This window comes from Achromobacter sp. ACRQX, assembly GCF_022346505.1.
In the GTDB taxonomy this organism is placed as follows: Bacteria; Pseudomonadota; Gammaproteobacteria; order Burkholderiales; family Burkholderiaceae_B; genus Achromobacter; species Achromobacter animicus.
The window spans coordinates 57,350-167,984 of the sequence record NZ_JAKRML010000010.1 but is presented as its reverse complement, the minus strand read 5'-3'; the positions used below and the strand labels follow the sequence as shown (position 1 = coordinate 167,984).

Sequence of the window (110,635 nt, the reverse complement as noted above, 5' to 3'; positions counted from 1 at the left end):
GACTTCGAACCCGCAGCCAAAGCGCTTCTGCCCGCACCCATCTACGCTTATGTGTCGGGCGCTGTCGAAGACGGCCAATCGGAACGCGCCAATCGCGACGCGTTTGCGGAATTTGCTTTCCGGCCGAAGGTGCTGGTGGACGTGTCCGCGCGCAGCACGCGGTGCACGGTGCTCGGCCGCGACTATGCGGCGCCCGTGGGCGTTGCCCCGATGGGCATCTCCGCGATCTCCAGCTATCGCGGCGATGTTGTCCTGGCGCGCGCGGCAGCCGAGGCCGGCGTGCCCTGCATCATGAGCGGCTCGTCGCTCATCCGCCTGGAGACCGTGATGGAAGCGGCGCCGGACACCTGGTTTCAGGCATACCTTCCCGGCGACGAAGCGCAGATCGCCGCGCTGATCGACCGCGTGGCTGCCGCCGGCGTCAACACGCTGGTGCTGACGGTAGACACGCCCGTCGCCGCCAACCGCGAGAACAATGTGCGGGCCGGCTTCTCCACGCCGCTACGGCCCAGTCTTGGCCTCGCCTGGCAGGGCGTGACGCATCCGCGATGGCTGTTCGGCACGTTCCTGCGAACGCTTGCGCGCCACGGCATGCCGCACTTCGAGAACAACTACGCCACACGCGGCGCGCCCATCATGTCGTCCAGCGTCCTGCGGGACTTCTCCGACCGAGGCCACCTGAACTGGCAGCATGTATCGGCCATCCGCCGTCGCTGGAAAGGGCACATGGTGCTGAAGGGAATTCTTCATCCGGACGACGCGCGCGCCGCCCGCGCGATGGGCATGGACGCGATCATCGTCTCCAACCACGGCGGGCGCCAACTGGACGGTAGTGTGTCGCCCCTGCACGCCTTGCCCGCCATCCTGGATGCCGCAGGTCCCATGGAAGTGATGCTGGACAGCGGCGTGCGTCGAGGCACGGACGTGTTGAAGGCGATGGCCCTGGGCGCGCGCTGCGTGTTCGTCGGCCGTCCGTTCAACTATGCCGCGACGGTGGCTGGCCAACGCGGCGTGGCGCACGCGATAGCACTTATCACCGAAGAAGTGCGGCGCAATATGGGGCTGTTGGGGGTGGTTGATTTGAAGGAGTTGGGCGTGGAGTTTCTGCAGCGCGCGGGGGATGGTGTGTCGCGCGGGCGCTGATATGTTGCGCGGGTGCTGATGTGTTGCGCGGGCGATGATGTGTCGCGTGGGCGCTGATATGTCCACAGGCGTTGATATGTGCGCGAGATCGCCAACAGGTAAATCGCTTGGCGTTGCCTGTTCCGAAATGGGTTTGGCGTACCGCAGCGCGTCCAGCCGATTCGGACACTTGGTCATATAGGATCGGGTGGAAGGTGACGCGGGGGGCATTGGGCGGCGATCCTGCTGCGGATAGTGCATTTGACCTAGAATGCCCGCATCACTCTCATGTGCGGCGCCGCCGCCGATGCCGTTTTGCTGCCTCCTACGAAAACAGTTCCACCGGATCCTCGCCTTGCGAGGATATGCACGACCGTCGCGCTAGGGCTATCGCTATTCATGACGCTGCCGATAGTGGCCTACGCGCAGGCAAGGCCAGCAACGGTCACTGATTCCTCCCCGAACAGCTTGGCGCCGCTAGGCGGCGACTTTGAATTGGTAGGCGAGCCGGCTTCGACCCTCCACCAGCTCACATTCCGCGGCAAGCCATACCGGCCTCTGAACGCGTACAAGTTCGCGCACGTCGGGGCGCTGGGTCCAACCCAAGGCGGCCAGCCGATCCTCCTGGCGGTCTCGAACGATTTCATGGGCGTGGGCACCATCCTGATCGCGGTGCAGAACGACACGCCGCTCGCGCGAGTGCTGAGTCCCTCCGTCGATGTGCGCGACCCGGACATGGGTCTGGCGCAGCCCGGTCGTCAGGACCTGTTGCTGTTCACCGCCGGTTCGCGGGCGCTCGTGACGTCGACGGGAAAGGTGCTGTGGTTTGAACATCTGCAACCCAAGGAGCGCCTGCAGTCGACCCCGCTACTGGTGTCGGTGTCGCCAGACAATCGCCACGGCGCCGTGCTGCTCGACAACGAGATCCGCCTGAGCGTCGCGGACGAAGGTCCGTACGCCAGCGTCCCATTCACCAAGGCAATGCAGCGCGATGCTTTCAAAACGGCGTGGGACCAAAGCGCCGCACGTGCGCGCAGGGCGCTCGACGAAGGTAAGCATATCGACCAGCGGCGGCTCTACGACAACCTGAAGGCGGAATGGATCAACCGGAATTTTCGATGGCAAGAAGGGAAGGGCGGCTGGCAATTTGTTGGGCAGGGGTTGCATCCCGTCGCGCTGCCCGTTCAACCGCGCAAGGACCAATGAGATGACGCCGATTTCCGCGGTAAGTGGGTTGCGGTGGCTGGTGCTCGTGTGCACGGCGGCACTTGCCGGCTGCGCAAGCAACGCCGACGTGTATGAAAAACATGTCCGCACCGAAGACGCCAATCCGGCGGAGGTCGTGATGACGCTGGACGTGGCGTTCGCACGGGCGCCGGACTACGAGCCTCGTACGCTGGAGTACGGGTCGACGGTAAAGCGAGTGGAATATTCAGGCTATCCCAGTATCGAGGTTCCGTTCTATCAGAAGGGCGTGGGTTTCGACCTGGGCGTGGTAGGGGATCCGCGGACGTTGCTGGCCTTGCCGTATCCATCGCCTACGACGCGGACCACGTCCGCGCAATTGAAGATTTTTGGTGAGCGCCTGGATGCTGCGCATTACCGGTTCGTGGTTTTGCCTAGGGCAGGGTGGAGCAGTATGAACAGCTTCCAGGTGTCGTTCGCGGTCAACGGGCGGCGCGAGGGGATGACGTTTTCTTATAGCGCGAAGAAGGTTTGCGAGAGCCGGTTTGATGTGACTACGCCGACTTATGGGTTTGGTATGTCGGTTGCGGCTACGTTTCCAGGGGGAAAGGCGGGATGCTTGAAGGCATGTGACGCACGACCTGGGTTTCCGGGGCAGTGCGCCTTTTTTTCCGGTATTGAGTAAGGCTTGAACAGGCAGACTAGCCTGTTCGCTTTCCATACACCCGTCGTCTAAAACGGGCCGTGCTTGCCGCAAGCTTATTACTCACCTGACTTGCACGTCGCTCGCGATTCTCTTGGCCGTCAGGATCACGGTCAAGAACTCCCCACGCTTATCGGCCGGAACGCGGTCCATTTTGTCACGCCCAAAGTCGGTGTGTTTCCCCTGCTCGAAACGGGGGTAATACCCCTTCCAAAAATAGCGTGCCTGTGTTCCGCCGGCGAACACCTTTTGAGCCGGCAATCCTGCCACGAAGCGCGTGTCAGCAGCATCCTGCCGCGCGCGCAATGCGACACGTGCTTCGGCCAATTTCCAATGACATACCCCCCTTCCGTAATAGTCTTCGTCAAGCAGCATGTCGGCATACACGATGCCCACGTATTCGGTAGGCGATATGCGGACCATGCGGAATGGTTCGTGGCTGGATATCGTCGGCACGTGACCAGATACGGCGTCCGATGCAGCGCAGCGGGGCGCGTTGCTGGCGTCGAACTGTGCGGTACCTTCTACCACGCTAAATGCCGATTTGCCGTCGGCTGCACTCGCGAGGTCCGATGCATTGTCAAGGATCAGTCGGACTTCATAAGCGTCGGCTGGAGCGGGGTTCAGCTTGCGCAGCGCTGGCTTGGGCGCCGTTGAGTTGGCGCCGACCTCGGCCTGAGTATCGGCGTAGCTCGTCTCGCAATGCGCAGCCGCAAGCAGCGTCAAGGCGGGTAATGCGAGGAGCAAGGCCGGCGCCGAGAGAATTCGAAAAGCGTGCGGCAAGGCGACGTTTCCTTTCTAGTTATCGATATTGAAGGCCTATTCAACGACGAGTGAACGAATCATCCGCGATCGCTGCGCCGAAGGCGGGATTATCGCATCGCTGATATGAAGGCGTAGCTGTCTTTAGCTCGTACGGCAATCCTCCTTGCCGAAGTCTGGCGCTCTTGGGGATATTGATGCGTGAATGAGCCTGCAGGGCTGCCAATCGCCCACTCGAAATCGGGTACGCTCCGATGCTGGAAAATTCGGGACAACACGATATGTGGCGCAAGTTAGGCAAGATGTCTCTGCTGGTGGGTTGGGCGCTTTGGTTGGCTGCCATGGCGTGGTTCGCGGTGGGCATGCTGCGGTATGTACCATCCGCGGATGCGACGCTGACGCCGATCACCCTTACGCCAGGGCAAACGGCGCACGCCGAGGTATACCGCATTCGCGAGGCGCCATTATGGATGGAGGCGCGTTTCGGCGGACCGATGGGCAGACAGCGGCCCGAATTGGGAGAATCTAAGACGCGTGTGGGCGCGCCTGATGCGGCGCCGGGCTTCGCAGACCCTGGAGAGCCGGTGCGGATTCGTGTACGAGATGGTAGGGGACTAGACGTAGTAATGGTCGCGGCTGCGCGCAGCAGCGCCAGCTCGACGCATTTCTATCGCAAGCTGTGGCCTGAAAGTCATATAGATGGTGTGCTGCCCGAGACCGTGCCGTCCTTTCCAAAGCTGGCGAAGGGGACTTCGTCGCTTACCTTCACGGTGGAAGAAATCGGGCCGACGCTTTCTGGCGAGCAGATCGAACTGGAAGTCAGCACCCCCATCGGCCTCAAGCGTACCGCGCCCGGCTGGGACGACGTCTCCACCTTCATTTTTTGGCCCTTCATCGCCGCGATCCTGGGCGTTTGGGCACTAGTGTGGGCAGGGCTAACCTGGTGGTATCGTCGCCGGCTCCGCCGGTAGCGCATTGTGCATTGGACCCATAGGTCCTCCATATCGACCGCCGTTGAAGTCCAATCATCCCACGGTACAACTGGTGCGTCTTGGATGCGGCGGCAGTCATTCCCGTAACGTCGTGGGCTGTGACAGCGCGGAGTTGATTTGCAGCCTCGGGCGGATGGGGGTCGCAGCCTACTCTGTAAGCCTCCGATGCGTTAATAATGTGCCTCACTCCATGCTGCAGTTTCCGCAGTGTTGGTACTTGTGCTTGGTATATGAATGACCGCTCCCGGCTCGTTGCAGACCTTGTTGGCCGTCCGCTTTCGACCCATTGCAGCCCTGCAATCCGCGTAAGCCTGAGCCTACAGCGTGGTGAAATCGGTCATTCTTAGTCAGCTGCTTCTGACACGCTCCCGAAATGGGCTAGCGCCAAATAAAAAGGCAATCAGTCGGCACGCGGGTCTGCCCCAGTACACTACCTGTCAATTAACTCCAACTTCGCCGCGCGGTATTGGTCATTCCACCAACGCACTAGTTCAATATGCTGCGGGTGAGAAAGCCAGGTCACATTGTCGTCGGCTTGCGGATCTCCCCCGAAAACTAGCGGCTTTATGAACCACCGTACCTTCCCGCCAAGGCCGGGGTCCGACTCAAGTTCCTGAATGGCAGGCGGTTCGAATCGGGAGAGATACTCGGCATCAAGCGGGACAGTAGGAATCGTAAATGTGGTCCCCGACAAGTCTCTGACAATGAAATCCTGCCATCCGCGCAACCCTACAAGCGAAAAGCCGGGCAAAGTCGAATCAAGCTCGCAAGTTTTTGCGAAAGCCTGCGCTTGGTCGAGGGAAAAAAAGACTAGGTAGTCGTCGCCGTACCAACCCTCCTGCATGCATTTCCTCACATCTAAACTAAGTACACCCGGCTACACCCGGGCTTTTCCCGCAATAGTCTGGGGTGCTGCTGCGGCGGCGGAGTTGTCGCGGCGCCGGCTCTATTAAAATTTTGTACTAGCCCATCCGCCAAATAGGCGAGGTAATCGTCGACGCTAAAGGCTTTTCCATGGTTCGATTAACTAGCCGCTGATGGGGATCTTCGTTTCGGGCACTTGGCCGCTGACCATACCGTGTGCCGCATGGCACCCATAGAGGTCACTCAAGAAGCTGCCCATTAATTAATCTTGTATGCAATCGGAAGTGGCTAATTGTCGACGATCTGGATGGCTATGTCGAACGGCTGAAACTGGCCGGACAGCGACCATCCAGCTAGATGCGCCGTCCGATTGTAAGCAAACCTCACGTTTCTGCCTGCTCTGCCATTTCCAGCGCATCGTCGACTTCGATGCCAAGGTATCGCACCGTGCTTTCCAACTTGATATGTCCGAGAAGGAGTTGAACTGCCCGAAGGTTCTTCGTACGCCGGTAGATCAGCGTCGCCTTGGTTCGGCGCATGGTGTGCGTGCCATACGTCGCAGGGTCTAAACCGATCGACACGATCCAACCCGCGACGATGCGTGCGTACTGCCGCGTAGAAAGGTGCGGCGACTTTGTCACCCTGCTTGGGAACAGGTAGGCGTCTGAAGCGAGACGCGCCAGATCGATCCAAGCAGCCACCGACTGCCGCGTCAGTTCAGTAATCTCGAATTGCACGGGTCGATGCGTCTTGCGCTGCATGACGATAGCGCGTGGGTAGATGCTCCTCCCTTGTTAAATGTCGCAAACGCGCAAGCTGACTAAATCGCAGCCACGTAGTTTGCTGTCGATGGCTAGGTTGAAAAGCGCCAGATCCCGCACTTTTTCAGCTAGCTGTAGCCGTATGCGGATCGCCCAGATTTCTTTCAGCTTCAACGGAGCCTTTTGGCCAACAAGCTTCCCCTTGTTCCAAGGAAAGAACGGTTTTGCTTCATTGATATCCGGTTTCATGGGGTTCTCCTTCAATGAATGGAATCCCATTTTCACTGACAAAAAGAATGCTTACGACCCTAAGCGGTCCTTTTACTTAATATTGACTTAGTCGTCCCGGTCTACCAAACCAAACTCGAATGTGCCAGGCACTTGCCGAACGCGTCGGACTTGTACATGCGCGTAGTCTGGATGACGCAAGATGTTGGTTAGCGTTTCACGGTCTGATTCACGTGTCCTAGTACCTAATACCACTTCACGTAAAGCTCTCGGAGAGAACGCATGGTGACCGGGCAGCGAAGTGATCATTCGGTACTCTTCCTCGTACTTCCATTTCTCCGACTTTACCAACAAGTTTGCTCGCATAAGGCGGGACAACTGGGATGTGTAGAACTGATCACCCTGCTCATCAGGGTACTTGTGCTGCTCCCATGGGCGGACGAACGCACCAATCTCTTCCGTCATCTTCAAAAAAAGGTCTACGTAAGGAGGCCTGGCAGCGTATTCAACGTCGCCTTTGATGAAAACATCTAATTCAAGAAGCTCTGGATCGAATCCCAGGCACAGGCCACAATGCCCTTCAGCGTAGTGCGACCACAGAAGCGCGTCAGTTGGGGTTCGTGAAAGAGACAGGATGCCCAGCGATTGAATGAAATGCTGGAGTGCCTTGCTTAAGCCTATCTGCTCACCCGATGCGGGATCCTTGAAGCGGTGGCCCTGATCCAACAAGAAGATTAAGAAAGATTTACGACGGTCAGGGTGATCGTCTGATTCGTGCACCAGTTCTTTTGCCCGCTCGTACTCCGCATGAATGTCTATGGACGAATCTAAAGGATCGTTTAGCTGCGCCGGGGTTGCAAAGAAAAGCTTTCGATTGAGTAGAAGTTCCCATGTACGTTGCGCACAGCTTCGGTATTTGTAGACGAGCATGTTTGTCGGGATGCTGCTAATTTAAGGTAACTGATGGTCGAGTATTTAATCATCACACCAAATGTCTGCTTCTGGCCGTTGGCGGTCATTGCTAATACCGCGCCTGAGTTCCATCATGATGTAGCCGGGGGCATTCGGGACGCCTGCAAGTCGCGGAACGTCATGAGACGCAGAGTCATACGCCGCTGGTCGTGCCACCTCTAACTAAGGCCAATCCGTCGCCATTTAGACGGTCCAAGGCCAGCGATACGGTCCGGCCGTCCTCGAGGCTCGCCACCGCCATTCCTGCCCCCGCCAGCAAATCCCCCCAACAACGCTAAAATACCGCCTCGCGGCATACCGCCCGCTTTCCCGGCTTTCTTCAATCCTGCGCTTCGCGCCCTCACAACGATGAAAAAACTGACTGCTGTACTTCTTGTGTCCGCCACCGCTCTGCTCACGGCCTGCGGTCCCAGCGACAACGCGCCCGCCGCTGGCGCCCAAGCGCCGGCGACGCCCAAGAAGGTCGTCGTTGGCCTGGACGACAACTTCCCGCCCATGGGATTCCGCGACGCCAGCAACCAGATCGTCGGTTTTGACATCGACATGGCCAAGGAAGCCAGCAAGCGTCTGGGCATTGAAGTGGAATTCAAGCCGATCGACTGGAGCGCCAAGGAAGCCGAGCTGAATGGCAAGCGCGTCGACGTGCTGTGGAACGGTCTGACCATTACCGAAGAGCGCAAGAAGAACATCAGCTTCACCGCGCCGTACATGGCCAACCACCAGATCATCATCGTGGGCAACACGTCGCCGGTGAAGGTCAAGAATGATCTGGCTGGCAAGGTCATCGGCGCGCAGGACGGCAGCAGTGCCACCGACGCCATCGCCAAGGACCCGGTTGCCGCGCAGATCAAGGAAGTGAAGAAGTTCGGCGACAACGTGACCGCGTTGATGGACCTGGCTGCTGGCCGCCTGGACGCCATCGTGGTGGACGAAGTGGTTGGCCGTTACCTGATCAGCAAGCGTGCGGGCGAGTACCGTGTGCTTGAAGAGAACTTCGGTACGGAAGATTACGGCGTTGGCGTGCGTAAGGACGACACCGAGTTGCTGGCCAAGCTGGACAAGACGCTGGATTCGATGAAGCAGGACGGCACCGCCGGCCGCATCGCCACCCAGTGGTTCGGCGCCAACATCATCAAGTAAGCGCTAGGGCGCCCGCGGCCTAACCGGCCGGGGCGTCTTTGACGTTGCAGTTCGCAGCCCGCCGCAGCGCCGCAAGGCCAGGCGGGCTTGCCCATGATTCTCTCTTGCCCTCGCGGCGCGAACCCACTGCATGGACTACGTACTCTCCCTTCTGGGGCCCTTGGCGGAAGGCGCGAAAGTGACCTTGACGCTGTTTTTCATCACGCTGGCGCTGGCCGTGCCGCTGGGGCTGGTGCTGGCCCTGGCGCGTATCTCGAAGTGGCCGCTGCTGAGCCGCGCGGTCAATGGCTATATCTGGCTGATGCGCGGCACGCCGTTGATGCTCCAGATGCTGTTCATCTACTTCGCGCTGCCGTTCGTGCCGGTGATCGGCATCCGGCTGCCGGATTTTCCGGCGGCGGTGGTGGCGTTTGCGCTGAACTACGCGGCATATTTTGCCGAGATCTTCCGCGCTGGTATCCAGTCGGTGGATCGGGGGCAGTACGAGGGCAGCAAGGTGCTGGGCATGACGTACCTGCAGACCCTGCGCCGCATCGTGCTGCCGCAGATGGTGCAGCGCGTGCTGCCGCCCATGAGCAACGAGACCATTACGCTGGTCAAGGACACTTCGCTGATTTACGTGCTGGCGCTGAACGACATTCTGCGCACCGCGCGGGGCATAGTGCAGCGCGATTTCACGACCACGCCGTTCCTCGTCGCCGCTGCCTTCTATCTGTTGATGACGCTGCTCCTGACGTGGTTCTTCCAGCACATGGAAAAGCGCTATGCAAAATATGACCAATAATTCCCCGGCCGGGCTTAGCCAGCGTCCGGTCATGATCGAAGCCCGCAATATCGTCAAATCGTTCGGTTCCAATCGCGTACTCGACAACGTGTCGCTGAACCTGGAGCAGGGCGAGGTCGTGGCGGTGATCGGCCCGTCGGGGTCGGGTAAGAGCACGTTTTTGCGCTGCTTGAATCATCTTGAGACCATCGACGAAGGCAGCATCCAGATCGAAGGCGAGACAATGGCTGCCTCCGTACCGGGCGGCCGCAGCCAGTACGCCAGCGACGGCGACGTGCGCCGCATCTGCCGCAAGATGGGCATGGTGTTTCAGTCGTTCAATCTGTTCCCGCACATGACGGTGCTGCAGAACATCATCGAAGCGCCCATTACCGTGAAGGGTATGTCGCGCGCGGAGATCGTGCCGAAGGCCGAAGAGCTGCTCCGCAAGGTGGGTCTGTCGAACAAGCGCGACAACTATCCGACGCGCCTGTCCGGCGGTCAGAAGCAGCGCGTGGCGATTGCGCGGGCGCTGGCGATGGAGCCGGACATCATGTTGTTCGACGAGCCGACGTCGGCGCTGGACCCGGAGCTGACCGGCGAAGTGCTGCGCACCATGAAGCAGCTGGCTGACGAGCGCATGACGATGCTGGTCGTGACGCATGAAATGGGGTTTGCCCGTGAAGTGGCGCACCGGGTCATTTTCATGGACGACGGCCGCATCGTCGAGGAAGCGCCGTCCGCCGAGTTCTTTGCCGCGCCTCAGCATGCGCGCAGCCGTGAGTTCCTGGCGCATATGCTCTGATCCGAGCCGCCGCCGCATACCGTGAAGCCCGCCTTGCCGCGGGCTTTTCTATATGATGCCTACCCATGCAATCCGCGCCGATTCCCTCGCAAGTTGTTTCTGACGCGCCGCCGTTGCTCACGCTTCGAGGCCTGTACAGCGAGCGCCTGGCGCCAGTTAGCCTGGATCTGGCGGCGGGCGAGTGCGCGGCTGTGGTCGGCGCGTCGGGATCGGGCAAGTCGCTGCTGTTGCGGCAGATTGCGGATCTGGACCCCGGGCATGGTGAAGCGGAACTGGACGGGCGTCGCCGGTCGGCCATGCGGGGTTTCGAGTGGCGGCGTCTGGTGGTTTATTGCCAGGCCGAGGCCGGATGGTGGGATGACCATGTGTCCGCGCACTACGCTGACCGCGCTGGTGCTATCGCCATCATGGGGCGTCTGGGCTTGGCTGAGACCAAGTTGGACGCGTTGGTCCATGAGCTGTCCACGGGCGAGCGCCAGCGGATGGGCTTGGTGCGCGCGCTGATGCAGAGTCCACGCGTGCTGCTGCTGGATGAGCCGACCGCCGCGCTGGATCAGGAGGCGACAGCGTTAGTCGAGGCGGAACTGTCACGCGTCCTGGCTGCCGGCGCTGCCATTCTGCTGGTGACGCATAGCCCGGAACAGGCGGAGCGCCTGGCGCGCCGGCGTTGGCGGATGACGCAAGGCCACATGGAGCCGCTATGGACGTGATCAAGCTGCAGGCGCTGGATCTGGTGATCGCGTCGCTGCTGGCGCTGCTGAGCGCTGGTATTTCCTTCGCACTGCGGTTGAACCTGCAACGGCAGGTGCTCTGGGCGGCGGTGCGCACGGTAGTGCAATTGCTGTTGGTGGGTCAGATCCTGCGCATTGTGTTCGCCCATGCCGCGCCGTGGCTAACGGCGCTGGTGGTGGCGGTGATGATGGCGCTGGCCGCGCGCGAGGTCGCGGCCCGACCCAAGGCGCGTTTGACCGGGCATGGCAATGGTTGGGCCGGGACGTTGGCGGTGGTCAGCACCACGCTGGTAACTGCGTTGTTCATTCTGAACACGGCCCTGCGCCCGGACCCTTGGTTTGATCCGCGGTACACGATTGCACTGGTTGGCATCGTGCTGGGCAGCGTCTTGAATGCGGCCAGTCTGGCATTGGACGGAATGCTGTCGGGCGTGCGCCGCGAAAGGCTGGGCATCGAAGCGCGCCTGGCGCTGGGCGCGACCGTGCATCAGGCGTTTTCGGCCTTGCTGCGCGAATCGGTTCGGCGTGGCATCGTGCCCAGCATCAACCAGATGTCGGCGGCCGGGATCATCACCTTGCCGGGCATCATGACCGGGCAGATCATTGCGGGCATGGATCCGGTGGACGCAGCCAAGTATCAGATCTTGTTGATGTTTCTGCTGTGCGGCGCGAGCGGCATGGCGGCGATGGGAGCGGCTTATGGTGCGATGCGCCGATTGACGGATGAGCGGGGGAGATTGCGGTTGGACAGGCTGATGCCGGGAGTTGCTGCGAAGCGATAGCAGGGCGTCAGAGAATGGCTTGCAGGCCTTTGTCCGCCAGGATGTTCAGCAGTTTAAGGGCCGGCCCTGTCGGGCGGGTGTCGCCTTGCTCCCACTTTCGGACGGTCGAAGCGCTGGTATGCAGATGCAGGGCGAATACGGGCTGGCTGAACCGTAAATCTTCGCGAAGCCGCTTGATGTCGCCAGGACTAAAACTTCGGACAGGTGCGGGGCAGATGGCGTCAAAGTCTCGCATTGTGACTTTGTCTATCGACCCGGCCCGGTAAAGCGCGGCGAGATCGTCGCGCAAAGATTCAATGAGTTTGGTCACAGTTCACCTCAAGTAACACGCCTGCCTGTAGTGCGCTCAAAAGGGCGGATTCCGTCAAGCCAAGAAAGACCTTGCCGGCGAATTGCAGGGCCTTGTACCCGTAACGGGCATGTTTATGCCGTGTATTTTTTACGCGGGCATTCGCTAAAACATACGTTTGGAAGAGGCGAAAGAGGCTGTCCAGTGGGCCGTAAGTCAGTCGGATTTTGGATAACGGCAGAATGGTGGTGCTAGGTGTCAGACACCCATCCGAGGACGCAGGCATCCAGAGAGCGCCCCATAAAAAAACCGGCAGCCCCAACGGGACTGCCGGTTTTTCACATGCCCGCCAGCCAGCAAACACTGGCCAGCAAGGGCAGGGGGCTTAGCCGATCGAGGCCAGCACCTTGTTCAGCGTGGCGCTCGGGCGCATGGCCTGGCTGGCCTTGGCTTCGTTCGGCTGGTAGTAGCCGCCGATGTCCACGGGCTTGCCTTGGGCTGCCTTGAGTTCGTCCAGGATCTTATTCTCGCCTTCGGAGAACGCAATCGCGGCGGGGGCGAACTGGGCGGCCAGGGCGCGGTCTTCGGTCTGGGCGGCCAGGGCTTGGGCCCAGTACATCGCCAGGTAGAAGTGGCTGCCGCGGTTGTCCAGGCCGCCGACCTTGCGCTCTGGCGACTTGTTTTCGTCCAGGAACTTGGCCGTGGCCTGATCCAGCGTCTTGGCCAGGATCTGGGCGGTCGGGTTCTTGTACGTACGGCCCAGGTGGTCGAGGGACTCGGCCAGCGCCATGAATTCGCCCAGCGAATCCCAGCGCAGGAAGCCTTCTTCCAGGAACTGTTGCACGTGCTTGGGGGCCGAACCGCCCGCGCCCGTTTCAAACAGGCCGCCGCCGGCGACCAGCGGCACGATCGACAGCATCTTGGCGCTGGTGCCCAGTTCCATGATGGGGAACAGGTCGGTCAGGTAGTCGCGCAGCACGTTGCCGGTGACCGAGATGGTGTCCAGGCCTTCGCGGATGCGCTTGACCGAGAACTTGGTCGCTTCGACGGGGTCGAGGATGCGCAGGTCCAGGCCGCTGGTGTCGTGGTCCTTGAGGTACTGCTTGACCTTGGCGATGACCTGGGCGTCGTGGGCGCGCTTTTCGTCCAGCCAGAAGACGGCGGGCGTCTTGGTGGCGCGGGCGCGGGTGACGGCCAGCTTGACCCAGTCCTGGATCGCGGCGTCCTTGGTCTGGCACATGCGCCAGAGGTCGCCGGCTTCGACGGCCTGTTCCAGCAGCACGGCGCCAGCGGCGTCGGTGACACGCACGGTGCCGGCAGCCGGGATGACGAAGGTCTTGTTGTGCGAACCGTATTCTTCAGCAGCCTGGGCCATCAGGCCGACGTTGGGCACGCTGCCCATCGTGACCGGATTGAAGGCGCCGTTGCGCTTGCAGTCGTCGATGACGGCCTGGTAGACGCCGGCGTAGCTGCGGTCGGGGATGACGGCCTTGGTGTCCTGCAGCTTGCCTTCGGCGTTCCACATCTTGCCGGAGTCGCGGATCATGGCGGGCATGGATGCGTCGACGATGACGTCGCTGGGCACGTGCAGGTTGGTGATGCCCTTGTCGGAATTCACCATGGCCAGTTGCGGCAGCGTCTTGTAGGCGGCGTCGATGTCGGCGGTGATCGCGGCCTGCTGGTCAGCGGGCAGCGACTGGATCTTGGCGTACAGGTCGCCAATGCCGTTGTTGGGGTCGAAACCGGCCTGCTTGAGGGCATCGGCGTGCTTGGCCAGGACGTCCTTGTAGAACACGGAGACCACGTGGCCGAAGATGACGGGGTCGGAGACCTTCATCATGGTGGCCTTCAGGTGGACCGAGAACAGCACGCCGTTGGCGCGCGCGTCGTCGATCTGGGCCTGCAGGAAGGACTTGAGCTTGGCGGTCGACAGCACGGCGGCGTCGATGATCTCGCCGGCCTTGACCGGGGTCTTTTCCTTCAGGACGGTCTTGGTGCCGTCAGCGGCGGTCAGTTCGATCTTGACGTCGCCGGCATCGGCGATGAGAGCCGACTTTTCGGTGCCGTAGAAGTCGCCTTCGCTCATGTGGGCGACGTGCGACTTGGAGTCGGACGTCCAGGCGCCCATCTTGTGCGGGTGCTTGCGGGCGTAGTTCTTGACCGACAGCGGGGCGCGGCGGTCGGAGTTGCCTTCGCGCAGGACCGGGTTGACGGCGCTGCCCTTGACCTTGTCGTAGCGGGCCTTGACGTCGCGCTCGGTGTCGTTGGCGGGGGCGTCCGGGTAGTCCGGCAGCTTGTAGCCCTGGTCTTGCAGTTCCTTGATGGCCGCCTTCAGTTGGGGCATCGAGGCGCTGATGTTGGGCAGCTTGATGATGTTGGCTTCGGGCTTGACCGCGAGGGCGCCCAGCTCAGCCAGGGCGTCGGACAGCTTCTGGCTGTCGTCGAGGTAATCCGGGAACAGGGCGATGATGCGGCCTGCCAGCGAAATGTCGCGGGTCTCGACCGTGATGCCTGCGGGTTTGGCGAATGCCTGGACGATGGGCAGCAGCGAACGGGTTGCCAGTGCCGGAGCTTCGTCGGTGAGGGTATAGATAATCTTCGGAGTAAGAGACATGATCCTTGAATCTGTTCGGCTCAGGCGATTAACGCGCAAACCCGAACATGCTATGCGGCGTACGCCGGTAGATGTTGTCGAGAGTGGGTTCGTATGGCGGGACGCGCAGGCAAGCCGTCCCACCAACATGACTGCCGCCCGTCCTATTGTTTGGCTGGACCGGCCGGCCGATAAATGGGCCGTATCCGGGTCCGCCTTGGAAGGTGCGACCGCCACGAACCTTCCATTGTAATACCGTGCTACGCATTGCGCCGGGAAATGGTTCTGTTTCTTGATGGCGACGCAATATGCTTATGACAGTTTTTGGGGGACGCATCGGGCGGGGCGGACGGAGTTTGGCATCAAAGCGTCTGCAATCGCCGTTTGACAAAGGCGGGCGATAGGAGGAAAGTACGCCCCATGAATTTCCGCGCCGTCCGCATTTCGCTGATTATTACCATCATTCCTGGAATGGTGGGTTAGCGCGCGACCGCAACAGTCACAAGCCACCCGCCCCACGAGGCGGGTTTTTTGTGGCCGCCTCTGCCGGGCAAGCAACCCAAAGCAGAGAAACCATGTCCGATTCATCCTCCCACGCACCCTCGGCATTCCAGGCTGGCTCCGCCACGCCGATGGAGTACCTGCGGCAGATCCTGACCGCCCGGGTATACGACATTGCCCGTGAAACCGAGCTGGATCTGGCGCGTGGGCTGTCCGCCCGGCTGGGCAACACCGTTCATTTCAAGCGCGAAGACAACCAGCCGGTGTTCTCGTTCAAGGTGCGCGGCGCCTATAACAAGATGCGCAGCACGCCGCGCGCCGCGCTGGAGCGCGGGGTCATCACGGCGTCGGCAGGCAACCATGCGCAGGGCGTTGCGATTTCGGCGGCCAAGCTGGGCGTGCGGGCCATCATCGTCGTGCCGCAGACGGCGCCGCAGGTGAAAGTGGACGCGGTGCGCGCCCACGGCGGACCGACCGTGACGGTGGTGCAGGCCGGCGATTCGTACAACGACGCTTATGCGCATGCGCAGACGCTGGCGCAGGAGCAGGGCCTGACGTTCGTGCCCGCGTTCGACGATCCCTATGTCATCGCGGGGCAGGGCACGGTGGGCATGGAGATCCTGCGCCAGCATCCCGAGCCGCTGCACGCGATTTTCGTGCCGATCGGCGGCGGCAGTCTGGCGGCGGGCGTGTCGACCTATGTGAAGGCGGTGCATCCCGGCGTGAAGGTCATCGGTGTGCAGACCGAGGATTCCTGCGCGATGGCGCAATCGCTGCGCGTGGGCGAGCGGGTCATCCTGGCCGATGTCGGCCTGTTTTCGGACGGGACGGCCGTCAAGCTGGTGGGCGAGGAAACCTTCCGTCTGTGCCGCGAATATTTGGACGAAGTGATCCTGGTGGACACGGATGCGGTCTGCGCGGCGATCAAGGATGTGTTTCTGGATACGCGCAGCGTGCTGGAACCCGCGGGTGCGTTGGCGGTGGCGGGGTTGAAGAAGTACGTGGAGCGCGAAGGCGCGCGCGGGCAGTCGCTGGTGGCGATCACGTCGGGCGCGAACATGAATTTTGACCGCATGCGCTTTGTGGCGGACCGCGCCGAAGTGGGCGAGGCGCGCGAGGCGGTGTTCGCGGTCACCATCCCCGAAGAGCGCGGCAGCTTCCGCCGGTTCTGCCGGGTGATCGGGCAGCGCAGCGTGACGGAGTTCAATTACCGGATCGCGGACGCGCGTACCGCCCGCATCTTTGTCAGCGTGCAGATCGCGCGCCGCGGTGAGTCCGCGGAAATCCTGGCCGCGCTGCAGGCAGAAGGATTCTCGGCCTCCGACCTGACGAACAATGAAGTCTCGAAGCAGCACATCCGCTACATGGTGGGAGGACGTTCGCCGCTGGCTGGTGGCGAGCGCCTTTTCCGCTTTGAGTTTCCGGAGCGGCCGGGCGCGCTGATGAAGTTCCTGTCGGCGATGGCGCCCAACTGGAACATCAGCCTGTTCCATTACCGCAATCAAGGCACTGACTTCAGTTCGGCGCTGGTGGGCATTCAGGCGCCGGTGGCCGATGATGCGGCGCTGGATGGGTTCTTGCGGCAGCTCGGTTATGCGCACGCCGAGGAAACGGATAACGAGGCGTATCGCCAGTTCCTGATTTGAATGTTCGGCTGGGCGTGCTGCCGGATGATCAACCGGTCTTCCAAGCGGGCGTCCAACCTGCTGTGTAGTCGGGCGCTACTTTGGCGTTATCTGGGCGTTAACTGGATGTCCCGCCACCTTTGCAGCCCGGCTTGCGCGGCAATTCCACACCCGGCTTCAAGCGCAGCGTCGCGCGGCCCTGCGTTTGGGTCAGTTCCAGTGCGCTTGCGCGCCACGCCGGCACGTCGTCGAACGCGACGGCCGGCGACGCGCTGGAAGCGGTCTTTGCGTCGGACCGTTCGAATTGCAGGGCCGGCAGGCCCACGCACGTGTCGTCGAAATCCAGCCGCGCCAGCTCGCGCCCATCGCTCAGGCGCACGGCCCGAAACGCCAGCGGCGTGTCCACGAACTTGGTGACTTCGGGCACGTATTGCAGGTCGCCGTGCGCGTCTTTTACGCGGGCGGCCGGCTGCAGCACGACGACCTTTCTGCCCGGCGGGATAACCAGATAGGCCACGTCGCCGGCGATATCCAGCAGTTTTCCTGGGCCAAGGTTTTGCGCCTTCAGCGGCGCATGGCGGATCACCACGGTTTCGTTCCAGGCCGAGTCCACGCGCGTCCAGCCGGGCAGGCGGGCGTCCTCGAACCGCGTGCCGTGGATGCTGTCGCGGTCCGGCTTGTCGGAAAGCGGCAGGCGCTGCACACGTAGGGAGCCGTTGACGACCTGCAGATGCGCGAGCACGGTGCTGGCGCTGGAACTGGTAAAGAACGCCAGCACCGCATCGGTTTCCAGCATAGCGACCGGACCGGGGCAGAAGAACGCGCGAGCCTGCCGCGCATTGCTGCCAGGATAGAGCAGCGCGCCGACGTCGGTGCCGCACAAGGGCTTGCCTTGGAAGGTGATGGTGGTGGCGCGCGTGGTCTGGCGCTGACCGGTGTTCCAGTCGCTGCGGCTGCCGGTTTTCACGTCGACGACCAGGCCGTGATTGTCGTAGACGATGGCGGCGCCGGAGGGCGCGGCAAACAGGCTGAGCAGAAATGCAAAGGCGCGGCGGCTCCTCACGGCGAACTCCCTGAATGGCACAAGGGATGACTATATACCGGTGCGCCTGCGCTGGGTGTCTGGCACCGATGATGAAGGCAGACGCGCGTTCGCCCGGTGTCTGGACACCCGTGTGAGAGGGTCTTCACCCTGCAGAGCTAAGGCAAAGGTGTCAGACACCTACGATGCGGATACAGCTGTCATAAACCTACGCTGATGGGCGATCAGCCAGCCCATCCACGTGGATCTGCGCCTGGCCCTGCGGGCAATGCTCGACGCGCGCCCGCACGCGGTATACGCGGCGCAGCGTATCGGGCGTCACCACATCGCCCGGCAGCCCCTCGGCTTCGATCGCGCCAGCGTGCAGCAGCAGCGCGTGGTCAGCGTGACGCAGCGCGATGTTCAAGTCGTGCAGCACCACCAACGTGATCAGGCAATGCTGTCGCGTCTGGCGGCGCAGCACGTCCATGACGTGGAATTGATAGTTCAGATCCAACGCCGACAAGGGCTCATCAAGCAGCAGCAGGCGCGGACGCCGCACCAGCGCCTGCGCCAGCGACGCCAGCTGCTTCTGTCCGCCGGACAGTTCGTCCAGATGGCGGCTGGCCAGCGGCGCGATGCCCAGTTCGGTGATGACCGCCATGGCGTCTTCCATCAGCGCATGGCCAGGCTGTCCGTGACGGCCGGATCGCGCCGCCACGAGCACGGATTCGAAGACGGTCATGTGCACGCCCTTCGGCAGGGCCTGTGGCATGTACATCGCGCATTCGGCGCGGCGGGACGGGGTGGCGTTGGCGAGGTCCTCGCCGTCCAGCCAGATCGCGCCTTGCATTACCGGGTGCAAACCGGCCAGCGTCTTGAGCAGCGTCGATTTCCCGCTGCCGTTCGGCCCCAGCAGCGCGGTGACGGCGCCTTCGGCCATGGGACCGGCACTGGCGTTGCGCAGCACCGGCCGCCCGCCATAGCCGGCGGACAGGGCCTGGATGCGTAGCTGCGTCATCGTCAGGGTTGCAGCACCAGCGTGCCGCGCATGTGCTGCGCGTGCGCGGGGAACGAGCAGTAGTAGGTGTACGACTGGCCCGCGCGCAGGCGGCTGACGGGGAAGGTGACGGTGGCCGTTTCGCCGCCGCCCAGCATGGGCGTCTTGGCAAGGATGCGGGCGTCGCCCGGCGCCAGGAAGTCGCTGCTGGCGCCGGCCTTGATGCCGTCGACCATCACCGCATCGATGTCTTCCGTCTTGGTCAGCACCCAGTTGTGGCCCGCCTTTTCCTTGCTGTTCTTGCCCGTGTGGATCAGGCGCACGGTGAAGTCCTGGCAGGTCGCGGGCACGACGATGTGGTCGGGGCCGAATTGCTTGCCGGGACGGCCTTCGACGTCGATGGAGCAAGCGGGCGCGGCATGGGCGGTGCCGGCGATCGTCAGGGCCGCGAGCGTCAGCGTCAGGCGGAATTTCATCGGGGTGTCTCCTTGTTGCGGTTGATGCCGTCAGGCGCGCTTGAGGGCGCGCACGACGATGGTGAGAAAGAAGGGAATGCCGACCAGAGAGGTCACGATGCCGACCGGGATGAGCGCGCCGGGCAGCACGGTCTTGGACGCCACGGACGCCAGCGACAGGATCAGCGCGCCGGCCAGCGCGCTGCCCGGCAGGTAGTAGCGGTGGTCTTCGCCCAAGAGCAGCCGGGCGATGTGCGGCGCGACCAGGCCGACGAAGCCGATCGTGCCGACGAACGACACGGCAAGCGCGGCCAGCGCGCTCACGCGCAGCAGGCTGACAAGCCGCAGCCGCTTGACGTCAATGCCGAAGCTGGCCGCGCGTTCCTCGCCCAGCCGCACGGCGGTGAGCTTCCACGCGTCGCGCATCGAAAACGGAATGGCCAGGACCAGCGCCGCGGCCATGACGCCGACGGTGGTCCAGTTGGCGCGCGCCAGACTGCCCATCGTCCAGAAGACGATGCCTTGCAGGGCTTCCTCACTGGCGACGAATTGCAGCAGCATCACCAGCGCCTGGAACGAATACACCAGCGCGATGCCAAAGAGCACCACGCCCAGCGTCGAGCCGCCACGCCAGCGCGCCACGCGTTCCAGCACCAGCACGGACAGCAGGGTGCAGGCGAAGGCCGATACGGAAACCGTCATGCCGGCCGGCAGCGCGGGCAGATGCCAGTCCAGCGTAATGGCAAGCGACGCGCCGAACGCCGCGGCGGCCGAGACGCCCAGGGTGTAGGGGCTGGCGAGCGGGTTGTCCAGCATGGTCTGCATCTCGGCGCCGCCCAGACCCAGCGCCACGCCGACCAGCAACGCCATCAGCGCATAGGGCAAGCGGAACTGCCAGACGATGACGCGCGTACCGGTGTCTGACACCTCGGGGTGCAGCAGCGTGTGCAGCAGGTCGGGCAGGGACAGCGAAGCCGGTCCGCTGGCGATGTCGGCCAGCAGGCTGGCCACGATGGCCAGCACCAGTACAACGGTCAGCAGCAGGCGCTTGCGCACCGCGCGCCGGTACGCGGCGATGGGATCGTCAGGCACTGACGCCGCGGGCGATGCGGCGGCGGGGGCGAATCCGGTCATGGCGGACTACTTTGCAGGTGCGGCCGGAGACGTCCAGAAGGCGCCCGCGTTGTCCAGATCCAGGAACTGGCCGTACAGCGCGTCCAGCGTGCCTTGCGGATCCAGCGCGGCGGCGCGTTCGGGATACAGCCATTTCGCCATCGCCTCGATGGCGGCAACGTTATAGGGCGAGTTGTAGAAAGCGTGCCAGATGCCGTAGGCGCGATGCTGCTTGACGGCGTCCAGATCGTGGATGCCGTCGCGGCCCAGCAGCGTGGTCAGGCTGTCGGCGGATACCTTCGGATCGGCGCCGGGACCGGCTAAGAGGCCTGGACGGCCGGGTTCGGAACGGCTGCCGGTGGCGATGTAGACATCCGGCTTGGCGTCAATGACGAACTCCAGGCTCACGTCGCCGATCGCGCCGGGCAGCACGGGCGCCGCGACGTTCACGCCGCCCGCGGCTTCCAGCAGGTCTCCGAAGCTGCCGTTGCCCGTGGTATGGCAGCAGGCCGGCCACACGCCCGCCAGCATCTCAACGAAGACGCGCGGCCGCTGCGCGGGTGGCACCGGTTCCACGACCTTGCGCACGCGGGCCAGGTGGTCTTCATAGAAGGCGATGTAGCTTTCCGCCTCGGCTTCGCGATCGAGGGCCTGGCCCAGGATGCGCATGCTGGGCACCGTGTTGCGCACGGGGTGCTGGCGGAAGTCGATGAAGACGATCGGGATGCCGGCTTCCTGCAAAGCCGGGATCATCGGATTGTTGCGCCCCGGGCCGTGGCCGCTGACGCTGAAAATCGCCACGTCGGGCCGCAGCGAGACGATCTTTTCGGGGCTGACGCTGGCTTCCGACGTCTTGCCGATTAGGGGTACGTCGGCCGCCTTGGGGAAGCGTTTGACGAGCTGGTTCCAGGAGTAGGGATCCTGTTGCTTCAGCTCTCCCTGCCAGCCGACTACACGCGCCACGGGATCGTGCCGGTCCAGCAGCGCCATCGCAAAGGCGAAGCGGCCTTCGCCCAGCAGAATGCGTTTCGGGTGGTCGGGCACCGTCACGACGCGGCCAGCCAGGTCGGTGACCTCGCGGGCATGGGCGGCGGGCAGGGCGCAGAACAGGGCGGCGGCGGTCACGGCCGCACGGAAAAGGGCAATCGAACGCATGGCGAATCCTTCAGGGGCGTCAGCCGCGGGGTGCAGGTAACGCGAACCATTCTTATCGCCGGGCAGTGTCCGCCAACCCTCCTCAAGAATTCGTTAAGACGCGCAGCGGCTGTGGCAATGGCGCCGCAACGCCGCCGCGCTCTTGCCCGCGCCCCTACAATGTGAGATTGATTGTTATTCGCCGAGCGGTCCCGCCATGCGCGTTCTCGTCATCGAAGACGACCCCGACATTCTTGCCAACATCACCCATCACCTGACGCGACGCGGTTACATCGTCGATTGCGCCGAAGACGGCCAGCGCGGCTATGCGATGGCGGCGTCCGGCGAGTTCGACCTGATCGTGCTGGACCTGATGCTGCCGCGGCTGGACGGCTACGAGTTGTGCCGTCGGCTGCGCACCGAGGCCGCGTGCAACACCCCCGTCATCATGGTCACGGCCCGCGATACGCTGGACAACCGGCTGACCGGCTTTGACGCGGGCGCTGACGATTACCTGGTCAAGCCCTTTGCGTTGGCCGAGCTGGCCGCGCGGGTCAAGGCGCTGCTGCATCGCGCCAGCGGGGCGGGCGCGGCCCGCGTGCTGCGCGTGGGCGACCTGACGCTGGACACCGGCACCTTGGCGCTGGCGCGCGCGGGCCAGCCGCTGCGCCTGCCGCCGTCTCCGCTGCAACTGCTGACCCTGCTGATGCGCGCCAGTCCGTCGGTGGTGCATCGCGCCCGGCTGGAAGAGGCGTTGTGGCGCGACTCGCCGCCTGACAGCGATAGCCTGCGCACCCACATCCACCAGATCCGCCACGTGGTCGACAAGCCCTACGACACGCCGCTGCTGCACACGGTGCATGGCATCGGCTACCAGCTGCGGGCCGCGAACGATGGTTAACCGGGGCCAACGCGCGGCGCGGCGCGGGCTGGCGCGCCATCTTGTGTTGACCTATGTCGCGCTGGCGCTGCTGGTGGCGGGCCTGCTGACCTGGTTGTCGGTGTGGAGCGTCGGCAAGCTGGAGGCGCATCTTCAGCGCATCGACATGGGCATGGCGGTGGAGCGGGTGCGGGGCGATTTCCTGGCGGGCATCGACCCCGGGCGGCCCAACCGCTTCTTTCATGGCGATCCGGGAAGCAGGGCGTTTCCCGATTGGCTGCGGCCGCTGAAACCGGGCTTTCACAAGATCGAGCGCAACGATCGTGTGTGGCATGTGATGGTCGACGACTTCGAGGGCCAGCGCTACATGCTGCTGCGCGACTACACCGAGTACGAGCAGAACCAGTCGGCGTCGCACTGGACCGCAGTGACGGGACTGGCGGCCAGCCTGGCGCTGGCGTTCGTCCTGGGCATCCTGGCCACGCGGCGTCTGCTGCGTCCGCTTGCGCGGCTGGCTGCCCAGGTCAATACGCGCGGCGCGCAGCCGCCGCAGACCCGGCTGGCCGAAGACTATCCGCCGGACGAGATCGGCCAGCTTGCGGCGGCCTTCGACTCGACCTACAACCAGCTCGAACAGGCGCTCAGGCGCGAGCAGCTCTTCACGGCCGACGTGGGGCACGAGTTGCGTACGCCGCTGATGGTGATCTCCAGTTCCTGCGAACTTCTGCGCGAGGAGCAGACGCTGGACGAGGCGGGACAGGCGCGCCTTGTCCGCATCGAGGCGGCGGCGGCCGACATGGGCGAGCGGCTGGACACCTACCTGATGCTGGCGCGCGGCGGCGACGCGGCCGGCCTGTTTCCGCGCGAAAGCGCCGCGGACATCGCGCGCGGTCAGTTGGCCGCCTGGTCGCCGGTGGCGCAGCGGCGCGGCATGCAGTTGACGCTGAACGCATCGGGTGCGCCGGAAGCGGCCTTGCTGTTTCCCGCGCCGCTGCTGCGCGCGGTGCTGTCCAACCTGATTCGCAATTCGCTTCAGTACGCTGGCCCGCAGGCCAACATCGTCGTCACGGCAGGGCCCGATTACGTTCAGGTGAACGACAACGGTCCCGGCATTCCGGTGGAACGGCAGGCTTCCATCTTCAACCCCTTCGTACGTGGCGATCAGCCGGACGACGGCAATCTGGGGCTGGGCTTGTCGTTGGTGCAGCGCATCTGCGAGCACCAGGGCTGGCGCGTGTCGCTTCAGTCGCGCCCCGGGCAGGGGAGCCAGTTCCGGGTGGACCTGGCCGGCCCCGCGCCGGCCCCTGCGGGTTAGAACGCGACGTCGGCCGTGAACAATGCCGTGCGTCCCGCGCCCGGCACCCCGTACAGCTGGAAGCCATCCAGCGAGGCCCCGATGCGGCTGTAATAGAACTTGTTGAACAGGTTGTCCACGTTCACCCCCAGCGTCACGTTCTTGTTCAGCCGGTAGCGCGCCGCCACAGAATGCAGCCAATAAGAGGGCGCCTTCTCGTTGTCGCGGACCCAGACCGGATGCGTGCCGTACGGACCGGATACGGTGGAACTGTTGTTGTTCTTGCCGCCGACGTACTTGTTGTCCGTGTAGCGCCGCTTGCCCACGTACTGCGCACCATAGCTCAGCGACAGGTCTTCCGTGGCCGCGTAGGTGGCCCACAGGTTGAACGTCAGGTCCGGCACGTTCTTGGCTTCTTCGCCCTGGTTCGCGCCCTTGGTGATGCGGCTCTTCATGGCGCTGACGCCGGCAAAGGCGGACCAGCGCGGCGTGATGTTGCCCGACAGGCCCAGCTCGATCCCGTCCACGCGCTTGGCGGGCAGGGCGCGCACGACGTCCGTGGCGTCGTCGCCGTATTCCCATGAGTCCGTCAGTTCTGTGCGGAAGATGGCGCCCGTCAACGACAGGTCACCGCCCGCCACGTCCCACTTCGTGCCCAGTTCCCACGTGCGGGCGACGGCCGGCTTGTAGGTGTCGGAACCGGTGGCGCCGTAGATGTTGTTGTTGGTGGATGCGCCCATCGCCGACGGTTGCGCGGCCTGGCTGTATGACACGTAGACGCTGCCGTTCTCCACGGGCTTGTACGTCAGGCCGACGCGGCCGCTGAAGGCGCCGTCGGTGACACGTTGCGTGGCGGCGCCCGCCGTTTGCGTGACGCGGTAGCGGTCGTAACGCAAGGCGCCTTGCAGCATCCATTGCGGGTTGAAGGTCACGGTGTCCGCGGCGTACAGGCCGGCATTGAAGACTTCGGCCTTGTTTCCCGAATCGCCCTTCAGCGTATCCACGCCGCCCATGTCCACGCCGCCGGTGTTGCGCAGGTCGAGCACGGGATTCACGGACGGGGCGCGGATCGTACGCGCATGGTCGCCGTAGGTTTCCTTGTAGAACTCCACGCCCGTCACCACGGCATGCTTGATGCCGCCGGTATGGAAGTCGAGGTTCAGGTTGGTCTGGTTGGCCAGGATGGTGTAGCGCTTGGACGTGCCGAAGTCGTTGCCGCGCAATTGGGCATAGGGCGAGGGATCGCGCAGCGGCGTGAAACCGCTGTACGAGGCAATGCCGTCTGCGCTCTGCACCAACGGGCCGGCGCCCACATAGCCGTATGAAGTGCGCGACGTGGAATTGAAGCGCGCGGGGGCCAGCACGCCGATGCGGTCGGTCTGCTGCCAGCGGCTGATGTTGGTCACGCGCGCCGCACGGGTGAAGTCATGCTCGACCTTCATCGTTGCCTGATCGGTGCGCGTCTGCTCCGTGTACAGGCCGGGGTCGCCGTACCAGGCATTGCGCGCTACGTTGGGCATCCGCTTGCCGCCCGTGCCGCGCTGGATCGGCACGCCGCCGTCGGGAATGTTGTCGTCTTCCTGATGCAGGTAGTTCACGGTGACACGGGTGGGCGAACCCAGGCCCATTGCCAGCGAGGCCGCGACGCCAGATCGGTCAAACTCCGTCACGTCGCGCTCGGCCACGCCGTTGTGATGGCGCATGAGGTTGACGCGCAGGGCGGCGCTGTCGGACAGCTCCTGGTTCAGGTCCGCGGTGATGCGCCGGTAATGATCCGTGCCCAGTCCGCCGGACAGCTTGTAGAACGAGCCCAGTCGCGCTTCCTTGCTGGCCAGGTTGACGCTCCCGCCGACGGCCGAGATGCCGGATTCGATGGAGCCCGTGCCCTTGAAGACCTCGGCCTGTTCGAGGTTGAAGATGTCAGTGCGGCTGGACAGGCCCGCGTCGCGGATGCCGTCCACGGTAATGCTTTGCTCCGCGGAAAACCCGCGGATCGTGAACATGTCGCCCCAGCCGAGATTGCCTTCGCCCGAACTGAACGTGATGCCCGGCACGTTGCGCAGCACGTCCTGCAGGCTCTTGGCCTGCTGCTCTTCGAGCACCGCGCGCGGCACGACGGTGATGCTTTGCGGGGTGTCGAGCAGCGGCTCGGTGAACTTGCCGGACTGCACGCGATCCGCCTTGAAGGGCGGGGCATCGGCCTGCACGGTGACTGGCGCCAGCAGTACGGCGTTGTCCGCCGGGGGCGTCTGGCCGTGGACCTGCGTGGAGGCGGCGGCGCCCAGCGCCATGCCCAAGGTTTTCAGGGCGAACGCGCCCTGGGTGTGTGTTTTTTGTTGTTGCGCCATGGCGATCTTGAGTGCCTCAATGAGAATCGTTCCGGATTCTAGGGAGGCGTGTCTCAAGATCCTGTTAAGACGGCGCTGATAAGACGATCCTGCAATTGCAATCGTGGCAAGCGGCGGCGAAGAGGCGCAAGCGTGAAGGGCGGCGGCGCGCTGCGCCAACCGCACGGAATATGCGCGTCGCTCACATGCGCGATGTATCGAAGGCGAGCAGATTGCGTTTGACGATGCCCAGCATGTCGGCAAGCTGGTGACGCTGTTCGGCATTGAGCCCCTGCAGGATCGCTTCGCTCATGACGTCGCTCTTGACCCGCATGCGCTCGATCATGGCGCGGCCTTCGGGCGTCAGCAGCACGAGCTTCGTGCGGCGGTCCTGATCGTCGGCGCCACGCCGCACGAAACCAAGCGCCTCAAGCCGGTCGACCAGCCCGCCCAACGCCGCGCGTCCTAAATCCAGCACGTCGGCCAGATCGCTTTGGGACATGCCGTCATGGCGCGACAGGTGCGCCATGACCCACCACTGCGACCGCGTGATGCCCTCGGGCTTCATGACCTCGTCGAATACCTTGCGGCGCAGCCGCGAGACGTCGTGCATCAGAAAACCCAGGCGCTGGTCCCAGTTTTCCGCGTGTGTTGCAACCTTCTTGGCCATTCAGGCATCCTCCAGCCGGATCAGGCGTTTACCCATGTTCTTGCCCTGGTACAGATCGGCGATCGATCCCGGCGCGGCTTCAATGCCGTCCAGGATCTCCTCGCGATACCGCAGCTTGCCCTCGCGCACCATCGGGGCGAGCGCGGCGATGGCTTCCTCGTAGCGGTGCTCATAGTCCCACACCAGGAAGCCCTGCATGCGCGCGGCCTTGTTGAGCAGGTGCCGTTCGATGCGCGGGCCTTGGGGCCAGGGGTCCCAACTGCTGACGGACGCCGTGCCGCAGATCACGATGCGCGCGTGCCGGTTGATCAGCGGATGGACCGCGTCGCTGATGCGCCCGGCCGTGTTGTCGAAGTACACGTCGACGCCGCCGGGGCAGGCGTCGGACAACGCTTGTTCAAGGCCGGGCGCATGATAATCCAGCGCGGCGTCGTACCCGAAGGCCTCCACGCACAGGCGCACCTTGTCTTCGCCGCCGGCGATGCCCACGGCGCGGCACCCCTGATGTCGCGCCAGTTGGCCGACGACAGAACCCACGGCACCCGCTGCGGTGGACACGACGACGGTCTCGCCGGCCTTGGGTTCACCGCAGGCATTCAGCGCGAAATAGGCGGTGATGCCATTCAGGCCCAGCACGCCCAGCGACAGCGAAAGCGGCAGGTCGGTTTCCCGGACCTGGCGGCGAATCGCCTTGCCGTCCGTGACGGCGTAGTCCTGCCAGCCGAGCAGGCCCATGACCAGGCTGCCTTCCGGATAGCGCGGATTGCGCGAGGCCACGACCCGGCCCGCGGAAAACGCGCGCATGACTTCGCCGATGCCGACCGGCTCCGAGTAATTGGCCACGGCGTTCACCCACCCGCGCATCGCGGGGTCCACCGACAGGAACTGATTGCGCACCAGCACTTCGCCGTCCTTGAGTTCGGGCAGGGGCGCGCTGCGGATCTCGAAATGTTCGGCCTGAGGAATGCCCAGCGGGCGGGCTTTCAGGACGACTTGGCGGTTGATGGCGGGGCTGGCGGGCATGGGATGTCTCCTCGGGTTGTTCCCAATATTGTATGCACACATACAGTATGTTAGCGTTCAGTTTAGCGTAACCGGCATGGTCCCCATGCCAAGACGGGACAGTATCCCGCGAGCGCGCAAGGAGACAACGATGGCCGGGTTGTATTTCGAGCAATTCCACGTCGGACAGCACTTCACGCACGATGTGCGGCGCACGGTCACCGAGACCGACAACGTGCTGTTCACCACCATGACCTTGAACCCCGCAGCAATCCACCTGGATGCGGAGTACGCGAAGTCCACTGAGTTTGGCCGGCCGCTGGTCAACAGCGCCTTCACGCTGGGGTTGATGGTCGGGATCTCGGTTGGCGACACCACGCTGGGCACGACGGTCGGGAACCTGGGTTGGGATGAGGTGCGCTTTCCGTCGCCGGTATTTGCCGGCGACACCTTGCGCGTGGAATCCGAGGTGCTGGAGCTGCGCGAGAGCCGGTCACGGCCGGAGAACGGCATCGTCGTCTTCGGTCATCGCGCCTTCAATCAGCGCAACGAACTGGTGGCGACCTGCCGGCGCGTGGCCCTGATGCTGCGCCAGCCGGCCGCGCGCGCCGCTTGACCCTTCCATTTTTCCGAGAGTTAGCCCATGGACTTTTCGCTGACTGACGATCAGGCGGCCATCCGCCATGCGGTGCAGGACCTGTGCGCCGGGTTTGACGACGATTACTGGACCCGCAAGGACAAGGAGGGCGGCTTTCCCGAGGATTTCTATGCCGCCATGGCGGGCGCCGGCTGGCTGGGCGTGGCGATGCCTACCGAATACGGTGGCGCGGGCCTGGGCATCCTGGAAGCGGCGCTGATGATGGAGACGGTGGCGGCGTCCGGCGCGGGCATGTCCGGCGCGTCGGCCATCCACATGAACGTGTTCGGCCTGCACCCGGTGGTGGTGCATGGCAGCGACGCGCAGCGCGCTCGCTGGTTGCCCCCCATCATCAGCGGCGAGCAGAAGGCCTGCTTTGGCGTCACCGAGCCCAATACGGGACTGAACACGCTCAAGCTGCGCACGCTGGCCGTGCGCCAGGGCGACCGTTACGTCGTCAACGGCCAGAAGATCTGGATTTCCACGGCGCAGGTGGCCAGCAAGATCCTGCTGCTGGCGCGCACCACGCCGCTGGATCAGGTCAAGGAGCCGACGCAGGGCCTGAGCCTCTTCTATACCGATCTGGACCGCACCCGCATCAGCGTGCGCGAGATCGAAAAGCTGGGGCGCAAGGCCGTGGATTCCAACGAGCTCTTCATCGATGGGCTGGAAGTGCCGGTCGAAGACCGCATCGGCGAGGAGGGCAAGGGGTTCTCGTACATCCTGCATGGCCTGAATCCTGAGCGGGTGCTGCTGGCGGCCGAGGCCACCGGTCTGGGCCGTGCGGGCTTGAGGCGGGCCGCGGCCTATGCGGGCGAGCGCGTCGTGTTCGACCGGCCCATCGGCCAGAACCAGGGCGTGCAGCATCCGCTGGCCGAGCGCTGGGTGGAGCTGGAAGCGGCCGAGCTGCTGTTCCGCCGCGCCGCGTGGATGTATGACCAGGGCCTGCCGTGCGGCGCCGAGGCCAACGCGGCAAAGTTCTTCTGCGCCGAGGCGGGCTTCCGGGCGTGCGAGACCGCGGTGCTGACGCACGGCGGCATGGGCTACGCGAAGGAATACCACGTGGAACGGTACTTCCGCGAAGCCATGCTGCCGCGCATCGCACCCGTGTCGCCGCAGCTGATTCTTTGCTACATCGCCGAGAAGGTGCTGGGATTGCCGAAGTCGTACTGAACGTCGTACAGCGCGCGGGCAGGACCCCGTCCGAGGTCCGCGCCAGTGCCGCGCACCAAGGCGCGGCAAACACATACACACGGGAGACGGACGCGATGGATGCGTTGAAAGGTTTACGGGTGGTGGACTTTTCCAAGGTGCTGGCCGGGCCGTTGTGCACGCAGTACCTGGGCGACATGGGCGCCGAGGTCATCAAGGTCGAGCCGCTCAAGGGCGACGACACGCGGCGCTGGCCGCCGTTCCGGCAGGCTGACGGCACCGTGTTCCTGAGCGTGAATCGCAACAAACGCAGCATCGCGCTGGACCTGAAGTCGCCGGAAGGACGCGAGGCCGCGCAAAGACTGATCGCCACCGCCGACATCGTGGTCGAGAGTTTCGGGCCGGGCGTCGCCGGCCGCCTGGGCATCGACTACGCCAGCGCGGCGGCGCTGCGGCCCGACGTGGTCTATTGCAGCATCTCGGGCTTTGGCGGCAAGGGGCCGCTGCGCCGCGGCAAGGGCTACGACGTCATCCTGCAGGCGTTCTGCGGCATGATGTCGATCACCGGCGAGGAGGACGGACCCGCCATCCGCAGCCCCATCTCGCCCATCGACCAGGCCACGGGCATGCACGCCGCCACCGGCATTCTGGCCGCTGTGGTGCGGCGGCTGCGCACAGGCAAGGGCTGCCAGGTCGAGGCGTCGCTGTTCGACACGTCCGTGGGCTTCATGGGCTACGTCATGCAGAGCTACTGGGAGCGCGGCACTGAACCCCGTCGTTGGGGCTCCGCGCACGAATCGCTGTGTCCGTATCAGGTCTTCGACGCCAGCGACCGTCCCTTGCTGCTGGGCGTGGCGAACGATTCCCTGTGGCGCACCTTCTGCGACGAGGTCGGCAAGCCTGAGCTGGCGACGGACCCGCGATACGCCACGAACGCGGATCGTGTGCGCAACCGGCCCGAGGTGCTGGCACTGGTGGCGCAGATAATGCGCGAGGACACGCGGGACGGATGGATCGAGCGGCTGGCGCAGGCCGGCATTCCCTGCGCGCCCATCCAGGCGGTGGGCGAAGTGTTGGCGCACGAACACATGGCCGCCAGCGAAATGATCTACCGCTTTGCGGATTCGGCGCACGGCGAACTGAACGTGGTGTCGCAGCCGCTGCGGTTTGACGGCGAACGGCCCAAGCCCACATCGCCGCCGCCTAAGGTCGGCCAGCACACGCGGCAGGTCCTGACGGAACTCGGCTATGACGAGGCGGCGATACAGCGCCATCTGGACGCGGTGGCGCCCACGGCTGGGGAGGCGGCCTGACATGTCGATCGACTTTCATGTGGAAGACGGCATTGCGCTGATCACCATCAACCGGCCCGAGAAAAGCAATGCGCTCGACCATGCGCACTACGAAGCGCTGTCGCAGGCCTGGCAGCGGGTACGTGACGAGGACGCGATCCGCGTGGCGGTGATCACCGGCGCGGGCGAGAAATCCTTCTGCGCGGGGGCGGATCTGAAGTCCTTTGTCGGCGCGCCGCCCAGCCTGGGGGCGCTGATGAACACGCAACAAGGCCAACTGCTCAATCGCGGGCTGGAAGTCTGGAAGCCCGTGGTGGCCGCCGTCAACGGCTACTGCCTGGGCGGGGGTATGACGCTGCTGCTGGCCACCGACCTGCGCGTGTGCGTGCCGACGGCGACGTTCGGCTTGACGGAAGTGCAGCGCGGCGTGTTTCCGGCCAACGGCGGCACACAGCGCGTGGCGCAGCAGCTTCCGCACGCCATCGCCATGGAAATGCTGCTGCTGGGCGACGCGTTCGACGCCGATGCCGCGAACCGGTGGGGGCTGGTGAACCGGGTGGTGCCGCGCGATGAACTGATGCCGGCAGCCATGTCCTATGCGCGCCGTCTGGCCGCCAATGCGCCGTTGGCTGTGCAGGCCGCCAAGGAACTGGCGTTGCGCAGCCGGGACGCGGACCTGGCCACCGGCCTGCGGATGGAGCAGCTGTTTTTGCGCCTGCTGCAGGACTCGGAAGATGTCACGGAAGGCAGGCAGGCGTTCGCCGAACGGCGCGCGCCCCGATTTCAAGGACGGTGAGGAGCAAGGATATGGCGTTGAGATCGTTGTTGTTCGTTCCCGGGGACAGCGAGCGCAAGCTCGCCAAAGCCCCAGCCAGCGGCGCGGACGCGCTGATCCTGGATCTGGAGGACGCGGTGGACGCGGCGCGGCTGCCGGTCGCGCGCGGCATGGTGCGCGAGTACCTGGCGGCGCGTCCGGCGTCGGGGCCCACATCCGGTCCCGAGCTTTGGGTGCGCATCAATCCGCTGGATTCGGGATTGGCGCTGGATGATCTGGCGGAAGTAATCCGGGGCCGCCCGGACGCAATCCTGCTGCCCAAAGGGCAGGGGGCGCCGGACATCGTTGTGCTGGACCACTATCTGTCGGCGCTGGAAGTGCGCGAGGGCCTGCCGCCCGGCGGCATCGGCATCATGCCCGTCGCCACCGAGACGGCCGGCGCGATGTTCAACCTGGGCGGCTATGCCGGATGCAGCCCGCGGCTGCGCGGCCTGACGTGGGGCGCGGAGGATCTGGCCGCCGTTCTGGGCGCGGCCAGCAACCGGCGCGAGGATGGCGAATACGACCTGACCTATGAACTGGCGCGCTCGTTGTGCCTGCTCGGCGCGACGGCGGCCGGCGTGCCCGCCATTGACACGATCTGGGGCAACTTCCGCGACGCGGAAGGGCTGCAACGGGATGCGGCGCGGGCGCGGCGCGCGGGCTTCACGGGCAAGATCGCCATTCACCCCGATCAGGTGGCGCCCATCAACCAGGCGTTCACGCCCGACCCGGCGGACGTGGCGCGGGCGCGGCGCATCGTGCAGGCCTTCGAGGATGCGCCGGGGGTGGGCACCTTGCAGCTCGATGGCGAAATGCTGGATCGCCCGCATCTCAAGCAGGCCCTTCGCATCCTGGCCAGCGCGCCGGCAGGCGGCTGACAAGCGCAAAAAACCGCAGGATCCGCGGCGGTTCCGCCGCAGCCACTTATCGCGACCGCCCGGCACAGGCGCGGCGCGCCACCAAGGAGACTGACATGTTGCGTGATGTGTTCAAGCCGCTGTGCGCGGCGGCGTTGCTTGCGTGCGGCCTGACGGGGCCTGCCGCGCAGGCGGCGGATTATCCGAATCAACCGGTGAAGCTGGTCACGGCATTCGGGGCGGGCAGCGCCAGCGACATCGTCGCGCGGCTGATCGCCGAGCGGTTGCAGGCCGCGCTGGGACAGCCCGTGATCGTCGAGAACCGGCCCGGCGCTTCGGGCCAGGTGGCCACGGATCTGGTCGCGCGCGCCCAGCCGGACGGCTACACGATCATGCTGGCCACCAACACCACGCATTCCTCCAATCCGCATCTATACAAGAGCCTGCGCTACAACCCCGTCAAGGACTTCACGCCGCTGGTGCAGGTGTGCAATTTTCCGTTCGTGCTGGCCGTCAGCGCCAAGCTGCCGGTCAGCAGCGTCGACGACCTGCTGCGCTACGGCAAGGCCAATCCGGGCAGCCTGAATTACGCCTATGGCAACAGCACCGGCCAGATCTCGGCTGCGTCGTTCGACAAGCTGACCGGCCTGGGGGCGACGGCCGTGCCCTACAAGAGCACGCCGCAGGCAATGACGGACATCATCGGCGGGCGCGCCACGTTCATGTTCGTGGATCTGGCGTCGGCGGCCGCGCACATCCAGGCCGGCACGCTCAAGGCCCTGGCGGTGTCTACAGAGAAGCGCAGCGCGCTTGCGCCCAATCTGCCCAGCGTGTCCGAAGCGCTGGCACAACCGGGCTTCGACCTGGCCGCGTGGGTGGGCATCTTTGGCCCCGCGAAACTTCCGGCGCCCATCGCGCAGCGGCTGGGCGACGAACTCTACAAGATCGTGTCCGCGCCGGAGTTCAAGCAGAAGCTGACACAGATGGGCGCGGAGCCCACACCGGCGCAGGCGTCGGCATTCGGACCGTTTGTCGTGCAGCAGGAAAAGGTGTGGGGCGACAAGGTCAGGCAGGCGGGGATTCAGGCGGAATAGCGGGATCCGGCGGGCAGGGCGGGTGGCAAGCCTGCAACCCGCAGCAAGGAGGGCCGTTCTTTGCGACGGCCCTTTGCATTTGGAACGCTTCGGATCTCCCGGCCGAGCGCAGGCCCAATTCAGTCAGGCACCATTATTGTCTTGGAATAGTAATGTTATTACATTACTATTCTGGCTTTTTTCGCGCGGCGCGCCGCCCGGCGTGCCACCAGCATTTCAAGCATCTCCAGCATTCCTCCATGGCTTCTCTCATTTCCCCTCCCGCCGCCACCCGGCTGCGGTCCGTCGACGCGCTGCGCGGCCTGGTCATCGTCATCATGCTGCTCGACCACGTGCGCGAAACCTTTTTCCTGCATCACCAGGTCGGCGACCCGATGGACGTGTCCGCCACGCCGGCGGACCTGTTTTTCTCGCGCCTGCTGGCGCATCTGTGCGCGCCGGTATTCGTGTTTTTGACGGGCCTGTCGGCCTGGCTGTATGGCGCGAAGGCCGGCGACCGCAGCGCCACGGCGGCGTTTCTGGCAAAGCGGGGCGCATTCTTGATCGCGCTCGAAGTCATCGTCGTGAACTTCGCGTGGACCTTCCAGTTTCCGCCGTCCGTCGTGTATCTGCAGGTGATCTGGGTGATCGGCCTGTCCATGCTGTCGCTGGCGGCCTTGCTGTGGCTGCCGCGCTGGGCGCTCATTGTCGTGGGCGTGGTGCTGGTCGCCGGCCATAACGCGCTGGATGCCGTGCACTTTGCCGCGGGCCACGCGATGCACGTGCCGTGGGCGGTGCTGCATGATCGCGGCTGGATCGAAGTCAGCGACACGTTGCGCTTGCGCACGTCGTACCCGTTGCTGCCGTGGATCGGCGTGATTGCGCTGGGGTATGCGGCCGGACCGTGGTTCCAGCCGGGTTCGGATGCTGCCGAGCGCCAGCGCCGTTTGTGGACGGCCGGGCTGGCGGCGGTGGCGGGCTTTGTGGTCCTGCGTGCGATCAATGGCTACGGGCAGTCGCAGAAGTGGGCGGTACAGGATGACACGCTCCATACCGTCATGAGCTTTGTGAACATCACCAAATACCCGCCGTCGCTGATGTTCCTGCTGCTGACGCTGGGATTGGGACTGTGCTTGCTGGTCCTGATTGAACGCGCGCAATCGGCGGCCTGGGTCCGCGCGTTGTGCGTGTTTGGCGCGGCGCCCATGTTCTTCTATCTGCTGCACCTGTACGTCTTGAAGGCGCTGTACCTGGGCGGCGAAGCGATCTGGGGCCTGAACCAGGGCAAATACTTCGGCGTTGATGGCATGGCGTCGGTGTGGGTGATTTCGATCCTGCTGGCCGTGGCGCTGTTCTGGCCCGTGCGCTGGTTCGGACGCCTGAAGGCCGCGCGCCGCGATATCGCGTGGCTCAAGTACCTGTGAGGCAGGCGATGGCAGCACGCAAGTTTGCCGTGGGCGTCGCGGCATTGATGGCGCCATGGGCGGCCGACGCGCAGCAGAATGCGGTGACGCTGTATGGCGTCGTGGACCTGAGCATCGCGGGGTTTTCCACGCAAGAGCGCGGCACGGCCATCAACATGCAGTCGGGCGTGCAGTCCGGCTCGCGCTGGGGGCTGCGCGGCAGCGAAGACCTGGGCAACGGCCTGCGCGCGAACTTCCAGCTGGAAAGCGGCTTCCTGGCCAACAACGGCAATTCGGCGCAAGGCAGACGCCTGTTCGGCCGCGCGGCGTGGGTGGGCGTGTCGGGCGGTTTCGGCGATCTGCGGCTGGGGCGGCAGACCTCGGTCTCGTCCGCCACGCTGGCGGACTACGATGCGTTCCTGGCGTCGTACCTGATCACCGGCGCGCAGACCGCGCTGCTGCCGTACAACGCCAATCGCGCCGACAACACGGTGTCGTATTGGAGTCCATCCGTGGGCGGCCTGCGTGCGGGTGTGGATGCCAGCATGGATTACGACGGCGGCGGCGGATTCAAGACCGCGTCCACCAACAAGCTGTACAGCGCCGCCGTTGTGTTCGACCAGCCGGGCTATTCGATTGCCGCCACCTACGAAGGCGCGAGCTGGGCGGACGGGACGGTGCAATCGGCCGCCATGGTGAACGCCGGGGCCGACCGCCGGCCGTACGCGTACACGCTGGCGGGCCGCGCGACGGTTGACGCGTTCACGCTTTATGCCGGCTGGTCGGTGATGCGCAATGGTTCGACCATCCCGGCGGTGCCGTCACCCGGGCAGCGGGTGTACTTTCCGGGCAGCACGGTGCACGGCGTGATGGCGGGCGCCGCCTGGCGCACGGGCGCGAGCACCGTGATGGCATCTTGGCAGGGCAGCCTGCCGGGCGGTGGGGCGCTCGAGCGCGATGGCGCCACGCATTCCCAGCAGGTCTATTCGGCAGGCTACGTGTTTGACCTGTCCAAGCGCACCAACGTGTACGCCATCTACGGCTATATGCGGGGCGCCTGGGACGATCCGTCGTGGCATCAGTCCCAGTACGCGGTCGGCATGCGCCACCGCTTCTGACGAGGTATCAGTAGGCCTTCCCGGCAATCGAATCCGCATAACCGAGATCCAGCCATTTGCCATCGGCAGGGATGCGATCCAGATTGCCCAGGTCGATCTGGGTCTGGAGCGCGTCCTTCAAGGCCTGCTCGGGCACCGCCACGGAATCGGCGAAGACGCCATCGTCGATCAGGCGCTGCACCGACGCGCGCACGACGGCGGGATCCAGGTTGGGAAAGAGCTTCAGGCCGCTGGTCACGGCGGCGGCAGGGTCCTTGCGGATCGTCTTGAGCGCGCGGTCGATGCCGGAGACGAGCTTCTGCGAGACCTGGGGCGCAATATCCTGGCGCGTGGAGATGGCCGAGAACGTGTACGGGCCGATCTCGCGCGAGAACGCCGAAACCACCTTGAAGCCCTGGGCCTGCGCTTGGGATGCGCCCGGCTCGTAGAGCACCGCGCAATCGGCCTGGCCGGAACTGAGCGGGCCGATCTCGTTGCCCAGGGGCACTTCCAGCAGGTTCACGTCGCGCTTGGGGTCCAGGCCGGCGTTCTTGACCAGCTTGATGAACGCGGACGAACTGGTGGTCGGCATGGCGCCGGTGGCGATGGTGGCGCCTTTCAGGCTTTTGAAGCCGTCGAACGCGAAGGCGGGCTTGCAGGTCAGCCACACGCCCAGGCGGTTCAGCGTGCCGCCCACCACCTTGACGGGCGCGCCGCGGCCGAAGGAGATTGCGGTCCATTCGGGGCCGTGCAGGGAGAAGTCAGCACTCTTGGAGATGACGGCGGCCAGCGCGTTGGTAGACGACGACGCAACGTCGATGCGCACGTCCAGGCCTTCGTCCTTGAAGTAGCCGTGTTCCTCGGCGAAATACACCGGCAGGTAGAACACGGACTTGAACGCGGCCGAGACGACGGCCTTGTCATTGGCCATCGCCGACACGGACAGCAGGGAGGCAGCCGCGGCGGCGGCGATGCGCAGGGTGGTGCGGATTTTCATGGGTTTGCAGCGGCGCAATGTGCGCTTCACAGTTTGAATTGAGTGGCGTAGGTCTGGTCTTTCCAGCGCAGCAGGCGCTTTTCGGCGATGTCTACGCCGGCATACAGGACGAAGCCCAGCGCCATCAGCGAGAAGATGCCGACCCAGACCGTGTTCAGGTCATAGAGCGACGAGGCGACGAAGATGATGTGGCCCAGGCCGTACTTGGACGAGATGAATTCGCCCACGACCGTGCCCACCAGCGCGAAGCCGATGTTGATGCGGAACGTGGCGATGATGGCGGGCAGCGCCGACGGCACGACGACCTTGGCGAAGATCTGCCGTTTGGTGGCGCCCAGCGACACGAGCATCTTCTGGATGTCCGGGTCCGCGTCCTTGGCGGCCTGAAAGGCGGCCAGCAGCGCGACGATGGACGTCAGGGAAATCGACAGCGCCACCTTGGAAATCAGGCCCGTGCCGAACCACAGGATGACCAGCGGCGCGAACGCGATCTTGGGGACGCTGTTGATCGCGACCAGAAAAGGTTCGACCACCTTGGCGCCATAGGGCGAATACCATAGCGCCAGGCCCGGAATGGTGCCCACGACGGTGCCGACGACGAATCCAGCGGCCGACGCCCACAGCGTGTAGTTGGCGTGCTCCCAGAGTTCGCCGGACACGATCAGCTTCCAGCCTGCCTGCACCACGCCGGCCGGAGATCCGAACAGAAAGCCCGACACCGCGCCGGTGCGCACGGCGGCTTCCCACGCGCCAAACAGCACGGCAAGAATGAAAAGTTGCGTCGCCAGGACAGGAACGCGAAAACCCGGACGCGGGCGCGCGGGTGCGGGCGAAGCGACGCCCTGGGCAAGAGATGCGGAGGTCTGGGTCATGCGTGGGTGCCGTCCTTGCGGGCGGTCTGTATGTCGAGTTCCTGGCACAGCAGGTCGAAGTAGCCGGGAAAGCGGCTGTCGTGGCGCGCATGCAGCGGCGAGCGCGTGCCCAGCTCGATCCGGTGCTCGCTTTTCAGGCGGCCGGGGCGGGCGCTCAGGACGAAGATGCGCTCGGACAGCGCGATGGCCTCGTCGATGTCGTGGGTCACCAGCACTACGGTCTTGCCCTGCTTGCTGACCGTGTCGGCCAGCATCGATTCGAGGAACAGGCGGGTCTGGTAATCCAGCGCAGAAAAGGGTTCGTCCAGCAGCAGCACGTCCGGATCTGGCAGCAGCGTGCGCGCCAGGGCCACGCGTTGGCGCATGCCGCCGGACAGCGCCTTCGGATAGCTGTCCTGAAAGGGCAGCAGGCCGAAGGTGTCCAGGTACTCGCGGGCGCGTTCCACGGATTCGGCCTTGGGCGCGCCGCGGATTTCCAGGCCGACCAGGACGTTGTCCAGCACGGTGCGCCACGGCATCAGCAGGTCGCGCTGCAGCATGTAGCCGACGCGCCCGCGCAGGTTGGGCAACGGTCGGCCATCCAGCGCGATGGTGCCGGCGTCGTGTTCCAGAAGGCCGGTCAGGATGTTGAACAGCGTGGACTTGCCGCAGCCAGAAGGGCCGATGATGCTGACGAACTCGCCGCTGGCGGCGTTCAGGCTGATGTCGTCCAGGACCTGCACCGGGCCGGTGTCGGTGTGGAAGCGCTTGGAGAGATTGCGGATCTCAAGTTTCAGGGGTGGGGTAGGGCTCATGGCGAAACGACTGCACGCCGCCTCAAGCCGCGCCAGGCTCCAGTTCCAGCGCCACCACGTCTTCGTGCGGCACTTCCAACGCCTCGTTGAAGCGCTTGAAAAAGCTGCACAGTGCGATGCGGATGGTCAGCTCCACGATCTGTTCTTCGCTGAAGAACGATTGCAGCTTCGCGTAGAACGCATCGCTGACCTGCGCCGGCGTCAGCGTGACCAGCACCGCGTAGTCGCGCACCACCAGGTCTTTCTCGTCCAGGCCCGGCACCTGCGGTTCCAGCAGACGGTCGATGGCTTCCTGCGAGATGCCGTGCGCCGCCAGCTTGGGTGTGTGCAGCGTGACGCAGTAATGGCAGGCGTGTGCCTTGGACGCGGTCAGCAGCGCGATTTCCAGGTGGCGCGGCGAGATCAGCCCGTCTTCGCGCGACTGCACCAGGTACGAAAAGAAGTGCTTCAAGGCCGGCGGGCGGGGCGCGAACGCGCTCAGCATGTTCGCGTACGGGCCGTAGTCCTGCAGAAGCTGGTTGAAGAGTTGGGCGGTCGCGGGATCCAGCTTGGCGGGATCCAAAGGAGTGAGGCGTGACAAGGCAATTCCAGCGTAGGGAAGAAGAACGCTGGAATCCTAAGAGACATGCGGCCGCGTGAAAAATACCGATATCACATATGTATATGGGTATGCCGGCGTCGCCGGCGGCTCGGCTGCCTTGCCGCGCCAGCATCGCGCCTGTCTACAGCCGCTGTCCTCCCGTCGCGTCGATGCGCTGTCCCGTGACCCAGCGGCCCTCGTTGGACGCCAGGAATGCGACGATGTCCGCGATGTCTTCGGGCTGGCCCACGCGGCCCAGCGCGATGCTCTGTGCGATGACGCGGCTCAGTTCCGGGTCGCGGGCGCGCTGGTTCAGATCAGTGGCGGTGGCGCCGGGCAAGACCGCATTCACGGTAATGCCGCGCGCGCCCAGTTCGCTGGCCAGCAGCAGCGTCAGCGATTCCAGGCCCGCCTTGGCTGGCGCGTAGACGCTCATTTCGGGATACGCGGCGCGCGTGCCCATCGAAGAGATGTTGATGATGCGGCCGCCATCGCGCAGGAACGGCTGGCAATGCTGGATCAGAAAGAACGGCGTCTTCAGGTTCACCTGCAGCACGCGGTCGAAGTCCGCCGGCGTCACCTCGGGCAGGCGGGCGCGCAGGCCTACGCCCGCGTTGTTGACCAGGATGTCCAGGCCCTCGTCGCCGGTGCGTTCGCGCAAACTGGCGCGTGCTTCCTGCGCCAACCGCTCGGCCGCCTCGGGGTCCGCCAGGTCGGCCTGCAACGTCCAGGCCTGGCCGCCGGCCGCCCGGATCTGGCCGACGACTTCATCGGCGGCGTCGGCCTGCGCGTTGTAGTGCACGGCGACGAGCGCGCCGCGGCGGCCCAGCGCCAGCGCGATCGCGCGGCCAATGCCCCGGCTGGCGCCGGTGACGAGGGCGGTCTTACCCGCCAGGGAATCTGGTGTGGCGCTCATGCGGCCTCCTTTTCGGGTTGTGTCCAGGCTTGCCGGGCTTCCAATGCCCGCGCCTGCAGCAGCAAGGCATTGCGATCGACCTTGTTGGTGCCCGCCCACGGCAGGTCGTCCAGGAAGCGGATGCGGCGCGGGTGCTGGTAAGCCGGACCGTTATCGAGAGCGTGCTGCTTGAGCGTGTCGGCGTCCAGCGTGCTGCCGGCACGCCGTACGACGAACGCGACCGGGATGTGGCCGCGCTCTTCGTCCGCTAATGGCACCACGCAGCTCTGTCGCACGTCGGGGTGCGATTCCAGCAGCTTCTCGACTTCAACGGGATAGATGTTCTCGCCCGCGCAGACGAACATGTCGTCCGCGCGGCCTACAAAGTAGTGGAATCCGTCGGGGTCGCGGCGCATCACGTCGCCGCTGTAGTACCAGCCGTCGTTCAGCACCTGCGCGCTCTTCTCCGGCAGGTTGTGATAGCCGCCCAGCACGGCGGGATTCTTCATTTCCAGCACGCCTTCGTCCGGGGTGGCGCCGCCCGTCAGCCGGACCTGCGCGGCGTCCAGCGGATAGCCGACCGACAGCGGCGGCGTGGGCAGGCCATCAGGATGCGGTCCGAACACGGCGGGACCGGCCTCGGTCGTGCCATAGCCGTGGGTGATGCGCACGTGCGGCAGCGCGCGCTGGATGCGGTCGAACAGAGCCGTCGTCATCGGCGCAGAGCCCAGCATCACGCGCTCCAGCGCCGACAGGTCGCGGTCCTGCAGCAAGGCCGGATCCTTGACCAGCCGCGCGAACATCGTGGGCACGGCGGTCAGGATGGTGATGCGATAGCGCGCCAGCGCATCGGCGTAGGCGGCCACGTCGAACCCGGGCTGGATCACCAGCAGGCTGTTGCTGGCAAACGCGCGCTTGGACATGAAGAGACCATTCATGTGAAAGAGCGGCTGCGCCAGCAGGTAGCGCGCTTGCGGCGCGTCCGGATTCGCGGGGCCGGACGTGGCGGTCAGCGCCCACAGTTGACCGGCATGTGTCAGCGGCACGCCCTTGGGTTTGCCGGTGGACCCTGACGTGTACAGCATCTGCGCGATGTCTTCGGGCGCGGGCGTGACGCTCGTGAATGTGGTGGGGACGATCTGCCCCGCAAACCCCTGCGGGCCCGCGTCATCGAAATCCAGCACCGGCACGGTTGCCTCGAAGCCGGCGCGGCGGGGGCCATCCACGAACGCGAGCGCAATGTCCGCATCGCGCAGCACGTAGTCGATATTCTCTTGCGACTGCTTGATGTTGATGGGCACGGCCACGTAACCGGCGCGCATGATGCCGAAGTACGCCAGCAAGTATTCGGCGCGGTTCAGCGCGGCGATGGCGATGCGCGCGCCGGGCGGCAGGCCGCGCGCGGTCAGCCACGCGGCCACGCCGCCGGCCAGGAGGTCGGCCTCGCCATGTGTCAGTTGCCACGGCGCGTCAGGCAGGCGCAGGTCGATGAGCGCGGGCAGCTCGGCCGGCAGGCGCGGATCGGCAAGATCGCCAAGGTTTCGGGGGGAATGCGTCATAAGAAGGACTTCCAGAAGTTGGCGGCTCAGCGCTTTTGCAGCTTGGGATTGAGCGCGTCGTTCAGGCCGTCGCCGACCAGGTTCAGCGACAGCACGGTAAGCATGATGGCCACGCCGGGCACGGCGCAGATGTACCAGGAGGATCGGATCAGGCTGCGGCCTTCGCCCACCAGCCGACCCCAGCTTGCGATGTTGGGATCGCCCAGGCCCAGAAAGGACACCACCGACTCGTAGAGGATGGCGCCGGCCACGACCAGCGACGACATCACGATGACCGGCGGCAGCGCATTGGGCAGGACTTCGGCGGCGGCGATGCGCCACGGGCTCATGCCGACCGCGCGGCAGGCCTGCACGAACTCGCGCTCCTTGAAGGACAGGAACTCGGCGCGGGTCAGGCGGGCGATCGGGGGCCAGGACACCAGGCCTACCGCCAGCGTAATGTTCTCGATGCGTGGTCCCAGCACCGACACGACCGTCAGCACGAACACTACGTTGGGGATGATCTGGAACAGTTCCGTCAGGCGCATCAGCCCCTCGTCGATCCAGCCGCCCGCCCACGCGGCGGCCGCGCCGACGGTGACGCCGATCAGCGTGGCGGTGGCGGCGGCCACCAGGCCGATCAGCAGCGTGGCGCGCGCGCCGTGAGCGATGAGTGCGGCGATGTCGCGGCCCATGGAGTCCGTGCCCAGCGGATAACGCCAGGACTCGAACGGCCAGATCTCGGGCGCGCCTACGATGCGCAGCGGATTGACGGGGTAAAGCCAGTCGGCACTGGCCGCCACCAGCGCGACCAGCAGCAGGACCAGCGCGCCCGCGACGGCGCCGCGGTTGCGGGCAAAGCGCACGGCGAACGCGTCCGGGCGGCGGGCGGCCGGCGCGGCGGCAGGGACAGTTGCAGCGGAAGTAGCGGACATGTCAGGCGGCCTTGATGCGCGGGTCCAGCCGCGTATAGGCAAGATCCACAAAGATGTTGGCGATGATGACCACGACCGAACTGAGCACCAGGATGCCCAGCACGACGGGATAGTTGCGGCTCATGACGCTGTCGAACAGCACGGCGCCGATGCCGGGCCAGCTGAACACCGACTCGATCACGATGCTGCCGCCCAGCACGGCGCCCAGTTGCAGGCCCAGCAGGGTGACGATGGGAAGGACGGCGTTGCGCAACACGTGGCGCAGCACCACGGCGACGCGCGTCAGACCCTTGGCGTAGGCGGTACGCACGTAATCCATGCGGCTGACTTCCAGCATCGAGGCGCGCATCACACGCGCGTAGGCTGCCGAATAGAACAAGCCCAGTGCCACCGCCGGCAACGCCAGATGATGCAGGATGTCCAGCGCCTGCCGCCACAGCCCGCCGTCCAGCCCGATGGTGACCATGCCGCCCACCGGAAACCAGCCCAGCTTCACCGAGAACATGATGATGAGCATGATGCCCAGCCAGAAGCTCGGCGCGGCAAAGCACAGCACGGCGAAGGCGGACACGGCGCTGTCCCACCACGTGTTGACCTTGACGGCCGACACGATGCCGGCCGCCACGCCCACCAGCACGGCGATGGCAATGCTGGCCAGCATCAGCACCAGCGTGGCGGGCAGGTGCGCCAGGATGACGTCCAGCACCGGCAGGTTATGCCGGTAGGAATAGCCCAGGTCCAGCTGCGCGACCGACCCGATGTACTTGAGCAACTGCACTGCCGGTGGCTGGTCCAGCCCGTAGGTCACGCGCAGGCGCTCGATCAGCGCCGGGTCGGTGACCTGCTGCTCGGCCGTCATGACGTCCAGGAAGGTCCCCGGCACGGACTGGATCAGGGCAAAGTTCAGGACCACCACGCCCAGCAGCAGCGGGATGGCCTGAAGCAGCCGGCGCGAGATCAGGCGCAGAGCCATGTCGTCCTCAGGCCTGCAGCCAGACGTCGGCCAGCGTCTCGCCCTGGACGTTGGCGCCGGTCGTGACGTTGCGCACGTTCTTGCCGGCCAGGGTGAACGACTGGATTTCCACCAGCGGCACGATCGGCACGTCGGTGGACGCCAGGCGGGCGAACTGCGCGGCCAGCTTGCGGCGGGCCTCCGGATCGGTTTCGACGGCCAGCTTGCCGACGATGCCATCCATTTCGGGGCTGGAGTAGCCCGTGGCATTGCGGAACGCGGCGCCTTTGACGATGCCGTCGGTCGTGAAGAACTGCGTCACGGTGGGCACCAGCTCCAGCGGTGACGTGAAGTTGGACACCGCGATGTCGTAGTCGTATTCGCCATAGATGCGCTTGAGCGCGGTGGCGCGGTCCACGGAATCGAGCTTCACGGCGATGCCCACGTCTTCCAGCGCCTGCTTCAGGTACTGGCCGAGCTTGGCGTTTTCCTCGAACCAGGCCGCGGCCAGCAGGTTGACGGTGAAGCGCTTGCCGTCCTTGACCGGCAAGCCTGCCGCGTCCAGCAGGGCGGCCGCCTTCTTCGGATCGAAGGCATAGCGCGGCACGTCCTCGGTGAAGAACAGCGGATTGCTGCTGAAGATGGGCGCAATCGCAGGCTTGCCGCGGCCGTAGTAGATGGTGTCGACGATGAACTGGCGGTCGATGGCGTGCAGGATGGCCTGGCGGACCTCGCGGCGGTTGACGATGTCGCGCCGCTGGTTGAACTCGACGGTGACCGTCCACGCGGTGTTCTGGTAGCCGCGCGTGTCCACGACGACCTTGCCGGTCTTGACCAGCCGGTCGATGTCGCGCGCGGGCACGGGGTTGGAATAGGCCAGGCCCAGCTCGCCGGTTTCCAGCGCCGCGCCGCGCGAGGCGGGGTCCGCCCACCAGCGGATCACCAGCTTGTCCAGGTTCGGCTGCGTGGCGTTCCAGTACTTGTCGTTGCGCAGGTACTCGACATGGCTGCCGCGCACCCACTTGCCGTACTTCCACGGCCCGGTGCCCACCGGCGTGTTGTTCAGCGGGTTGGTGATGAGGTCCTTGCCGTCGTACAGGTGCTTGGGCACCAGCAGCTGATACTGGCCAGACAGGGTGGACTTCAGGAAGAACTCGGGCACCGGGGCGTTGAAGGTCAGCACGACCGTGTGCGGATCCGGCGCCGAGGCTTCTGTCAGGGACTTGAGCGCGATGCCGGCGGAAATGGGCTTCCAGTGCTGCAGCACGTTGTAGACCACGTCGGCCGACGTGAAAGGCGCACCGTCGTGCCAGGTGACGTTTTCGCGCAGCTTGATCGTGTAGCTGCGAAAGTCCGCGGACGGCGTGACCGACAGGGCCAATGCGGGCTGGAACTTCAGGTCGGCGTCCAGCTTGAGCAGGCGTTCCAGGATCTTGGTGGACGTCTGAAACGGGCTGGAACCGCCGCCGCCCGGTACGAACAGGGCTTGTGGCTCCAGGCCGCCCCACGTGGCGACGAGCGTGCCGCCGCGGCGGGCGGGGCCGGCGTCGGACCCGGGGCGGTCCGTGGCAGCGAGCAGCGTGCGCGGCGCGACGCCCAGGCCGGCCGCAGCCAGACCGCCGGCGGCGGAGCGGGTCAGAAAGGCGCGCCGTCCGGCGCGGGTTGCTTGTGTCATGACGGAAGTCCTTGTCTTGAGCGCGCGGCTCAGCCCTGGCTGAGCGTGGCGTAGGTGGCGCGGCCGATGGCCACCAGCGCGCCCTGATCGTTGTAGAGGTCGACGTCGGCCACACCCACGCTGCGGCCGTTGCGGCGCACGCGTGCCACCGCGGTCAGCGAGGTATTGATGGCAGGGCGCAGATAGTCGACGCGAAAGTTGATGGTGGGCAGGCCGCGTCCAAGCAGCATGCCGACGGCAAAGTCGCCGACCGTGTCGATCACGGCGGCCAGCGGGCCGCCATGCCATTGGCCGCTCTGCGCGCCGCGTTCGAACTCTGGACGGAAGGGGGCGACCACGGTCAGTTCACCCTGTTCGTGGTTGACATTGCGTACCGACAGGTCCAGCCACGCAATGAAGGGCGATCCGTCGAACTTGGCCTGGATATCCACGGCGTTCAGCTGCGCGCTCATGACGCCACCAGCACTTTGCCAAAGATCTTGCGATCTTCCAGCGAGGCCAGTGCCTCGGCGCCTTGTTCCAGCGGCCACACGCGGTCCACTTCGACGCGCAGACGGCCATCGCGCACCAGCGCCAGCAGCTCGTGCAGGTCCTCGCGGTCCCACCCGTTGGAGCCGCGGATCTGCAGCTCGAACGTCCAGATGTAGCGCAGGTCTTCCTTGGGATCGAAGCCCGCCGTCGCGCCGCAGGTCAGGAGGCGTCCGCCCAGGCGCAGGCAGCGCAGGGACTTCACCCACGTGTCGCCGCCCGTGAAGTTCACCACCACGTCCACGCCGCCCGGCTTGCCGCCGCGCCGGCGCGAGGGCTTGCCGAAGCGTTCCTGCACGGCCTTCAGGAAGTCTTCCTCGGTGTACAGGATGATGTGGTCGGCGCCCAGCGCGCGCAGCGCCTCGCCTTTCTCCGGCGTGCCGGCGCAGGCGATGACTTCGGCGCCCGCCAGCTTGGCGAGCTGCACCGCGCACACGCCCACGCCGCCGCTGGCGCCCAGGATCAGCACCTTTTCGCCGGCCTGCACCTGGCCGATACGGTTCATCATGCGCAGCGCGGTGCCATAGGCCACCGGCAGCGCGGCGGCCTGCTCGAAGCTGACTTCGTCGGGCAGGCGCAGGAGCTGGTGCGCGGGCACGCGGCACAGTTCGGCCAGTCCGCCGTGGATGGTCTCGCCGACCAGCCCGCCGTCCACGCGGTCGATCGGGTCGACCAGCACGCGGTCGCCGGCCTTCCAGTCGTGCACGTTCTCGCCGGTCTTCACGATCTCGCCGGCCACGTCCAGGCCAATGATGACGGGGAAGGGCAGCTTGATGCCGGGCATGCCGCGGCGGGTGAAGACGTCGTGGTAGTTCAGGGACGAAGCCTTGACGCGGATCACCACGTCATCGGGGCCGGCCACGGGATCGGGGAAGTTGGTTTCCAGGCGCAGCTTTTCGTTGCCGCCGTGCTCACGCAAAACAATCGCTTTCATGAATGCCAGATAGAAGGGGAATTAGAAAAAGGAAGTCACCAGCCCGCGACGCCGTCGATGGCCTGGCGGGTGATGTGCAGGCCGTGCGCGACGACGCTGCGCCGCCACACGCTTGATACCGGTACAAACGCGTCCACCAGGTCCGCGCGCAGTTGCGCATCGCGGGCGGCATCGGGCGTCTGCGGCGCCTTGAAGCGCAGCCATTGGTCCAGCCGCAGCGCGGGCCGCATCTGCAGACCGCGCGTGCCGAATTCGACGACCGCGCCGGCCAACGGACGATCGCCCAGGGCCTGCTGCACGCCGCGGAACACCAGGCCCTGATAGTCGGGGCGTGCCAGGCCGTGCGGGCGCTGGTCGCGCACGCGTTCAGCACCCCACCAGCGAGCGGCCTGCGTTTGCTCGGCGCTGTCTTCGTCGTTGAAGCACAGGAAGAAGGGCTCGCCGTATTCGCCGATGCCGGTGTGCCAGTCGATGAACGCGACACGCTCGCTGGCCGCCAGGTGCTCGTCCACAATGCGCCGCAGCGTGCGGTTGGACCATTCCGGCCCCTGGCCGCCGTAGACGAGGCCGTCCGGATGCGTGTACTGGCCGCTGGCCGTCACGTTGAACAGGGTATCCGCGCCATGTGTGGCCTTGAACGTGTCCAGCGCCTGCGCGGCGGCCTCGTGCGTCGCCTCGGTCCATTGCGCCGGAATCAGGTGGGGATGAAGCGTCGCGTAATGCGGATTGGCGGGATAGGGCCGCGTGTGGTCGACGAAGTTGCGATTCAGGTCGACGTTGTTTTCGGTGGTGCGGGTGTCGTGGGCGTAGCCGTACGGGTTCAGCGCGTGCACCAGGACGACGTTCACGTTGTCGGGCAGGGGCTCCGCGCCGTCGGCGGCCAGCCATGCGCGCTGCACCGCGGACCCGGCCGCGCCTTCCAGCCCGTGGGTGCCGCTGATCGCTAGGTGCGTGCGCGGCGCATCGCGGCGGCCCAGGATCGCGACGTCCACGCTCAACGCGTCGCCCTGCGGGTCCTTGAGCGTGGGGTGTTCATAGCGGAACAGCGCGGCCCCGCGCGCGGCCGCGTCGTCGACGAAAGCCTGCCGCGCGGACGAATAGTCGTTGGCAAAGCAGTCCCAGTAATCGGGCAGGGGCTGGCTCATGTCACGCCTCCTGCACGAAGACCTGCAACGCGCCGCCGGCGTCGTCCGGCGCCACGACCAGTTCGCCGCGTGCGTTGGCGCGGTACGTCACCTGGTTGGCGTCAAACAGCGCGCGTGTCTTGTCCAGATCCCGAACGCCGATCACGGAGCCCGCGAACCATCCGCCCTGCGACGCGGCGGGCAGGCCGGTGGGCACGCGAACCTGCGGATAGCGCTGCTCGAACGCGGCCGGTGCAAGAAAGTCGATGCGCAGGCTTCCGCGCCGCACCTGCAGACCGCCGTCGGGCAGGTCACTGGTCGCGATGGCGCCGAAGACGCGCTCGTAGCCTGCGCGCAGCGAACGGGGCTCGGGATGCACGACGATCAAGGACTCGATGCGGCGCGCGCCGTTGGCGTGGTCCTGCCATTCGGGGCGGTAAACCAGATGGCGCGTCAGATGGCCGCAGGTGAAGAAGTCGGGCACGCCAAGCAGGCCAGCGGGAAACTGAGTGTTGTTCCAGGCCGCGTCTTCGCTGCCCTCAGGCAGATGCACCGGGCGGCCGCCGCTGATGGGCGGTTCGGCGTCGATGCCCAACTTCGCCAGTTCCGCGTGCACGGCCGTGCTGTCTGTGGTCTGCAAGGCTGTGGCCACCGGGCCTTCGTACGCATCGTCAAATCCGCCGAAGCGCGACTGCGCCTTGAGTTCCTCGGGGAACGTCAGCAGTTCAAGATAGTTCGCATCCAGAATGATCGTCTGGTTGCGCGTGCCGCGATGGTGCCGGCCCTGCGGGGCCAGGCTGAAACCCAGCTTGACGTAGCGGTCGGTCGCCGCCTGCAGGTCGTTGACCCGGATGATGTAGTGGTCCAGGCCCGTGACTGAAGGAAGGGACATCGGTATTCCTGTATGCGCTTAGAGAAAGACGCAGTCTGGCCGATGCGCCGTCGCGCTAGAACGATTGAATTCTCATGTCGATATCTGATTTCTGATTCGGCGCCCCTGGGCCGCAGCGGGGCTGCAGCGGCATATTCAAATCACTAATACGCATTCCGGGGGGATGCGGGGCGGCAGCGCCGCGTTCTGGTTCTTTCGGCCGCTTGTTGCGGAGACGCCAAGCAATCCCCAAAAGAAAAAGCCGCCTTGCAGGAAGGCGGCTTGAAGCACTGCTTGGCGGTTTTTCAGCGCGTCAATGCAGGATCTGGCTCAGGAACAGCTTTGTCCGTTCGCTCTGCGGATGATCAAAGAAATCGTCCGGATTGTTTTCCTCGATGATCTCGCCGCGGTCCATGAAGATCACGCGGTTCGCCACCTTGCGCGCGAAGCCCATTTCGTGGGTCACGCAGATCATCGTCATGCCGCTTTCCTGCGCCAGCGTCACCATCACGTCCAGCACTTCCTTGACCATTTCCGGGTCCAGCGCCGACGTGGGCTCGTCGAACAGCATGACCTTCGGGTTCATGCACAGCGACCGCGCGATCGCCACGCGCTGCTGCTGCCCGCCGGACAACTGGCCGGGAAACTTGGCGGCCTGATCGGGAATGCGGACGCGCTCCAGGTACTTCATGGCCGTGGCCTCAGCCTGGGCACGCGACTGCTTCAGCACCCACATCGGGCCCAGCGTCAGGTTTTCCAGCACCGTCAGGTGCGGGAACAGATTGAAGTGCTGGAACACCATGCCGACTTCGCGGCGGATGGTCTCGATGTGCTTCAGGTCGCTGGTCAGCTCGGTGCCGTCGACGATGATCTGGCCCTTCTGGTGTTCCTCCAGCCGGTTGATGCAGCGGATCATCGTGGACTTGCCCGAGCCCGACGGGCCGCACACCACGATGCGCTCGCCCTGGGCGACGTTCAGATTGATGTTGCGCAGCACGTGGAACTGGCCGTACCACTTGTTCACGTCCTGCAGACGAATGATGGCATCGGACATGCCTGTTCTCCTTCGGGTTTACCGGGCGTGCCCGGTGGCCAGGCGCTGCTCGAGCGCGCGGCTGTATTTGGACATGGAATAGCAGAAGACGAAATAGATCAGCGAGATGAAGAGATAGGCCTCCACCCCGAAACCTCGCCATGCCGCGTCGGACAGAGCCGCCTTGGCCGCCAGCGTCAGATCGAAGATGCCGATGATCACGACCAGCGACGTGTCCTTGAACAGGCTGATGAAGATGCCCACCAGCGGTGGAATCACGATCTTGAGCGCCTGCGGCAGGATGATCTTGCGCATCTGCTGCCAGTAGTTCAGGCCCAGCGAATCCGCGCCTTCATACTGACCCTTCGGAATCGCCTGCAGGCCGCCGCGCACCGTTTCCGCGATATACGCCGCGGCAAACATGATGATCGCGATCTGCGCGCGCAGCAGCTTGTCGATGGTGAAGCCTTCCGGCAGGAAAAGCGGCAGCATGACCGACGACATGAACAGCAGGCTGATGAGCGGCACGCCACGGATCAGCTCGATGTACACGACGCACAGGGCCTTGATGGCCGGCATTTTCGAGCGGCGTCCCAGCGCCAGCAGCACGCCGATCGGAAACGCGAAGGCAATGCCGAAGGTCGCCAGGATCAGCGTCAGCGGCAGGCCGCCCCAACGGGCGTTCTCGACGTAGGTCAGGCCAAACACGCCGCCCCACATCAGCACGGACACGGCCGCCAGTCCCAGCGTCCAGATGAGCGCCAGCTTGCCGTTCCAGAAACGGCGCATGCCGCTCGCCACGATCACCGCGATCAGGATGCCGGTGGCGATCAGCGGACGCCATTGCTCGTCGAACGGATAGGTGCCGAACAGGATGAGCCGGTGCTTTTCAACGATGAACGCCCAGCAGGCGCCGCCCGCAGCGCGGCATTCCTGCGCGTTGGTGGCGTCAAAGCTCGCCTTGATGAAGGCCCATTCCACCAGCGCCGGCACGGCCATCAAGAGGCACCATGCCAGCAGCACGGTGATCAGGATGTTGAGCGGCGAGGAGAATAGGCGCGACCGCATCCAGGCCCAGGCGCCGGTTTGCGCGCCGGGCGGAGCGACGTTGGCGCTCAGGGTTTGCGTAGTGCTGCTCATCTCAACGCTCCACCAGCGCGATGCGCTTGTTGTACCAGTTCATGAATATCGAGATCGACAGGCTGACCGTGAGATAGGCGGCCATGATGATGAGGATGCCCTCGATGGCCTGGCCCGTCTGGTTCAGCGTGGTGTTCACCACCGACACGATGTCCGGATAACCGATGGCCACCGCCAGCGAGCTGTTCTTCAGCAGGTTCAGGTATTGGCTGGTCATCGGCGGGATGATGACGCGCAACGCCTGCGGCAGGATCACCAGGCGCAGCACCAGCCGGCGCGGCAGACCCAGCGAACCGGCGGCTTCCCACTGGCCGTTGTTGACGGCCTGGATGCCCGAGCGCACGACTTCGGCGATGAAGGCCGAGGTGTAGACAGTCAAGCCCAGGAAGAGGGCGACGAACTCCGGTGACAGCGTCAGGCCGCCGACGAAGTTAAAGCCCTTGAGTGCCGGCATGTCCAGCGTCAGCGATGCGCCGCTGGCGAGCCAACCGATGACCGGGAAGGCGACCAGCAGGCCGATGGCCGTGCGTCCCAGCTTGAACGGCTGTCCCGTGGCTTCCTGGCGCTTGGTGGCCCAATGACCCACGGCGATGATCGCCAGGATGGCCAGCCCCAGTCCGCATAGCACCCAGTCCAGCGATGCGCCTTCCAGCCCCGGCACCTTGAGGCCGCGGTTGGAGATGAAGACGCCCGGCAGCGGGTTATGCGCCTGGCGCGGGCCCGGCATGTTCTCGGTGATCAGCGCATACCAGAAGAACAACTGCAGCAGCAGCGGCACGTTGCGCATCACCTCGACGTACACCGAGGTGATCTTGTTGACCAGCCAGTTCTTGGACAGGCGGCCAATGCCGATGAAGACGCCCAGGACGGTCGCGGCGAGCAGCGCCAGCAGGCCCACGCGTAGCGTGTTCAGGATGCCGGCGAAGATGGCGCGTCCGTAGGTGTCGGCGGGCGTGTAGGCGATGACGGATTCGCCGATGGCAAAGCCGGCCTCGCGGTTGAGAAAGCCGAAACCCGTCGCGATGTTGCGCAGCGACAGGTTGTGCAGCGTGTTGTGGACCAGGAACCAGACGGCGGCCCCGACGAGCGCCAGGGCCAGCGCCTGGTACACCAGCGCCCGCGTGGCCGGATCGTTCCAGGAAACCCGGCGCGGCGGCCGCTGCACCGGGTGTTGAGCGGTGTGCTGCGCCACAGTTCAGCCCGCCATCAGGGCGCTGACCGCGACGGCCAGACGGTCCATGCCTTGCTCGATGACCTCGGTGGAGGTCGCGAACGAGAAGCGCACGTACGGCGACAGGCCATACGAACCGCCGTCGATCACGGCCACGCCCGCTTCGCGCAGGAAGAACAGGCTTACGTCCAGGTCCGTCTTCAACTCGCCGTCGGGACCCTTCTTGCCGATCAGGCCCTGCACATTGGCGTACACATAGAACGCGCCGTCCGGCATGGCGCACGAGATGCCGGGGATGGCGTTCAGGCGGCTCACGATGAGGTCGCGGCGCTTCTTGAAGATCCCGACCATTTCCGTGACGCTGGACTGGTCGCCTTCCAGGGCTGCCTGCGCCGCCGCTTGCGAGATCGCGCTGGGGCACGAGGTGCTTTGCGACATCACGGTGCTCATGGCCTTGATCAAATCGGCAGGGCCGGCGCCGTAGCCGACGCGCCAGCCGGTCATGGCGTAGGACTTGGACATGCCGTTGACGATCAGCGTGCGCTCAACCAGCCTGGGTTCGACCTGCACGGGCGAGGCGTGGGCCTGGCCGCTGTACGTGAAGGGCGCGTAGATCTCGTCGCTCAGAATCCACACGTGCGGATGGCGCAGCAGCACGTCGGTCAGCGCGCGCAGCTCGGTGGCGCTGTAGACGGCGCCGCTGGGGTTGCTGGGCGAATTCAGGATCAGCCAGCGCGTGCGCGGCGTGATGGCCGCTTCCAGCGTGGCGGCGTCAAGCTTGAAGCCTTGCGACTCGGGGCCGGTGACGACGACAGGCTTGCCTTCGCCCAGCAGTACCATGTCCGGATAGGAAACCCAGTACGGCGCGCAAACGATCACTTCGTCACCCGGCTCCAGGCTGGCGGTCAGCGCGGCGGCGATGATCTGCTTGGCGCCGGCGCCCACGGTGATCTGGTCCATGCCGTAGCGCACGCCCACGGTCTGTTCGAGGCTGTTGGCGATGGCTTTGCGCAGACCCACGGTGCCGTTCGGGCTGGTGTAGCGGATGTCGCCGCCCGCGATGGCTTCCTGGCCGGCGCGCGCGATGTGCGCGGGCGTGGGCATGTCGGGCTCGCCCAGCGTGTAGTCGGCGATCTCGCGGCCCTGGCGGCGGAGTTCGTCCACGACGATCTTGGCGGCCATGCTGGGCGAGGGTTTGATCTGTTTGAGACGGGCGTTGACGATGCTGTTCATGGTGTTGCTGCGTAAAGAGTGATCTGGCGCGGGCGTGCCCGCAGGCCGGGGAAATGAAGCGCGGCCCCGCGCAGGGCGGTGCCGCGGGAGCGATGCTTAGCGCACCGGCCAGCCGTACATCAGGCCGCCTTGCGTCCACAGCTTGTTCAGGCCGCGGTCCAGCTTCAGCGGGCTGTCCTTGCCCATGGCGCGGTCATAGCTTTCGCCGTAATTGCCGACTTGCTTGATGATGTTGTAGGCCCACTTGTCGTCCAGGCCCAGGTTCTTGCCCATGCCCGGCGTCACGCCCAGGATGCGCTGGACGTTCGGGTTGGTGCTCTTCAACATTTCATCGACGTTCTTGGACGTGATGCCGTATTCCTCGGCTTCCAGCATCGCGTTCAGCGACCAGCGCACGACGTTGAACCACTGCTCGTCGCCTTGGCGGACCATGGGGCCGAGCGGTTCCTTGGACAGGTTCTCGGTCAGGATTTCCCAGTCGTCGGGCTTGGCCAGGCGCGTGCGCATGTTGGCGGCGGTGTTGGACTTGTCGTTGGTGTAGGCGTCGCAGCGGCCCGATTCCAGCAGACGGAAGTTTTCGTCGTAGTTCTCGACCAGCACGGGCTTGAACGTCAGACCGCGGCTACGGAAGTAGTCGGCCAGGTTCAGTTCGGTGGTGGTGCCGGGCTGTACGCAGATGGTGGCGCCGTCCAGTTCCTTCACGCTCTTGACGTTCATCGCCTTCTTCACGATCAGGCCCTGGGCGTCATAGAAGTTCACACCCACGCCGATCAGGCCCAGCGTGGTGTCGCGGGTCAGGGTCTGCGTGGTGTTGCGCGACAGCATGTCGATCTCGCCGGATTGCAGCGCCGTGAACTTCGCCTGCGCGGTCAGGACGTTGCCCTTGACCTTGGAGGCATCGCCAAACATGGCGGCCGCGACGGCGCGGCACATGTCCACGTCCAGGCCGGTCCATTCGCCCTTGCTGTCGAGCACCGAGAAACCGGGAATGCCGGCAAAGCCGCACTGCAGGAAGCCCTTTTTCTTGACGGCGTCAAACGTCACGCCGGCTTGCGCGCCAGACGCGACGCACAGCAGGGTTGCCGCAACGGCGGAGCTCAGAAACTTGCGCATGGAGATTTCTCCTGGGGATCGAAAGTGATTGAAAAGCGGAGGGGTCGAAAACGGCCAAGCGTGCGGGGTCCGCCCCGGCAAGCCGGGGAGGGTGCATCGCGCATTCGGACGGGGTACGGGAATGGGGGAAAAAGCGCCGGCTCGGGGCCGGTCAGGCGGTGCGCCGGTGAATGCGCGTGGCGTAGGGGTGGTACGTACTGCGGAGGGTAAGAATGGGGCTCATCGGCGGCACAGGTACGGCAGGTCTTACGGATCGCGGAAAACGCTGGCAGTACTGAAGCCGCGCCGTATTACGTTATGCAATAAGACGTATGATGGCAGCCGTCATACAAGTAAACAAGTAAGGGGATTCCCGTAATCGGCATTACGGGAGGGCACGCGAGCGTGGCTTAAATCGCGGGGGGATGGGACAGCAGCTTGCGGTACCGCGCGATGCTGTCGCCCAGGTGGCGGGCCATGGCGGCGCGCGCGGCGCCGGGGTCGCGGCGCATGATGGCCGTCAGGATCGCTTCGTGCTCGCGCACATTGCGCGTCTCGTACATTTCAAGTTCTTCGGGCGTCTTGCCGCCGTGCTTGATGTTCAGATCGAGCATGACGTCGCGCACCGCCGCCTTCAGCAGGGCCGGAAAGTGCGGATTGTTCGACGCGCGGGCGATCGACAGGTGGAATTCATAATCGGCCTTGACGGCGGCTTCCATGTCGCGCGTAGCGCGGTTGAAGGCGTCGAAGGCTTCGACGATGCCGCTCAGATCCGCCGCGCTGCGGCGCTCTGCCGCTAGCCCACAGGCTTCCACCTCAAGGCCCGCGCGCAATTCCATGATGTGCAGCGCCCAGCGCGGATCCGTGGCGGGTTCTACGACGAAGTCGATGGGTTTCTCGCGGTCTTCGGTCACGAAAACGCCGATGCCGGGCTTGCTGACCAGGCGGCCGCTCAGGCGCATGGAAGCCACGGCTTCGCGGATGACGGTGCGGCTGACCTCGAATTCGTCGCACAGCGCGTGCTCGGAGGGCAGTTTGTCGCCGGCGCGGTACTGGCGCCCATCAAGGCGCTTGGTCAGTTCCTCGATAACGAAATCGGTCAGGCGCGAGCGGGGTGGCCGGGCGGGAGTTTGCATTGTCTCTCTTATAGGGAAAATCGCTGCGGGCGAGGCTGGCGGCCTGGCGCGCAGCCGCAAGTGTACGCGGTCCTCTGATGCCCCACGGGTGTCCGGCCCGATGGGTTCGGCCGCGCCAATAGCACGCGACCGCAAGGATGCACTGGGGCCATATGACAACATACGGGGCGAAATCCGCCAACTTTTCTTTGCATCAAGAAGCAAAACGCCCTCCAGCGGAGGGCGTTCTGGCGGCTAGTCACGCACGGTCAAGTGCGGACGATTTATTCGGCGCCGGACTTCTTGATCAGCGCGTGCAGCATTTCCATTTCTTCGCCGGTCAGGTCGGTCAGCGGTGCACGCACCGGGCCCGCGTCGTGGCCGACCAGCTTGGCACCGGCCTTGACGATGCTGACGGCGTAGCCGGCCTTGCGGTTGCGGATTTCCAGATACGGCAGGAAAAAATCGTCCAGCAGGCGGTTGGTGGTGTCGCTGTCGCCGGCGGCGATGGCGTTGTAGAACTCCATGGCCATCTTGGGCACGAAGTTGAAGACGGCCGACGAGTAGACCGGCACGCCCAGCGCGCGGTAGGCGGCGGCATAGACTTCAGCGGTGGGCAGGCCGCCCAGGTACGAGAAGCGGTCGCCCATCTTGCGGCGGATGCGGACCATCGATTCGATGTCGCCGATGCCGTCCTTGAAACCGACCAGGTTGGGGCAGCGGTCAGCCAGACGGGCCAGGCTGTCGGCCGACAGACGCGACTGGGCACGGTTGTAGACGATGACGCCGATGTTGACCGACTTGCAGACCTGCTCGACGTGGGCGGCGATGCCGTCCTGCGAAGCTTCGGTCAGGTAGTGGGGCAACAGCAGAACGCCCTTGGCGCCTTGGCGTTCGGCTTCTTGTGCGTAGGCGATGGCGGTGCGGGTGGGGCCGCCGGCGCCGGCCAGGATCGGCACCTTGCCCTTGCAGGTCTGCACGGCGGTGCGGATGACGTCGGAGTATTCATCGGGAGCCAGCGAGAAGAACTCACCGGTGCCGCCCGCGGCGAACAGGGCGGTGGCGCCGTAGGGGGCCAGCCATTCCAGACGAGCCGCATAGCTCTTGGCGTTGAAATCGCCGTTCTGGTCGAAGTCGGTCACGGGGAAGGAGAGCAATCCTTCCGAGACGATGGCTTTGAGTTCCTGGGGAGTCGTCATGGCTGTCTTCCAAATATAAGGAATGGGTATTGAAAAGGCGGTATGCCGTGGCCGCGGCGTTGTTCGATCCGCGATGTCAGTCATCGTACAACATATAAGTCAGGCATACAACGACTTCCCAGGAGAAATGTTGTCGTACAACAAGCGGAATGTATCTTTTGAATCTAGGAATTTCCCTATATTGAACGGAAAAGTCGGCCGCGCTATCCTCAGCGCTCATTGTCGTACGACAACGTACAAGAACGGCGACAATTCCCAATCTCTAGGAGACAAGTTTGAAGGCATTCCCCCTGTTGAGCCGCCTGTCGGCCGTCCTGGCCGTCGCCACCGCTTTTGCCGCACCTGTCCACGCCGCTGATGACTGGCCGTCTGCGAAGGCCATCACGCTGGTGGTTCCGTTTGCGGCGGGCGGCACGTCCGACATTTTGGGGCGCTTGATCGCCCAGGAACTGGGCACGACGCTCAAGCAGACCGTCGTCGTTGAAAACAAGGGTGGCGCCGGTGGCGTACTGGGCGCGGACGCCGTGGCGCGCGCCAAGCCGGACGGCTACACGCTGCTGCTGGGCACGATCGCCACGCACGCGATCAACCCGTCGCTGCTGCCCAGCATCAACTACAACGCGGCCAAGGATTTCTCGCCCGTGATCCTGCTGGGCAGCATTTCCAATGTGCTGCTGGTGGGTGCGAACCAGCCCTATAAGAGCGTGCAGGATGTCGTTGCCGCCGCCAAGGCCAATCCCGACACCATCGCCTTCGGCTCGGCCGGGCAGGGCACGTCGCAGCATTTGTCGGGCGAAGTGTTCAAGCAGCTGACGGGCGCGCACCTGACGCACGTGCCGTACCGCGGCAGCGCGCCGGCCATTTCGGACCTGATCGGCGGGCAGATCCCCAGCTCGTTCGAAACCGCCCTGGTCGCGTTGCCGTATGTGCAAAGCGGCAAGGTCCGCGCGCTGGCGGTCACGTCCGCCAAGCGCACCGCCGTGCTGCCGGACGTTCCCACCATGCAGGAAGCCGGCGTGCCGGGCTTTGACGTCAGCAGCTGGCAGGCCATCTACGCCCCGGCCAACACGCCGCCGGCCGTGGTCGAAAAGCTGAACAAGACGATCGCCGAGATCGTGGCCAAGCCGGAAGTCACCGCCAAGATGCAGGGCCTGGGTCTGGCCTACACGCCGAACACGCCGGCGGAATTCACGGCATTCCAGGCGGCCGAGCAGGCCAAGTGGGCCAAGATCATTGCCGATGGAAAGTTGAAGGCGCAGTGATTGCGTTGTCAGGTATGAAAGCCTGGCGCGGGGAGTCGATCCTCGCGCCAGGTTTTTTTATTGGGTTGGAGTTTTGACGGGGTGAATCGGGGTTTGCAATGGGCGTCTCAGTAGGTGTCTGACACCGGTGCGAAATGGCGTAGGCCCCGGGCCGCGTGGGGCGGCGGCGGGGCCTATTTGTTGATGTGACGCCCGAAAATTAGGCGTCAACCCATTACGCCTTGACGAGCGTGCCGTCCACCATGCGCGTCAGACCCAGCGGGTTACCGCGCTGGACGCCTTCCGGCAGCAGGCCGTCGGGCAGGTCCTGGTAGCAGACCGGACGCAGGAAGCGACGGATCGCCGTGGCGCCCACCGACGTCGAGGCCGGGTTCGACGTGGCCGGGAAGGGGCCGCCGTGGACCATGGCGTGGCTGACTTCCACGCCGGTCGGGTAGCCATTGGCCAGGATGCGGCCAGCCTTGCGTTCCAGCACGGGCAGCAGGGCGCGGGCGTCGTCCAGGTCGGCGTCGTCCACGAACAGCGTCGCGGTCAGTTGGCCTTCCAGGTGCTCGGCCACGGCGCGGACCTGCGCGGCGTCCTTGCACGCGACAACCAGCGAAGCGGGGCCGAACACTTCGGCTTCCAGCTCGTGCGAGGCCAGGAACTGGTCGGCGCTGGCGCCGAACACCACGGCGCCGGCGGCGTTGCATGCCGGGTTCGAGGGTTCGCCGCGGCCGACCGTCGACACGCTGGCGTGGCGCGCGAGGGCGTCCGCGCCTTGCTCGTAGGCCGAGAAAATGCCCGGCGTCAGCATGGTGGCGGCGCCCTTGGCCTTGACGGCCTCGGCGGCAGCCTGGCGGAAGCGGTCCAGCGCCGGACCTTCGATGCCGATCACCAGGCCAGGGTTCGTGCAGAACTGGCCCACGCCCATCGACAGCGAATCCACGAAGCCCTTGGCGATGGTCTCGGCGCGCGCTTCCAGCGCGGCGGGCAGCAGGAAGACGGGGTTGATGCTGGACATTTCCGCGTAGACGGGAATCGGCACGGGGCGGGCGTTGGCGGCGGCGACCAGCGCCAGGCCGCCGCGGCGCGAGCCGGTGAAACCGATGGCCGTGATGGCCGGGTGCGTTGCCAGTGCGGTGCCGATTTCATTGCCGGCGCCAAACAGCAGCGAGAACGTGCCTTCCGGCAGACCGTGCTTGGCGACGGCTTGCTGGATGGCGCGGCCGACGAGCTCGGACGTGCCGGGGTGGGCGTTGTGCGCCTTGACGATCACCGGGCAACCGGCGGCCAATGCCGACGCGGTGTCGCCGCCCGCAACCGAGAAGGCGAGCGGGAAGTTGCTGGCGCCGAACACCACCACGGGGCCCAGGGGAACGTTGGCCAGGCGCAGGTCGGCGCGCGGCAGCGGCTGGCGCTCGGGTTGGGCCGGGTCGATGGTGGCGTCCAGGAAATAGCCGTCGCGCACCACGCGGGCGAACAGACGCAGCTGGCCGACCGTGCGGCCGCGCTCGCCTTGCAGGCGGGCGACGGGCAGGCCGGTTTCCAGGTGCGCGCGTTCGATCAGCGCGTCGCCGATGGCCACGATGTTCTCAGCGATGCTTTCCAGGAATTGGGCGCGCGTTTCCAGCGGCAGGGCGCGGTACGGGTCGAACGCGGCGCGGGCCAGTTCGGCGGCGCGCGACACGTCGTCGGCGGAGCCGGCGGGGTAGGCGGGTTCCAGGCGTTCGCCGGTGGCGGGATTGATGGCGTGCTGGGCAGCGCCCGCGCCCAGGACGGCGGTCGAGCCGATCAACATCTGGCCGGTCAGGTTCATGGTCATCTCCAAAAATAGGCGCCGATCCGAAGGATGGGCGTTGTCGCCCCCGACGGGTCCGGGGAAAAAAATGCCCCCGGACCGGGGGCAGATAGCAGGTGTCAGTGCGGACCGATTACTCGGCGCCGGACTTCTTGATCAGGGCGGCAAGCATTTCCATTTCTTCGCCGGTCAGGTCGGTCAGCGGTGCGCGCACCGGGCCCGCGTCGTGGCCGACCAGCTTGGCGCCGGCCTTGACGATGCTGACGGCGTAGCCAGCCTTGCGGTTGCGGATTTCCAAATACGGCAGGAAGAAATCGTCCAGCAGGCGGTTGGTGGTGTCGCTGTCGCCGGCCGCGATGGCGTTGTAGAACTCCATGGCCATCTTGGGCACGAAGTTGAAGACGGCCGACGAGTAGACCGGCACGCCCAGCGCGCGGTAGGCGGCGGCATAGACTTCAGCGGTGGGCAGGCCGCCCAGGTACGAGAAGCGGTCGCCCATCTTGCGGCGGATGCGGACCATCGATTCGATGTCGCCGATGCCGTCCTTGAAACCGACCAGGTTGGGGCAGCGGTCAGCCAGGCGGGCCAGGCTGTCGGCCGACAGACGCGACTGGGCACGGTTGTAGACGATGACGCCGATGTTGACCGACTTGCAGACCTGCTCGACGTGGGCGGCGATGCCGTCCTGCGAGGCTTCGGTCAGGTAGTGAGGCAGCAGCAGGACGCCCTTGGCGCCTTGGCGTTCGGCTTCTTGTGCGTAGGCGATGGCGGTGCGGGTGGGGCCGCCGGCGCCGGCCAGAATCGGCACCTTGCCCTTGCAGGTCTGCACGGCGGTGCGGATGACGTCGGAGTATTCATCGGGGGCCAGCGAGAAGAACTCACCGGTGCCGCCGGCGGCGAACAGGGCGGTGGCGCCATAGGGAGCCAGCCATTCCAGACGAGCCGCATAGCTCTTGGCGTTGAAATCGCCGTTCTGGTCGAAGTCGGTCACGGGGAAGGAAAGCAATCCTTCCGAAACAATGGCCTTGAGTTCTTGCGGAGTCGTCATGTTGCGCTCATCCCTAAATGGCCGTCGCAGGCGAAAGGTAGGTGCTTGCGAACGGGATGCGGTGGTAAAAGGTGAGTCATCGTACAACATCAATTTGCCGGATTCAAGGCGTGTCCCCATGTGGCGCAGCATTTACAAGGGGAAACCCGAAATTCCTTTCTAGAGCCTTTCAGCGATATTCTCTTAGTTGTACGATAACGTACGGTGCCCGCAGCGGGGCATCCATCAGGCTAAAGGATTCATCATGCAGGTTGCAGTCGAGCAGGCGCCCGTTCTCATCAAGATTCATCCCGACGACAACGTCGCCATCGTGGCCAACGATGGCGGATTGCCGTCGGGAACCGTTCTGCCCGATGGGCTTCAGTTGGTCGACGCCGTGCCGCAAGGGCATAAGGTTGCCCTGACCGATCTGGCCGAGGGCGACGAGGTCCGGCGCTACAACGTGGTGGTCGGCTACGCCGCCAAGGCGCTGCCGCGCGGCAGTTGGATCAACGAGCGCGTCACCACGATGCCGACGGCCCGCACGCTGGAAGACCTGCCGGTCTCCACGCGGATTGCGCCGCTGCCGCCGCTCGAGGGCTACACCTTCCAGGGCTATCGCAACGCGGACGGCACCGTCGGCACGCGCAACATTCTTGCCATCAGCACCACGGTGCAGTGCGTGCAGGGCGTGGTCGAGCACGCGGTCGCGCGCATCCGCCGCGAACTGCTGCCGCTGTATCCCAACGTGGACGATGTGGTGGGCATCGAGCACACCTACGGCTGCGGCGTAGCCATCGACGCGCCCGGCGCGGCAATTCCCATTCGCACGCTGCACAACATTGCCCGCAACCCGAACTTCGGCGGCACGTCCATGGTCGTCAGCCTGGGCTGTGAAAAGTTGCAGCCGGACCGCCTCCTGGCGCCCACCGCCATTCCGATCCGTGCCGGCGAGGGCATGGGCGGCGACGGCGTGGACACCATCGTCCTGCAGGACGAAGAGAACATCGGCTTCGATTCGATGATCCAGCTCATCATGCGCACCGCCGAGCGCCACCTGCAGAAGCTCAACGCCCGCCAGCGCGAAACCTGCCCGGTGTCGGACCTGACCGTCGGCGTGCAGTGCGGCGGCAGCGATGCGTTTTCCGGCGTGACGGCCAACCCGGCCGTGGGTTTTGCCACCGACCTGCTGGTGCGCGCTGGCGGCACGGTGATGTTCTCCGAGAACACCGAGGTGCGCGACGGCATCGACCAGTTGACCGCGCGCGCCGAAACGCCCGAAGTCGCGGACGCGCTGATCCGCGAAATGGCCTGGTACGACGCGTACCTGCAGCGCGGCATGGCCGACCGCAGCGCCAACACCAGCCCCGGTAATAAGAAGGGCGGTCTGTCCAACATTGTCGAAAAGGCCATGGGGTCGATCGTCAAGTCGGGGTCCTCGCCGATTCATGGCGTGCTGTCGCCCGGCGACCGCCTGACACGCAAGGGCCTGATCTTTGCGGCCACGCCCGCCAGCGACTTCATCTGCGGCACGCTGCAACTGGCTGCCGGCATGAACCTGCACATCTTCACCACCGGCCGCGGCACGCCCTACGGGCTGGCGCAGGTGCCGGTCATCAAGGTCGCCACGCGCTCGGCGCTGGCCCGCCGCTGGCACGACCTGATGGACGTGGATGCCGGCGTCATCGCCACCGGCCAGGCCTCGATCGAGGAAGTGGGCTGGCAGCTCTTTCAGATGATGCTTGACGTGGCCAGCGGCAAGAAGCAGACCTGTGCGGAAAAACTCAAGCTGCACAACGCCTTGGCGCTGTTCAACCCGGGCCCCGTGACCTGATCGGGGACCCAATCCGTCCGTAGCGCCATCGCAGAATAAAACCACCGAGAGGAGACAGCCGATGGAAATTGACCCGCAAGTCCAGGCCGGCCGGCGCCGGCTGCTGGGCGCCGCGCTTGCACTGGCCCCCGCCAGTCTGGTGCACGCGCAGTCTTTCAGCTTCACCCCGCAGCAGCGCTACCCGGACCCCTCGGTCCGGATCCTGGACCCGGAATTCGCCAAGTACCGCATCTACAGCAGCAGCGTGGAGCAGCTTGCGACCGGCTTCCGCTGGCTGGAAGGTCCGGTGTGGTTTGGCGACGGGCGTTATCTGCTCGCTTCGGACATTCCCAACAACCGCATCATCCGCTGGGACGAAACCACCGGCCAAACCAGCGTGTTCCGCCATCCGTCCAATTTCAGCAACGGGCTAGCCCGGGATCGCCAGGGCCGCCTGCTGGCCTGCGAACACCTGACGCGCCGCGTCACGCGCACGGAGTACGACGGCAGCATCACGGTGCTGGCGGACCGCTTTGACGGCAAGCCGTTCAATTCGCCCAATGACATCGTGTGCCAGCGCAATGGCGCCATCTGGTTCACCGATCCGCCCTTCGGCATCGGCGGGCACTGGGAAGGCGACAAGGCCACGCCCGAGCTGCCGCATTCCGTCTATCGCATCGATCCCGGCAATGGCCGTGTGACGCTGGCGCTTGCCGACCTGGCCGGTCCCAACGGCCTGTGCTTTTCGCCCGACGAGAAAGTGCTGTACATCGTCGAATCGCGTCACCAGCCCAATCGCGTGATCTGGGCCTTTGACGTGGGCGCGGACGGCGCGTTGTCCAACAAGCGCCTGCACGTTGACGCGCAAGGGCCTGGCGCCATCGACGGCATCAAGTGCGACGAGGCCGGCAACCTGTGGTGCGGCTGGGGCAGCAACGGCTCGCCCGACGCCAAAGCTGAGGACCTGGACGGCGTGATGGTGTTCAACCCCGCTGGCAAGGCCATCGGCCACATCCGCCTGCCGGAACGCTGCGCCAATCTTTGCTTTGGCGGCGCCAAGCGCAACCGCCTCTTCATGGCGAGCAGCCATTCGCTCTATGCCCTGTACGTGGAGACCCGCGGCGCGGCATAGGCACATCCCCACCGCGGCCTCACCAGGCCGCGGGACACTTCAACACACATACCAAACAGTGTGGAGACAGCATGAACCCGAGCAAGAGACAGTTCCTGGGCAGCGCCGCGGCGCTTTGCCTGACGCCCCTGGTGCCGGCATGGGCCCAATCGGCGGAATGGCCGACGCGGCCCGTGCGCATTGTCGTGCCTTACCCGCCCGGCGGCTCGTCGGACATCATCGCGCGCATCCTGGCGCCCCGGCTGGCCGAAGTGCTCAAGCAGACCGTGGTCGTCGAGAACAAACCCGGCGCCAACGGCAACCTGGGCGCCGGTCTGGTGGTGCAGTCGGCTAACGAAGGCCACACGGTCCTCTTGTGCGACGTCGGCGCGCTGGCGATCAGCCCGTCCGTCTATACGAAGCTGACCTTTGATCCGTCCAAGGACCTGCGCGCCGTCGGCATGCTGGCGTATTCGCCGCACGTGCTGGCCGTGCACCCGGACGTAAAGGCCAAGACCGTGCAGGATCTGGTCGAGCTGTCCAAGAAAGAACGCATCAACTTCGCCGTCACCGCGATCGGCAGCGCGCCTCACCTGGCGGCCGTCGCGGTTCAGCAGGCCACCGGCGCGCAGTGGGAATACGTGCCGTACAAGGGCGGTTCGCAGGCCGTCACCGACACCATCGGCGGCCAGACGCAGATCATCATGAACGGGCTGCTGGCCACGCTGCCGCACATCAAGTCCGGCAAGCTGCGCGCGATCGCGATTTCCAAGAGCGAACGCATGAAGCTGGTGCCGGACATCCCCACCATCTCCGAGCAGGGCGTGAAGGGCTTTGAGTCCGGCACGTGGCAAGGCGTGATGGCCCCGTCCAACATGACCGACCCGGTGGCGGCCCGCCTGCAGATGCTGATGGCGCAGATCGTCACCCAGCCGGACGTCACGGCGCAGTTGAACGAGCAGGGCGCCGAGATCGTCACCAAGAGCCCGGCCGAACTTGCGCAGTTCTTCAGCAGCGAGCGCGCGCGCTGGGCCAAGGTCGTGGCCAGCACCGACATCCGCCTGGATTGAACGGCGCCGACCCCGCCTTGCTAGGGGCGGGGTTCGGGAGCACACTGGAGTTGCGTCCAGGCTTCGGCCTGGACCGATTCCGTGGAGCTCGGTCAATGAAACCCTTGTTTGCCGCGGTGCTGGGGGCATTGGGTGCGTTGTCGGCGCTGGCCGCTGCGCCTGTGCTGGCGCGCGATCCGCTTCCGACGGTGCCATCGCCGCCAACGTCAGCCCGCACCTTGCCGGATACGTGCCTGGGCACCGATTGCCCGCGCATCGTTGACCCGGGCAAGATCAATCGGGATTGTCTGGGCACCTCGTGTCCGGGGTCCCGCTATCCGTCGCCGGCGGCAACGCCCACGCGGCCGCAGGATCAGCCCGGGCTGAAGGCGCCCACCCGGACATGGCTGCCGCCGATGCCGCCCCGGCCGGGTCAGACGCCAATAGGGCCGCTGACGCCCGCGCCCGCGTTGCCGCGATAGGCGCAGGGCTCGTGCATTATTCGTCGCCAGGCGGCATCACGAAGCGGCATGGTGGACGCACGGCGCCCCAGGCCGCAGGTATGATGGCCTGCTTGCGCCTGTCAATCTCCGCGCCGGCCCACACGCGCCGGGCTTTCCGAAGACACCACACCCCATGAACGACCGCCTGCAGCAGACTCTGCGCCGCTTCGACGACTACAACGCCGCCGACCCCAACACGTTTACCTGGGAAGGCGAATCCTGTCCGCAGGAGCTGTTTCTTGCGCAAAAGCTGCACGAATGGGTCATGAAGCTGGCGCCCGATGCTTCCGAACCGTTGATCCTGGCGTCCCGGTGCCAGCACATCGGCCGCTGGGAGATCGCACGCGCCAGCTATCCCGAAGGCCGCATCGGCTACCTGACGTGGCGCAAGGCGCTGGCACGGCATCACGCCGGCATCGCGCAGGAGATCATGAAGGAAGCAGGCTATCCGCAGGCAGATTGCGAGCGCGTGGCGGCGATCCTGATGAAGCAGGGCATCAAGCAGGATCCGGACGTGCAGGTCATGGAAAACGCGCTGTGCCTGGTGTTCCTGCAATACCAGTACGAGGCTTTTTACCCGGCCCACGAAGACAAGATCGTCGAGATCCTGCGCAAGTCCTTGCTGAAGATGGACGGCGCGGGGCATCAGCAGGCCATGACGCTGACCTATTCCGAGAAGGGCATGGGCTACATCAAGCAGGCGCTGGCGGCGCTGGAGCCGGCAGGATAGATACAGCCGCATCAATGCAGAAAGGCCTGCGCCAGGCCGGGAAACATTGTCCCGGCCTGGCGCAGGCCTGAATTGCTTTTGGCGGGCTTATTCGGACGCTTGGGGCGTGACGTCTGCCTGGTTGGCGTCAGTGGGCGTGACGTCTGCGGACGTCGCACCGGCGGCCTTCGTGTCGGCGGCTTTCACCTCTGCGGCTTTCACCTCTGCTGCCTTCACATCCACCGCTTTCACATCAGCGGGCGGCACGTCGGCTGGTTGCGCGTCAGGGGCGGCGTCAGCAGCCGGCGCCGGGGTCTGCTCAGCAGCCGTCTGCGCCTTTTTCTCGGCCCGTGCGCGGGCGGCGTTGCGCGACGCGTTGCGAGATGCCATGCGCTTGGCGTGGCGCGCTTCGTTGGCGGTCACGGCGCCGGCGGGTTCGCCGTTCAGGTCCACGCGCGGCGCGTCCTCGACCATGCTGGCCCAGTAGCGGCGGCCATCGCACCAGGTCTTGACGGCTTCCTTGATCTGCGCCTCGTCGAGCTGCAGCTGCTCGGCGTGTTGCACCAGGTCCGCCAGCACGCCCAGCTTGAGCGGCAGCTTGGGCGCGGGGTTCTTGGGGAAAGCCTTGGGAAAGTGACGTTGCAGGCGCGAAATGGCGACGACCACGGGATCGACCGGCGTCTCGCGCTTTTCGGGACGCGGCGCACGCTGGCCCTTGTCGCCGCCTTGCGCGCGCTTTGCCTTGTCGCCGCCTTGCGGACGCGGACCCTTGCCGGCGCCTTGCGGGCGGCGCGGCTTGTCCGTGCCTTGCGGTCGCGATTCGTTCTTCGAGCCTGCCTTGTCAGGCGACTGCTTGATAAGCAATTCCCGGATCGCGGCTAATTGTTCTAGTCCCATGTGCTACACAAAAAAAAGGTTGAGGCGGCGAGCGTATCCGCTGCGCCGCCAGTTGTCGGCCTTTCAGCAGCCCTGAAAACTTCTACCCGGAGATGACCACGAGCAGCGCCAGCGACAGCAGGATGCCGAACGCGGCCAGGGCAAACGGCAGTAGTAGAACATACACGCCGCGTTCTTGCCCCCGTCCATGCGCCAAACCGGCCGCAATCGACATCCGGACCGGCGAAAAAATCCCCATCGACGTGCCCGAGACGTGCAGCAGCGCGGCGGCCGCGGGCACGTTCAGACCGGCCTGAAGCGCTAATGATAGCTGGGAAGACATGAACAGGCTGTTCGGCGCATTGCCGCTGTTGGCCAGAATGCCGAATGCGCCAGCCAGAAGCGGCGTGATCAGGATAGTCCAGTCGCGCAGGCTCGAGAATAATCCATCGGCATACGCCCGGGAAATGCCCGCGCCCGCCAGCACCTCGGCCATCATTGCAAACAGAAAGACGGACATGACGGCATGACGTCCTGTCATCCACGCGGCGCGTGCCTGAGCCCGCAGCGCGCCCGGGTGGCGTTGCCAGGCAGCCATGGCTACCGCGCCCGCGATCAGCCAGCTTCCGGCGTGCAGAAAAGGCATCCAGGCCGGCAGGTCCGCATAAGGCTTGAATTCGGCCACGCCGGCAAGGCCGCGATTCAGGCCGGGGACGAGCCGCGTAGCCACCAGCCAGGCGATGAGGGCGATGTAGGGCAGGGCGCGGCGTGCGGCGTCCAGCGCTTGGCCGCGATCAGGCCTGCGGTCCGCCAGGAAGCGCAGCACGATCAGCGGACCGTAGGCTGCCAGCAGCGCCGTTTCCGGACCCAGCAGTGCGGTCGCTGCCGTCAGCAAGGCCAGGCTCGCGGCCATCCAGCCCGCTTCGCGCCCCAGTTCGGCCGCAGGCGCGGACAGCGCCGCGCGTGCGGCAGTGCGCCAGTACAACGCCAGCCACACCCCCATCAGCAGCGCCACGGGCGCCATGCTGTAAAGAGCAAGCTGCGTGGCCGGCACCCGCGCGTAGGCCGAGGCCAGCAACGTGCCGCTTCCCATCGCGCCCCACGGGATCAGCGTCTGGCTGAGCAGCGCGAACACCATGATCTCGCGCGGCTTCAGGCCCAGCGGGCGGATCAGCATCACCGTTCCCAACATGCCCACACCGAAGCCCGTGGCGGACTCGGCAAACGGGCCGACCAGGAAACAGGCGAAGAAGAGCAGCCGGCGCCGTGCGAGGGGTTCGAGACGCATGGCGTCCGGCGGATTGCCTGCCGCGCCCTTGCTCATGCCGCCCTGCGCCGCCATCTGCCAGAACAGCAGGCCGCCGAGGATGTAGGGGGTGATGATCCAGCCGATCCAGAGTCCGCGTTCCAGGGCAACGGCCAGTTGCGCCAGCGAGAACGGCGCGGGCGCGGCGAGCAGGGCGATGGGCAGCGCCGCCAGCAGGCCCAGCGCGGCGGCGATGGTCGTGTTGACGCGCCCGCTCGCGATCGCGGCGATCACGGTCAGCGCCGGCAGGGACCACAGCAGGTACATCATGAAAGAAACATCCGCATCGCCCGGGTGAAGTCGCGGCGCAAAGCGTATCAGTCTATGGCCGCAGCGGGTAGCCGTGGCGATGGGCGGCATGAAGGTGGGCGACGAAGGCGGCGGGCGGGGTGCAGGCAGGGACGCGCGCGTGCAGGCAGACCCCAGACGCAAGAACGCCGGCTGGCGTTTGCACGCGAGCCGGCGTTCGGGGGCGACGGGTCAGGTCGGTATTGCGTTGTCTACTGGCGTTGTTTACTGGTTCGCGCCGCGGATGTTGCCGGCGATACCGCCGGCTGCACCGCCAATGGCGGCCCCAGTCCAGGCGCTGCCCCCCGCGATGGCGGCAATGCCGGCGCCCGCCGCAGCGCCCATCAAGCCACCCGTGACGGTGCCTTGCTGTTCCTTGGTCATGTTGGTGCATGCGGCCAGCGATGCCATCGCAATGGCCAGGCCTATCGTGCGGATAGTCTTCATGGCGGCTCCTAGGGGGTGCGTTTCGTCTTGGTGGCAGGCACGACGATCTCAAACCAGATCGTCTCCATGACGGGGCGATCCAATTGGCCCGGATTGGCGGCATACCAGCGGTCGATGGTCTCGCGCACCGAGTCCAGCGTCTGGTTCTGAAGGCCCGCGGAGAACTTGGGCACCAGCGTCTGGGTATCCGGCACGGCCCGGCGTTGCTGATAGGCGCGTTCAACCTCAAGCGCATTGGCCACGCCCAGCAGATAGGCCTTCTTGAGGTTGGCGTCGGAATCGGTCCAGTGCTTGCCGGTGATGATCGGGGCGGGGTCCGAGGGGGCGGCCGTGACAGCCGACCCGACAAGCATCGAGAGGGCTACGGTCGCTGGGCCAAGCAGGTGTTTTACTCGCATCGCATCGCTCCTGTTGGGGGAACAAAAGATAGAAAACAACCTTCGCGCGCGATTCGGGCGGGGGGATCGAGATGGCCGATCGAAAAGCGGTACCGACCAATTTATGCCTGAATGCGTGGTCATGCAAGACCGGATTACAGGACGGATCGGCCGCTTCGGGATGCTCAATAGGCGGCTGCCGGGGCGGGCGCCGCGGCGTTCTGGTCCGCGCAAGAGAAGCTTGCCGCCAGCCGGCGGGCGCTATTTGCGTAAAGCAGCACGTCAACGCCTACCGCCACGAAGGTGCAGCCCAGTTCCAGGTAACGGCGCGCCAGCGCGGGGTCCGATGTCAAGGTTCCGGCTGCTTTGCCGTGTTCGATGATGACTTGCATGGCGCGCTCGATGGCGGCCTGCACGTCCGGATGCCCGGGCCGCCCGCGATACCCCATGGACGCGGCCAGATCGGCCGGCCCGATGAACACGCCATCGACGCCGGGCACCTCGCAGATCGCCTCCAGGTTCGACAGCGCCTGCACCGTTTCCGCCTGCACCAGCAGGCAGATCTCGTCGTCGGCGATTTCCAGGTAGTCCTGACGGGCGCTCCAGCGTGATGCGCGCCCCACGGCGCTGCCCACGCCGCGTATGCCTTGCGGCGGATAGCGGGTCGCGGCCACCAGGGCGCGGGCCTGATCGGCGGTGTCGACCATCGGCACCAGCAGATTCTTCGCGCCGATGTCCAGCATCTGCTTGATGAGTGCGGTGTCTCCGGCCACCACGCGCACCACGGGCTGGGCACGGTAGGGCGCCACGCTCTGCAGGGCGGCCAGGGTACCGCGCAGGTCGTTCGGTGCGTGCTCGCCGTCGATCAGCAGCCAATCGAAGCCTGCCGTGGCGGAGACCTCGGCCAGATAGGGATCGGCCATCGAGAGCCACAGGCCGACCTGGGCCTGGCGCGCGGCAAGGGCCGTCTTGAAGGGGTTGTGTGCAGGCATGCGTGAAGGTTCCTGAAATGACGGGTCAGCTGACGATGCCCAGATGCCAGGGCACGAATTCATGGTTGCCCAGGCCCAGCGCTTCGCTCTTGGTCGGCGCGCCGGAGGCCGCGCGCAGGATATGGTCGAAGATGCGTTGTCCCATCTGCGCGATGTCCACCTCGCCATCGAGCACCGCGCCGCAATTGATGTCCATGTCCTCGACGAGGCGCGCATACATGCTGCTGTTGCTGGCAAGCTTGAGCGTGGGCGCGGGCTTGGAGCCGAACATCGATCCGCGGCCCGTCGTGAAGCAGATCAGGTTGGCGCCGCTGGCGATCTGGCCGGTGACGGCGACGGGGTCGTAGCCGGGCGAATCCATGAAAACCAGGCCTGCGCGGTCGATGGGCTCGGCATATTCATATACGGCCTGCAGCGGCGTCGTGCCGCCTTTCATGGCGGACCCCAGCGATTTCTCGAAAATGTTGGCCAGGCCACCTTGCTGGTTGCCGTGGCCGACGACGCCGTTGAACTGCGCGTTGTGTCCGGCCGTGTACCTTTCCCACCAGGCCAGCCGGTCCAGCAGTTTCTGGCCCACTTCCGGCGTGACGGCGCGGCGCGTCAGCAGGTATTCCACCCCGTGGATCTCCGGGGTTTCGGACAGGATCGCCGTGCCGCCGTGCCGCACCAGAATGTCCATGGCTGCCCCCAGCGCGGGATTGGCCGTGATGGCGGAGTAGCCGTCCGATCCGCCGCATTCCAGACCGATCTTGAGGTGGCTTGCCGGCACGGGGCTGCGGCGCGCGGCATCGGCCAGCGGCAGCATCTCGTTGATGGCCCCGATGCCGGCCTCGATCGTGGCCCGGGTGCCGCCCGTGTCCTGCATCACGAGCGTACGCACCCGCGCGTCCCCGGCCAGATCCTGCGATTCGATCAACGCCGACACCTGATTGCGTTCGCAGCCAAGCCCCACGATCAGCACGCCGGCCAGGTTCGGGTGCCGCGCGTAGCCGGCCAGCGTGCGTCGCAGGACATCGAAATGCTCGCTGGGCGACGACATGCCGCAACCGCTCGTCTGCGCGAACGCCACTACGCCGTCCACGTTGGGAAACGCGGCAAGGCGTTCGGGCGTGAAGTGCTGCGCGATGTGGTGGATGACCGTCGCGGAACAGTTCACCGACGCGAGGATGCCGATGAAATTGCGCGTGCCTACCCGGCCATTCCCCCGAACGTAGCCCTGAAACGTCGCGCGTTCGGCCTCGGGCAGGATGTCGACCGGCCGCACATCGCGGCAGAAGCCCGGATCCCGCTCGAAGTCGGCGAGCGCAAGATTGTGGGCATGCACGTGCTCGCCGGCTTCGATGTCGCGCGCGGCCACGCCGATGATGGCGTCGTACTTGCGCACCGGCGTGCCTGCCGGAATCCGGCAGGCCGCAATCTTGTGGCCGCCCGGCACCTGCGCGCGTACCCGCAGGCCCAGCGCCGGGATAGGCATGCCCAAGGCCAGGGCCTCCCGGGCGACCAGCACGTTGTCGTTGGCGTGCAGCCGGATCAAGGGATTGGAAGTCACCGGGGATCAGCCTTTCTGCAGCATTTCTTTCAGTTTCAGGCGCGCGATCAGCGCGGTCTCCTGCGCATAGACCGACGCCACATAGGCCTGGTAATCCGGCCCGTCCAGGTACATCACCGGCGCATCGATGCGGTCGGCCACCTGCTTGAAGGCGTCGCTCTTGACCGCGGTGCGGAAGGCCTCGCGCAGCTTGCGCTCGACGGCGGGGTCCAGGCCCTTGGGCGCGCCGATGCCGTTGGGGGCCTCGACCACGACGTCGTAGCCCAGTTCTTTCAGGGTGGGCGCCTCCTTGAAACGCGAGGCGCGCGACTCGCCCCAGGTCGCCAGAAGCCGCAGCTTGCCTGCCTCGACATGCGGCGCCCACGAGCTTGAATCCGCCAGCAGGTCGATCTGCCCGCCCAGCACATCCTGCAAGGCGGCCGCGCCGCCCTTGTAGGCAATCGCATTGAAACGCGCGCCGGCCGTCATGGCGAACTCTTCCATGCCCACATGCGTCGCCCCGCCAATGCCGGCGTGGCCGTACGTCAGCTTGCCGGGATTGGCCTTTGCGTAAGCCACGACCTCCTGCAACGTCTTGAACGGCGAACTGGCAAGCACTGCGATGCCGAAGGTCTGGCCCGACGTACGCGCCAAATAGGTCAGCTCGCTGCGCGGATCAAGCTGCAACAGTCCCAATTGCGAGAAACGCGCCACCGAAATGGGAATCTGGCCGATGGTGTAGCCGTCAGGCTGCGCCTGCGACAGCGACTTCGTGCCGATCATGCCCGAGGCGCCCGCGCGGTTCTCCACCACGATGGACTGGCCCAGCACGCCCGACGCTACCTGGCAGAGCGCGCGCATGGACTGGTCCGCGGTGCCGCCAACGGGCCAGGGGCAGATGAAGGTGATGGGGCGCTGCGGATAGTCCGCGGCGCGTGCCAGGCCGGGGGCCAGCAGGCCGGCCGCGCCGGCGCCAGCCATGGCGCCCAGACAGGCGGCGCCCGCCAGGAACCTGCGCCGGTCCCGGTCAGGGGTGGGGATGTGCCTCATGGTTTGTCTCCGATGTGATTATTTTTGTGAGCACCCTCAAGGCTACAAGGCCGCCCGGATCTATTCTCGTGAGCTTATATATAACTATCCAATAGAATTGCCGCATCGAAAGATAACAAGTCTGATATGTAAGGATGTTGGCATGGCGCACCTGGACCGCGTGTTCCGCTCAAACCTGAAGCTGCGTCACCTCCAATTGGTGGTGGCGCTGGACGAGTTCCGGCATTTGGGGCGCACGGCCGAGTTCATGGCGGTCAGCCAGCCGGCGGTGTCGCGCATGTTGTCGGAGGTGGAGTCCATGCTGGGTCTCGCACTGTTTGCGCGGTCCGTGCGCGGAACGGAGCCCACCGACGCGGGCGCTGCAGTGGTGCGCTTTGCGCGCGGCGTGCTGGCGCAGTACGAGCGCACGCGCGATGAGATCGACGCCGCCGCAAGCGGCGCGGCGGGCAAGACGCGGGTGGGGGCGATGGCGGTCGCGCTGCCGGTGCTGCTGGCGCGGGCCGTGCATGCCTTGAAGCTGCGGTCGGCGCGCGCGACCGTCCTGATCGAAGAGGGCGATCTGACCCATCTGCTGCCGAAGCTGCGCCTGGGCGAACTGGATCTGTTCGTGGGACGGCTGGAGCCAGGCTACGCCGCGCCCGATCTGCATGCCGAAGCGTTGTTCGAAGAGCCGATGGTAGTGGTGGCGGCGCCCGGCAGCGACGTGGCAGGCCGCAGCGCACCGGGGTGGGCGGATCTGGCGGCGTTGCCTTGCGTGATGCCGCCGCCGTGGGCGTCATTGCGGGTGAAGCTGGAGCAGCAGTTCCATCATCGCGGCCTGCAGCCGTCGTCAGATCTGATGGAAACGTCGTCCTACCTGTCCACGCTGACCTTCATTCGTGAGCGCAATGCGGTGGGATTTCTGGCGAAGTCGGCCGCCCGCAGTTTCGAGCGCCAGGGCCTGTGCTGGATCCTGGACGTGCCGCTGGACCTGGCATTGCCGCCGGTTGGCATCATCACCTTGCGTGAAGCCCGGCTGCCTGCGGCCAGCGCGCACCTGATCGAATGCCTGAAGAACGAGGCAACGGCGCTGATGGCTGATGCGGCAAACGGCGCCGGTTAGGCCGGCGCCGTTCCCGCGATGGGCTTTACTTCGCGGCGGTGGTCTGTGCCGCGGCGGGCGCCAGCGCCTGCAGGAGCAGCTTGGCGTTGGCCTGCAGGTCGGCAACGGGATCGGCCCCGTCGGTGGCCAGCACGACGGCCTTGGCGCCGCCGGCTTCGATGGCCTGGCGCAGTTCCGGCGTGGGCTCGCGGTGCAGCAGCGCGGCGGCCGCGCCGTTGTCCTTGAGAGTGGCGGTCAGCGCCGCCAGCGTCTCAGGTGTCCAGTCCTTGTCGTCGCGCGCGTTCGTGTCGATCAAATCCAGATTGAACTCGGCAATCAGGTAGGGCAGGCGCTCGGACAGGCTGACGACGGCCACGTTCTCAGCCTGAGCCAATCCGGCCTGGCTGCTGGCGTTCAATTCGACCAGCGTGCGTTTGATCTGCGCCAGGTTCTCGGCGATGCGCTTGTCGTCGGACGGGGACAGGCGCCCCAGATCGGCGGCGACGATGTCGGCCATGCGGCCCAGGTTGACGATGCTGAGCCACGGGTAGGCGGCAAACTGTCCGCCGGGGCGCGTGTCGCTTTGCAGAGCAATGCCGTTCAGCGCGCCATCGAGCGGGCGGGCGGCGTCGATTTCGACGATGCGGATGTTGGTGCGCCGCGCGTTGGCGTAGAGCGGATCGTCGGGCCAGATGGAGCGCAGGCCGACCGCGGCGTCCGCCGATGCGGCGGCCTTTTGCAGCGCAGCGCCGCCGCGCCCGCTGAAATACGACGTGAGGCGGGTGGCCGGCAGGTTGGCGGGCGCGGCGCGCTCCACACGGATGGTGCTGCCTTTGGCCAGGCTGTCGGTCAGCGCAAACACGACGGGATGCGCGGCCAGCACGGTGACGCTGCCCGTGGCGGCGGCCGTGGCTTCCGGCTGCGCGGCGCGCGCGGCGCGGCCGGATTTGGCCGCTTCCTGGGCTTGCGCCGTGACGGCGGCGCCCAGCGCGGATGCCAATGCCACGGCCAGGGCGGCGCGGCGCAGGGTGACTGACTTCAAACTCATGCTGCATTTCCTTTCAGACCGGGGACCAGGCCGCGTGCCAGGGCCGAGATCGCAAACAAAACACCCGCGACCAGAATGATGGCCGCGCCGGATGGGATCGGCAGTTCCAGTTCGATGGGCAACATGATGCCGGCCAGTGTGCTGAACAGCGCGAACAGGACCGACATCGTAAAAAAGCCCTTGAGCGACTGCGCCAGCATCCGCGCCGCGGCCGCCGGAATCACCAGCAGTGCGCCGACCAGAATGGCGCCGATCACCTTGACCGAGGCCACCGTGACCAGCGTCACCAGGATCACGAACAGGTAGTCCATGGCCTTGACAGGCACGCCGCGCACGGCGGCCAGCTGCGGATTGAAGCTGGCCAGCATCAGCCGGTTGTAGTTGGGCAGGGCCAGCGCCAGCGCCAGGATCGCCACGCACGTCAGAACCGACAGGTCGTTGCTGTTGACGGTAAGCACCGAGCCGAACAGCACGTTTTCCAGGATGTGGATGTTGATGCGGCCTGAAAGCACGAGCAACAGGCTTGCGCCCAGCGCCAGCGACACCGACAGGAAGACGCCAATCAGCGTGTCGGGCGTGAGGCGCGTGCGATTGCTGAGGAAATTGAGCAGGATGCCGAAGATGAGGCAATAGCTGAACAGGCTGCCATACGGGCCGGTGTAGGGCTCGCCCAGCAGGATGCCGATTGCGACGCCGGTCAGCGCGGCATGGCCAACGGCTTCCGAAAAGAACGCAAAGCGCTTGACCACGACCAGCGTGCCCAGGCCGCCCAACACCGGTCCGATGATCAGGCCCGCAAGCAGGGCGTTGGTGACGAAGCCGAAGGCCAGCGATTCGGGCAGTACGCCGGATTCCGCCGCGCTCTGAATGAGCTGGCGCAGGTTGTCGAAAAAGGCGTTCATGCGGCGCGCTCCTGCGGCTGATTGCCAACGCGCGGCCGGGTTGAAAAGAGCGCAAGCAGGCGGTCGGGCGTCAGCACCTGCGCGGGCGGGCCGTCGCAAAGCACCTGGCGGTTCAGGCCGGTGACGCGATCGGCCAGGCGGCCGACGGCCTCCAGGTCGTGTTCGATCCACAGCACGGTCACGCGCTGCGCGCGCCAGCTGTCCAGCAGTTCTTCAAACACGCGCACGCCGGCTTCGTCCAGCGCCGACATGGGTTCGTCCAGCACGACCATCGACGGGCTGGGCACCAGGCCCTGGGCCAGGAGCACGCGCTGGCGCTCGCCGCCCGACAGCGCGCCCATGCGGCGGTTGCGCTTGTCCTGCATGCCAACGCGTTCCAGCGCGTCGCCGATTTCCTTCGATTTCGCGCGCGACAGGCCAAGGAACGCAGGTTTGCGCTGGCACATCGCGGCCATGAAATCGTTGACGGTCATGGGCAGGCCACGATCGAACTCAAGGGCCTGCGGGATGTAGCCGATGACGCCCGCCCGGTCGCCCGGCCACGCCACGCTGAGCTTGCCGCGATGCGGCATCTGGCCCAGCAGCGTCTTGACCAGCGAACTCTTGCCGCCGCCGTTGGGGCCGACCAGCGCATGCACGCTGCCGGCCGCAACGGTAAAGGCGACGTCGCTGAGGATGTCGGTACGGCCGAGCGTCAGGGAGATGTGGTCGAAGGTCAGCGTGGGACCCATTGCGCCGCCCGGGTGGGCTGTCACGGGGCCGGTCACGCGCCGGCCTCTTCGATGGCGCGCACCACAGTGGCCAGGTTCTGCTTCATTTCTTTTTCGAACTGCTCGGGGCTGTATTCGCCATACGAGATGTGCGACAGCGCATACAGCTTCACGCCGGTCTCGCGCTGGATCGTCTCGACGTACGCGGACGGGAAGTTGAGCTCGGAGAAGATCACCTTGACGTCCGCCGCGCGCAATTGCTCGATGGTGCCCTTGAGCTGCGCGGGGCTGGGCTCGATGCCGTGCGCCGGTTCGACAACCGCAGTGACTTCCAGGCCGAACTCACGCAAGAGGTAGTCGTAGGCGCCATGGATCGTGGCCACGCGCAGGTCCGCGTTGGGCGCTTTTGCAAGCTGGCCAAGGGCGTCGGCGCGCAGCTTGCGCAGACGCTGGCCATAGGCGCGTGCATTGGCGGTGTAGGTCTGCGCGTTGGCCGGGTCGATACGGCCCAGTTCGCGTGCAATGGTGTTGATCTGGGCGATCGAGGCGGTGATCGACAGGAACGTGTGCGGATTCACGACCTTGCCGGAATCGCCGCCGCCGCGTGCGGCCATGCCCACGGCCGCCAGCAGCGGCACCTGCGCGTTCGCTTCGATCACGGGGATTTTCGGCGTTTCGCTGGCGGCGATCATGCGGTCCGCAAAGTCGTCATGGCCGATGCCGTTGAGCACGACGACATCCAGGGTGCCGATGCGCTTGATGTCTTCGGCACGCGGCTCGTAGGCGTGCGGATTGAAGCCCACCGGAATCAGCGGCACGACCTCGGCCTTGTCGCCCACGATGTTGGCGACGTAGCTGTAGTAGGGATGCAGCGTCACGCCGATCTTCAGGCGCTTGGCCTCTTCGGCGTGGACGGGCGCGGCGAAGGCGCCGGCCAGCAGCGCCAGCGCGGCGATCGGCGCGGCGCAGCGGCGCAGGAGCTGTGAGAAAGACGAAAAGGCAGACATAAATCCGTAGGCTCGTGTCGGAAGACGAAGGGGGAGGGGCCCGGTCAGGGCTTGTTCTGGCGGGTCACGCCGGCGTCGAACTGAGCGACGACCTGGCGCCAGCCCGCGGCGGCCAGCGCGGCGTCGTCGGTGGCAGCGGGCACGCGGGCCGCGGCATCGCGGGCCAGCCAGACATCAGCCTGGGCGTCCGCGCCATGGTCATGACCATGGCCGTCCTTGGCGTGGCCGTCTTCGGTACGCAGCAGGAATGATCCGGCCAGTGCAACGTCGGCCGTCTGGCCCACGTATAGCGCCTTACCGCTCTGGCGTTGGAGCCGCCAGGCGTGGCCACCGCGCACGGCGGTGCTGTTGTCGGCCACAAACGGCGGCAGCCCCTGCGCGGCCAGTTCTTCAACCGAAGGCAGCGGCTCGCCGGCCTGCAGCGCGAAGCCGATTTCCTCGTAGGCGACGCGCAGGTCGGCGTAAATGCCTTGTTCGGCGGGCGTCAGGTCGCGCCGCGCATCGATCTGGGTGGCGGCGAGCGGCGCGCTTTCGGGCGGCGCTTCACGCAGGCCGATGTAACCCGCGGCGGCCGCGACGATGACCAGGCAGGCGCCCAGCACCGCCAGCGTTTCGTGTCCGGCGCCCGCGGGTCGGATGACTTGTGTATGCATGCTGCGAAGGGCCGGGGCTTACTGGATGTCGACGTGGTCGATTTCAACGACGTGGCCGGGGCCCGCGTCGAACAGCACGTAGAACTCGCCGTTGGGCCGCTTGAACGACATCTTGGAATCGGCATCCAGCTTGCCCGGCACGATGATCTGTTCGTCGTACGAGATCACGTCCATGGTGACGCCGGCGGCGCCGCTGCCGTCGGAGAATCCGCCGGTGCACTGGATCTGTTCCTTGCCATCGGCCTTGCATTCGGCCATGGGGTTGTGCGCCAGGGCCGTGGCGCTGGCGCTCAGCAGCGCGCCCAGCAGGGCAGCGCGAAGGCCGTTAGCGAAAATTGCATTCATCGGGATGCTCCTTGTTTCTTCAGCCACTCGACGGTGGCGGGGGAGGCCATGGCAAGCGGCCAGGCCGCCTGGTGCACCGAACCGTCCCAGCCTTCCGCGGTGACCCAGAGCTCGGCGTCCGGGGCGGTGCGCGGCGGGATCGGCACGGTGGCAAAAGCCCGGTGCGGGCTGCCAAAGAAAATCGAACCCGCGGCACGCAGGCTGCGCGGTTTGCCCACGCGCACGTAGACCGCGCGGATCTGATCCTTGCAGCCTTCGCACTGGGCCATGGTGAAGGTCTTGACCATGCCGGCTGGGTCGGACTGGGGCGGCTCGACCTTCCACTCGGCAAACTTCAGCTTCCAGGGACCCACGTCCAGCTCGCCCGCGGGGCGCTGGCCCAGCCCCATCAGCCCGCGCGACAGCGCCAGGTTGTCGAAATACTTCGGGACATAAATGATGGGAAGAATGAGCAGCAGGGCGCTCAGGTGAAAACGCCAGCGGCGCCAGAAACTGGGTTTGGCCGCGGCGGCGTCCAGGGTGGCGGTCTTGCTCATTCGGTCACCTCGCGAGCGGCGGTACGGTCTGCGCGGGCAGGGCGCAGGGCTTTGGCAGTGGCTTGCGCGGTGCGCTTGGTCCAGATCAGGAGGCCGCTGAGCGACATCATGGTCAGCAGGAGGCCAAACAGGAACCACACCAGCTTCAGCCAGAAGCCGCCGAAGTCGCCGGTATGCAGCGGCCGCATGGATTCAGTGAAGAATTCCAGGCCGTTGCGGTCGGACAGGCGGCGCACTTCCTCGACCGCGCCGTTGTACGGATTGATCTTGGCGTACTGGAACATCAGCGGGTACGCGCCGCGGCCCGAGATGGTGATCGGGTCATACGCGTTGCCGGGGAAGAAGACGTGCTGCGTTTCCAGGCCGGGCAGTTCGCGCTCGGCAATGGCAACGATCTCGTCGAGCGGCAGGCGCTTGACGGTTTCGCCGGCGGCGACGGTGGGCACCTGATCGCGGGCTACGACAGCCGGCACGCCCTGTGTCGAAATGGTGGTCGCCGTGTCGGACAGGATCGCCTGCGCCAGGAACCAGATCGCGCTGACCGAAATCAGCAGGATGAACCAGACCGACCACAGACCCGACAGGCGGTGGAAGTCGCCCCAGAAAATGCGAGCGCCCTGGCCGACGCGCAGACGCGGCTTCTGGAAATAGGCGCGCCAGAACCGCTTGTAGACCACCAGTCCGGTGATCAGCGACAGCAGCATCGGAATCGACAACAGCGAGACCAAGTACCAGCCCCAGCTATAGCCATTGTTGAACGGGATCAGCAGCCAGCCGTGCAGCGCGCGCATGAATTGGCGCAGGTCGAAGTTCAAGGCCGGACCTTGCACGTGGCCGGTGTACGGGTTGACGTAGATCGAGGTGAAGCGTGCGCCCGGATAACCCACGGCGGCCGTCAGGGCGAACTGCGATTCCTCAGGCCAGGACAGGCGCTGCACCGACGCTTCGGGTTCCTGTTTGGCGATGGAGTCCATCAGGGCCTGGTAGCCCATGCGGGGCGTATCGGCATCGGGCGCCTGGGCGCGAACGGCGGGGTTGATGAGCCAGACGATTTCCTGGCTGATGACGGCGATGGTCCCGGTCGCACAGATGAAGAAAAGGAAAATCCAGATTGGCAAGGCCAGCCAACTGTGGACGAGAAACCATAATTTGGAGCGCGATGGCTTGGCCATTCAAAAGCTATCCGGTAGACAGAAGAGGGTTGCCTGATCCCCATTTAAGGGAGGCGTCAGGCGGAATTCTAGCAATAATAGTTCTCAATTGTCTTAGTTGACCCTTCGATCGGTCGGGCCGCGCCGGCGCAAAGCATCCGGGATTGGCGGCCCGATGTTTAAAATGCCGGCTTGGCGACGGAATCGGCCGTCGCCCGGAAATCCCGCATGCCCACCCGATCGTCCTGTCCGTCCTCACGTCCAGTCTGCGCCGCCACCCTCGTGCGGCTGTTGCTGCTGCTTCTGCTGGTGGTGCGGGCGTTCGTGCCGGTCGGATACATGCCGGACGCGCAGGCGCTGAAGCAGGGGCGCCTGGAACTGGGCTTCTGTGCCGCGGGCGGCGGGGTGTTTCCCGGCATGTCGGGCAGGGCCGATGCGCACACCGCCCACACCGATTCCTCTCATGACCACCATGAGCACCACGATTCTTCCCAGCACGTGGGCGCCGGCCAGGAATGTCCGTTCGGGCTGAGCGCACACCCGGCGCTGCTCGTGCCGCCCACCGTCGCGCTGGTTCCTGCCTTGCTCGGCTGGTGGGTGCAGGCGCCCCGACTGACCGACAGTCCGCGGCCGCCCATGCCGGCCGCCGGGCCGCCGCTGGGACAGCGCGCTCCGCCTCGAATCACCGGATGACATCTGTCGCCGTGCGCGCCAAGCGCACGATTGCCGCCTGCTGCAGGCGGCGTCCGTTGTTTTCGAGAACATCATGTCCACTGAGACCCTGGTTAGTCCGGCCGCCTCCACGCGGCCGAGGGCGGCAAGCGGCAGCGCGTTGCTCGCGCTGATCACCCGGCTGCATTTCTATATAGGCCTGTTCGTCGGCCCCTTCATCCTGGTCGCGGCGGTGACCGGCACGCTGTTCGTGCTGACCCCGCAACTGGAAAACCTCATCTACGCCGACCAGTTGCGCACCACTTCCACTGGCGCGGCGCAACCCCTCGCGGCGCAGGTCCAGGCAGCGCAAAGCCAAGTCGGACCGGGCCCGCGCCTGTTCGCCGTCCGGCCCGCGCCCGGCCCCGGCGAAACCACGCGCGTGATGTTTACGCAGCCCGGCATGGGCGATTCCGAATCCCGCGCGCTATTTGTGGACCCCGTCACGCTGAAGATCCAGGGCGACATGGTCGTCTACGGCACCAGCGGCACGCTGCCTTTCCGGACCAAGCTGGACTACCTGCACCGCAACCTGATGCTGGGCGACCTGGGCCGCAACTACAGCGAACTGGCGGCGTCGTGGCTGTGGATTGCGACGCTGGGCGGTCTGGTGCTGTGGTTTGCCCGGCGCGGGCGCGACAAGGCGTTGGAAGCCCGCAGCCCGCGCCTGCGCGCCCGGCGCTGGCATGGACTGCTGGGGTTGTGGATCGGCATCGGCCTGGTGTTCTTCTCGGCCACCGGGCTGACCTGGTCCAACTGGGCCGGTGCGCGCGTGGATCAATTGCGCGCGCAGTTGGGGTGGATCACGCCGGCGGTGTCGTTGAAACTGCCCGACGCCGGGATGCCCGCCATGGCAGCCATGCCCGAGGGCGGCGAGCATGCCCATCATCATGGCGGCCAGCATGACCACGCCGCCATGTCGCCGGCGCCGGACACCGTGCCGGCGGGCTTTGACCGGGTGTTGCAGGCCGCGCGCCAGGGCGGCATCGACAGCAGCCAGCTTGAAATCCGGCCGCCGCGCGGCGCTGGCCAGGCGTGGTTGGTGCGCGAGGTGGACCGCTCCTGGCCCACCCAGGTCGACACCATCGCCGTGGATCCGACCACCTATGCCATCACCAGCCGTGCCGACTTCGACACCTTTCCGCTCATCGCCAAGCTGATCCGCTGGGGCGTGGACATGCACATGGGCATCCTGTTCGGCTGGCCCAATCAACTCCTGATGGCCGCCATTGGCATCGCCCTGACGACGATGATCGTGCTGGGCTACCGGATGTGGTGGCTGCGCCGTCCGGCCGCGGGCGCGACAGGGCAGACGCTGACTCACGCCTGGCGCGAGCTGTCATGGCCCGGACGGATCGGCGTGGCGGTCATCGCGCTGGCGCTGGGATGGAGCCTGCCGGTGATGGGCGTGAGCCTGGCCGTATTCCTGGTCATTGATGTGTTGCGCTGGGTAGCCGCCAGACGCGCTTGATATGCGTCAACGGGCAGTGCAGATGGGCGCGGGCAGACCGGATTCGGGGCCGGAACCGCGCTACCATCTGCGGCGTCAAGGGGATTTGATGTACACAAGCGCCACTGCTGCCAGACGATGGGTTTCGCTGTTCGCGGCGGCCCTGTTCGTCTTTCAGGCGCTGATTGCCTCTGCGGCGCTCGCCGCACCAAGTCCCGCCGGTATGTCGGGCGCCGCCGGCGCCACCACCATCATCTGCACGGCCAGCGGGCCGCGCGTTGTCACCATCGGCATCGAAGGCGCCACGCAAGGCGTCGAGCAGCACAGCGGCGCCATGCCGCATTGCTGCGTTGCCGGCTGCGCCATGTTGGGCGGCGCCACGCTGCCCGGACTGTGGCTGCTTGCCTGGCTGCTGCCTACGCTGGCGCAGCCTGCTACGGCGCCGGCCGCCGACGTTCCTTACTTCTCCAGTGCGCATGCCCGGCTGCAGCAGCAGCCGCGCGCGCCGCCACCCGTCGCCTGACGGCACTTCTCTCAGCATCACCGGTTTGCATCGCGGCGCCCACGGTTGACGGGCGCGCCGCCGGTTAGCGCCTGCTCATATCGCCGCTTTTGGCACGGATCCGTTTGAGGATCCGGGCGCCGAGGCGCGCCCATGCATGGCCTGTCCGCGCGGGGGTCAACGCCCCGATTGCAGATTCCGACTCAGATTCCAAGTTGATCCAGATTCCCTATGCGCAAGCAACCGCAATTCGTCCGCATGACCTGCCTGGCCGCGGCCGTGGCCGCCACATTCTCCGCCGCCGCGCAGCCCATCCAGGAGGGCGTAACCACGCTCGAACCCGTCGTCATCATGGGCGTGGCGCCCAGCGCGCCGCTGACCTTCACGACCGATCCGAAGCTGCCGCGCCAGCCGCTGCCAGCCAGCGACGGCACCGACTACCTGAAGACCATTCCCGGCTTTTCGGCCATCCGGAACGGCGGCACCAACGGCGACCCGGTGCTGCGCGGCATGTTCGGTTCCCGCCTGAACATTTTGACCAACGGCACCTCCATGCCCGGCGCCTGCCCGTCGCGGATGGACGCGCCCAGTTCCTATATTTCGCCCGAGAATTTCGACCAGCTCACCGTCATCAAGGGACCGCAGACAGTGCTGTGGGGGCCGGGCGCGTCCGCCGGCACCGTCCGCTTCGACCGCGACACACCCCAGTTCACCGAGCCGGGCGTGCGTTTTGACGGCAGCCTGACCGGCGGCTCGTTCGGGCGCAACGACCAGACGGCGGACCTGACCATCGGCAACGAAAGGGTCTATACCCGAATCACCGCCAACCACTCGCATTCGCAGGACTACAAGGACGGCGACGGCAACACCGTGCCGTCGCGCTGGGACAAATGGAACGCGGATGTCACGATGGGCTTCACGCCCGATGCGGACACGCTATATGAACTGACCGCCGGCACGGGCGACGGCGAGGCGCGGTATGCCGGGCGCGGCATGGACGGCTCGCAATTCAAGCGGGAAAGTTTTGGACTGCGCTTTGAAAAACGTAACCTCGGGCCCGTCCTGAGTCAGGTCGAGGCACAGCTCTATTACAACTACGCGGACCACGTCATGGACAACTACACGCTGCGCGCGCCGGACCCGTCCAGCGCCATGGCAATGGCGATGGCCTCGGACGTGGACCGCGCAACCTGGGGCGGACGTGTCGCCAGCACCTGGAATCTGTCGCAAGACACCAGCCTGGAGGCAGGGATGGACTTCCAGCAAAGCCGCCACCGCGCCCGCAGCGGCTCGGACACCATGTCCTATCGCAGCCAGCCGTGGGTCAAGGACGCCGATTTTTCCAATACGGGTGTCTTTGGCGAATTGACCTGGCGCGCCGCACCGGACAGCCGCGTGATCGGCGGCGCCCGCGTCGACTGGGCGTCCGTCAAGGATTTCCGGCAGACCACCGGCGGCATGATGATGGCCATGCCCAACCCCACGGCGGGCGAACGGCGCAACGACACGCTTCCCAGCGGCTTCCTGCGCTATGAAAAAGATCTGGAATCGCTGCCCGCCACGCTCTACATCGGGCTGGGTCATGTGGAGCGGTTCCCGGACTACTGGGAACTGTTCTCGCCCAAGCGCGGTCCGGCCGGCTCGGTCAACGCCTTCCAGGGCGTGAAGCCGGAAAAGACGACCCAGCTTGATTTTGGCGCCCAGTACAAGACGGAAACGCTGGATGCGTGGTTCTCAGGGTATGCGGGCTACGTGGACGATTTCATTCTTTTCAATTACACGTCCGGCGGGATGATGGGGGCCACCTCGCAGGCGACGAACGTGGATGCCCGGATATTTGGCGGGGAGTTTGGCGCGTCCTATGCCGTGACGCCGAGCTGGAAGGTGGGCGCCACATTGGCCTACGCCTGGGGCCAGAACCGCAGCGACGGCCGCGCGCTGCCGCAGATTCCGCCGCTGGAGGCCAAGCTCACCGCCGCCTATGACGACGGCACCTGGTCGGCGGGCGCTTTGTGGCGCATCGTCGCCCCGCAAAAACGCTACGCGCTGAACGAAGGCAACGTCGTGGGCAAAGATTTCGGTCCCAGCGCCGGATTTGGCGTGTTTTCCCTTAATGCGGGATACGTCGTGAACAAGCAGGTTCGGTTGTCGCTAGGCGTGGACAACGTGTTCGACAAGACCTACAGCGAACACCTGAACCTGGCGGGGAACGCCGGATTTGGCTATCCGGCGGGCACGGCGGTGAACGAACCCGGCCGCAGCGTCTGGGCTCGGGTCAGCGTCCGATACTGACCGAAACGGGGTTGGGCACGCTACTTGCTGAAAGGGGGGTGAGGGTCATTCCTTGTCTTATGGAGAAGCAACATGGAAGAGTTCAAGTACACGCCCACCTTGTCCACCCCCCAGCCGATGACCAATGGCGAACGTTGCGCGATGCGAACGCTTGCTGCGGCGCAGCAACTTTTGCACCCGGATCGTCCGCCGGCCGTCCTGATGTCGACGGTCGAAGCCGAATTGGCCAAATATGTAAAAGATACCTACCGGCCGCGCACGGCTTGGTAAGGCGCGGTGGCGGGGCGCGGCGGAATGACGGCGCGCCCGCCATTGCGGAAATTCGAGATGGTTAGAACTTTTCGGGCACATACCGGAACGGATGTTCCGGCTGCGTGTAGCCCTTGGCCTTCTGCCGTTTGGGCAGGGTGATTTTTTCCCTGGCGCTGACGGTGTAGGGAATGTGTTCCAGCAGGTGGGTAATGATGTTCAGCCGGATTCGCTTCTTGTCGTCGGATCGTCCGACGTACCAGGGCGAGATCGACGTATCCGACGCCCGGAACATCTCGTCCCGGGCACGCGAGTAGTCGTACCAGCGGCTGTACGAATCCAGGTCCATCTTCGTCAGCTTCCAGGTCTTGCGCGCATCGTTGATGCGCGACTGCAGGCGGCGTGTCTGTTCCGCCTCGGTGACTTCCAGCCAGTATTTGAAGAGCAGGATGCCGGAGTCGATCATCACGCGTTCCACCAGCGGCACGGCTTTCAGAAAGGCGTCGACCTGCGCCTGGCTGCAGAACCCCATCACGCGCTCAACGCCAGCCCGGTTGTACCAGCTGCGGTCGAAGATCACGACTTCGCCCGCAGCGGGCAGGTGTGGCAGGTAGCGCTGCATGTACATCTGGGATTTTTCGCGCTCGGTGGGGGCGGGCAAGGCCACGACGCGAAAGACGCGGGGGCTGACACGCTCGGTCAGCGCCTTGATCGTGCCGCCTTTGCCGGCGCCGTCGCGCCCTTCGAACACGATGCAGACCTTGGCGCCCGTATCGACGACCCATTGCTGCAGCTTGACCAGTTCCACATGCAGCTGGGCCAGTTCCCTTTCGTACTGCTTATTGGAAAGCTTGCCCGCCTCGGCGGTCTCGGGATTGTCCTTCTGCTTTTTCTTGTCGCCCATCGTCGCGCTCCGGAAGTCTTCCTGCCACGAATGAACGGCGCACGCCGGCGCCACATGTGATCTGAATATATTGCCGATTCAAGGCGGTTTGGGAGCGCGTTACCAATGGAATTATGGTGACGCAGTCCGCCGCGCCATTGGGCGCTGGTCACCCGACAAATGTTTCGGGAACGTTATTTGCTGCCCGGGTCCACGGCCACGTTTCCGCTGGCCGCAGCGAATCTGAGGTGAGGAAAATGGAACCAGATCATTCCGTTGGGCAGACATCTTCCCAGGACAACGCCGTAGAGGCGACCTCAACGCCCGACGATCTGCCGGTGCGGCCTGGCGCAGGCTCGCCGACTACGGGCAGCGCGCCGCCGGTCAAGCCGTCGGATGCCAGTGAGAACACGCAGGGCAACGAAGTCAGCAACGAGGACATGGAGCCATCGGACGCCTCCGAATCCAATCCCGATCCCGCCGACTCGCAACGCACGTCCTGAACACAAGAGACCCCCGAGGAGATCCGATCATGATCGTAAAGACTGCAATGCTGGGCGTGGTTGCCATGCTGGGCGCCGCTGGCGCCGTGTCCACCGGCTGGGCGCAGGGTGCGCCGCAGTCCGTGACCGAAGTGCGAGTCGATGTTGCCAAGGTCGAGGCCGGCTACCGCGCCTCGAAGATCATCGGAGCGACCGTCTACAACGGCAAGAAGGAAAAGATCGGCACCGTGGATGACCTGATCCTCGGCCCGCCCGACTGGGCGCCGTATGCGGTGCTGTCGGTGGGCGGGCTGCTTGGCGTCGGCAATCATCTTGTGACGGTTCCGCTGTCGAAAATGCAGGTCGCCGGCGACCAGTTCCAGCTGCCGGACGCCACGAAGGACACGCTCAAGGCGCTGCCCGAATTCAAGTACGCCAAGTAAACCGGCGCGGGGCAGTACGCTCCGCACCCCATGCCTGATCCACGCCCGCAGGAGGCCACATGCAGATCGAACCCGTCGACGAACCCCGCCGTTACGAATCGCCCTCGCGTTCTTCATTGGTTGCGCAGATCAAGGACATCGACGCCCGCAGGCCGGATTTTCCAGGCGAACACATCATCGTGTTTGGCGTGGGCGTGCTGCTGATGCTGTCTGGCATGCGCAGCCGCACGCTGTTGCGGCGCACCCTGGTCACCGCCGCCGGGACCGCCTTGATCGGCCGCGCGGCAAGCGGGACGGGCGGCATTGCCCGCGTCGCCCGCATCGTCAAGCGCCTGGGCTGATCACGCGCAGGAGACCGTCATGGCAGCAAGAACGATATGGAAAGGAGCGATTTCCTTCGGGCTGGTTCACATTCCCGTGGGCCTGCACACGGCCACGACGGAGTCCGGCGTGGACTTCGACTGGCTGGACAAGCGCTCGATGGACCCGGTTGGCTACAAGCGCATCAACAAGCGCACCGGCAAGGAAATCGACAAGGACAACATCGTGAAGGGCGTGGCGTACGAGGACGGCAAATACGTCATCGTGTCGCCCGAGGAGATAGCCGAGGCCTATCCTCGCACCACGCAGACCATCGAGATCCAGCAGTTCGTGGACGCCGGGGGCGTGTCGTTTGTTTATCTGGAGCGACCCTACTACGTCGCGCCCATCAACAAGGGCCACAAGGTGTACGCCTTGCTCCGGGACACGCTGGTCAAGACAGGAAAGATCGGCATCGCCAAGGTCGTGATCCAGACCAAGCAGCACCTGGCGGCGCTGATTCCGTCCGGCGACGCGCTGGTGCTGAACCTGATGCGCTGGGGCGACGAGGTGAAGTCGGTGGAAGGGCTGGATCTGCCCAAGGCCGGCGCCAAGAACATGACGCCCAGCGCCAGCGAGATGAAGATGGCGAAGATGCTGGTCGACGATATGTCCGGCGAATGGGATCCCGAACAGTACAAGGACGAGTTCAAGGCCGCCGTGATGGAGCTGGTGGAGCAGAAGGCGCGCGCCGGCGAGACCGAAACCGTCATCGAGCCGCAGGAAGCGTCGCCCGCGTATGCGGACAACGTCATTGACCTGACCGAGCTGCTGCAACGCAGCCTGAAGGGGGGCAAGGGCGGGTCCAAGGCGGCCAAGTCCGACGAAGGCGATGACAAAAAGGCAGCCAAGGCGCCGGCCAGGAAGACGGCGGCCAAGTCGGCGAAGAGCGCAAGCAAGACGGCCAGCAAATCGGCGAGCAAGGCGACGGGTAAAACCGCCAGCAAGTCGAGTGACAAGACCACCGGCAAGACAACGAGCAAAACGCGCAAGGCGGCCTGACCATGGCTGACACGCTGAAGAAGTACCGCGAAAAGCGCAACTTCGAGATCACGTCGGAACCCGCCGAGGGTGGCGAGGCCAATGAGGACGCCCGCGCCTTCGTCATCCAGAAGCACTGGGCCAGCCGGCTGCACTACGACTTCCGTCTGGAACTGGACGGGGCCATGAAGAGCTGGGCGGTGCCCAAGGGGCCGTGCTACGACCCGGCGGTCAAGCGCATGGCGGTCCAGGTCGAGGATCACCCCATTGCCTACAACCAGTTCGAGGGGCAGATTCCCGAAGGGCAGTACGGCGCCGGCAAGGTCATCATCTGGGACGAAGGCAAGTGGATGCCGGTGGGCGATCCGCGCAAGGGCTATCGCGACGGCCACCTGAAGTTCGACTTGCAGGGCGTGAAGATGCAGGGCCGCTGGGCGCTGATCCGGCTGAAGGGCAAAGAGTCGGATAAGCAGCCGCCCTGGCTGCTTATCAAGGACCGAGACGATTTCGCGCGGCCCGAGCGGGAATTCAGTGTGGTGGACGAAATGCCGGATAGCGTGGTGCCGCTGCGCAAATCTGCGAAGGCCAAGCCGGCAGGCAAGGGCGGCGAGGCGACAGCCAAGGCGAATTCCGCAGCCAAGACGTCACGTTCCGCAGCGAAATCCCGCGCCAAATCCAAAGCTCCCGCGGAGGCGGCGGCTGACGAGCGATCCCAGGATCAGGACGACAACACCGCCGACGATCAGTCCGCGTTGCCCGGTGTAGCCGCCGACTTGCCCGCGCAACTGAAACCCCAGCTCGCCACGCTGGTGGACGGCGTGCCTCAGCATGCGCCGGACTGGCTGTACGAGATGAAATTCGACGGCTACCGGCTCGTCGTCCGGATCGAAGGCGACGATGTGCGGCTGTTTACGCGCAACGGCCACGACTGGAGCGCCAAAATGCCGCATCTGGTCGAGGCCATGCGCGCATTGCCCGCCAAATGGGCGTGGATCGATGGCGAAATCGTGATGCTGGACCGCGAAGGCATTCCGAACTTCCAGTCGCTGCAAAATGCCTTCGACAACGATCGGACACAGGACATCGTGTTCTACGCCTTCGATCTGCCGTTCGTCGGGATGCGGGACCTGCGCCAGGAGCCCCTGGGCGTGCGGCGGGCGCTGTTGCAGCAACTGATGGACGCCGCCGAAGACGACCAGCTGCGATTCAGCGAGGCCCTTGAGGCCGCGCCGTCAGATCTGGTGGCAACCGCGTGCAGGATGGGGCTTGAGGGCATCATGGCCAAGCGCCTGTCGTCCCCGTACGTGTCCCGGCGCAGCGACACCTGGGTCAAGGTCAAGTGCGCCCGGCGTCAGGAGTTTGCGATCGTCGGCTACACGGCGCCCAAGGGCAGCCGGGCCGGGCTGGGCGCGCTGCTGCTCGCGGTCACCGAGCAGGATGGCAGCCTGCGCTATGCCGGCAAGGTTGGCACGGGGTTCGACGACGCAAGTCTGGTGTCCCTGCAGAAGCGTCTGGCGGCCATCGAGACGGACAAGAAGCCGGTCACGAATGCGCCCGCGGCGGGTGGCGTTCGCTGGGTCAAACCCGAACTGATCGCCGAAGTGTCGTTCGGCGAATGGACGAGCGGCGGCCACATCCGTCATTCCGTATTCCGGGGCCTGCGGCAGGACAAGCCGGTGAAGGCGATTTCCCGGGAGAAGGCGGTGCCGGTCGAGGACGTAGACGGCGACAAGGGCAACAGGAAATCCGCTTCGAAGGCGGTGCCTGCTGCCAGATCCGCAGCCAGATCTGCCACGGCATCTGCCGGCACATCAAAGGCATCTTCAAAAGCATCTTCAAAGGCGCCCACACCCGACTCCGATGTCAAAGCCGCGCCCGGCGGCAAAACCAGCCGCGCCAAGGGCGGCAAGCTCACCAATCCGGACCGGGTCATCGACCCGTCCACCAAGCTCACCAAGCTGGATCTCGCGCGCTATTACGGCCTGATCGCGCCGCTGATGCTGGAGCATCTGAAGGGCCGGCCCGTGTCATTCCTGCGCGCGCCCGCCGGCATCCAGGGCGAATTCTTCTTCCAGAAGCATCTGGAAGCCGCGATGCCCGGCGTCAAACCGTTGCCCGCCAAGCTCGATCCGGATCATCCGCCGCTGCTCGAAGTCCCGACCGCAGAGGCCATCATGTCCGCCGTGCAGATGAACGTCGTCGAATTTCACACCTGGAACGCCGTCAAGACGTCCATCGACAAACCGGATCGCATGATGTTCGACCTGGACCCGGGCGAGGGCGTGCCATGGCCGACCATGCAACAGGCCGCCAATCTGGTGCGCGTGCTGCTGCAGGAGATCGGCCTTCAGGCCTGGCTGAAGACCAGCGGCGGCAAAGGGCTGCACGTGGTTGTGCCGCTACGCAAGCAGTACGACTGGGACACGGTAAAGCGGTTTTCCCAGGCGATCGTGCAGCACCTGGCCCGGACGCTGCCGCAACTCTTCGTCGCCAAGAGCGGCCCGAAGAACCGCGTCGGCATGATCTTCGCGGATTACCTGCGCAACGGGTTTGGGGCGACGACGGTATGCGCGTGGTCCGCGCGGGCACGGCCCGGTCTGGGCATTTCGGTGCCGGTGACGTGGGGCGAGTTGGACAAGCTCACCAGCGGCGCGCACTGGACCATTCAGGACGTGCATTCCCGGCTGGATGCGGGCAACACGCCTTGGGACGACTACGAGCCGCAGTCGCTGACGGCCGCCATGTCGGCGATGGAGTTCGAACCATGATCAGAACGCGTCCACAGCCGTGCTGCCGGCCAGCCGCCATTGCAATTGGTTGCACTCCGCGCCGGGCGCGTTGGCACAATGCCCGGAGCAGGTTTTCCCTTGCGCAGCATGGATCTCCGAAGGAGCCTCCCTATGCCACCCCGCGTCGCCGCCTCAAGCGTGATGGACCACCCGGACGGGTATGGAATCGTCAGCCGCGTCCTGCATTGGCTCATGGCCGTGCTGCTGGCGTGGCAGTTCACCAGCGCGGCGTCGCGGCAGTTTCTGCCGGACACCCCGATCGAGGATTTCTTCTGGGCCTCGCATACCTCGCTTGGCCTGTTGCTGCTGATCCTGGTGCTTGTACGCGGCGCCTGGGCCATCGCCAACTGGGGCAAACGGCCGGACTGCGGCCTGCTGGCGGGCTTCGGGCATCTTGTCCTGTACCTGATGATGATCGCCATCCCCACGCTGGCGCTGTTGCGCGCCTACGGGCGGGGCAGGGGATATTCTGCCTTCGGCATCCAGATCTTCAGCCCCCGCGACCAGGAGATCGAAGCCCTGGTCGAACTTGGCAACGCCTGGCATGGGCTGTTGGGCTGGACGTTACTGGCGCTGGCCGTGGGCCACATCACGATGGCCTTCGTGCACCGCAGGGCGGACGGACGGCGGGTCTTGACTCACATGACCAAGGGATGACCGGCGCGGCGGCGGTCACAGGAGGGAATCATGCAGCGCGATGAGCTCTTGGCACTGATGATCTCAGTTTCCGCACCCGCACCCCGTCTGGACGAGTGGGACCGGGTGCTATCCATCTACGCGGGATACCTGGAAGGCGTCGCGCCCAAGCTGTCTGAAAAGGAATTGGGCAACTTCATTGGCGCCGGCGCCATGTTCTACCGCACGCTGTGCCAGGCGGATTCCTATCGGCAGGAATCCGTTTGGGGGCGCCGCAAGAAGGAGGGTTAGTCGCGAAGGAGGGTTAGTCCTCGGATGCAAATATTTACATGGGCATGGGGCTTGCTGTCCTGCCGGCACGAAACCATTGATTCGTGCCAGGAAATGGCCAGCGAGAAGGACAGAACATGCTACGCAGACGGGTAAGACAGCCAATCCGCCGACATTCCATCACCCCCGCAACGGCCTTTGCCGACGATTCGCCTTTGGCGGACGACGCACCCGAAGCACCGCGGCCCGCCATCTGGGCGATCGGCGACGTGCATGGCTGCTGCCAGTCGCTGGACGCACTGCTGGCCAGTCCGGAGATCGCGGGCGACCCCAACTGCAGGTTCTGGTTCGTCGGCGACCTCGTCAATCGGGGGCCCTCGAACGCGGAGACGCTGCGCCGGGTTATGTCACTGGGCGACCGCGCCACGGTGGTGCTGGGCAATCACGACCTGCGCGCCCTGGGCGTTGCAGCGGGATGTTTGCGGCCGGACGCGCGCGACACCCTCAACGATCTGTTCGACGCGCCGGATGCAGATGTCCTGCTCGACTGGCTGCGCGCGCAGCCCCTGATCCATGTGCAGGACCGTCACGTCCTGGTGCACGCGGGGCTGTATCCCGGTTGGGACGTGCTGCAGGCCATGGCGCACGCCGGGGAGGTCGAGGCCATGCTTCGGGACAATGACTGGCGCCGTCACATGCGAACCCTCTTGGGAGCAGCGCCGCTCGCCTGGAACGCCAAGCTGGAAACGCAACTGCGTCTGCGCTTCATCGTCAGCGCGTTCACCCGCATGCGCCTATGCACTCGCAACGGGGCGTTGGCGCCCGGCGCCAAGTCCACGCCGGGGCGCTGGCCCCGCGAGACCCTGCCTTGGTACAACCTGCCGCGACGCGCGGGCGCCGACAAGACCATCGTGTTCGGCCACTGGGCGACGCTGGGCCTGCTGGTGCGGTCGGACGCCGTGTGCCTGGACACGGGCTGTGTGACGGGCGGCCCGCTGACGGCCTATCGTCTTTCCGACCGAAAACTGGTACAGGTGGCGCGCGAGGCGCTCGCCCAGGTTGCCTGACCGTAGCCGGTCACGCGTACAGACGGTAAGCCACGCCCAAGCTGAAGAGCAGCGCCGTGCCGATGGCGTAGAACGCCAGCGATAGCCAGGCGCTCAGCGGCACGCGCGCCGCCGCGTCAGCGTCTGCGGGCAGGGCCGATTGCGGCGACGGCAGGACTTCTTCATTGGCGGCTTTGGGGCTGAAGCCCGGGCGGGCCACGGCGTCCGCGGTGCGGGCAACGGGCGCAATGCCCAGGGAGACAAGGCGGGTGCCGGCGGGAGTCGGCGTCAGAACGGGTTCCGGTGAGCTCATGGGAAGCCTCCGCAATGGGGTTGGGTAACGAAAGGCGAAACCCCAACAGCAAGCTGCGTGCCCAACCCTTGCCCGTCAGCCGGACGGTCCGATCACGGCCCACTTCCCGTCTCCCGCCCAAAACACTTACGATACGGCAGGCGCCGGGCGTTTATCGCCGCGCTTGCCCGAATCGACTGACACGTGACGGCCGCATTTCAACCACGGAGCATTCATGAACGGTTACCCAGATACTCTTCTCCTGATCGACAACGAATGGCGCGAGGCCCGCGGCGGCGCGCGCATCGACGTCGTCAATCCCGCCACCGGCCAGAAGATCGGCCAGGTGGCCAGCGCCTCCCGCGAGGACCTGGACGCGGCGCTGGCGGCAGCGCAACGCGGCTTCGAGACGTGGCGCGACACCTCCGCCCACGAGCGTTGCGCGGTCATGCGCAAAGCCGCCGTCCTGCTGCGCGAGCGCGCGGACGACGTGGCGCGCCTGCTGACGCAGGAACAGGGCAAGCCGCTCGCCGAAGCGCGCGGCGAAGTGCTGGCCGGTGCGGACATCATCGACTGGTTCGCCAACGAAGCGCTGCGCGTCTACGGCCGCATCGTGCCGTCGCGCAATCCCGCCGCCCAGCAATTGGTCATCAAGGAACCGGTCGGCCCCGTCGCCGCGTTCACGCCGTGGAACTTCCCGGTCAACCAGATCGTTCGCAAGCTGGGCGCCGCGCTTGCCACGGGCTGCTCCTTCCTGGTGAAGGCGCCTGAGGAAACCCCGGCCTCGCCGGCCGCGCTGCTCAACTGCTTTGTCGACGCCGGCATCCCGAAGGGCGTTCTGGGCCTGGTGTTTGGCTCGCCGGCCGAGATTTCCAGCTACCTGATCCCGCACCCGATCATCCGCAAGGTCACCTTCACGGGTTCCACGCCGGTCGGCAAAGAACTGGCCGCATTGGCCGGCCGCCACATGAAGCGCGTCACGATGGAGCTGGGCGGTCACGCCCCGGTGATCGTGGCGGAAGACGCCGATGTCGAACTGGCGGTCAAGGCGTCGGGCGGCGCCAAGTTCCGCAATGCCGGTCAGGTCTGCATCTCGCCGACCCGCTTCCTGGTGCACAAGAACGTCAAGGCCGCTTTCGAGCAGGCTTTCGTGGCCCATGCCGAAAAGCTCAAGCTGGGCGACGGCCTGACCGAAGGCACGACGCTCGGCCCGCTGGCCAACGACCGCCGTCTGGCCGCCATGGACAAGATCGTCAAGAACGCGGCCGAGAAGGGCGCGCGCGTGGCCACCGGTGGTCAGCGCGTGGGCAGCGCGGGCAATTTCTTTGCGCCGACCATCCTGACCGACGTGCCGCTCGAGGCCGATATTTTCAACGAAGAGCCGTTTGGTCCCATCGCGGCCATCCGCAGCTTCGAGAACCTGGACGAAGCCATCCGCGAAGCCAACCGCCTGCCGTTCGGCCTGGCCGCCTATGGTTTCACCCGCTCGATCAAGACGGTGCACGAGCTGTCGCGCCGCCTTGAAGTGGGCATGCTCTGGGTCAACCAGCCCGCAACGCCTTCGGCTGAGCTGCCGTTCGGCGGCGTGAAGGATTCCGGCTACGGTTCCGAGGGCGGTCCCGAGGCGCTCGAGGCGTACCTGGTCACCAAGGCCGTCTCGGTCGTGGGCGTCTAAGCCCGCGTCAGACCCCGCCTGACTAGAAACAGGCCGTATCCGGAACACAACCGGTTACGGCCTTTTCATTTGAGCCGTTGATTCGGGTTTTGAGCCGGATTTCTTGTCGGCGGCCATCCTTTGGATGTCTTTCGTCTGGGCGATTGGCGCGGTCGCCCGCATGCCGCAGAATCGGCGCTGCACCATCCGGCGCCTCGCGCGTTGCGATCTTTCGATCCTTTCGCCGTTCTTCATTTGACAGGGTCGCTTACGCACCGTTGCCGGTCGCGCCCGCCGCCCGCAGGTAAGGTCTCCCTGACCATGTCGCCCCGGAGATAGACGTTTCGATGTTTTCCATGTCGCCCCTCAAGACCCTTGCCCGGCACAAGTCCCACGCTGGCCCGGCCATGAACTGGCTGAAGGAACGCAAGCAGTTCGTCAAGGCGCTGCTGTCCAACCCGGCGGCGGTCGGGGCAGTGGCCCCTTCGAGCGCGGCGCTGGCCGCCGCCATCACGGAATCGATTCAGCCCCGAGCCGGTAAGGTCCTCGAACTGGGCTGCGGAACCGGCGTCTTCACCCGGGAGATGCTGCGCAAGGGGATTGCGCCGTCCAGCCTGGTCCTGGTGGAGCAGGACTCCGAAATGAGTTCCAGCCTGCGCAGCCAGTTCCCGGAGGCAGCCGTCCTGCAGGTGCCGGCGCAGGAGCTGTCCCGGGACAGCCATCCGGAGCTTCACGGCATCAGCGCGGCCATCTGCGGTCTGCCACTACGGAACATGAGCGGCGCGCATCACCATAAGCTGCTGACCGCCGTGTTCGAGGCGATGCCACCGGGCGGGTCCATGCACTTTTTCACCTATGGCGTGAAGTGCCCGATCTCGGCACGGGTGCTTGAGGATTGCGGCCTGTACGCGCGGCGGGTGCGCTTTGTTCCGATGAACCTGCCGCCGGCCTCGGTATACAGCCTGAGCCGGTTGCCCTGAGGGCAGGGCGGGCGCGCCGCGATCGAGGATCGGTTTGCGCGCCCGACGGGCCGTATTCGGGCGGGGTCCGCTATGCCAGGAAGGTCAGCATGCCGTTGCTCAGGTCGTACATCGACCCGACGATCTTGATCTTCCCTTCCTTTTCCAGCCCGGCAAGAATCGGGCTGTTCTTGCGGATGGCCTCGACGGTGTGCAACACATTCGTCCGCGCCACGGCGTCCACGAACTGGCCATTTTTGCCGTTTCGGTCTCCGGTGTACTTCGTCGCCTCGACCGCCGGTTTGATGACGTCCAGCAGGGCGGTCAGATGGCCTAGCTGAACGTTGTCGATCGCCCCAGCCACCGCGCCGCAGGCGGTATGCCCCATCACCAGAATCACCTTGGCGCCCGCCGCCGCGCAGGCGAACTCCATGCTGCCCAGCAGGTCGTTGTTGGAGATGTTGCCGGCGATGCGCCCGTTGAAGGTTTCGCCGATTCCCGTGTCCAGGATGATCTCGGCGGGGGCGCGCGAGTCGATGCAGCTCAGGATCACCGCCGCGGGAAACTGGCCAAGGGCGCTGGAACGCTTCTGCGCAAGATAGTCGTGCTTCTGAGGCTTGCCTGCCCGAAAGCGCGCGTTGCCCCGTTTCATCATGTCAATCACCTGGTCCGGCGTCATCGCGTCGCGCTGCGCCTGCGTCAGTGATGCGGCTGGCGCGTCGCCGGGCGCAAACGCCAGGCCAGCCATCGCCGCCGCGCCAACGCTGGCCTTCAACCAGCCGCGCCGTCCCAGGTCCAGAGGGTGCCCAGCCATGCAACAATCCTTGATCGCTTCCATGAGGTGTCCCCTATAAGCAGCCCACAACGATAGACCGCGGGACGCGGCTATTCGATGATGGGCCGGCCACACATGCCGTTTTTGCGGCGAGAGACATTCTGTTCCTGTTTGCGGCGGCGAACAATGACGGCTGCACGCGGCCCTGTTTTTCTTGTTTTCGCGCCGGATGAGTGGCATAGTTTTTCGCACGACGGGCCCCAGGGTGGCTTCGGGGCGGTTCGACAACGAATACGAAAGGTGCCTCATGCGTTACCTGTACATCGTATTGATCGTGTTGCTCACGGCAATGGTTTTGTCGTTCAAGATCCAGAACTTCGAATCCGTCACGCTGACGCTCTGGACCTCCACCTTCACTTTGCCGGCGTCGGTTCTCGTCATCGGCGTCTACATCCTGGGCATGCTCACAGGCGGCTTTTTGCTCAGCCTGCTGCGTTCCGCCTTCCGAGGGGCAACCGGCCGTCCCGCCGGGCCCACCCCCTGACGATTCCCCAAGCGCCACCCGGCTTGCCGCCGTGCGCCCGCAGTCAGGGCGCGAACGCGTACTTAGGAGCAATCCCGATGAAAAGGCTATTCCTTGTCCTGACCACGTGCGTGCTGGCCGGCTGCGCCGGCACGGTCGCAACGAAGAACGACCTGGCAAAGTACGGCACGCCACCCAGCGACGACGACCTGTACCAGTACATGTCGTCGCTGCGCGACACCATGCCGCCGACCCGGTATGTCAGTTATCGCGACAAGGGGTACGCGGAATCCGTGAAAAAGACCACGGTCATAGCGGAGGACGGCAAACCGGTGTCCGCCTGGCAGTACGACTTTGAGGTCGCCGGCTACGACCAGCCAGGCCCCGAGCAGCCGCAGTGGACCGCGCGGCGCGTCGTGTTCTTCAATGGCCGCGCGATAGGCGGTTTCGATGCGAACGGGAAGTTCATGCGCACGAGCGCCCAGCCGCCAGCAGCGGCCGCGCCCGCACCCACGCCGGCGCAGCCGCGCTAGGCCTCGGCATTCCCCATTGCGCCGTTCCGGAGAACCCACCATGCAAAAGCCTCAGCAGGCCGCCCCGCGTCGTCCCCTGACCCTTATCGCCGCAAGCGGCATTCTTGGCCTGGCCACCGTCCTTGCCGGTTGCGCCAACCCGTCCGCGTCGTCCCGCGTCTACACCTTCGACCAAGCGCAGCGCGCCCAGACCGTTACCCTGGGCTACGTCATCGGCGTGCGGCCCGTCACCATCCAGGCCGCCCAGACCTCGGGCCTGGGCGTCATCGCCGGCGGCGCGCTGGGCGCCGTGACGGGCAGCGCCGTCGGCGGCGGTTCGGGGCGCCGTATCACCACCGTCGGCGGCGCGGTTGGCGGCGCCATGGCAGGCAATGCCATCGAAAACGCCAGTGCCCGCCGGGCAGGGCTGGAAATCACCGTGCGCCTGGATTCGGGCGACGTGCGCGTCATCACGCAGGAGGCAGACGTGCCGATTTCGACCGGCCAACGCGTTCAGATCGTGACGCAGGGCGGCGTGAGCCGCGTGGGCGGGATTTGACGTCGATGTAGTGCCTTTCAAACCGTGATTGCCGCTGGATGCGGAGATTAGGCGGCTTATTCTCCGCAAATTTTGCGGAGAATAAATCGCTCGAAGCTCACCACCACCAAATGGGCCGCCATCGCCAAATGTTCGCCCGATACGGCTCTGCGCGACATCACCGATCTCCTGAATCGGAACATGCTCCGCAAAGCGGCCGCGGGCGGACGCAGCACTAGCTACGAACTACCGGAATGACGTCCCGCCGGCAGGCTTAAGATTCGCTTCATCCTGTCGCGTATAGTCAGCGCATGCGTATCCTACTGGCCGAAGACGATGTATCCCTGGGCGAGTCGATCGAATCGTGGCTGGAGCTGGACGGCTACGTCGTCGACCGCGTCACGCGCGGCGATCTTGCCGAGACCGCGCTTGCCACGCACGACTATCACGGCGTGCTGATTGACCGCGGGCTGCCCGGCATGACGGGTGACGACCTGCTTCGGCGATTGCGCGCGCGGCGCGACAACGTGCCGGCCATCATGATCACCGCGCGCGACGCGGTGCCCGACCGCATCGAAGGCCTGGATCTGGGTGCGGACGACTATCTGGTCAAACCGTTCGATCTGGAGGAGCTGTCCGCCCGCATCCGCGCCGCCTTGCGCCGCCGCGACGGCAACGCCACGCCGGCGCTGGAACACGGCGGTGTCTCGCTCGACGTGGCCGCCAAGCAGGTCCGTTACCACGGCGCGCAGGTGGAGCTGACGGCGCGGGAGTTCGCCATCCTGCACGCGCTCATCCGCCATCCCGGCCACATCGTGTCCCGCGCGCAACTCGAAGAAGCCCTGTACGGCTGGGGCGACGAAGTCGAAAGCAACACGATCGAAGTGCACATCTACAACCTGCGGCGCAAGCTGGCGGCCGACCTTATCAAGACGGTGCGGCGCCAGGGTTATCGCCTGGCCGACTGACATGCGCTGGCGCAAGAAGACATCCAGGACTCCATCCAACGCCGCGTCGAAGGCCCCGCGCGGCTATTCGCTGCGGCGGCGCCTGATCGGCACGACACTCGGCTCCAGCATCCTGGTCGGACTGGTCAGCACCCTGATCGTGCTGGCCATCGCACGCAAGGAGGTCAACGACGCCTACGACGACTGGCTGGAAGAGGGCGCGCGGCTGGTGCTGGCGCTGGGCGAAGGCAGCATCGGCCGCGTGGCCGGCGAGCGCTCCCAGGCCGACACGCAACCCGCGCTGCGTCTGGACTACCAGCTGGTGTCGCGCACGGGAGAAGTGCTGTTGCGCGGCGAAGACGCGCCCAAGCGGCCGTTCGTGGACCCCGAGCGGCGCGGCGACCGCTATTACGACGTGCGCGCCGACGGCGAGGACTGGCGCGTGTATGTCCGCCATCACGACACGCTGGGGTTTTCGGCACAGGTCGGTCAAGAGATGGACGAACGCACCGATCTGATCTGGGACATGCTCGAATCGCTGGCGTGGCCGCTGGTCGGCCTGTGGGTCCTGTTGGGGCTGATCAACTGGTTTCTGATCTGGCGGCTGCTCAAGCCGCTTGCGCGCATGACGCGCGGCATCGAGGGCAAGTCGCCGACGGACCTGTCGCCCGTGGCCGAGGAGAGCAGGGCGTATGAAGTCCGGTCGATCACGGCGGCGCTGAACCGTCTGCTGGGCCGGCTGGATCATGCGCTGGAAGCCGAGCGGCGCTTCACCGCGGATGCCGCCCACGAACTGCGCACGCCGCTCGCGGCGCTGGCGTCGCGGATCCAGGTGCTGCAACGCAGCCATCCCGCCGAACAGGCGCCGGCGCTTGCCGCCCAGTTGCAGCGCCTGCGCGCCGACATGATGCGCACGACCAGCCTCGTCGAAAACCTGCTGCAGCTGGCGCGCCTGGATCCGCAATCGGCCGATGCCATGCCCCGCGAGCGCGTTGATGTGCCCAGCCTGCTGCAGGACGCCGCCGACGCCTGCGCGCCCACGGCGGCGGCGCAGGGCACTACGATAACGATCGATGCGCGCGAGACGGCACTGGCCGGCAACCGCGATGCGCTTTTTACGGCCTTGCGCAACCTGATCCATAACGCGGTGTCGTACGGCCGCGAAGGCGGCCAGGTGCGGGTCGCTGCCGAACGCGCGGGTCAATACGTCGCGCTCAGTGTGAAGGACGACGGCCCGGGCGTTGCCCCGGCCGATCTCGCGCGCTTGACGCAGCGCTTCTATCGCGTGCTGGGCACCAATGTGCCGGGAAATGGCCTTGGCCTGTCCATCGTCGCGCGCGTGGCGGATATGCACCGCGGACAATTGCAGTTCGGGCCGGGGCTGGACGGCCGGGGGCTGGGTGTGACGCTACTTGTGCCCATCGATACGAAGGCCTGACGACATCACGGTCGCATCCGTGCCTAAAGCTAAGGTCTGCTTCATCTTCGGGGCGTCAAATGGCGCCATGTTCAACAACGAAGCGCAATCCGCGCAAGGAGCTGCACCATGACCCAGACTACCCGTCGTTCCACGTTCATCCGCACCTTCCTGGCCAGCGCCGTGCTGGCCAGCGCCGCCGTGGCAGGCGTGGCGCACGCGCAGGGCTACACGGGCCCCAGCACCGGCAAGCCGGCGGCGCAGGGCTATAGCGGCCCCAGCACGGTGGCCGTCACCACGGTCAAGGAATTGCTGGCCAACGGCCGCGATGACCAGAACGCCATCCTGCGTGGCCGGATCGTCTCGCACGACGGCGACGATCACTACACCTTTGACGACGGCACGGGTCAGATTCGCGTCGAAATCGACAACGACGACTTCCCCGCCGGCCAGAAGATCGACGACAAGACTCAGGTCGAACTGCGCGGCGAACTGGACCGCGATCGCAACAACGTCGAGTTCGATGTGGACAGCGTCCGCGTGATGTAAAGAGCGTGCGGCGGGCGCATACGGTATTCTGTCGGCCTCAAGTCGATACCCGTACCTGTTTGTCGTGAACCCCGTAACGCCCCCCGCCGCGGTCCAGCTGCCCGAAGCCACCATCCGCGCCACCGTCCGGTTGCCCATCCGTCTTGCCGACGGCTCCGAAGCACAGGCGTTGGCGTACAGCTTTCACGGCCTGGCCGACGCTCGCGACCATCTCGCCCTCAAATTCGGGCAACCCGGCCCGCAGCCGCTTGTCCGCCTGCATTCCGAGTGCATGACCGGCGACGTCTTCGGCTCGTTGCGCTGCGACTGCGGCCCGCAACTGCAGGAAGCGTTGCGTCTTATGAGCCAGGAGGGCGGTTACCTGCTGTACCTGCGCCAGGAAGGGCGGGGCATCGGCCTGTATTCCAAGATCGACGCGTACCGGCTGCAGGAATTGGGCTACGACACCTACACCGCCAATCTGGAACTGGGCCACGGCCTGGACGACCGCGACTACACGCCGGCGGCGCAGATGCTGCGGGCGCTGGGCGTTGATGATCTGGAACTGCTGACCAACAATCCCGACAAGCGCACGCAGTTGGAACGCATGGGCATCCGGGTCAGCGGTTGCCGCCTGACAGGGGTTTATCCGAACGAACACAACAAGGGCTATCTGCTGGCCAAGGCGCTGCGCACGCAGCACCGGATCGAGCTCGGCCAGACCGAGGAGTGATGGCCCGCAAGTCCGCTAGCCGCCCCCCGGGGCGGCTTTGCTTTTCCCGAATGTAAGGACAAACCCTTATACTCTGGGCCGGTCGATGGGCCGCATTGCCGGCTGCATGGCCGTATCGTGTTTTGGAATTCCCTATGAATCAACAACATAAAGACCTGTCCGCGCTCGCAAAAGCGTGGCTGTTTGTGCTGGGCGCGTGCATTCTGGCCGCCGGGCTCTTCTTCGGTTACCACGGCGCTCGCCTGGTGGCCCTGAATGGAAGCTGGTATTTCGTGGTGTGCGGCGTCGTGCTTGCCCTCTCCGGCATCCAGATCGCCCGCCGCCGCCCCAATGGCGGCCTGCTTTTCGCGCTGGCGCTGGTCGGCACCGCGATTTGGGCGGTCATCGACGTGGGCCTGCAATTCTGGCCGCTCGTCTCCCGCGTGCTGGTGTTCGTGGGCTTCGGCATCCTGGTCGCGCTGTCGCAGCCGCTGCTGCGCCGGGCACAGAAGCTGCCGGCCAACCCGGCGCCGTCCCGCATCGCGGCCGCCGTGCTGGCGCTGGCCTTTATCGCGACCGTGGCCGGCATGTTCGTGCCCCACGCGCCCGTGTCGCAAGGCGAGACCCTGGCGCTCAAGCCCGTCGCACCCGGCCAGGAACAGAAGGACTGGGCGCACTACGGCAACACCGCCGGCGGCACCCGCTTTGCGGCGCTGGATCAGATCACGCGCGACAACGTGAAGGACCTTGAGGTTGCCTGGACCTACCGCACGGGCGACACCCCCGTCAGCCCCGGTGGCGGCGGCGCCGAAGACCAGCAGACCCCGCTGCAGATCGGCAACCGCGTGTTCCTGTGCACCCCGCACAACAACGTGATTGCGCTGGACGCCACCACGGGCAAGGAACTATGGAAGGTCGAGATCAACGCCAAGCAGAAAAAGTGGATGCGTTGCCGCGGCCTGGCTTATTTCGATATCGATGCGCCGCTTGAGCAGCCCACCGTCGAAGGCGCGACGCCGGTCAAGGCCGTGAGCCTCGCCGCCGGCGCCGCGTGCCGCCGCCGCATCCTGATGAACAGCGTGACGCCCGAGCTGATCGCGCTGGACGCCGACACCGGCGCCTTCTGCGCCGACTTCGGCAACCAAGGCCGCGTGGACCTGCGCGCCGGCATGGGCAAGGGCGCCGACAAGGGCGAGTATTACCCGACCTCGGCCCCGACGCTGGCTGGCACGACCATCGTCATCGGCGGCCGCGTGGCGGACAACGTCAGCACCGACATGCCTGGCGGCGTGGTGCGCGGTTTCGACGTGGTGACCGGCGAACTGCGCTGGGCCTTCGATCCGGGCAACCCGGAAGACCAGGCCGCACCCGCCGACGGCCAGACCTACGTACGCTCGACCCCGAACGTGTGGGCGCCGATGTCGTATGACGCCCAATCGAACACCGTCTTCATGCCGGTTGGCAGTGCCGCGGTGGACCTGTGGGGCGTGAAGCACACCGCGCTCGACCGCAAGTACGGCGCCTCGGTGCTGGCCGTCGATGCCAGCACCGGCCGCGAGAAGTGGGTCTACCAGACCGTGCATGACGACCTGTGGGACTTCGACGTCCCGATGCAGCCGTCCTTTGCCGACTTCCCCGTCGACGGCAAGACCGTGCCCGCGCTGGTGTTCGGCACCAAGGCCGGTCAGATCTTCGTGCTGGATCGTCAGACCGGCAAGCCGCTCACCCGCGTCGAAGAACGCAAGGTGCCGGCCGGCAACATCCCCGGCGAAACCTATTCGCCGACCCAGCCGTTCTCCGTCGGCATGCCTTCGATCGGCGCGAACGACATGAAGGAATCGGACATGTGGGGCGCCACGCCGTTCGATCAGCTGCTGTGCCGCATCCACTTCAAGTCCAAGCGCTACACGGGCCTGTTCACGCCGCCTGGCACGGATCCGTCGTTGAACCTGCCCGGCTCGCTGGGCGGCATGAACTGGGGCGGCATCTCGATCGACCCGGTGAACGGCTACCTGTTCATCAACGACATGCGCGTCGGCCTGGAAGTGCAGCTGGTCGAAGCCGGCGCCAACGCCAAGAAGAGCGACGGCAATGAAGCCGCCGCCATCCAGGGCCCCGTGGCGCTGTCGGGCACGCCCTACGCGATCAACGCCAAGGTGCGCTTCATGTCGCCGCTGGAGATCCCGTGCCAGGCGCCGCCGTTCGGCACGCTGACCGCCGTGGACCTGAAGACGCAGAAGATGGTCTGGCAGGTGCCGGTCGGCACGGTGCAGGACACCGGTCCCTTCGGCGTCAAGCTGGGTCTGCCGATTCCGATCGGCATGCCCACCATCGGCGGCACACTCGCCACGCAGGGCGGCCTGGTGTTCATCGCCGCCACGCAGGACTACTACCTGCGCGCGTATGACGCCGGCACGGGCAAGGAAGTGTGGAAGGTCCGCCTGCCGGTCGGCAGCCAGGGCACGCCCATCAGCTACAAGTCAACCGCCGATGGCAAGCAGTACATCGTCATTTCGGCCGGCGGCGCCCGCAACTCGCCTGACCGTGGCGATTATGTGATCGCCTACGCGTTGCCGGGCAAGGTCTGAGCCTTGCGGTAGGTTGAACGCTAGGGCGCTCCACGGAGCGCCCTTTTCGTTGTGGGCGAGGGCAGCGGACGTGGTGCTGCGGGACCTAACCGCTGTGCCGATGCTTGCCGGTCTTGATGAACAGGTCCGAAAAACTCTCCCAGTCCTGCAGGTACACGAACATCTCGCCGTCATCGCCTTCACACAGCGCGGATCCCCGGCTGCTTTCCTCCCAGAATGCGAAGAAGGGAAGCCGGCGGATGTCGTCCAGGCGCACCAGACGGTCTTTCACGATGGGCAGCCCAAAGTAGGTTGTGGTCATATGCCTGGCCTCGATGTTGCGACAGGGAGGAAAAATCTTACCGGCGAAAGTGAACAGCCAAGAAGAGCTAAAGAAGGTAGTGCGCCAGGACTGCTGCGGGTCAACACAATGGCGTGAGCAGCGGCTCGTCGGCGTATAGACGTTCCGTGTTATCCAGGAACATCTGCACCATTGCCTGCATAGCCTCGGGCGACCACCCGGCAACGTGCGGCGTCAACACCACGTTGTGCAGATCAGCAAGGCCCGCAGGCAATTGCGGTTCGCCTTCATAAACATCCAGCGCAGCACCCGCAATCGTCTGCTCGCGCAGCGCGCACTCCAGAGCGGCGGTGTCCACCACGCTGCCGCGCGCGATGTTGATTAGATATCCATTCGCGCCCAGACGCGAAAGGACGCCGGCATCGATCAGGTGGAAGGTCGCGTCGCCACCGGGGATGGCGACCAACAGCACGTCAGACCATTGCGCCAATTCTTCCAGCGTTGAAAAGTAACGATGCGCCGAACCCGTGCGTGGACGGCGGTTGTGGTATCCGATCTGCATTTCGAATGCCTGCGCTCGCAATGCCACTTTTTCGCCAATTCCCCCAAGGCCGACAATGCCCAGCTTCTTGCCCGACACGTTGGGAGGCAGCGGCAACTGGGTGCGCCACACGCCTTGCCGCGTAAGCTGGTCCAGACGCGGAATGCCACGGATAACCGCGATCATCAGGCCCATGGCGTGGTCGGCGACACAACTGTCGTTGGTGCCGGCCCCGTTGGCGACCTTGATGCCGCGCTGCCTGGCGTGATCCAGGTCGATTTTTTCGTAACCGGCGCCCATCGAATACACCAACTTCAAATTGGGCAAGGCGTCCATCTGCTCCGCCGTCAAGCCAATGGCGCCGATGGTCATCACCACCTCAACGCGCGAGGCGTGGTCGGCAATGGCCTGCGCGTACTGCTCTGGCGTCGGCGTGAAGATGACTTCGAAGTGGCGGGCGATCTGGTCGCGGTCGGACTGCGTGACCGGATTCATGATGATGAGTAGAGGCTTTGGGGAAGACATGCTGGGAGGGGAATCCATATCAAATTTCGGTGTGCCGGGCGACCAGACCGACGCGCACGTTGCTCAAGTGGGCTTGCATCGCCGCGCGCGCGCCTTCCGGGTTGCGGTCCACAATAGCCTGCAGGACGGCAATGTGCTCGTCGCAGCCAGGGATCAGCCGCTCCGGCGCGCCATTCTGGTCAAAACATCGCGCCTTGATGCGCAGGTCGTGGATGGCCTGCGCCATCAGCCGGTTGCCGCTAGCCCGGGCGATGCTGTCGTGCAGCAGGTTGTCGACACGATGATTCTCTTCGTGAGTGGCGTGTTGCCGGCGCCGGATCTCTTCGACCTGCTGGAGCAGGGCAGCAGCCTCAGCCGGGGGCATGCGGGTCGCGGCCGCGGCGGCCGCGTCGCCTTCCAGCAACACGCGCATCTGGAAGATTTCCAGGTACTGGCGCAGCGACGGTTCCGGTACGATCAGTTGGCCGCGGGCGGTGCGAACCGCAAAGCCCGCGCCGATCAGCCGGCTCATCGCTTCGCGCAGCGGCGTGCGCGATACGCCTAGCGCGCTGGCGAGCGTGCGCTCCTGCAGCGGCCGGTTGATGGGCAATTTGCCGAGCTGGATCATGTCCAGCATGGTCGAATAGGCCTCTTCGACCAGGTCTCGCGCGTCGGAGGGGGAGGCCGCGGCCGCCTGCCGAAGCTGGAGCGAGGAGGGTTCCATGGCGTGCGTGATCGACATGTGGTTCAGGGAAAGAGTAGGGGGAAGATGGGAAAGTTCGGATCGGCCCGTAGCGCAGCTTCGCGGTCGCGGATCCAATCCGAATAGTCCCGCCAGCGTTGCACGGCCTGCGCCGGTTCCAGCGGCTCGAAGCGCACCCGCTGGCCCGGCCGCATCTGGGCGAGCCGGGGGAGGTCGGCGGAGATCACGGTTGCGATCTTCGGATACCCGCCGGTGGTCTGGCGGTCATTCATGGCAATGAGGGGCTGCCCCGCGCCCGGGATCTGGATGCTGCCTGCCGCAATGGGGTCGGTGATGATGTCGGCGCCCTTGGCATGCGCGATGGCCGGGCCTTCCAGGCGCAAGCCCATGCGGTCGGACTGAGGCGCCAGGCAATACGTGGCTCCAAGAAAGCGTTCGATTTCAACCGGTGCAAAGTGGTCCTGCTGCGGCCCGAGCACGATGCCGACGGGCTCGTCCCGGTAGAACCAGCCGGTGTCGCGGGCCGCCAGCCACCGTCGTGGGAAGCGGCTTCGGCTATCGCCCGTGCCGAGCACGTCGCCTCGCGCCAGCGCACGGCCATCGAGGCCCCCGAGCCGGGCGCGCGTAAGCGTGGACGCGCTGCCCAGGACGGGCGTGACGGCAATGCCGCCACCGACCGCGAGATAGCCGCGAACGCCGCGCTCCAAGGGCCCGATCGTCAATGTGGCCCCCTCTGGCAGACGATGGGACTGCCAAGGAGTCAGGGCGCGCGCGGGCAATGCGCCGGTTGCGGCGATGTGCAGAGTGGCAGTACCAGCGAAAGCGATTGCACAGTCTGCGTCCAGCACCGTCAGCCGGCCGCCCAGCAAGGTGAATTCCAGCGCTGCGGCGTTGGGCGTGTTGCCGACGAGCGCGTTGGCCAGGCGCAGCGCACCCGGATCCATGGCGCCCGATGGCGGCACGCCCATGTGCTCATAACCCGCGCGGCCCAGGTCCTGCACCGTGGTCAGCATCCCGGGCACTTCGACGCGTAGCCGGGCTTTCATGGCCGGACTTCCCTTTGTGGCTGCGGACGGCTGGCGGGATCGTCCTGCTGGGCGGCCAAGTGTTCGAACGCGTCGGCGTCGATTGGCGTGAACACGACCTCGTCGCCAGCTTCGAACAAGAAGGGCTGGGCATGGCGCAGATCAAAACTGCGCCAGGGCGTGCGGCCGATCAGGTGCCATCCGCTGGGCCCGGGCACCGAGGCGATGGCGGTCTGCTGCCCGCCAATGTTGACGCTGCCCGCGGGCGTGTGCGCGCGGGGCATGGCGCGGCGGGGCGTGTGCAGCAGGGGATCGAGGCCCCCTAAATACGCGAATCCGGGCAGGAAACCTACCATGTAGACCCGGTAGACGGGCGCCGTGTGGCGCGCGATGAGCTGCGCGGGGGCCAACTGGTGTAGGTCCGCGAGCGCCTGCAGGTCCATCCCGTGGTCGCCGCCATAGCAGACGGGAACCTCCCAGCGGCGTGGAACGGGCATGGGCGCGCCAGCACAGGCGTCAAGGCTGCGTGCGATCAGGTCGCGCACTGCGCCGTGCCCAATCAGGAGCGGATCGAAGCCCACCGCCAGCGAGCGGTACGCGGGGACCACGCTCGACAAGCCTCGAGTCTTGCGCAAGGCGCTTCGCAGCTTGTGCGCCAGCGCCAGCACCTGTGCGTTCGTGTCGGCGTCGATACGGTCGGCGAACTCGATCAGCAGCGTGCGGTCACCTGCGGGAACGATGCGGGGCACCGGGGAAGGCGTGGAGATTGGCGCGGCGGTCATCATGCTGCGTTGGCGAATTCCATGGCGTCAGCCGGATGAAAACCCCATGTCACGGCCTGGCCCGGCGTGCGCTGAGCCACGTCCTCGTTCAACGGCGCATAGGCCAGGATGATCTTGTCATAGGCTGCGATGAAGACCTTCCAGTGCACGCCGCAGAAGGTCGACGCCACCACTTTTCCCGGATGCCGCTGATCGCCGCCGGCCAGTCGGCTGCCCAGGCGCAGATGTTCAGGTCGCACGCCCAGCACGCCGTCGTTGGCAGGCAGGAAATTGCACTCGCCCAGGAAGCCCGCGACGAAGGCGCTGGCCGGCGTGCGGTACAGGCTCTCCGGTGATCCGGCCTCGACAATGCGGCCCTGTTCCAGGATGACGATGCGATCCGACAGGTTCATAGCCTCTTCCTGGTCATGCGTGACAAAGACGACGGTCAGCCCCAATTCCTGGTGCAGCCGGCGCAATTGAAGCTGGATGGACTGGCGCAGGTTCTTGTCCAGCGCGCCCAGCGGCTCATCCATCAGCAGGATGTCCGGGTTGAACACCAGTGCGCGGGCCAGCGCGACGCGCTGCTGCTGACCGCCCGACAGCGCACCCGGCTTGCGGTCCTGAAGCGGAGTGAGGCTCACCAGATCCAGGGCTTCCAGCACGCGGCGGCGGACGTCTCCATCGTTCAAGCGCCGCATGCGCAGCGCAAACGCCACGTTCTCAAACACGCTCATGTGAGGGAAGAGGGCGTAGTTCTGGAACACCATGCCGATGTTGCGATCCGCGATTGGGGTGTGCGTGACGTCGCGTCCCCCGATCGTCACCACGCCCGCATCCGGATGTTCGAATCCGGCAATGATCTTGAGCAGCGTGGTCTTGCCAGAGCCGGACGCGCCCAGCAGCGTGCAGAACTCGCCTCGGGCCACGGCCAGGTCGACCTCGGGCAGGGCGACTGAATCGCCATAGCGCTTGTGGATGCCCGCGAGAGTCAGCGGCTTTCCTTGGCTTTCCGGCGGGCGTTGCGGGAGGATGTCGTTAGCGTTATGCATGTCAGTGTTCCTTCTTTTTGCTGATCAGCAGGTTGGCGAGCAGAATGAGTGCCGTTGCGCCGACCAGTAGGCAGGAGGCGGAGATAACGGTGGGATCGAAGTCGTTGGCCAGGCCTTCGAACATCAGTTTTGGGAGGGTGCGGTTGCGTATCGTCGTCAGGAATAGCGCCATGACCACGTCGTCGAAAGAACTGACGAAGGCGAAGACGGCGCCGCCGATCAGGCTGGGGATCAGCGCCGGCAGCATGACCAACCTGAACATCGCGGGCCAGGTGGCGCCCATGCCCAGCGCAGCAAGCTCGAGGCTCGGATCCAGGCTGCGCAGCGCCGCGCGCATGGTGATGTAGACGTACGGCGCGGCCAGCACCGTATGACCAAGGATCACGGCCATGGAGTTCGCGACCCAGCCGACGGGCGCGAACAGGTAGTACAGCGCGACCGCCGTGACGATGGCTGGGACAGACATGGGGACGATGAAGAATGCGTCCAGCCAGCCTTGATGGCGCTTAGCCAATCTGCTGACCCCCAAGGCTGCTGCAGTGCCCAGCGCCGTCGCAAGCAGGGTGACGACGATGGCTATCCGAGTGCTGGACGCCAAGGCGGCCAGCCACTTGCCATCGGTAAAGAAGTTCTCGTACCACCGCAGCCCATAGCTGGGTGGCGGAAAGATGGGGAAGTCCGTCGTGCCGAAACTCATCGGGATGACGACGACGATGGGCAGCAGCAGGAATACGGCGCATATCACGCCCAGCACTGCGGATACCCGGCCGCCCGGCGTGCGTCGATAGCCCGTGTGGTTGCTGCCCTTGCCGGAGCTGGCGCTGATCAGATTGTTCAGGCCGAACAGCCGGTTGAACAGCCACAGCGATAGCAGCACGGTGGCTAGCAGCACGCCAGCCAGGGCCGACGCCAGCCCCCAGTTCAGCTCTTCCGTGATGTTGTGCGAAATCAGTTCGGCA

Annotated in this window: 110 protein-coding genes and 2 pseudogenes (2 of these 112 cut by a window edge); 51 read left to right on the top strand and 61 right to left on the bottom strand. The window is 65.5% G+C overall.

Features of this window, described 5'->3' with window-relative positions:
• The 3 genes from MHZ91_RS12060 to MHZ91_RS12050 form a co-directional block, all read left to right on the top strand.
• Positions 1-1,143: the 3' portion of an alpha-hydroxy acid oxidase gene (locus MHZ91_RS12060; RefSeq protein WP_239213754.1), read on the top strand. Its footprint begins 36 nt before the window's first position; only the last 1,143 of its 1,179 coding nucleotides appear in the window; its start codon lies off the left edge, out of view; it ends in the stop codon at positions 1,141-1,143.
• 378 nt (positions 1,144-1,521) lie between these two features.
• Positions 1,522-2,328: a hypothetical protein gene (locus tag MHZ91_RS12055; protein WP_239213752.1), complete on the top strand. Its 807-nt coding sequence runs from the start codon at positions 1,522-1,524 to the stop codon at positions 2,326-2,328.
• A 1-nt stretch (position 2,329) separates the two neighbouring features.
• Positions 2,330-2,992 (top strand): hypothetical protein, encoded by a 663-nt coding sequence (locus MHZ91_RS12050; protein ID WP_239213750.1) that lies wholly within the window; start codon positions 2,330-2,332, stop codon positions 2,990-2,992.
• Positions 2,993-3,073: 81 nt separating this feature from the next.
• Here MHZ91_RS12050 and MHZ91_RS12045 read toward each other — a convergent pair whose 3' ends face one another.
• Positions 3,074-3,793 carry a hypothetical protein gene (locus MHZ91_RS12045; RefSeq protein WP_239213748.1) on the bottom strand — a complete coding sequence of 240 codons (720 nt, stop codon included), beginning with the start codon at positions 3,791-3,793 and terminating at the stop codon, positions 3,074-3,076.
• A gap of 233 nt (positions 3,794-4,026) precedes the next feature.
• On the opposite strand from MHZ91_RS12045, the gene MHZ91_RS12040 reads away from it, so the two are divergent.
• Positions 4,027-4,743 carry a hypothetical protein gene (locus tag MHZ91_RS12040; RefSeq protein WP_239213746.1) on the top strand — a complete coding sequence of 239 codons (717 nt, stop codon included), beginning with the start codon at positions 4,027-4,029 and terminating at the stop codon, positions 4,741-4,743.
• 451 nt (positions 4,744-5,194) lie between these two features.
• Here MHZ91_RS12040 and MHZ91_RS12035 read toward each other — a convergent pair whose 3' ends face one another.
• The 3 genes and pseudogenes from MHZ91_RS12035 to MHZ91_RS12025 all read right to left on the bottom strand — a co-directional run bounded on the left by MHZ91_RS12035 (position 5,195) and on the right by MHZ91_RS12025 (position 7,547).
• Entirely contained in the window at positions 5,195-5,608 is a 414-nt protein-coding gene (locus MHZ91_RS12035) for a hypothetical protein (protein ID WP_218344002.1), read from the bottom strand.
• Positions 5,609-6,011: 403 nt separating this feature from the next.
• A pseudogene (locus MHZ91_RS12030) lies at positions 6,012-6,638 on the bottom strand (tyrosine-type recombinase/integrase).
• A gap of 87 nt (positions 6,639-6,725) precedes the next feature.
• Entirely contained in the window at positions 6,726-7,547 is an 822-nt protein-coding gene (locus tag MHZ91_RS12025; protein WP_218344001.1) for a DUF2971 domain-containing protein, read from the bottom strand.
• Positions 7,548-7,937: 390 nt separating this feature from the next.
• On the opposite strand from MHZ91_RS12025, the gene MHZ91_RS12020 reads away from it, so the two are divergent.
• The 5 genes from MHZ91_RS12020 (at position 7,938) to fetB (ending at position 11,810) form a co-directional block, all read left to right on the top strand.
• Entirely contained in the window at positions 7,938-8,729 is a 792-nt protein-coding gene (locus MHZ91_RS12020) for an amino acid ABC transporter substrate-binding protein (RefSeq protein WP_056561484.1), read from the top strand.
• A 130-nt stretch (positions 8,730-8,859) separates the two neighbouring features.
• Positions 8,860-9,513 (top strand): amino acid ABC transporter permease, encoded by a 654-nt coding sequence (locus MHZ91_RS12015; protein ID WP_175121427.1) that lies wholly within the window; start codon positions 8,860-8,862, stop codon positions 9,511-9,513.
• Between the two features lie 31 nt (positions 9,514-9,544).
• Complete coding sequence (locus tag MHZ91_RS12010; RefSeq protein WP_175121977.1) at positions 9,545-10,297, top strand: amino acid ABC transporter ATP-binding protein; 753 nt, start codon at positions 9,545-9,547, stop codon at positions 10,295-10,297.
• A gap of 65 nt (positions 10,298-10,362) precedes the next feature.
• On the top strand, positions 10,363-11,007 hold the full coding sequence (locus MHZ91_RS12005; protein WP_239213745.1) for an ATP-binding cassette domain-containing protein: 645 nt from the start codon (positions 10,363-10,365) through the stop codon (positions 11,005-11,007).
• Positions 10,998-11,810 carry an iron export ABC transporter permease subunit FetB gene (fetB, locus tag MHZ91_RS12000; protein ID WP_239213744.1) on the top strand — a complete coding sequence of 271 codons (813 nt, stop codon included), beginning with the start codon at positions 10,998-11,000 and terminating at the stop codon, positions 11,808-11,810. Before MHZ91_RS12005 ends, fetB begins: the two co-directional genes overlap by 10 nt.
• 7 nt (positions 11,811-11,817) lie before the next feature.
• Here fetB and MHZ91_RS11995 read toward each other — a convergent pair whose 3' ends face one another.
• Both MHZ91_RS11995 and MHZ91_RS11985 read right to left on the bottom strand, forming a co-directional pair.
• Complete coding sequence (locus MHZ91_RS11995) at positions 11,818-12,120, bottom strand: DNA-binding transcriptional regulator (protein ID WP_175121430.1); 303 nt, start codon at positions 12,118-12,120, stop codon at positions 11,818-11,820.
• A 364-nt stretch (positions 12,121-12,484) separates the two neighbouring features.
• A complete protein-coding gene (locus MHZ91_RS11985; RefSeq protein WP_175136433.1) occupies positions 12,485-14,713 on the bottom strand; it encodes an NADP-dependent isocitrate dehydrogenase in 2,229 nt (742 codons plus the stop codon).
• Between the two features lie 554 nt (positions 14,714-15,267).
• Here MHZ91_RS11985 and ilvA point away from each other — a divergent pair.
• On the top strand, positions 15,268-16,839 hold the full coding sequence (gene ilvA / locus MHZ91_RS11980; RefSeq protein WP_239213743.1) for a threonine ammonia-lyase, biosynthetic: 1,572 nt from the start codon (positions 15,268-15,270) through the stop codon (positions 16,837-16,839).
• A gap of 97 nt (positions 16,840-16,936) precedes the next feature.
• On the opposite strand, the gene MHZ91_RS11975 is transcribed toward ilvA, so the two are convergent.
• From MHZ91_RS11975 to MHZ91_RS11955, 5 genes are all read right to left on the bottom strand, one after another.
• On the bottom strand, positions 16,937-17,881 hold the full coding sequence (locus MHZ91_RS11975) for a hypothetical protein (protein WP_239213742.1): 945 nt from the start codon (positions 17,879-17,881) through the stop codon (positions 16,937-16,939).
• A gap of 187 nt (positions 17,882-18,068) precedes the next feature.
• On the bottom strand, positions 18,069-18,860 hold the full coding sequence (locus tag MHZ91_RS11970) for an ABC transporter ATP-binding protein (protein WP_239213741.1): 792 nt from the start codon (positions 18,858-18,860) through the stop codon (positions 18,069-18,071).
• 2 nt (positions 18,861-18,862) lie between these two features.
• Positions 18,863-19,315: an azurin gene (azu, locus tag MHZ91_RS11965; protein WP_239213740.1), complete on the bottom strand. Its 453-nt coding sequence runs from the start codon at positions 19,313-19,315 to the stop codon at positions 18,863-18,865.
• 30 nt (positions 19,316-19,345) lie between these two features.
• A complete protein-coding gene (locus MHZ91_RS11960) occupies positions 19,346-20,428 on the bottom strand; it encodes an iron ABC transporter permease (protein ID WP_239213739.1) in 1,083 nt (360 codons plus the stop codon).
• Positions 20,429-20,434: 6 nt separating this feature from the next.
• Complete coding sequence (locus MHZ91_RS11955; protein WP_239213738.1) at positions 20,435-21,562, bottom strand: ABC transporter substrate-binding protein; 1,128 nt, start codon at positions 21,560-21,562, stop codon at positions 20,435-20,437.
• Between the two features lie 196 nt (positions 21,563-21,758).
• On the opposite strand from MHZ91_RS11955, the gene MHZ91_RS11950 reads away from it, so the two are divergent.
• Positions 21,759-22,442 (top strand): response regulator transcription factor, encoded by a 684-nt coding sequence (locus tag MHZ91_RS11950; protein ID WP_175136440.1) that lies wholly within the window; start codon positions 21,759-21,761, stop codon positions 22,440-22,442.
• A 43-nt stretch (positions 22,443-22,485) separates the two neighbouring features.
• Positions 22,486-23,736, top strand: a complete 1,251-nt coding sequence (locus MHZ91_RS11945) for a HAMP domain-containing sensor histidine kinase (protein WP_239213736.1) — start codon at positions 22,486-22,488, stop codon at positions 23,734-23,736.
• Here MHZ91_RS11945 and MHZ91_RS11940 read toward each other — a convergent pair.
• The 3 genes from MHZ91_RS11940 to MHZ91_RS11930 form a co-directional block, all read right to left on the bottom strand.
• On the bottom strand, positions 23,733-26,063 hold the full coding sequence (locus tag MHZ91_RS11940; RefSeq protein WP_239213734.1) for a TonB-dependent siderophore receptor: 2,331 nt from the start codon (positions 26,061-26,063) through the stop codon (positions 23,733-23,735). The two genes, MHZ91_RS11945 and MHZ91_RS11940, sit on opposite strands and share 4 nt — an antisense overlap.
• Before the next feature lie 181 nt (positions 26,064-26,244).
• Positions 26,245-26,712: a MarR family winged helix-turn-helix transcriptional regulator gene (locus tag MHZ91_RS11935; protein WP_239213733.1), complete on the bottom strand. Its 468-nt coding sequence runs from the start codon at positions 26,710-26,712 to the stop codon at positions 26,245-26,247.
• Positions 26,713-27,735 carry an NADP-dependent oxidoreductase gene (locus MHZ91_RS11930; RefSeq protein ID WP_239213732.1) on the bottom strand — a complete coding sequence of 341 codons (1,023 nt, stop codon included), beginning with the start codon at positions 27,733-27,735 and terminating at the stop codon, positions 26,713-26,715.
• A gap of 85 nt (positions 27,736-27,820) precedes the next feature.
• Between MHZ91_RS11930 and MHZ91_RS11925 the strand changes: the two genes are divergently transcribed.
• From MHZ91_RS11925 to MHZ91_RS11890, 8 genes are all read left to right on the top strand, one after another.
• The gene (locus MHZ91_RS11925) at positions 27,821-28,330 is read left to right on the top strand and encodes a MaoC family dehydratase (RefSeq protein ID WP_370647802.1); all 510 of its coding nucleotides are present in this window, start codon (positions 27,821-27,823) and stop codon (positions 28,328-28,330) included.
• Between the two features lie 27 nt (positions 28,331-28,357).
• The gene (locus MHZ91_RS11920) at positions 28,358-29,524 is read left to right on the top strand and encodes an acyl-CoA dehydrogenase family protein (RefSeq protein WP_239213730.1); all 1,167 of its coding nucleotides are present in this window, start codon (positions 28,358-28,360) and stop codon (positions 29,522-29,524) included.
• A 95-nt stretch (positions 29,525-29,619) separates the two neighbouring features.
• Positions 29,620-30,816 (top strand): CaiB/BaiF CoA-transferase family protein, encoded by a 1,197-nt coding sequence (locus MHZ91_RS11915; protein WP_239213729.1) that lies wholly within the window; start codon positions 29,620-29,622, stop codon positions 30,814-30,816.
• A 1-nt stretch (position 30,817) separates the two neighbouring features.
• A complete protein-coding gene (locus MHZ91_RS11910) occupies positions 30,818-31,591 on the top strand; it encodes an enoyl-CoA hydratase/isomerase family protein (RefSeq protein ID WP_239213728.1) in 774 nt (257 codons plus the stop codon).
• A gap of 11 nt (positions 31,592-31,602) precedes the next feature.
• Positions 31,603-32,490 (top strand): CoA ester lyase, encoded by an 888-nt coding sequence (locus tag MHZ91_RS11905; RefSeq protein ID WP_239213727.1) that lies wholly within the window; start codon positions 31,603-31,605, stop codon positions 32,488-32,490.
• Positions 32,491-32,585: 95 nt separating this feature from the next.
• Positions 32,586-33,563, top strand: coding sequence for a tripartite tricarboxylate transporter substrate binding protein (locus MHZ91_RS11900; protein WP_239213726.1), 978 nt, complete (start codon positions 32,586-32,588; stop codon positions 33,561-33,563).
• Between the two features lie 239 nt (positions 33,564-33,802).
• Positions 33,803-34,966 carry a DUF1624 domain-containing protein gene (locus MHZ91_RS11895; RefSeq protein WP_239213724.1) on the top strand — a complete coding sequence of 388 codons (1,164 nt, stop codon included), beginning with the start codon at positions 33,803-33,805 and terminating at the stop codon, positions 34,964-34,966.
• Positions 34,967-34,974: 8 nt separating this feature from the next.
• Positions 34,975-36,063, top strand: a complete 1,089-nt coding sequence (locus MHZ91_RS11890; RefSeq protein WP_239213722.1) for a porin — start codon at positions 34,975-34,977, stop codon at positions 36,061-36,063.
• Between the two features lie 7 nt (positions 36,064-36,070).
• Here the strand turns inward: MHZ91_RS11890 and MHZ91_RS11885 are convergent, their stop codons facing one another.
• From MHZ91_RS11885 to kdgD (MHZ91_RS11790), 20 genes are all read right to left on the bottom strand, one after another.
• Positions 36,071-37,039, bottom strand: a complete 969-nt coding sequence (locus tag MHZ91_RS11885; protein ID WP_239213720.1) for an ABC transporter substrate-binding protein — start codon at positions 37,037-37,039, stop codon at positions 36,071-36,073.
• A 26-nt stretch (positions 37,040-37,065) separates the two neighbouring features.
• Positions 37,066-37,911 carry an ABC transporter permease gene (locus MHZ91_RS11880; RefSeq protein WP_175121444.1) on the bottom strand — a complete coding sequence of 282 codons (846 nt, stop codon included), beginning with the start codon at positions 37,909-37,911 and terminating at the stop codon, positions 37,066-37,068.
• Positions 37,908-38,705 carry an ABC transporter ATP-binding protein gene (locus MHZ91_RS11875; protein WP_175136445.1) on the bottom strand — a complete coding sequence of 266 codons (798 nt, stop codon included), beginning with the start codon at positions 38,703-38,705 and terminating at the stop codon, positions 37,908-37,910. Before MHZ91_RS11875 ends, MHZ91_RS11880 begins: the two co-directional genes overlap by 4 nt.
• Positions 38,706-38,727: 22 nt before the next feature.
• Entirely contained in the window at positions 38,728-39,285 is a 558-nt protein-coding gene (locus tag MHZ91_RS11870) for a carboxymuconolactone decarboxylase family protein (protein WP_175121445.1), read from the bottom strand.
• Between the two features lie 142 nt (positions 39,286-39,427).
• Positions 39,428-40,201 carry an SDR family oxidoreductase gene (locus MHZ91_RS11865; protein ID WP_239213718.1) on the bottom strand — a complete coding sequence of 258 codons (774 nt, stop codon included), beginning with the start codon at positions 40,199-40,201 and terminating at the stop codon, positions 39,428-39,430.
• Complete coding sequence (locus tag MHZ91_RS11860; RefSeq protein WP_239213716.1) at positions 40,198-41,739, bottom strand: class I adenylate-forming enzyme family protein; 1,542 nt, start codon at positions 41,737-41,739, stop codon at positions 40,198-40,200. Before MHZ91_RS11860 ends, MHZ91_RS11865 begins: the two co-directional genes overlap by 4 nt.
• A 26-nt stretch (positions 41,740-41,765) precedes the next feature.
• Positions 41,766-42,653: an ABC transporter permease gene (locus MHZ91_RS11855; RefSeq protein WP_175136448.1), complete on the bottom strand. Its 888-nt coding sequence runs from the start codon at positions 42,651-42,653 to the stop codon at positions 41,766-41,768.
• 1 nt (position 42,654) lies between these two features.
• Positions 42,655-43,626: an ABC transporter permease gene (locus MHZ91_RS11850; protein WP_175121449.1), complete on the bottom strand. Its 972-nt coding sequence runs from the start codon at positions 43,624-43,626 to the stop codon at positions 42,655-42,657.
• Positions 43,627-43,633: 7 nt separating this feature from the next.
• Complete coding sequence (locus MHZ91_RS11845) at positions 43,634-45,280, bottom strand: ABC transporter substrate-binding protein (protein WP_239213714.1); 1,647 nt, start codon at positions 45,278-45,280, stop codon at positions 43,634-43,636.
• A gap of 29 nt (positions 45,281-45,309) precedes the next feature.
• Positions 45,310-45,732 carry a PaaI family thioesterase gene (locus tag MHZ91_RS11840; RefSeq protein ID WP_175185234.1) on the bottom strand — a complete coding sequence of 141 codons (423 nt, stop codon included), beginning with the start codon at positions 45,730-45,732 and terminating at the stop codon, positions 45,310-45,312.
• A complete protein-coding gene (locus tag MHZ91_RS11835; protein WP_239213712.1) occupies positions 45,729-46,742 on the bottom strand; it encodes a zinc-binding dehydrogenase in 1,014 nt (337 codons plus the stop codon). The genes MHZ91_RS11840 and MHZ91_RS11835 overlap by 4 nt, the downstream gene beginning before the upstream one ends.
• Before the next feature lie 35 nt (positions 46,743-46,777).
• On the bottom strand, positions 46,778-47,887 hold the full coding sequence (locus tag MHZ91_RS11830; RefSeq protein ID WP_239213710.1) for a M14 family metallopeptidase: 1,110 nt from the start codon (positions 47,885-47,887) through the stop codon (positions 46,778-46,780).
• A gap of 1 nt (position 47,888) precedes the next feature.
• Positions 47,889-48,758: a VOC family protein gene (locus MHZ91_RS11825; protein WP_175136452.1), complete on the bottom strand. Its 870-nt coding sequence runs from the start codon at positions 48,756-48,758 to the stop codon at positions 47,889-47,891.
• A gap of 292 nt (positions 48,759-49,050) precedes the next feature.
• Positions 49,051-49,791, bottom strand: a complete 741-nt coding sequence (locus tag MHZ91_RS11820; RefSeq protein ID WP_056318048.1) for an amino acid ABC transporter ATP-binding protein — start codon at positions 49,789-49,791, stop codon at positions 49,051-49,053.
• A gap of 18 nt (positions 49,792-49,809) precedes the next feature.
• The gene (locus tag MHZ91_RS11815; protein ID WP_239213708.1) at positions 49,810-50,910 is read right to left on the bottom strand and encodes an amino acid ABC transporter permease; all 1,101 of its coding nucleotides are present in this window, start codon (positions 50,908-50,910) and stop codon (positions 49,810-49,812) included.
• A 1-nt stretch (position 50,911) separates the two neighbouring features.
• Entirely contained in the window at positions 50,912-52,075 is a 1,164-nt protein-coding gene (locus MHZ91_RS11810) for an amino acid ABC transporter permease (protein ID WP_239213776.1), read from the bottom strand.
• Between the two features lie 30 nt (positions 52,076-52,105).
• Positions 52,106-53,314 (bottom strand): aminotransferase class I/II-fold pyridoxal phosphate-dependent enzyme, encoded by a 1,209-nt coding sequence (locus MHZ91_RS11805; RefSeq protein WP_175121456.1) that lies wholly within the window; start codon positions 53,312-53,314, stop codon positions 52,106-52,108.
• 96 nt (positions 53,315-53,410) lie between these two features.
• Entirely contained in the window at positions 53,411-54,427 is a 1,017-nt protein-coding gene (locus MHZ91_RS11800) for an amino acid ABC transporter substrate-binding protein (RefSeq protein WP_175121457.1), read from the bottom strand.
• A gap of 389 nt (positions 54,428-54,816) precedes the next feature.
• The gene (locus MHZ91_RS11795) at positions 54,817-55,542 is read right to left on the bottom strand and encodes a FadR/GntR family transcriptional regulator (RefSeq protein WP_175121458.1); all 726 of its coding nucleotides are present in this window, start codon (positions 55,540-55,542) and stop codon (positions 54,817-54,819) included.
• Positions 55,543-55,805: 263 nt separating this feature from the next.
• A complete protein-coding gene (gene kdgD / locus MHZ91_RS11790; protein ID WP_175136455.1) occupies positions 55,806-56,720 on the bottom strand; it encodes a 5-dehydro-4-deoxyglucarate dehydratase in 915 nt (304 codons plus the stop codon).
• Positions 56,721-56,995: 275 nt separating this feature from the next.
• Here kdgD (MHZ91_RS11790) and MHZ91_RS11785 point away from each other — a divergent pair, with 275 nt between their 5' ends.
• Positions 56,996-57,982, top strand: a complete 987-nt coding sequence (locus MHZ91_RS11785) for a tripartite tricarboxylate transporter substrate binding protein (RefSeq protein WP_175121460.1) — start codon at positions 56,996-56,998, stop codon at positions 57,980-57,982.
• Between the two features lie 214 nt (positions 57,983-58,196).
• Here the strand turns inward: MHZ91_RS11785 and MHZ91_RS11780 are convergent, their stop codons facing one another.
• Both MHZ91_RS11780 and kdgD (MHZ91_RS11775) read right to left on the bottom strand, forming a co-directional pair.
• A complete protein-coding gene (locus MHZ91_RS11780) occupies positions 58,197-59,780 on the bottom strand; it encodes an aldehyde dehydrogenase (NADP(+)) (protein WP_239213706.1) in 1,584 nt (527 codons plus the stop codon).
• A gap of 115 nt (positions 59,781-59,895) precedes the next feature.
• Complete coding sequence (kdgD, locus tag MHZ91_RS11775; RefSeq protein WP_175136457.1) at positions 59,896-60,810, bottom strand: 5-dehydro-4-deoxyglucarate dehydratase; 915 nt, start codon at positions 60,808-60,810, stop codon at positions 59,896-59,898.
• A 244-nt stretch (positions 60,811-61,054) separates the two neighbouring features.
• Between kdgD (MHZ91_RS11775) and garD the strand changes: the two genes are divergently transcribed.
• The 5 genes from garD (at position 61,055) to MHZ91_RS11750 (ending at position 65,995) form a co-directional block, all read left to right on the top strand.
• Positions 61,055-62,623 (top strand): galactarate dehydratase, encoded by a 1,569-nt coding sequence (gene garD / locus MHZ91_RS11770; protein WP_175121463.1) that lies wholly within the window; start codon positions 61,055-61,057, stop codon positions 62,621-62,623.
• 61 nt (positions 62,624-62,684) lie between these two features.
• A complete protein-coding gene (locus MHZ91_RS11765) occupies positions 62,685-63,734 on the top strand; it encodes an SMP-30/gluconolactonase/LRE family protein (RefSeq protein ID WP_239213704.1) in 1,050 nt (349 codons plus the stop codon).
• Between the two features lie 71 nt (positions 63,735-63,805).
• Positions 63,806-64,783, top strand: coding sequence for a tripartite tricarboxylate transporter substrate binding protein (locus tag MHZ91_RS11760; protein WP_175121465.1), 978 nt, complete (start codon positions 63,806-63,808; stop codon positions 64,781-64,783).
• A 95-nt stretch (positions 64,784-64,878) separates the two neighbouring features.
• Complete coding sequence (locus MHZ91_RS11755; RefSeq protein WP_239213702.1) at positions 64,879-65,244, top strand: hypothetical protein; 366 nt, start codon at positions 64,879-64,881, stop codon at positions 65,242-65,244.
• 154 nt (positions 65,245-65,398) lie between these two features.
• Positions 65,399-65,995, top strand: a complete 597-nt coding sequence (locus tag MHZ91_RS11750) for a DUF4202 domain-containing protein (protein WP_175121466.1) — start codon at positions 65,399-65,401, stop codon at positions 65,993-65,995.
• Positions 65,996-66,082: 87 nt separating this feature from the next.
• Here MHZ91_RS11750 and MHZ91_RS11745 read toward each other — a convergent pair whose 3' ends face one another.
• The 7 genes from MHZ91_RS11745 to MHZ91_RS11715 all read right to left on the bottom strand — a co-directional run bounded on the left by MHZ91_RS11745 (position 66,083) and on the right by MHZ91_RS11715 (position 72,838).
• Positions 66,083-66,871 carry a ProQ/FINO family protein gene (locus tag MHZ91_RS11745; protein ID WP_239213701.1) on the bottom strand — a complete coding sequence of 263 codons (789 nt, stop codon included), beginning with the start codon at positions 66,869-66,871 and terminating at the stop codon, positions 66,083-66,085.
• A gap of 82 nt (positions 66,872-66,953) precedes the next feature.
• Positions 66,954-68,426 (bottom strand): hypothetical protein, encoded by a 1,473-nt coding sequence (locus tag MHZ91_RS11740; RefSeq protein ID WP_239213700.1) that lies wholly within the window; start codon positions 68,424-68,426, stop codon positions 66,954-66,956.
• 243 nt (positions 68,427-68,669) lie between these two features.
• Positions 68,670-68,891, bottom strand: coding sequence for a hypothetical protein (locus tag MHZ91_RS11735; RefSeq protein ID WP_056318016.1), 222 nt, complete (start codon positions 68,889-68,891; stop codon positions 68,670-68,672).
• An 8-nt stretch (positions 68,892-68,899) separates the two neighbouring features.
• Positions 68,900-69,289: a hypothetical protein gene (locus MHZ91_RS11730; protein ID WP_175121468.1), complete on the bottom strand. Its 390-nt coding sequence runs from the start codon at positions 69,287-69,289 to the stop codon at positions 68,900-68,902.
• A 164-nt stretch (positions 69,290-69,453) separates the two neighbouring features.
• Positions 69,454-70,260, bottom strand: coding sequence for a 4-hydroxy-2-oxoheptanedioate aldolase (gene hpaI / locus MHZ91_RS11725; protein WP_239213699.1), 807 nt, complete (start codon positions 70,258-70,260; stop codon positions 69,454-69,456).
• Between the two features lie 25 nt (positions 70,261-70,285).
• Positions 70,286-71,809: an altronate dehydratase family protein gene (locus MHZ91_RS11720; RefSeq protein WP_239213698.1), complete on the bottom strand. Its 1,524-nt coding sequence runs from the start codon at positions 71,807-71,809 to the stop codon at positions 70,286-70,288.
• A 6-nt stretch (positions 71,810-71,815) separates the two neighbouring features.
• Positions 71,816-72,838: a tripartite tricarboxylate transporter substrate binding protein gene (locus MHZ91_RS11715; protein WP_370647801.1), complete on the bottom strand. Its 1,023-nt coding sequence runs from the start codon at positions 72,836-72,838 to the stop codon at positions 71,816-71,818.
• A gap of 142 nt (positions 72,839-72,980) precedes the next feature.
• Here MHZ91_RS11715 and MHZ91_RS11710 point away from each other — a divergent pair, with 142 nt between their 5' ends.
• Positions 72,981-73,940 (top strand): LysR substrate-binding domain-containing protein, encoded by a 960-nt coding sequence (locus MHZ91_RS11710; protein WP_239213697.1) that lies wholly within the window; start codon positions 72,981-72,983, stop codon positions 73,938-73,940.
• Between the two features lie 25 nt (positions 73,941-73,965).
• On the opposite strand, the gene MHZ91_RS11705 is transcribed toward MHZ91_RS11710, so the two are convergent.
• The 8 genes from MHZ91_RS11705 to MHZ91_RS11670 are packed head-to-tail and all read right to left on the bottom strand — an operon-like array spanning position 73,966 to position 80,292.
• Positions 73,966-74,967: a metal ABC transporter solute-binding protein, Zn/Mn family gene (locus MHZ91_RS11705; RefSeq protein WP_175121473.1), complete on the bottom strand. Its 1,002-nt coding sequence runs from the start codon at positions 74,965-74,967 to the stop codon at positions 73,966-73,968.
• Positions 74,964-75,869 (bottom strand): metal ABC transporter permease, encoded by a 906-nt coding sequence (locus MHZ91_RS11700; protein ID WP_175136466.1) that lies wholly within the window; start codon positions 75,867-75,869, stop codon positions 74,964-74,966. The genes MHZ91_RS11705 and MHZ91_RS11700 overlap by 4 nt, the downstream gene beginning before the upstream one ends.
• Entirely contained in the window at positions 75,866-76,636 is a 771-nt protein-coding gene (locus MHZ91_RS11695; protein ID WP_239213696.1) for a metal ABC transporter ATP-binding protein, read from the bottom strand. The genes MHZ91_RS11700 and MHZ91_RS11695 overlap by 4 nt, the downstream gene beginning before the upstream one ends.
• Entirely contained in the window at positions 76,633-77,586 is a 954-nt protein-coding gene (locus MHZ91_RS11690) for a metal ABC transporter substrate-binding protein (protein ID WP_218343945.1), read from the bottom strand. Before MHZ91_RS11690 ends, MHZ91_RS11695 begins: the two co-directional genes overlap by 4 nt.
• Before the next feature lie 44 nt (positions 77,587-77,630).
• A complete protein-coding gene (locus tag MHZ91_RS11685; protein WP_175121476.1) occupies positions 77,631-78,239 on the bottom strand; it encodes a DUF6162 family protein in 609 nt (202 codons plus the stop codon).
• An 18-nt stretch (positions 78,240-78,257) separates the two neighbouring features.
• Complete coding sequence (locus MHZ91_RS11680) at positions 78,258-78,584, bottom strand: hypothetical protein (protein WP_175121477.1); 327 nt, start codon at positions 78,582-78,584, stop codon at positions 78,258-78,260.
• Positions 78,581-79,120: a thiamine pyrophosphate-binding protein gene (locus tag MHZ91_RS11675; protein WP_175121478.1), complete on the bottom strand. Its 540-nt coding sequence runs from the start codon at positions 79,118-79,120 to the stop codon at positions 78,581-78,583. Before MHZ91_RS11675 ends, MHZ91_RS11680 begins: the two co-directional genes overlap by 4 nt.
• Positions 79,117-80,292 (bottom strand): PepSY domain-containing protein, encoded by a 1,176-nt coding sequence (locus MHZ91_RS11670; RefSeq protein WP_175121479.1) that lies wholly within the window; start codon positions 80,290-80,292, stop codon positions 79,117-79,119. The genes MHZ91_RS11675 and MHZ91_RS11670 overlap by 4 nt, the downstream gene beginning before the upstream one ends.
• 207 nt (positions 80,293-80,499) lie before the next feature.
• Between MHZ91_RS11670 and MHZ91_RS11665 the strand changes: the two genes are divergently transcribed.
• From MHZ91_RS11665 to MHZ91_RS11645, 5 genes are all read left to right on the top strand, one after another.
• A complete protein-coding gene (locus MHZ91_RS11665; protein WP_218343936.1) occupies positions 80,500-80,964 on the top strand; it encodes a DUF2946 family protein in 465 nt (154 codons plus the stop codon).
• A gap of 73 nt (positions 80,965-81,037) precedes the next feature.
• Positions 81,038-82,453, top strand: coding sequence for a PepSY domain-containing protein (locus MHZ91_RS11660; protein WP_239213695.1), 1,416 nt, complete (start codon positions 81,038-81,040; stop codon positions 82,451-82,453).
• A gap of 88 nt (positions 82,454-82,541) precedes the next feature.
• Positions 82,542-82,955 carry a DUF2946 family protein gene (locus MHZ91_RS11655; RefSeq protein WP_218343932.1) on the top strand — a complete coding sequence of 138 codons (414 nt, stop codon included), beginning with the start codon at positions 82,542-82,544 and terminating at the stop codon, positions 82,953-82,955.
• A 210-nt stretch (positions 82,956-83,165) separates the two neighbouring features.
• A complete protein-coding gene (locus MHZ91_RS11650; protein ID WP_239213694.1) occupies positions 83,166-85,226 on the top strand; it encodes a TonB-dependent copper receptor in 2,061 nt (686 codons plus the stop codon).
• A gap of 72 nt (positions 85,227-85,298) precedes the next feature.
• Positions 85,299-85,496, top strand: coding sequence for a hypothetical protein (locus MHZ91_RS11645; protein ID WP_175136469.1), 198 nt, complete (start codon positions 85,299-85,301; stop codon positions 85,494-85,496).
• A 61-nt stretch (positions 85,497-85,557) separates the two neighbouring features.
• Here MHZ91_RS11645 and ppk2 read toward each other — a convergent pair whose 3' ends face one another.
• A complete protein-coding gene (gene ppk2 / locus MHZ91_RS11640; RefSeq protein WP_218343925.1) occupies positions 85,558-86,379 on the bottom strand; it encodes a polyphosphate kinase 2 in 822 nt (273 codons plus the stop codon).
• A 236-nt stretch (positions 86,380-86,615) separates the two neighbouring features.
• On the opposite strand from ppk2, the gene MHZ91_RS11635 reads away from it, so the two are divergent.
• From MHZ91_RS11635 to MHZ91_RS11600, 8 genes are all read left to right on the top strand, one after another.
• Complete coding sequence (locus MHZ91_RS11635) at positions 86,616-86,861, top strand: hypothetical protein (protein WP_218343923.1); 246 nt, start codon at positions 86,616-86,618, stop codon at positions 86,859-86,861.
• A 29-nt stretch (positions 86,862-86,890) separates the two neighbouring features.
• The gene (locus tag MHZ91_RS11630) at positions 86,891-87,283 is read left to right on the top strand and encodes a PRC-barrel domain-containing protein (protein WP_175121488.1); all 393 of its coding nucleotides are present in this window, start codon (positions 86,891-86,893) and stop codon (positions 87,281-87,283) included.
• A 59-nt stretch (positions 87,284-87,342) separates the two neighbouring features.
• The gene (locus tag MHZ91_RS11625) at positions 87,343-87,624 is read left to right on the top strand and encodes a hypothetical protein (RefSeq protein WP_239213693.1); all 282 of its coding nucleotides are present in this window, start codon (positions 87,343-87,345) and stop codon (positions 87,622-87,624) included.
• 19 nt (positions 87,625-87,643) lie between these two features.
• The gene (locus MHZ91_RS11620) at positions 87,644-88,645 is read left to right on the top strand and encodes a Ku protein (protein WP_239213691.1); all 1,002 of its coding nucleotides are present in this window, start codon (positions 87,644-87,646) and stop codon (positions 88,643-88,645) included.
• Between the two features lie 2 nt (positions 88,646-88,647).
• Complete coding sequence (gene ligD, locus MHZ91_RS11615) at positions 88,648-91,392, top strand: DNA ligase D (protein ID WP_239213689.1); 2,745 nt, start codon at positions 88,648-88,650, stop codon at positions 91,390-91,392.
• Between the two features lie 132 nt (positions 91,393-91,524).
• Entirely contained in the window at positions 91,525-92,070 is a 546-nt protein-coding gene (locus MHZ91_RS11610; RefSeq protein ID WP_239213687.1) for a cytochrome b, read from the top strand.
• 30 nt (positions 92,071-92,100) lie between these two features.
• Complete coding sequence (locus MHZ91_RS11605) at positions 92,101-92,340, top strand: hypothetical protein (protein WP_062839450.1); 240 nt, start codon at positions 92,101-92,103, stop codon at positions 92,338-92,340.
• A gap of 194 nt (positions 92,341-92,534) precedes the next feature.
• Complete coding sequence (locus MHZ91_RS11600) at positions 92,535-93,386, top strand: symmetrical bis(5'-nucleosyl)-tetraphosphatase (protein ID WP_239213686.1); 852 nt, start codon at positions 92,535-92,537, stop codon at positions 93,384-93,386.
• 10 nt (positions 93,387-93,396) lie between these two features.
• On the opposite strand, the gene MHZ91_RS11595 is transcribed toward MHZ91_RS11600, so the two are convergent.
• Positions 93,397-93,678, bottom strand: a complete 282-nt coding sequence (locus MHZ91_RS11595; protein WP_239213684.1) for a hypothetical protein — start codon at positions 93,676-93,678, stop codon at positions 93,397-93,399.
• Positions 93,679-93,892: 214 nt separating this feature from the next.
• Between MHZ91_RS11595 and MHZ91_RS11590 the strand changes: the two genes are divergently transcribed.
• Together MHZ91_RS11590 and MHZ91_RS11585 are read left to right on the top strand one after the other, a co-directional pair.
• Positions 93,893-95,332: an NAD-dependent succinate-semialdehyde dehydrogenase gene (locus tag MHZ91_RS11590; protein WP_175121493.1), complete on the top strand. Its 1,440-nt coding sequence runs from the start codon at positions 93,893-93,895 to the stop codon at positions 95,330-95,332.
• A gap of 386 nt (positions 95,333-95,718) precedes the next feature.
• Positions 95,719-96,291 (top strand): class I SAM-dependent methyltransferase, encoded by a 573-nt coding sequence (locus MHZ91_RS11585; RefSeq protein ID WP_239213682.1) that lies wholly within the window; start codon positions 95,719-95,721, stop codon positions 96,289-96,291.
• Positions 96,292-96,361: 70 nt separating this feature from the next.
• Here the strand turns inward: MHZ91_RS11585 and MHZ91_RS11580 are convergent, their stop codons facing one another.
• Positions 96,362-97,084, bottom strand: coding sequence for a carbonic anhydrase family protein (locus MHZ91_RS11580; RefSeq protein ID WP_175121495.1), 723 nt, complete (start codon positions 97,082-97,084; stop codon positions 96,362-96,364).
• Between the two features lie 268 nt (positions 97,085-97,352).
• Between MHZ91_RS11580 and MHZ91_RS11575 the strand changes: the two genes are divergently transcribed.
• From MHZ91_RS11575 to MHZ91_RS11535, 9 genes and pseudogenes are all read left to right on the top strand, one after another.
• On the top strand, positions 97,353-97,589 hold the full coding sequence (locus tag MHZ91_RS11575) for a lipopolysaccharide assembly protein LapA domain-containing protein (RefSeq protein ID WP_175121496.1): 237 nt from the start codon (positions 97,353-97,355) through the stop codon (positions 97,587-97,589).
• Positions 97,590-97,666: 77 nt separating this feature from the next.
• Positions 97,667-98,101, top strand: coding sequence for a hypothetical protein (locus MHZ91_RS11570; RefSeq protein WP_175121497.1), 435 nt, complete (start codon positions 97,667-97,669; stop codon positions 98,099-98,101).
• Between the two features lie 40 nt (positions 98,102-98,141).
• Positions 98,142-98,639: a glycine zipper 2TM domain-containing protein gene (locus MHZ91_RS11565; protein ID WP_175121498.1), complete on the top strand. Its 498-nt coding sequence runs from the start codon at positions 98,142-98,144 to the stop codon at positions 98,637-98,639.
• Positions 98,640-98,732: 93 nt separating this feature from the next.
• A pseudogene (locus MHZ91_RS11560) lies at positions 98,733-98,876 on the top strand (DUF4172 domain-containing protein); the annotation flags it as partial.
• 53 nt (positions 98,877-98,929) lie between these two features.
• Positions 98,930-99,586 carry a response regulator transcription factor gene (locus tag MHZ91_RS11555; protein WP_239213680.1) on the top strand — a complete coding sequence of 219 codons (657 nt, stop codon included), beginning with the start codon at positions 98,930-98,932 and terminating at the stop codon, positions 99,584-99,586.
• 1 nt (position 99,587) lies between these two features.
• Complete coding sequence (locus MHZ91_RS11550) at positions 99,588-101,003, top strand: ATP-binding protein (protein WP_239213678.1); 1,416 nt, start codon at positions 99,588-99,590, stop codon at positions 101,001-101,003.
• Between the two features lie 108 nt (positions 101,004-101,111).
• Positions 101,112-101,531: a YgiW/YdeI family stress tolerance OB fold protein gene (locus tag MHZ91_RS11545; protein ID WP_239213677.1), complete on the top strand. Its 420-nt coding sequence runs from the start codon at positions 101,112-101,114 to the stop codon at positions 101,529-101,531.
• Positions 101,532-101,661: 130 nt separating this feature from the next.
• Positions 101,662-102,243, top strand: coding sequence for a GTP cyclohydrolase II RibA (gene ribA, locus MHZ91_RS11540; protein WP_255809482.1), 582 nt, complete (start codon positions 101,662-101,664; stop codon positions 102,241-102,243).
• Between the two features lie 134 nt (positions 102,244-102,377).
• Positions 102,378-104,810, top strand: coding sequence for a membrane-bound PQQ-dependent dehydrogenase, glucose/quinate/shikimate family (locus MHZ91_RS11535; protein WP_239213674.1), 2,433 nt, complete (start codon positions 102,378-102,380; stop codon positions 104,808-104,810).
• 85 nt (positions 104,811-104,895) lie between these two features.
• Here MHZ91_RS11535 and MHZ91_RS11530 read toward each other — a convergent pair whose 3' ends face one another.
• The 7 genes from MHZ91_RS11530 to MHZ91_RS11500 form a co-directional block, all read right to left on the bottom strand.
• Positions 104,896-105,111 (bottom strand): hypothetical protein, encoded by a 216-nt coding sequence (locus tag MHZ91_RS11530; protein ID WP_218343895.1) that lies wholly within the window; start codon positions 105,109-105,111, stop codon positions 104,896-104,898.
• 100 nt (positions 105,112-105,211) lie between these two features.
• Entirely contained in the window at positions 105,212-106,156 is a 945-nt protein-coding gene (locus tag MHZ91_RS11525) for a 2-hydroxyacid dehydrogenase (RefSeq protein WP_239213673.1), read from the bottom strand.
• Positions 106,157-106,175: 19 nt separating this feature from the next.
• Positions 106,176-106,877: a GntR family transcriptional regulator gene (locus MHZ91_RS11520; protein ID WP_239213672.1), complete on the bottom strand. Its 702-nt coding sequence runs from the start codon at positions 106,875-106,877 to the stop codon at positions 106,176-106,178.
• 5 nt (positions 106,878-106,882) lie between these two features.
• Positions 106,883-107,884, bottom strand: coding sequence for a biotin-dependent carboxyltransferase family protein (locus tag MHZ91_RS11515; RefSeq protein WP_239213671.1), 1,002 nt, complete (start codon positions 107,882-107,884; stop codon positions 106,883-106,885).
• On the bottom strand, positions 107,881-108,648 hold the full coding sequence (gene pxpB / locus MHZ91_RS11510; RefSeq protein WP_239213670.1) for a 5-oxoprolinase subunit PxpB: 768 nt from the start codon (positions 108,646-108,648) through the stop codon (positions 107,881-107,883). The genes MHZ91_RS11515 and pxpB overlap by 4 nt, the downstream gene beginning before the upstream one ends.
• Positions 108,645-109,676 carry an ABC transporter ATP-binding protein gene (locus MHZ91_RS11505; RefSeq protein ID WP_239213669.1) on the bottom strand — a complete coding sequence of 344 codons (1,032 nt, stop codon included), beginning with the start codon at positions 109,674-109,676 and terminating at the stop codon, positions 108,645-108,647. The genes pxpB and MHZ91_RS11505 overlap by 4 nt, the downstream gene beginning before the upstream one ends.
• 1 nt (position 109,677) lies before the next feature.
• Positions 109,678-110,635: the 3' portion of an ABC transporter permease subunit gene (locus MHZ91_RS11500; protein WP_239213668.1), read on the bottom strand. It continues 749 nt past the right edge of the window; 958 of the gene's 1,707 nt are visible here — the last part of the coding sequence; the start codon falls outside the window, past its right edge; it ends in the stop codon at positions 109,678-109,680.

What these genes read in the sequence shown, in the direction of transcription:
- MHZ91_RS11705 (WP_175121473.1), bottom strand. Translation starts at nt 74,967, where the DNA reads ATGAGTTTGAAGTCAGTCACCCTGCGCCGCGCCGCCCTGGCCGTGGCA.
- MHZ91_RS11940 (WP_239213734.1), bottom strand. Translation starts at nt 26,063, where the DNA reads ATGGCGCAACAACAAAAAACACACACCCAGGGCGCGTTCGCCCTGAAA.
- MHZ91_RS11745 (WP_239213701.1), bottom strand. Translation starts at nt 66,871, where the DNA reads ATGGGACTAGAACAATTAGCCGCGATCCGGGAATTGCTTATCAAGCAG.
- MHZ91_RS11570 (WP_175121497.1), top strand. Translation starts at nt 97,667, where the DNA reads ATGAAAAGGCTATTCCTTGTCCTGACCACGTGCGTGCTGGCCGGCTGC.
- MHZ91_RS11620 (WP_239213691.1), top strand. Translation starts at nt 87,644, where the DNA reads ATGGCAGCAAGAACGATATGGAAAGGAGCGATTTCCTTCGGGCTGGTT.
- MHZ91_RS11985 (WP_175136433.1), bottom strand. Translation starts at nt 14,713, where the DNA reads ATGTCTCTTACTCCGAAGATTATCTATACCCTCACCGACGAAGCTCCG.
- MHZ91_RS11635 (WP_218343923.1), top strand. Translation starts at nt 86,616, where the DNA reads ATGGAACCAGATCATTCCGTTGGGCAGACATCTTCCCAGGACAACGCC.
- MHZ91_RS11675 (WP_175121478.1), bottom strand. Translation starts at nt 79,120, where the DNA reads ATGAGCAAGACCGCCACCCTGGACGCCGCCGCGGCCAAACCCAGTTTC.
- garD (WP_175121463.1), top strand. Translation starts at nt 61,055, where the DNA reads ATGCAGGTTGCAGTCGAGCAGGCGCCCGTTCTCATCAAGATTCATCCC.
- MHZ91_RS11830 (WP_239213710.1), bottom strand. Translation starts at nt 47,887, where the DNA reads ATGAGCCAGCCCCTGCCCGATTACTGGGACTGCTTTGCCAACGACTAT.
- MHZ91_RS11580 (WP_175121495.1), bottom strand. Translation starts at nt 97,084, where the DNA reads ATGGCTGGGCACCCTCTGGACCTGGGACGGCGCGGCTGGTTGAAGGCC.
- MHZ91_RS11925 (WP_370647802.1), top strand. Translation starts at nt 27,821, where the DNA reads ATGCCAAGACGGGACAGTATCCCGCGAGCGCGCAAGGAGACAACGATG.
- MHZ91_RS12035 (WP_218344002.1), bottom strand. Translation starts at nt 5,608, where the DNA reads ATGCAGGAGGGTTGGTACGGCGACGACTACCTAGTCTTTTTTTCCCTC.
- azu (WP_239213740.1), bottom strand. Translation starts at nt 19,315, where the DNA reads ATGAAATTCCGCCTGACGCTGACGCTCGCGGCCCTGACGATCGCCGGC.
- MHZ91_RS11880 (WP_175121444.1), bottom strand. Translation starts at nt 37,911, where the DNA reads ATGACCCAGACCTCCGCATCTCTTGCCCAGGGCGTCGCTTCGCCCGCA.
- MHZ91_RS11605 (WP_062839450.1), top strand. Translation starts at nt 92,101, where the DNA reads ATGCAGCGCGATGAGCTCTTGGCACTGATGATCTCAGTTTCCGCACCC.
- MHZ91_RS11950 (WP_175136440.1), top strand. Translation starts at nt 21,759, where the DNA reads ATGCGCGTTCTCGTCATCGAAGACGACCCCGACATTCTTGCCAACATC.
- kdgD (WP_175136457.1), bottom strand. Translation starts at nt 60,810, where the DNA reads ATGACGACTCCGCAAGAACTCAAGGCCATTGTTTCGGAAGGATTGCTT.
- MHZ91_RS11920 (WP_239213730.1), top strand. Translation starts at nt 28,358, where the DNA reads ATGGACTTTTCGCTGACTGACGATCAGGCGGCCATCCGCCATGCGGTG.
- MHZ91_RS12055 (WP_239213752.1), top strand. Translation starts at nt 1,522, where the DNA reads ATGACGCTGCCGATAGTGGCCTACGCGCAGGCAAGGCCAGCAACGGTC.
- MHZ91_RS11780 (WP_239213706.1), bottom strand. Translation starts at nt 59,780, where the DNA reads ATGAACCTGACCGGCCAGATGTTGATCGGCTCGACCGCCGTCCTGGGC.
- MHZ91_RS11665 (WP_218343936.1), top strand. Translation starts at nt 80,500, where the DNA reads ATGCCCACCCGATCGTCCTGTCCGTCCTCACGTCCAGTCTGCGCCGCC.
- MHZ91_RS11520 (WP_239213672.1), bottom strand. Translation starts at nt 106,877, where the DNA reads ATGTCGATCACGCACGCCATGGAACCCTCCTCGCTCCAGCTTCGGCAG.
- MHZ91_RS11670 (WP_175121479.1), bottom strand. Translation starts at nt 80,292, where the DNA reads ATGGCCAAGCCATCGCGCTCCAAATTATGGTTTCTCGTCCACAGTTGG.
- MHZ91_RS11910 (WP_239213728.1), top strand. Translation starts at nt 30,818, where the DNA reads ATGTCGATCGACTTTCATGTGGAAGACGGCATTGCGCTGATCACCATC.
- MHZ91_RS11715 (WP_370647801.1), bottom strand. Translation starts at nt 72,838, where the DNA reads ATGAGGCACATCCCCACCCCTGACCGGGACCGGCGCAGGTTCCTGGCG.
- MHZ91_RS11525 (WP_239213673.1), bottom strand. Translation starts at nt 106,156, where the DNA reads ATGTCTTCCCCAAAGCCTCTACTCATCATCATGAATCCGGTCACGCAG.
- MHZ91_RS11955 (WP_239213738.1), bottom strand. Translation starts at nt 21,562, where the DNA reads ATGCGTTCGATTGCCCTTTTCCGTGCGGCCGTGACCGCCGCCGCCCTG.
- hpaI (WP_239213699.1), bottom strand. Translation starts at nt 70,260, where the DNA reads ATGCCTGCACACAACCCCTTCAAGACGGCCCTTGCCGCGCGCCAGGCC.
- MHZ91_RS11840 (WP_175185234.1), bottom strand. Translation starts at nt 45,732, where the DNA reads ATGAGCGCGCAGCTGAACGCCGTGGATATCCAGGCCAAGTTCGACGGA.
- MHZ91_RS11585 (WP_239213682.1), top strand. Translation starts at nt 95,719, where the DNA reads ATGAACTGGCTGAAGGAACGCAAGCAGTTCGTCAAGGCGCTGCTGTCC.
- MHZ91_RS11835 (WP_239213712.1), bottom strand. Translation starts at nt 46,742, where the DNA reads ATGAAAGCGATTGTTTTGCGTGAGCACGGCGGCAACGAAAAGCTGCGC.
- MHZ91_RS11900 (WP_239213726.1), top strand. Translation starts at nt 32,586, where the DNA reads ATGTTGCGTGATGTGTTCAAGCCGCTGTGCGCGGCGGCGTTGCTTGCG.
- MHZ91_RS11895 (WP_239213724.1), top strand. Translation starts at nt 33,803, where the DNA reads ATGGCTTCTCTCATTTCCCCTCCCGCCGCCACCCGGCTGCGGTCCGTC.
- MHZ91_RS11690 (WP_218343945.1), bottom strand. Translation starts at nt 77,586, where the DNA reads ATGTCTGCCTTTTCGTCTTTCTCACAGCTCCTGCGCCGCTGCGCCGCG.
- MHZ91_RS11885 (WP_239213720.1), bottom strand. Translation starts at nt 37,039, where the DNA reads ATGAAAATCCGCACCACCCTGCGCATCGCCGCCGCCGCGGCTGCCTCC.
- MHZ91_RS11795 (WP_175121458.1), bottom strand. Translation starts at nt 55,542, where the DNA reads ATGCAAACTCCCGCCCGGCCACCCCGCTCGCGCCTGACCGATTTCGTT.
- MHZ91_RS11530 (WP_218343895.1), bottom strand. Translation starts at nt 105,111, where the DNA reads ATGACCACAACCTACTTTGGGCTGCCCATCGTGAAAGACCGTCTGGTG.
- MHZ91_RS11535 (WP_239213674.1), top strand. Translation starts at nt 102,378, where the DNA reads ATGAATCAACAACATAAAGACCTGTCCGCGCTCGCAAAAGCGTGGCTG.
- MHZ91_RS12040 (WP_239213746.1), top strand. Translation starts at nt 4,027, where the DNA reads ATGCTGGAAAATTCGGGACAACACGATATGTGGCGCAAGTTAGGCAAG.
- MHZ91_RS11505 (WP_239213669.1), bottom strand. Translation starts at nt 109,676, where the DNA reads ATGCATAACGCTAACGACATCCTCCCGCAACGCCCGCCGGAAAGCCAA.
- MHZ91_RS12015 (WP_175121427.1), top strand. Translation starts at nt 8,860, where the DNA reads ATGGACTACGTACTCTCCCTTCTGGGGCCCTTGGCGGAAGGCGCGAAA.
- MHZ91_RS11815 (WP_239213708.1), bottom strand. Translation starts at nt 50,910, where the DNA reads ATGAGCAGCACTACGCAAACCCTGAGCGCCAACGTCGCTCCGCCCGGC.
- kdgD (WP_175136455.1), bottom strand. Translation starts at nt 56,720, where the DNA reads ATGACGACTCCCCAGGAACTCAAAGCCATCGTCTCGGAAGGATTGCTC.
- MHZ91_RS11935 (WP_239213733.1), bottom strand. Translation starts at nt 26,712, where the DNA reads ATGGCCAAGAAGGTTGCAACACACGCGGAAAACTGGGACCAGCGCCTG.
- ligD (WP_239213689.1), top strand. Translation starts at nt 88,648, where the DNA reads ATGGCTGACACGCTGAAGAAGTACCGCGAAAAGCGCAACTTCGAGATC.
- MHZ91_RS11545 (WP_239213677.1), top strand. Translation starts at nt 101,112, where the DNA reads ATGACCCAGACTACCCGTCGTTCCACGTTCATCCGCACCTTCCTGGCC.
- MHZ91_RS11575 (WP_175121496.1), top strand. Translation starts at nt 97,353, where the DNA reads ATGCGTTACCTGTACATCGTATTGATCGTGTTGCTCACGGCAATGGTT.
- MHZ91_RS11655 (WP_218343932.1), top strand. Translation starts at nt 82,542, where the DNA reads ATGTACACAAGCGCCACTGCTGCCAGACGATGGGTTTCGCTGTTCGCG.
- ilvA (WP_239213743.1), top strand. Translation starts at nt 15,268, where the DNA reads ATGTCCGATTCATCCTCCCACGCACCCTCGGCATTCCAGGCTGGCTCC.
- MHZ91_RS11765 (WP_239213704.1), top strand. Translation starts at nt 62,685, where the DNA reads ATGGAAATTGACCCGCAAGTCCAGGCCGGCCGGCGCCGGCTGCTGGGC.
- MHZ91_RS11550 (WP_239213678.1), top strand. Translation starts at nt 99,588, where the DNA reads ATGCGCTGGCGCAAGAAGACATCCAGGACTCCATCCAACGCCGCGTCG.
- MHZ91_RS11875 (WP_175136445.1), bottom strand. Translation starts at nt 38,705, where the DNA reads ATGAGCCCTACCCCACCCCTGAAACTTGAGATCCGCAATCTCTCCAAG.
- MHZ91_RS11825 (WP_175136452.1), bottom strand. Translation starts at nt 48,758, where the DNA reads ATGTCCCTTCCTTCAGTCACGGGCCTGGACCACTACATCATCCGGGTC.
- MHZ91_RS11855 (WP_175136448.1), bottom strand. Translation starts at nt 42,653, where the DNA reads ATGTCCGCTACTTCCGCTGCAACTGTCCCTGCCGCCGCGCCGGCCGCC.
- MHZ91_RS11685 (WP_175121476.1), bottom strand. Translation starts at nt 78,239, where the DNA reads ATGCATACACAAGTCATCCGACCCGCGGGCGCCGGACACGAAACGCTG.
- MHZ91_RS11630 (WP_175121488.1), top strand. Translation starts at nt 86,891, where the DNA reads ATGATCGTAAAGACTGCAATGCTGGGCGTGGTTGCCATGCTGGGCGCC.
- MHZ91_RS11680 (WP_175121477.1), bottom strand. Translation starts at nt 78,584, where the DNA reads ATGAATGCAATTTTCGCTAACGGCCTTCGCGCTGCCCTGCTGGGCGCG.
- MHZ91_RS11930 (WP_239213732.1), bottom strand. Translation starts at nt 27,735, where the DNA reads ATGCCCGCCAGCCCCGCCATCAACCGCCAAGTCGTCCTGAAAGCCCGC.
- MHZ91_RS11645 (WP_175136469.1), top strand. Translation starts at nt 85,299, where the DNA reads ATGGAAGAGTTCAAGTACACGCCCACCTTGTCCACCCCCCAGCCGATG.
- MHZ91_RS11700 (WP_175136466.1), bottom strand. Translation starts at nt 75,869, where the DNA reads ATGAACGCCTTTTTCGACAACCTGCGCCAGCTCATTCAGAGCGCGGCG.
- MHZ91_RS12050 (WP_239213750.1), top strand. Translation starts at nt 2,330, where the DNA reads ATGACGCCGATTTCCGCGGTAAGTGGGTTGCGGTGGCTGGTGCTCGTG.
- MHZ91_RS11565 (WP_175121498.1), top strand. Translation starts at nt 98,142, where the DNA reads ATGCAAAAGCCTCAGCAGGCCGCCCCGCGTCGTCCCCTGACCCTTATC.
- MHZ91_RS11860 (WP_239213716.1), bottom strand. Translation starts at nt 41,739, where the DNA reads ATGACGCATTCCCCCCGAAACCTTGGCGATCTTGCCGATCCGCGCCTG.
- MHZ91_RS11590 (WP_175121493.1), top strand. Translation starts at nt 93,893, where the DNA reads ATGAACGGTTACCCAGATACTCTTCTCCTGATCGACAACGAATGGCGC.
- MHZ91_RS11730 (WP_175121468.1), bottom strand. Translation starts at nt 69,289, where the DNA reads ATGCGAGTAAAACACCTGCTTGGCCCAGCGACCGTAGCCCTCTCGATG.
- MHZ91_RS11970 (WP_239213741.1), bottom strand. Translation starts at nt 18,860, where the DNA reads ATGACGCAGCTACGCATCCAGGCCCTGTCCGCCGGCTATGGCGGGCGG.
- MHZ91_RS11845 (WP_239213714.1), bottom strand. Translation starts at nt 45,280, where the DNA reads ATGACACAAGCAACCCGCGCCGGACGGCGCGCCTTTCTGACCCGCTCC.
- MHZ91_RS11805 (WP_175121456.1), bottom strand. Translation starts at nt 53,314, where the DNA reads ATGAACAGCATCGTCAACGCCCGTCTCAAACAGATCAAACCCTCGCCC.
- MHZ91_RS11890 (WP_239213722.1), top strand. Translation starts at nt 34,975, where the DNA reads ATGGCAGCACGCAAGTTTGCCGTGGGCGTCGCGGCATTGATGGCGCCA.
- MHZ91_RS11610 (WP_239213687.1), top strand. Translation starts at nt 91,525, where the DNA reads ATGCCACCCCGCGTCGCCGCCTCAAGCGTGATGGACCACCCGGACGGG.
- MHZ91_RS11515 (WP_239213671.1), bottom strand. Translation starts at nt 107,884, where the DNA reads ATGAAAGCCCGGCTACGCGTCGAAGTGCCCGGGATGCTGACCACGGTG.
- fetB (WP_239213744.1), top strand. Translation starts at nt 10,998, where the DNA reads ATGGACGTGATCAAGCTGCAGGCGCTGGATCTGGTGATCGCGTCGCTG.
- MHZ91_RS11750 (WP_175121466.1), top strand. Translation starts at nt 65,399, where the DNA reads ATGAACGACCGCCTGCAGCAGACTCTGCGCCGCTTCGACGACTACAAC.
- MHZ91_RS11625 (WP_239213693.1), top strand. Translation starts at nt 87,343, where the DNA reads ATGCAGATCGAACCCGTCGACGAACCCCGCCGTTACGAATCGCCCTCG.
- MHZ91_RS11740 (WP_239213700.1), bottom strand. Translation starts at nt 68,426, where the DNA reads ATGATGTACCTGCTGTGGTCCCTGCCGGCGCTGACCGTGATCGCCGCG.
- MHZ91_RS11595 (WP_239213684.1), bottom strand. Translation starts at nt 93,678, where the DNA reads ATGAGCTCACCGGAACCCGTTCTGACGCCGACTCCCGCCGGCACCCGC.
- MHZ91_RS11960 (WP_239213739.1), bottom strand. Translation starts at nt 20,428, where the DNA reads ATGACCGGATTCGCCCCCGCCGCCGCATCGCCCGCGGCGTCAGTGCCT.
- MHZ91_RS11865 (WP_239213718.1), bottom strand. Translation starts at nt 40,201, where the DNA reads ATGAGCGCCACACCAGATTCCCTGGCGGGTAAGACCGCCCTCGTCACC.
- MHZ91_RS11915 (WP_239213729.1), top strand. Translation starts at nt 29,620, where the DNA reads ATGGATGCGTTGAAAGGTTTACGGGTGGTGGACTTTTCCAAGGTGCTG.
- MHZ91_RS11850 (WP_175121449.1), bottom strand. Translation starts at nt 43,626, where the DNA reads ATGGCTCTGCGCCTGATCTCGCGCCGGCTGCTTCAGGCCATCCCGCTG.
- MHZ91_RS11660 (WP_239213695.1), top strand. Translation starts at nt 81,038, where the DNA reads ATGTCCACTGAGACCCTGGTTAGTCCGGCCGCCTCCACGCGGCCGAGG.
- MHZ91_RS12020 (WP_056561484.1), top strand. Translation starts at nt 7,938, where the DNA reads ATGAAAAAACTGACTGCTGTACTTCTTGTGTCCGCCACCGCTCTGCTC.
- MHZ91_RS11555 (WP_239213680.1), top strand. Translation starts at nt 98,930, where the DNA reads ATGCGTATCCTACTGGCCGAAGACGATGTATCCCTGGGCGAGTCGATC.
- MHZ91_RS11710 (WP_239213697.1), top strand. Translation starts at nt 72,981, where the DNA reads ATGGCGCACCTGGACCGCGTGTTCCGCTCAAACCTGAAGCTGCGTCAC.
- MHZ91_RS11905 (WP_239213727.1), top strand. Translation starts at nt 31,603, where the DNA reads ATGGCGTTGAGATCGTTGTTGTTCGTTCCCGGGGACAGCGAGCGCAAG.
- MHZ91_RS11755 (WP_239213702.1), top strand. Translation starts at nt 64,879, where the DNA reads ATGAAACCCTTGTTTGCCGCGGTGCTGGGGGCATTGGGTGCGTTGTCG.
- MHZ91_RS11650 (WP_239213694.1), top strand. Translation starts at nt 83,166, where the DNA reads ATGCGCAAGCAACCGCAATTCGTCCGCATGACCTGCCTGGCCGCGGCC.
- MHZ91_RS12010 (WP_175121977.1), top strand. Translation starts at nt 9,545, where the DNA reads ATGATCGAAGCCCGCAATATCGTCAAATCGTTCGGTTCCAATCGCGTA.
- MHZ91_RS11760 (WP_175121465.1), top strand. Translation starts at nt 63,806, where the DNA reads ATGAACCCGAGCAAGAGACAGTTCCTGGGCAGCGCCGCGGCGCTTTGC.
- pxpB (WP_239213670.1), bottom strand. Translation starts at nt 108,648, where the DNA reads ATGATGACCGCCGCGCCAATCTCCACGCCTTCCCCGGTGCCCCGCATC.
- MHZ91_RS12005 (WP_239213745.1), top strand. Translation starts at nt 10,363, where the DNA reads ATGCAATCCGCGCCGATTCCCTCGCAAGTTGTTTCTGACGCGCCGCCG.
- ppk2 (WP_218343925.1), bottom strand. Translation starts at nt 86,379, where the DNA reads ATGGGCGACAAGAAAAAGCAGAAGGACAATCCCGAGACCGCCGAGGCG.
- MHZ91_RS11820 (WP_056318048.1), bottom strand. Translation starts at nt 49,791, where the DNA reads ATGTCCGATGCCATCATTCGTCTGCAGGACGTGAACAAGTGGTACGGC.
- MHZ91_RS12025 (WP_218344001.1), bottom strand. Translation starts at nt 7,547, where the DNA reads ATGCTCGTCTACAAATACCGAAGCTGTGCGCAACGTACATGGGAACTT.
- MHZ91_RS11800 (WP_175121457.1), bottom strand. Translation starts at nt 54,427, where the DNA reads ATGCGCAAGTTTCTGAGCTCCGCCGTTGCGGCAACCCTGCTGTGCGTC.
- MHZ91_RS11735 (WP_056318016.1), bottom strand. Translation starts at nt 68,891, where the DNA reads ATGAAGACTATCCGCACGATAGGCCTGGCCATTGCGATGGCATCGCTG.